We start from the raw sequence: 89,228 nt of genomic DNA on the forward strand, positions 1-89,228 counted from the left end.
TCGCCGGTGCGCGGGGTGCCGGGGTAGTTGTGCGAGGCGACGACCACGGTGACCGCCGCCTCGTCGCTCCAGCGCAGGGGCTCGAGGTCGGCGAGGTTGCTGGTGGCGGCGGCCAGCAGAACACCGGCCAGCGGGGTCTTCAACCGGGCGAGCACGACCTGGGTCTCGGGGTCGCCGAAGCGGGCGTTGAACTCGATGACCCGTACGCCGCGGGAGGTGATCGCGAGACCGGCGTAGAGCAGGCCGGAGAAGGGGGTGCCGCGGCGGCGCATCTCGTCGACGGTCGGCTGCAGGACGGTCTCCATGACCTCGTCCACCAGCTTCGGGTCGGCCCAGGGCAGCGGGGAGTACGCGCCCATGCCGCCGGTGTTCGGGCCCTCGTCGCCGTCCAGCGCCCGCTTGAAGTCCTGGGCAGGCTGGAGGGGCACGACGGTCTCGCCGTCGGTGATGGCGAAGAGGGAGACCTCGGGGCCGTCGAGGAACTCCTCGATGACCACGCGCTCACAGGCGGCCGCGTGCGCCTTGGCGGCCTCCAGGTCGGCGGTGACGACGACACCCTTTCCGGCGGCGAGCCCGTCGTCCTTGACGACGTACGGAGGGCCGAAGGCGCCGAGGGCCTCGACGGCCTCTTCCGGCGTCGTGCAGACGTACGACCGCGCGGTGGGCACCTCGGCCGCCGCCATGACGTCCTTGGCGAAGGCCTTCGAGCCCTCCAGCCGCGCGGCCTCCTGGGAGGGGCCGAAGACCGGGATGCCGGCCTCTCGTACGGCGTCGGCGACCCCTGCGACGAGCGGGGCCTCCGGGCCTACGACCACCAGGTCGACGCCGAGTTCGGCGGCCAGCGCGGACACGGCCGAGCCGTCGAGGGCGTCGACCGCGTGCAGCTCGGCGACCTCGGCGATGCCGGCGTTGCCGGGTGCGCAGTGCAGCGCGGTGACGTCGGGGTCGAGGGACATGGAGTGGCACAGGGCGTGTTCGCGGGCGCCGCTGCCGATGACGAGGACCTTCACGGGGTCAGCCTAACCGGGTTTTTGTGCGGGGTTCCGAAGGGGTGGGCGGCTGGGCTCTGTAGGTTCCTCCAAGGGGTTAGGGGTCATTGCACTATGAGCGCCCGATCAGGTCGCGTGGTCTGGTGCCGTGCATCGCAAGGCGCCGGAGCGCCCTCGATGGGGGTCCCCCCGCGCGAGGTTGTTCGAGCGTGGGGGAGGAGCCACGTGGGCGTTTCGGCAACGCGGCGAGGTGCGGTGCCAGGCCGCGCGACCCGGGCGGGCATAGTGCAAGGACCCCTAAGGGCCGGCCCCGCGACTACTCGTTCGAGAACTCCTCCACCACCGTCGCTCCCAGCTCCCGCACGATGAGCTCATGGCCGGAGAGGGCCGACTCGTCGAGGTCGGGATCGTCGTCCTCCGGGATGTCGTCCTCGGGGGCGACCGGGTGTGGTTCCGGGGTGGAGGACGGCTGGGGGGTGGAGGTGGCCCGAGCGGGGGCGGGGGCCGGTGCTGACGTGGAGGACGTGGAGGACGTGGATGGCGTGGACGCGGCGGGGGTGGGCTGGGGAGACGCCGGGCGCTGGGGCGTCGTACCACCGCCGCCACCGCCGTAACCGCCACCGGCTCCACCGCCGTAACCGGCACCGGAGCCACCACCTGAGTAGCCGCCGCCCGCGCCCTGACCTGCGCCGCCGCCACCGCCGTAGCCGCCGTTGGAACCGAGGGAGCCGCCGGTCGCGGGGGGTGCCGAGCCGCCCGACGGGTCGACGATCGCCTCGATCTTCCACTGCACGTTGAACTGCTCGGCCAGCGCCTGCCGCAGCACGTCCTCGCTGCCGCTGCTCGCGAAGTTGTCACGCGCTCCGGCGTTGACGAAGCCGAGCTGGAGGGTCGTGCCGTCGAAGCCGGCCACCTGCGCGTTCTGGCTGAGCAGGATCCAGGTGAACCGGCGGCGATTCTTGACTGCCTCCAGGATGTTCGGCCAGAGCATGCGGGGGTCGAGGCCGCCGGTCGGGGCGCCTACCGGAGCGGTGGGAGGCGGGGTGGGGGTGGAGGCCGATGGGGCTGACGGGGCTGGAGTGGATGCTGTGGGCGATGTGGGGGCGGGCGCGTTAGAGGTGGACGCCGTTTGTCCGCTGCCGGCGGGAGCCGCGGTGGGCCAGCCACCGGGTCGCCGACCGCCGCCACCTGCGGGTGTGGCGGTGGGCCAGGCACCGGGGGCCGGGGATGCGGGGGTAGGGGCGGGCGAGTGCTGAGGCTGTGGTTGGGCTTGGGGCTGCTGAGATGATTGCGGCTGTTGAGGTTGCTGGGACTGCTGGACCTGCTGAGGGCGATCGGTACCCGAAGGCCCACCACCAGGACCCCCAGACGCCCCGGCCCCGGCAACCGCCGGGGCTCCCTGCCCCGAGGGCGGCGCGGCAGCACCCGCCGCCGCCCCCGCCCCTGAGACGCTTCCGGCGCCCGGCGCCCCGGAACCCCGTACCGCCGCCCGAGCCGCAGCGGCACCGCCACCGGGCGGAACCGGCGCGGCGGCCGCGGCCGCTCCCCCATGCGCGTCGAGCCCCGGCACGTACCCCACCGCGGGCAAGCCGGCCCCCGCGGAGAAGTTCACGCCACGCTCCAGCCGGTCCAGCCGGGCCATCACGGAACGCTCGTCTCCATAGGCCGCCGGCAGCATCACGCGCGCGCAGATGAGTTCCAGCTGAAGGCGCGGCGAGTTGGCGCCCCGCATCTCCGTCAGTCCCTCGTTGACAAGGTCGGCGGCGCGGCTCAGCTCGGCGGCGCCGAAGGTGCCCGCCTGGGCCTGCATCCGCTCGATGACGTCGGCGGGGGCGTCGATGAGCCCCTTCTCCGCCGCGTCCGGCACGGCGGCGAGGATCACCAGGTCCCGCAGCCGCTCCAGCAGATCGGCGACGAACCGTCGCGGATCGTTGCCACCCTCGATGACGCGGTCCACGACCTCGAAGGCGGCGGCGCCGTCACCGGTGGCGAAGGCCTCGACCACGGAGTCGAGGAGCGATCCGTCGGTGTACCCGAGCAGCGAGGTGGCCATCGCATACGTCACACCGTCGGCACCGGCCCCGGCGAGCAACTGGTCCATGACGGACATCGAGTCACGCACGGAGCCGCCCCCGGCGCGCACGACGAGCGGCAGAACCCCGTCCTCGACGGGGATGTTCTCCCGCCCGCACACCTCGGCGAGGTACTCACGAAGCGTCCCCGGAGGCACGAGCCGGAACGGATAGTGATGCGTCCGCGACCGAATGGTCCCGATGACCTTCTCGGGCTCGGTGGTGGCGAAGATGAACTTGAGGTGCTCGGGCGGCTCCTCGACGACCTTGAGCAGGGCGTTGAAGCCGGCCGACGTGACCATGTGGGCCTCGTCGATGATGTAGATCTTGTACCGGCTGCCGGCGGGCCCGAAGAAGGCCTTCTCCCTGAGATCGCGGGCATCGTCCACACCACCGTGGGAGGCGGCGTCGATCTCGATGACGTCGATGGATCCCGGCCCGTTCCGCGCCAGATCACGGCACGACTGGCACTCACCGCACGGCGTCGGCGTCGGCCCCTGCTCGCAGTTCAGACACCGCGCCAGGATCCGCGCACTGGTCGTCTTCCCGCAGCCGCGCGGACCACTGAACAGGTACGCGTGATTGACCCGGTTGTTCCGCAGCGCCTGCTGCAGCGGGTCGGTCACATGCTCCTGCCCGATGACCTCGGCGAAGGTCTCCGGGCGATAGCGGCGGTACAGCGCGAGAGATGACACGCATACGAGGTTATAGGCGCCCACTGACATCGGGCCCGCCCACGGGAGCTCCGCCGGGAACATCCGCGGGGAACAGACGGGGAACGCCCCGGCAACGCAAGCGCCCCCCACGCACCCGCCAGAGCCAACCTACCCTTGCTGCCTTCCGGCCCTGGGGGAGTTCAGTCAGATAGCGCCGCGTGAGGGGCTCCACAGAGAGTACCCGATGTCAGCGGCAGGGAACGAGTTCGCGAGCACTCCTCTCGGTCATGTAATGTTTCCGGCGGAGGATTCGCCTAGAGGCCTAGGGCGCACGCTTGGAAAGCGTGTTGGGGGCAACCCCTCACGAGTTCGAATCTCGTATCCTCCGCAGCCGCCTGAACAGGCGAAACGAGGGGCCCCACCGATCATCGGTGGGGCCCCTCGTTGTTGTCCTCAGCCGTCGTTGTCCTGGTTTTTGTCCACAGGGGGCGTTTCCGGGGGTCCCCAGATGGCATCGGCGATCTTCCGGGCCACGTCCTTAAGCATGGCGTCCGGCACATGGAGGTACCGCGCGCGCATGCTCGCGGAGGTGCCCGGTTCCCACCCCATGATCTGATCGATGACGCGGTCCGGGACTCCGAGCAGCATGAGCACGGTGGCGGCCGTGTGCCGGGCGTCGTGCAGCCGGCCATCCCGAACCCCTGCGTCTTCCAGTAGCCGCTTCCAGTCGTGATAGTCCGTGTTCGGGCTCAGCGGGCCACCCAGCGGCTTGGTGAACACGTAGTCCGACTCGACCCACAGGTCGCCGGCCGCCTTGCGCTCCCGTTCTTGAGTCTCGGCATGGACCCGGAGCATGGCCACCAGCGGACCGGGGAGGGGCACGGCACGGCGGCCGGCCCGGGATTTGGTGTTCTTGGTCTCGCGCCGGATCTGCACCTTGTCCGGGCAGTATCCCGCTTTCGCCCGGCCGCACGGCGAGGCTTCCGGGCACCCGTGCTTGTACCTGGGACGCAGACGGTTCCGCCGCAGCTTCAAGTACTCGTTGACGAGGTCGACGTCAGACCAGCGCAGTCCGAGCGTCTCGCCCTGCCGTAGTCCGAGCGCCAGCGCCAGCATCCAGCGCGCGCTGTTCCGCCGCTTGTTGGCTTCCAGCAACAGGCACTGAACCTCTTCCACGGAGTAGGGCTCAACCTCGGATTCGTCCTCTTCCATCCGTGGCGGCTTCGCCAACGCGGCGGCGTTCTTCGCGGCGTAGCCGCGCCGTACCGCCTCTCCCAGCGCGGTTCGCGCGGTGCGGTGCGCCTGGTGAGCCGTACCGGCCTTGCGTTCGCCGTTCGCCTGCATGCGGCGGTACAGGCTTTCCAGGTGTTCGGGCTGCAAGCGGTCAAGGCGGTGCTTGCCGACACCAGGAACGAGGTGCACGCGAACGGCGACCTCGTAGCCGTCGTACGTGTTCTCGCTGACGGTCGGCTTGGCGATGTTCTCAACCCAGTGCTGAAGCCACTTCTCAACCGTCCACGCCTTGCCCGGCTGTTGTGCCGAACCCGCGTCGCGCTGCTTCTCCAGCTTCTTGACTTCTTCAACCAAGTCATCGCGCGTCTTGCGCGTCAAGTGTCGGCGGTACGGCTCTCCGTTGTCCTTGTAGCCCATCGGCACCCGGGCATGCCAACGGCCGTCCGCCCCGAAGTAGATCGCCGATTCGCCGTTGGCGCGGCGGGTGCCCTTCTTCTTCTCTGCCACAGGCAGGCTCCTGTTCCTTTCGTGTCGGGATGGGGACCGGGGCGGCGGGCTGTCCTGTCCGGGAGTGCCGCCGCCCCGGGCGTCGTCAAGCGGCGCGTTGGGCTGCGCGGAGACGGGCGACGTACGCGGCCGGGGCGTCGGCGGGGACGCGGCGGAGACGGCCGACGGGTACGGACTCCAGTTCTCCGGAGCGGATGAGTGCGTAGCACGTGGTCCGGCCGATCCGCAGTCGCCGGGCGGCCTCTTCGACCTTGAGGAGAACCAGGGTCGGGTCTTCGGTCGGGGTCAGGGGAAGGGTGGTGGGTTCGTCCACGGCTCACTCCTGTGAGGCTGAGTTCAGGGGCAAGTGCCGCCGCACAAACCGCAATATCCGCAGAAACCCAGGGGAAGGCTGTTGACCTGCGGTGATGCGATGCGCGGGTGGTGGCGGGCGGCGCTCCGCAGAAACCCGCGATATTCCGCAAAAATCAGGGGCGGCCGACGGCCCGTCCCCCATGGGTTGGGCGGCTCTCGGTTTATTGCGGAATATCGCGGGATTGTGCGACGGGCCCCCATTCGGGGTCGGCGTCGGGGCCCTTCGCAGGTCAGCGGGGCTGTCCGGGGTTTTCTGCGATTTAGCGGTTTGTGCGAGGGGGTTGTGGGCGCGGCGGGGCTCACCGTCCGATGTGGCGCAGGGAGGGGTGGGCCTTTAGGCGGGGTGCCGGGGGGCGTCCACGCTTGCCGGTGCGCTCCGGCTGGTACGACCGCAGGTATCCGTGGTCTTCCAGCAACGCGAGGGCCGGTTCCAGGTCGGCGACAGTGGGGACCTCGCTGCGGGACAGGACGCTGAAGACGTCCCGTCGGCTGACGTCCTCCCATCCGTTGTCCCTCAGCGCTTCCAGGACGCTGCGGGCGCGGGACAGGACCGGGTCGGCGCCCATGACGTCGAACACGGCGAGGGCATGGGCGGTGTAGTACTCCCCCAGCTCGATGGCCGCGCGCATGGTGTCCCCTGTGACGGGGTGGGCGTAGCCGTTGCCGCCGTGGTCGGCGAGGTGCAGCAGCGCGGCCATGCGGGCGGTCGCCCCGGCGAGCTTTCCGGCCCAATTGGAGATGTGGCCCAGCTTGCCGCCGCGCGCCTTGAGCTGCGGTTCGATGCGCTTCTGATAGGCGATCAGGGCCGCGTCCGCTTCCGGGGTGAGTTGGATGACGGCCGGGTCGGTCCACTCCGCCAGGGACAGGGCGAGGTCGATGACCCGGGCGGTGTAGGCGGCGGCCGTCTCTTCCGGTACCGGGTCGGTGATGATCTCGCGGTCACCGACCGTGGACACCGGCAGGGAGTACAGGAACCGGGCCAGCAGTCCGCGCCCCTCGAACCCCTTCACCTTCCCGATGTCCCGCAACACGTCCGGCTGAACGGCCAGACCGATGGTCAGCGCGGGCGCGTCGATGTACTCGCGGCGGGTCTGCCGGTTGACCCTCAGCCGGTCCCCGGCATGCCCCTTGAGGAAGACTTCCATGTTGGGGGCGCCGGAGTAGCGACCGGCGATGATGTCGAAGATGCCGCCCTCGGCGCTCATCACCGACAGCCGGCCGCCCTGTTCCGCCATGAGCGAGGTGACCGTCTCGGGTGTCGAGTCGTCCGCCAACAGGACCGGTTCGGCGGGGACGGTGAGCGTGTCGGCCGTCTGCGCGAGGCCCACAGCGGTCGCCACCATCTCATCGCGCTTGTCGCCGTCGGCGGACGCGGCCTTGGCGGCGGCCTTGTCCGCCGCTTCCTTGGCCAACCTCGCCGTCAACTCCGCTTCCACGATCACGGGCTTCATCGCGGTCTTGAGCTGCCTCTCCGCCTCATACAGGGGATTGGTCAGCAGCGCGAAGACGGCGGACTTGCGGTTCGCGGGCGGGAGCGCCACCACGGTGTAGAGGTTGGTGGGCTCACGCCAGTTCCCGCGTACGTGGACCACCGACCGGCCGCCGGCCGCCGTGGCGAGCACGGCGAGGGCGATCGATCCGGCGAGGTCCACCGGGGTCTGCGTCTCTTCCGCGACGGCCGCCACGAACTCCCCCAACCAGGCAGGGAGGACGTGGGCGGGGAATGGCGGACGCTCACGGCGGCCGGTGAGGGGAATGGGGTCCTCCCACACGTCCGGTGCCGCGTCGTCCTCGCCGGGCGGTTCTTCCAGGGTGGGCAGTCCGTCCCACAGGTCGGGGCTGTCCACAGGCTGTGGAGTCATGAGGCCGCCCTCCCTTCGGCGGCGGTGTGCGGGCAGACGCCGACGCGGACGCGGGCAGTCAACCTGATGACGGCCGCACGGCCCCGGGCGCGTTCGTGATGCCCGCAGGCACAGAGCCAGTCCGCGACCGGTACGCCCTCGCACTGGATCTGAAGCCCCGGGGTGATGCCGGTGACGGTGACCGTCTGCGGGTCAGAACCAACGGCAGAAAGGACGCCCTTACGGGCGGCGACCTTCGGTTCGCCCACGGTCGGCCGTGGCGGGCCCTGTACGGCGCCCTGAGGGCCGTTCGTGGGGGTTCGGGATGCTTTGGTCATGCCGCACGCTCCACAGCCGTCTCAAGGCCGTTGGCGACCGCGCGGCGGGCGTAGGTCTCCGGGACGCCCACGGAGACGGCGGCGGTCACGATCTCCTCGCCGATCGCCGCGAGTCCGCACGGTCCCGGGCACTCTGTGTGCTGTGCGGCGAGGAAGCGGGCGACGCCGAACGCCTGTGATCCGGCGCCGGATTCGGTGCGGGCCCGTACGAGGGCGAGGCCGCGTTCGAGGCCGGTGCGGACGTAGCGCTCGGTGTGGCGGCACCCGGTGGCCACCGACCGGTCCCACGTGGCGCGCGCCGGAAGGGAAGAGGCCACCTCCTCGGCGGCGGGGGTGGTGTCTTCCCTCACCACCAGGGCGCGCACGGCGGCCGGGAGGACGGCCATGCGGCCGGTGCCGGGTGCGAGCCAACGGGCGTACTGCATCAGAGACTTGATGTCGATGCCCGGCCGGACTGCGTTCGAGGACGGCATGGCGCCCCGGTAGAGCCAGTGTTCGCCCCGCGTCGTCGGCACGGTGCGGGTAGCGGGCAGGGTCTCGCGGGCCCACGCCACGGCCGACGCGTTGTCGAGGTCGACCACGGTGAGCCCCGCCCCGCCGGGGTGGTAGGCGACCGCCACCGCCTCACGCCACACCGGCGCCCACACTGGCGAGGTGAGAACGTGCGGGTCGGTGGTCGCGGCGGCCCATGCGTGGCACGGCGCGGGGCACCGGCAGGGGCCCGCGGCTTTCATGTTGGGCCGTCCTCCGCACGCGTTCCCCTTGCACGTGCGGCAGTTGCCGAACGGGACCTTTCCCGCTCGCAGAGGCAGGACCGGGACACCGGCCGCCGCGAGGTGCAGCGCGGTGCGCAGTGGGGTCCCGTCCGGGTGACTCCCGTCGACGGGGCGCCGGACCTTGCAGTCAGGTGTCATGCTGTAGGTCTCCTGTTCTGCTACGTCGGGATCGGAGACCGTGGGCGGCGGGCTGTCCTTGTCCGGGAGTGCCGCCGCCCACGGGCAGAGCTAGAAGGGCGGTTCGTTGCTGTAGCCGCCGGGCCCCCACGGGTCACGGCCGCTGTCACGGCGACGCAGCCACCGGGGGCGGCGCGGTAGGGGAAGTAGGAACCACCGGCGGGTCTCGTTCCAGCAGCCGCAGGGCTCCCAGTCGGTACCGGCGTACTCGCCGGTGTCGTAGTCGCCGTAGTCGTACTCGAACCCGCCCTCGCCGTCGCAGTCGCGGCAGTCAGGGCGGGGGGTGTCGGTCAGGATCAGGGACCGGCGAGGCCAGTGGGCGACCTGAATGCGCAGTCGGGTCACGGGCGTTGATCTCCTCAGCCGTTGAAGTGGTTGCGCTTGAAGACGGCCTTGCGGATGTTGAAGACGTTGCCGCCCTGGTGACCGTGCGGCTTGAAGATCTGCACGGCCACGAATCCGCCGAAGCAGACGGCAGCGAGCGTGATGAGCTGAGTGATCAGCGCCGTGAGGGCGGTGATGAACGTGGTCAGCAGAAGCAGTCCGCCGCACACGGCGAGGAACCCGACGCCCCCGAGGGCGACGTTCACCGCCGCGCGGGAGACGGCCGGCTTGGCGACGACCTGTTCGGGCTTGGCGGGCTCAATGGCGTAGCCGGTGACGACGCGGCCGTCCGGGAGGACGACGCTCGCCACGGCCGGGATGGTCCCCGGCTGCACGGGCACGAGCGGGGCGGTGTGGGCGGGGACGATCGGGGTGGGGGTGTGGACTTCCACGGCCGCCGTCTCGTATCCGGCCGGACGGCCGTACGCGGTGGGTTCGGTCACGGTGCTGGTCTCCCTTCTAGCGGCCGACGTCGGCGAGGGCGCCGGTGACGGCGGTGACGAGTTGGTTGACGGTGTCGCTCGCGTCGGTGCCGGCAAGGTAGAAGCCGAAGAGCGCGACGACGACGGCCGCACCGGCGCCGACCGCGCGGAAGCGCAGCAGCAGCGCGACGCCGACGGCGAGCAACAGAACGAGCGAGATGGTGATGTCCACGGAGCCTCCGGGCGGGGTCAGCGGGTGCCGGCGCGGTAAGTGCGCGCGGCGCGGTTGTAGATCCAGCGGCCGACGCGTATGCGCTTGCCGGTGGCGTGGCAGCGGCGGCAGTCCTTGCCGCGCTTGGGCTTGCCCTTGCGGTCGGTCTTGAGTTCGTGGCCCATGCCGTCGCACTTGCGGCAGTCCCCGAACGGGCTCAGCCCGCAGGTCGGCCGCTACGTGCTAGCGACCTGATCAGGGGCGGTTTTGGTCGCTAGCAGGGTTGCTACCGGTAGCGACGTCTGCCGCTACCGGTAGCAGGCTGCGGGGACCTATCCGGCGTCCCGCTTCTTGTTGCGCTCCGTAATCACGGTGGCGATGTCGTCGCGCTTGATGCCGCGCTTGTTGACCTGTTCGCCGTCGATGCGCCGGCTGATCTGCACCGTGCCGATACCGAACGGCTTGAGCGCGGCGGTGAGCGCTTCGGCCTTGGGCTTGGGCTCCAGTTCGGCCCACGGGCCGTAGACCTCCGGGCGCAGGTCGGCAAGCCGGTCCACGACCGTTTCCGACCACACCTTGGCCTCGCCCTTGCCGAGCACGGCAGCGACGTCGTCAAGGATCGTCGCGGACGTCTCCGGCGCCGGGACCTCGCCGACCGCGTCACCGGACAGCGTGCCCTCTGCTTCCCGCAGCGCGGCGGCGCGGGTCAGGATGCGGTCGGCGTCGCGGCCGTCGGCGAGGTAGGTGCGCACGATCCCGGAGTCGTCGGACATGCCCTTGAGCAGACCCACACCCTTGTGGGACTTCAGCAGCTTGGACGCGTCCAACCCCTCCGAGTACGACCCGGCACCGAGGATGGTGTCCGACACCTGGTAGGCGCCGACCCGCAGGGCGAACCGGGCCTGATGCTGGTCACGCAGCTCCGAGGGGCACGCCTTGTCGTCCGGCTTCTGCGTCGCGGTCATCACAGAGACACCGACCGCCGGGGCGACCCGGGCGAGGTAGACCATCAGGGACAGGATTTCCTTGCCGTGCTCGGGGTGGGTCAAGTACTCCTGCACCTCGTCCACCACGAACAGGGTCAGGGGCATGTTCAGCTCCTTGTCCCGGCTGATCTCCGGGGTGAGCTTGCCCTCCGGGCAGACGTGCAGCGGCAGTTCGGACAGCCGGTGGTACCGGTCTTCGACGTCCGCCTTGAGTTCCCGCAGCGAGGTCAACAGGTGCTGCACCGGGTCGAACCCGTTCTTCGGCACGATGCCGAACCCGATGCGGTGGGCGACCTTGGCGAACGTGCGCCAGTCCGGCGACGCCTTGCCGTCGAACACGTACAGCCTGACGTACGGGTCCAACGCGGCGGCGAGGGCGATCGTGCGAGCGGAGAACGTCTTGCCCTGACGCGGCACGGCGCCTACCAGCAGCGACAGCCACAACATGGTGGCCATAACCGGGTTGCCGCGTTCGTCCACGCCCCACGGGAACGGCTTCCAGAAGTCCACCCGCGTCGCCCCCAGCAGCGGCGACTTGCCCGACGGGACGGCGAGCGGGTCACGGTCGGCGATCCAGTACGACACCCGCCGCCCGCTCGTCTCGTCCTTGTCCAGGAAGAGCTGAGTCGGGGCGATGTCCATGCCGGAGGCGAGACGGGCATGAGCCTTCATCGCGTCCTCGAACGTCTTGCCGTACGGCAGATCCACGACCACACGCCACCCGTCGCCGTCCCGGCCGATCGGGCGCGGGAAGGCGATCGTCTGATCCTTGGTGGTCAGCCCAGACGCCTCGTGTGCGCGGATGACGATGTCAGAGGACAGCTTGCGCTTGCGGAACGTCACCTTGGCCATGTCGATGAGCGGCCGGTCCGCCGGCGCCCCGACCACACCGAGAGTGGTGGTCAGCGTTGCCACGGCCAGCATGAGCAGCCACGACGGCGCCATGACGTACAGGGTCAGCGCGGCGGCCAGACCGACGAAACCAGCGACCGTCGCCACGATCCCCCGCAGCCGGACGCGGTCGTTGCGCTGCCGCGACAGCTTCAGGTACTCCGCCGCGTCCTCGTTGGCCACGGAGGCGAGCCGCAGCGTCTTGCCCTCCGCGTCGAACACCCACCGGCGGATCGCGGTCGACCACCGCCACGCGCCGCGCGGCGAGTACATGCAGATCTTCGGCGTGTAGACCAGCGGCAGGCGCACGGCGTGGTAGCCGACCACAGCCGAGTAGTGCCGAATGGCCCACTTGCGGACGGCCTTGCGCTGGTCAGGGAGCTTCACCCAGTCCGGCAGCACCGGCAGACGGGCCTTGTCCTTGGCCTCCATCCATTCCGCGACCGAGGGCGGGTAGACCTCGCGTGGCGGGTCGACCGGGGCCCCCTCGCTCAGCCCGTCGGCCTCCGGGTCGTCGGTGTCGGGGAGTTCGGCCTCCCACTCCCCCGGCTTCACCACACCGGCCGGCGTAGCCGGGTCGGTGGGGTCGGTCTTCTTCTTCAGCGGGAACGGCACGATGTCGGCCGTCGGCTGTTCGGTGGCCTCCGGGCCCCCGGTGGGCGGGAAGGCGGTGGTTTCCGTCACGATGTACGCACTCCTTCGGAGTCGAAGGGTCCGGCCGACTTGCTGTGGAAGGTGGGCGGCCGGGCCTGGGTTCGATCGTGAGGCCGCGGAAGGGCCGTAACTATCACGACTTCGTGATAGCTCTGGCCAGAGCCTCACTTCTTGTATTCGTCGTGCTGTTGTGCTCAGGCGGCGCGTTGCTTCTCGGGATAGGCGCAGGTCACGCACGTTCCGAGCGTGGGTGGGATGACGTATCCGGCGTCCCGGCCGCACTCGGGGCAGCGGCGGCGGGCGGCATTGGCCTTGGCGAGCGCCGCCCACCTCGCCGGAGTCATCGGCCGCACGGGGCGGGCGAGGTCGACGCGGTACAGGTACGCGGTCAGCGGTTCGCGCCGACGGCGCGGCCTCAGGATCTGTGCCGCCACGTCCTGACCACCCGGCCGCAATCCCCGCTTGCGGAGTTGGCGGCGGGTGGCCAAGTCGTCGGGGGCGTAGCGCCACGGGTAGGTGGGGATGCCGAAGCGCTCGCCGTCCGGGTCGAAGCAGTCGGCGAGGGTCAGCCTGCTCACGCGGCTTCAGCGCCGTCGGCAGCGCGCTCAGCGAGGATCGTGTCCCGCAGCATCCGCGCGTTCGCCGGCGAGGTGTGGATCTCGCGGCGGATACCCTCCGCAGTGATCCGACTGTCCGGCCAATCGGCGGTCGCGGTGCGGGCCTCAGCGAGCAACTGATCTGCCGTGCGCTTCGGTCGGGGCGACCGGGCCACGTCGGGAACGCGACCGGTTGCCCGACGGGATCGGGGGGAGTCGACCGCCACCGCCCGCCGCCCGGCCGGGTCGACCGGCGAGGCGATCGCCGGGACAGGCTTGAAGGGAAGACTCGGCTTCATGAAGTCGACCGCCACCGGATCGGGTGCGGGCAAGCGGGTCAGCACCACCGACGGCGCCGGGGTCGATTCCCGCAGGTCAGCCATAGACCGATTCCTCATGGTCTCGGTAGATTCCTCCGCATTTGCGTCCGCGTCGGGAGCCGGGGCGAGGGCGGGGGCCGTGCCACCGAACATCGACGCGAGCGCGGCATCCGCACCGGCGGTGATCCGGTCGCGCTGGACATCCAGCAGCCTCGATCCGAGCGCCGCGTCCCCGATTCCGACCTTGCGGGCCAGGCGCCACGACGTCCGCTCAGACCGCTTCCGCACCCGGTCGACCGGGTGCTGAGCGGCGCGGGCGCGGTGATAGGCGAGGGCCTGCACGATGTCGGCGGTGCGCCGCTCGTTCTCCGCGTCGCGGCCGTCGGTGTGGACGACGATGCGCCGGGCGAGGAACGCCATGCCCTCAGCCGAGACGGACATGCCCATCGGGGTCAGGGCGTAGATGACGGTGCGGCCAGCATCCGGCGCGGCCATGGCACCCATGACGGCGGCGGCGGCCGGCAGTGCCCACAGCCCGATCCGTACGACCCGCGGCGAGGACTGCCCCAACATGGTCAGACCCAGCAGAACGAGCGCGAGAACGGCCGTTGCGCCCTCGCCAGCGGCGAGGGCTCCCAGCGCGGTGCCCTTGCCGTAGGCGTGCCCGATGTTGCTGTAGGTGCCGATACCGCCGATCACGCCCGTGGCGAGCATCGGCACGAACGCGGCCGTGAGTACGCCGATCTGAACCTTCGTCAGAGGCTTGCGAGTCTCGCTCATGCCGCTTCCCCCGTCCCCGACCGGTAGCCGCGAGCGGCACGCAGGAACGGCACCGTACGGGTCAGCGCGTCGGCGTACAGGGCGTCCCAACCGGCGATCTCGTCACCGGCCTCCGCCTCCGACCGCAGGTCGGCGAGGATGTCACGGGCCGCGTCCTCGCGGGCGGCACGGTCGTCGTCCGTCTCGTACTCCAGCGGGCCCCGGAAGAGGTCGACATCGATACCGAGCGCCAGTTCCGCGAACTCGATGTCGCCGTGGGCTTCCTGGCCGGCGACGAAGGTGCGCATACGCATGGCGGATCTCTCCTTGAACGTCGGGATGGCGCGGGGCGGTCGGCCGTCCTGTCCGGGAGTGCGACCGCCCCGCGAGGGGTGAGGTAGAGGGCTAGCTGATCTGCACGTGGCCGCTGGTCACCCGGCGGCGGACGTTCAGGTGACCGGCGCCGGTGACGCGGACGCTGCCGGAGGTGGCGTTCACGGACAGACGGCCCGTGGCCTGCGAGGTCGCGGCCATGCGGACACTGCCGGAGGTGAGGTTCAGCCGGGCGTCGTGGCCGCTGTAGGCGCCGACGTTGACGTTGCCGGACGTGAGGTTGATGTCCAGCGGGCCGCTCACCTCGCCGACGATGACGCTGCCGCTGGTGACCGTGGCTTCCAGGTCACCGACGCGCTCAGCCGTCAGCATCCCGGAGGTTCCGTCGTACTCCAGCCGGGCCAGCGTGCCCGTGACGACGGTGTTCGCGCTCTTCGTGCTGATCGCGGCCACCGACCGCGCGGGCAGGTGGATAACGGCACTGATCGGCGTCACCGCGTCCCCGGCCGGGCCGGTGGCGGTGACCTCGCGGCCGTTGACGAACACCTTGCCGCCACCGTGGCCGGTGACGTGGACATTGCCGTTGATGATCTGCACGCCACTGCCGCCGGAGAACGTCATGGTGCTGCCGCCCATGCGGATGGTGGTGCTGCCACTCATGCCGCCGGCGACATCGGAGACGCGGACCCTGAGGTTCTGCCCGTTCAGGCTGACCGTGGTGTCACGGATCGCGTCGGCCGACGGGCCGGAAGTGGCCTCCGTCGTCAGCACCATGCGGGCCTGCTTCAGCGCCGGGTCAACGACGACGCGGATACTGCCGGCGTCCATCGTCAGATCCAGGGCGATCGGGCCGATGACGTCCACGGGGATGATGCGCTCGGTCATGAACTACTTCTCCTGACTGCGTCGGGATTGGGAGATCCGGCGCGGCGGGCTGTCCTGTCCGGGAGTGCCGCCACGACCGGAGGTGAGGGCCAACGCCACACGTCGCGGCGGGCCAAGTGACCCCGGGCGGAAGTCGATTCCGCGCCCTCACGGCTGGTTACCGGGGCCGACGGTCGTCACCCGGCCGTCACGGGGACGGGGGCAAGCCCCGTCGATCTCAAAGCACTCTGTTGAGTTCTCAAGGAACGAACGCTGCCTTCGTACTCACCCCTGCGGGCTTTCCTCCGGGCGGTGCAGTACCTGTTTTACAGGTACTGCATAGGTGGCCGTCAAGTACAGCGGCGGAACCTCTTTGGCTTTGCGCCGGGACTTCTTGGCGCACCATCAGAATCGCCGCAGTTCAGGGGAGTTGGTCACCCCATACATGGACAGCCCAGGGAGTTCTGACTACGGTCAAGAGGTCCCTAGATGTCCCACCGGGGGGTGCAGATGTCCAACGAGCGTTTGCGTTCGGCCCTGTTGGCACGCGGCATGAGCGTGCAGGACCTGGCCGACGAGATCGCGGTCAACCCGAAGACGGTCGAACGTTGGATCACGCAAGGCAAGGTGCCGTATCGCCGACACCAGTACGCCACCGCCGCAGCACTCAAGGTCGATGTCACCACGCTGTGGGACGACGGCCGCACGCTGGAGAGCGCGACAGACCTGACCAAGGCGGAGATTGTGGCCGTCTACCCGCACCGCCACACGGTGCCGCCGAACCTGTGGCGTGAGATGTACGCGCGAGCCGAGAGGAACCTTGACGTTCTCGTCTACTCCGGGCTCTTCCTGTCGGAGGACCCCCTGTTCATCGACCTTCTGAAGAAGAAGGTCGAGGGGACCACTCAAGTGCGCATCCTGCTCGGGGACCCGGACTGCGAGGCCGTTCGGCAGCGCGGCATAGACGAGGGGCACCGGATCATGGACGGCAAGATTCGGAACGCGTTGGTGAACTACCGGCCGCTCTTCAAGAGCCACCCTGAGATCAGCGTCCGGCTGCATGCCACGACGCTCTACAACTCCATCTACCGGTCCGATGACGAGATGCTCGTCAACCCCCACGTCTACGGCATCGGTGCCTACATGGCCCCCGTCTTCCACCTGCGTCGCATGCCGGGCGGCGGACTGTTCGACACGTACGCGAATAGCATCGAACAGACCTGGGGAGGCGCTCGCCAGGTTACGGACCGCGACGTCACGGGAGCCTGACCATGGGACGCATTGACTACCTGCACGACCCTGACGCACCGCCGGCCAACTCGGTCGTGCCCTCCGTCGTGGCGTTCGTTCAGAACGATGCGGGGCAGGTGCTCATGATTCAGCGGTCTGACAACGGGCGTTGGGCGCTGCCCGGCGGCGGGCACGACGTAGGCGAGTCCATCAGCGACACCGTGGTGCGCGAGGTCTGGGAAGAGACGGGCATCAAGGCCGAAGTCATCGACATGTCCGGGATCTACACCGACCCCGGACACGTGATGCGGTACGACGACGGCGAGGTCCGCCAACAGTTCAGCATCTGCTTCCGTGCCCGTCCGGTCGGCGGTGAGCTGCGTACGAGCAATGAGACGACGCAGGTCCGTTGGGTGGACCCGACGGACCTGCCGAAACTCGACGTCCACCCCACGATGCGGCTGCGTATCGAGCACGCCATGGACCGGACGCGGGCAACCCCCTACATCGGCTGACGCTTGGCGACGGCGACCCGTTCGAGGACGCGCGCCGTGCTTGCGCAGATCTCCGGCTCAGCGCGGCGGATGAACGTACCGATCAGACTGTCCGGCCCGTAGCGGCCGGCGATCTCGTTGACCCGGTCCACAGGGTTCGTCGGTACGCCGTCCGGCGTTGTGTTCATGTCGCAGTAGCAGAGCGCGTCATTCAGGTGCGCGCTCTCGCGGGGGAACTCGCCCTCCAGCTCTGCACGGAGTCCCCGGGCCTCAGCCTCCATCCATGCACAGGAATGGTGGGCAACGAGGTTCACGACCCGTTCGTCCGCGCGGGCGATGTCGCGGAGGTAGCGCGCGCCATCGAGCGGGTGAAATCCGGTCTTGGCGAGGTCTGGCGAGTAGCCGATGTCGTGCAGGACGGCAGCGGCTTCCAGTAGCTCCGCGTCCTGTCCGAGGATGGGCGCGATGGTGCGCGCCCTCTCCGCGACCCCGAGCGAGTGCTTCCAGCGGCGCGGTAGCGGCTCCGCAAGCAGGGACTCAGCCAGGGGATAGGCCCACTCTGTCAGCTCCGACAAGCTAGGAACGCTCCTCTCGAATCGGCACGGCACGGACCGTCCGCACCCTGCCCTGTCCTCCACTCGCGAGCACGCCGGCGGCCTCCAACTTGTCGAGAGCCTTGGTCACGGTCGGGCGCGAGACCCCGAACCGCTCGGCCAGAACTGACGCACTGGGGAACGCTGCCCCGACTTCCAGTCGCTCATCCACGATGACGTCCGCGATGCGCTCTTCCAGCGGTCGGCGGTCAGTCCGCTCGCCTGCCCGTACGACACGCCACCGGCCACCCGGCACCGGTTCCGCGACACCGTCCTTGTGGAGAGCTGCGAACGCGCGGAGAGCGACCCCGCGCGAGATCTTGTATTCGCTCATGAGATCAGCAGCAGACGGAAGCTCCGTCATGTCCGGGTTCGTCTCGACTCGCGCCTTCACGGCATCGGCGATCTTCAGGAAGGTTCCCCGAGGACTGGCCTGCTGCGACACCCGTTCTCCCTCTCTGCTCACCCGTCGTCGCCCTCAAGAGTCGCACGTTCGGCCGCGGCAGCGGATAGGCGCGTATGAGTCCGCACGCCAGCACGCTGACCCGTCACTGCACCGCTCGTTGTCCTGGTCTTTGTCCAGCGCAGCGACGGCCGCCACCGTTCACAGCCGTACGCGCACCTGATCTGCCCCGCGAACCCCTACGAACGCCCCCCGGACGGCCGCGCGGACAGATGGCGAGCGAGCGCTGCAGGCGACCGACAGTCAGTCCCTTACCTCACCATGACCAGCCGAGAATTCGCTGCCGTCACGAGACAGCACACAGCAGGGAACCGGCGGCACAGGACTACCTGAACGATCTGCAAGATCTAGGCAGAGAGAAGCCTGGGTTCCTCCTCTCCTGAATTGAACAACCGAGACGGGCGCAACCTTACTTGCTGGTTGCGCCCGTCTCGTTTTCCGCTGTCACGCCGCTCAGGCCACCGCTTGGAGCCAGTAGGGTGAGGGCGCACTGACCTTGCCGTCTATTTCTTGAATCCCTTTTTCGGCCGCTGGACTAGGCGAGGCCGACGGGCTTCCTTTTCTGTGCTAGGCGGCGGGGTATGAGTCAACTCGTCATCAGGAAGCCACTCCGGCCCCGAGTCGGGTACCGTGAAGACCACTGAGCGAACCAAGCTGCTAAGGACAGCCCTACCTTCGCTAGTACGCAAGAGGTCTAGTCTCGTGCCATCAGCGTAAGACATACGGAACCACTCCCTCGCGCCCCTAGGCTCGATAGCGTCTACCAGAGCCTCTACGAATGAGTGTGCTTCAAATAGGTTCAGCGTTGTGGCATCGTAGGGGATGACTCCCTTTAGCCAGTTGTAATAGGAGCGGCGATAGCCACCAGCCAGGTCAGCCGCTTTAGCGGGGGTTACACCTAGCCAGGACGCCAGTTCACTTATGGCAGCCAAGGCCCTATTCTGAGGTGCGCCAACTTCGGGTTGACCTCCCTGCGAACCTGCCGGGGCAATTCGACGAGTAATTTCACGGCGGGTTAGCTCGTATATCTCGGCAGTCCCGTAAGTCCAAACGTAAGGTGCCGCGCGGCCGCCTCGCTCGGATGGGGTCAGTCGACGAGCGACAATCTCTGCCAGCAGCGACTGCGCCTCCGACTGGCGTTCTTGAGTGCTCCCGATTGATGCGACAAGCGCTTCAAGGAAAAAAGCGAGGTCGCTTCGAATACTCTCAGATGGGATAATCGCCTCGTCGGCGGAAATAGAAGTACTGGGCTTTACTGAGATCAGCGGGGTTGCATCGATCGACCAATCCCGTGCATAACTTTCCAAAACATCGGAAACGGTGCTCACGAATCCTCCTCGCCCAAGTATTTGCGAAGCGCTTCCGAGGTGCCCATCTCAAATGCACGCAGGGAGAGCTTGTGGAGCGATTCGACGATTCCCAAGATCTCGGAAGCATCAAACTTTAGTGACCCAGTTCGCGAACAGTCGTTATCCAGAACATAAGTCATGGATTCACCATGACCGGAAGCCTGAAAACCGTGGCGCATAACGAGAGTATTGCCGTCCGGGGCAGTAACCTCGAACACCTGCATAGCCGCCTTGAGGGAACTCCCAAGACTGCTGTAAAGCTTCTCCTGGTAAATTACTTCTCCGATGCACTCCTTCCAATCTTGCGGGCTCTCTACATTCGGGTAGCCGATTTGATTGACAAATCGAAGGCCGACGCGATGACGCAGGGACGGAGAGATGTTTTCGCCGACTGCCTGGATCAGCATCCCTAGTCTCTGCTTGAATTTCTCCCACCCTTCGTAAGCAGTCGTCTCGATGGCAAAATGGTCTGGCTGAATATTGACAATCCATCCCCCATCGGAGGAACGGAGCTGCCATCCGCGCATCGCGGGCGTTTGGGAAGCGGTCAATCCGAAACTCTGACCCAGGGCGACGTTTACGCCCTGAGTCACACTTTCGTTAAGTTCCGTTTGCCAGTCCAGCGAGTCCTTGATCCGCAGTGCTCGGGCTGCATCGCTGGCCGCATATTCAGTTTCGTGACGCACCTGACACACGACGAGGGCAAGCGGGGGGTTGTCGAGTCGGCGGTCCTTGGGTTCGTCTGTCAACCAGCTCATGCCCACCCCGATCCTGTGGCGCTCACTTGACCTACCAGCTAGTAACTTTCACAAACTTGCACACCTTGACTGTGGCGCCTACTGCGCCCAACTGTCAACCAGAAGTGCGTTACACTGCGTGAGTTTTTTCCTTAAATGCTCACTCGTTGCTAAACCTACTGTGAGGGGTGTCAAGCGGCGTGAGCTTGCGGTACTCGCCCACTGACAGTTCGTCCAGGCGTTCAAATCGGGGCCCGATGATGGTCAGCCCGCCGCCCTCGGCCGCTACCCCCTCCCGAAGGTGATCAACCGTCTCTCTCCACCACTGTTGAACCTCTTCGCTCGGGGTGGAATCGTCGGAGAGCAGCACGATCGCCACCCGCTTGGGATCCAAGCGGCTGTCGACTTCGACTGCCCACTCACTGATCTCGGCGTCTACACGGTCCGCGAGGCCTCTCTGATCTCTGCGTAGTTCACCCAGGCGTCTGCGCGTCGGTTTCAGCACATGATCGATGAACGGCCGTCCCATGGCTGGACGTTGTCTCTGTCTCGCCAGTGCCTGCCCAACGATCTGCTGATCGCGTTCGGTGGCCCAGCCTCGCAATCTCTCCTGGCCAGCTACCCAACTCTTCTCCACTGGATACTCAATGCGAAGGTCTGCCACCCAGAGTCCCGCCCTGATCTCAGCTAGCAGGGGTACGTGGAGCAGATAACCGAACCTGTTGTTCTTGATCAGCTTCTGGTCGCCGGGCTCAGCGTCAGACATGTCGACGATCGGGGCTACCTGTACGAACGGTTTCCTAGGTACAGGCGCGTCTTGTTCGGCGAGATCGCATGTTCCTGTGGTCACCAGAGCCCATGGTGGGAGATCATCAGGGTCCACCATCACCGGCATCGCCACCTCGAAGTCGTCCGCGTAGCTTTTGCTCGTGCGGGTGACGGGGGCGAATGGGGCTCCGTGGAAGACGAAGTCTGGACAGGCGATGACGTCGCCTTGCGTAAACGGGTCGAGCGCCTCCAGGACCCCCTGCGGCCAGTCTTCGCGTGACGCCGGCATCCCATCATCGACGAAGCTGCCCAACGCGCCTCCCCAGTGACCACTTGTGCTGTGGGCGCCCAATCGGCGACTCCTGGGCCGACAAGACGTTGAATATAACGATAGATGAGACGGTGCGTCGGGTTGGGCCGTATGACTGAACGAAGCGAGCGTGGTCGCTCGGTCCGACCCGACGCTATGCGTGTAGCACATCCCTACGCATCAGAAGGTTGCAGGTTCGAATCCGCCCTGTTCGGCACCGTTCGTTGTCCTGGTCTTTGTCCAGTGCGCTGACGGCCGCCACCGTTCACCGCCGTACGCACACCCCCTCTGACCTGCCCCGCGAACCCCTGCGAACGCCCCCGGACAGCCACACGGACAGTTGGAAAGCGTGTTGGGGGCAACCCCTCACGAGTTCGAATCTCGTATCCTCCGCAGCCGCCTGACCAGGCGAAACGAAGAGCTGGACCGCTCGTAGCGGTCTGGCTCTTCGGCATGCCTTGGTTGCAGTTTCGCTTGCATTTATACGCGACGTTTAGGACATTTCATCAAGCAGGAAGGGTGCACGCTCACGTCCTTAGGGCGACCGGCGCAGACTGCGGGGAGCCACACCAGCTGACGGGATACGTCACGACGGTTACCGGCCACCAGGACCCACACGATGAGTGGCCGTCCTCAACGGCGTAGACGAAGAGGCAGTCGCCGCCCTGAGCCGCCAGCAGGCGTTGCGCCCTGAGGAGCTTTGACGCCGAACGCAGTCATGCCCCCGCATCCGTCGATGCCTTGTTCACCCATCACGGGTTGGCCTGCGGCGACTCTGGTCTCGGCGGATCCACGCGGATCTGTCCATGGTCCCGGGACGATGTCGCGGTCATGGCCCGATCACCCGGACCTTGCTGCCGCACAGCCGGGTCATGTCATCGACATCCGACGTGAGGATGGCGACCGGGCCAGGCTGACGCAAGGCCGCTTCCGCGACGGTGGCGTCGATCGCGTACTTGTGTCCGTGCAGACCGGCGTCCTTGAGCAGTTGGGCCGCCGCCTTGGCCGCTGCCTCCGTGATCGGCTCCACCTTGACCCGGGAGAGCGCCCATTGCAGTCGGGACAGGTTCACCCTGGCGTGGCTCACCTCCACGATGGTGTTGGCGCTGACGACAAGGTCCGCTCCCATGTCGTGGAACACCTGGAACATCGCCAGAACCTTCCGGTCCTGCGCCACCCAGGCCGACAGCCCCTCGCTGTCCAGGACGACGGTCTCAATGTGCCGGCTCACGCGGCGCTCGCGCCGCCGGCGGCCGACGTCGTACCGAAGATCCGCGCCCGCGCCTCGGCCAGCTCTTCCTCAGTGAAGGCCCCGTGTTCGTCTGTGTGGCTGCGCAGGTCGGCCCCCAGGAGCTGGTGCCGGATCTGCCTGGCGACCGCTTCGGCCACGTAGCCGGAGATATTGTCCGTGATCTTCTTCAGCTCCGCCACCTGCTCGGTGGGGAGTGTCACCGTGATGCGTGTGGTGTCAGCCATAGCCGCAAGCATACTGCGGTATGCGCGCTACGTGCTGTCTGTTCCCCGCAGTCGGTCCGTCAGCGGCAGTCGGGGCGACTGTCCGTTCGAGCAGGGGCTCAGCTGGACAGTTGTACGACGCGCCAGTTCAGCGGGCCCAGTAGCGGTATGCCTCGATCCATTGCCAGCCCTCGGGGGCGGGTTCCGGCAGCGGCAGGTCCAGAAGCCGGTGAGCTGGGCTCATCCTCGCCGTAGGCGTCGACGGTGGCCTCTTCGATCAACACCTCCAGCACGGCTGGGGCCCAGGTGCTCATGGCCTCACCGTGCGCTGCACCGTACGGTTGAGGACCGGTGTGTTCAGCAGCGGCGGCGTATCCGTCCTGGCGCCGTAGCCAGCAGTCAAGCCAAGGCTCGCGGTTGCCGGCGTGTGACGTTGCCTGGTGGGGTTCGGTAACTGCACCCCGAAGCACGAAGGCGGTGCGACTGCAGGCCGGCGGCCAAGATCAGCATCAGGAGGGGGCTCGACCTACATCGCAGCACGTCCACCTCCACCGCATGCTGCCGGAGCGTTCTGCTTCAGTGCGATAGAAGCCGCTGACGGATCAGTACTGACCATCCACGTCCGCCTTACCAGGCCGTTTCATCTCGCACGCCAGGGGTCGGACCGCTTGCGCGGTCCGACCCCTGGCGTGGCGCTCAGCCTCCAGCGACCGGCCCTCAGTCCCATCGCCTCGCAAACTCAGCTCCTCCCAGAAGGTCGCCGGTCCGCACGATCGGATCATCGATCCCCATGGCCTCCATCACGTCGGCGACAGAGGCTACGTACTTTCCCTTGACCTTCGAGACACGGCAGGGGAACCGGTTCGCTCTCACCAGTCCAGGCGCCTTCGCTGCGTCAACCCCGAGGAGTTCTGCCACCTTGCGCAGAGGCATGGGCTCGGCCAGCCACTGCGACAGTCGCCTTGCGCTCGGGCTCACTCGGCTTCCTTCTGCCGTCCGTCGAGTTCGTCGGTCTCACCCGTGGGCACCTGCCCCGAATCCAAGGCAAGGAAGTCACCCAAGATCCCGAGGCGATGCAAGGTAGCACCCATACGTTCGCCGCTGACGCGCTCCCACAACGAAGGATCCATCTCGTCGACCACTTGGATGTCCGACTCGTTGCGGCGGGGCGAGTAACCGTCGTCAAGTCGGCTCGCGCGGTCGACAAGGCTGTGCGGATCCGTCGTACGCTCGGCCGGATCAGCCCGCTCCACCGCCCAGCCAGCGGCGTTGGCGGCTCGGACGACCTCGTCACGAACGTCGTTACCTTCGGCAGCCACAGCCAGCCCGTACAACGCACCGAACACCATGGCTGACCTCACCTCCGCGACGTCGACGCAGAGCCTCCTCGACACTCTCACGGCCGATTTCCGCAGGTAGGGGATGACGAAGTACAGCGCGAGCAACTGGCTGCGCTGAGCCAGATTCGGGACGTCGCTGCGGGCATCCCGTCCCACGCCCCGCCACAATGCATCGCGCAGCGCAACGTCAGCGGCATCGCGTGCCGCCGCTTCCTTCGCCTCCGAGAGCGTGAGGTGCTCACCCACCCAAACATCTCGCGCCTGGCGCATGTGGACAGACCAACTGTCCGCTGAGCAACTGCGAAACCTTTAGCTCAATCGACCTGAAGACGTCTGCCGAAGGCAGCAAGGACACGGACTCGCCTCCTGTCATTCCGTTCAACGACTGGAGGCTCACCGCCGCGAAGGGCACTTATCCGCACCCGCCGGTGCATGCGCCAGCAAGGGTGAACGGCATGAGATGACCGAGTGACGTCGCATGGCCCGGTAATCATGTGCGGGAAGGTTCATAGATTGATCACTGGCCTCCTGGGTCTGACTGACCGCAGCACCCTCTGGTAGGGGCGCGCACACCAAGAGTATGGTCTCTTGTATGGCCACCAAGAAAGTGACAGTAACGATCCCCGAGGATCTCCTGGACGAGATCCGCGCCGAGGCGGCTGAACGGGGACTTTCGGCGTATGTCGCCGAAGCACTGCGATTCAAGCGCGACCGGGACCGTCTGCTGGAGCTGGTCGACTGGCTGCAGGAGGAACACGGCCCGGTCACTCAGGACGAGCACGCGGCCGCGCTCGAGGAGTTGGAGGATCTCGACGCCGAACACGAGCGCCGCCGCACCAGTGGAGAACACAAGTCCGGAGAGGCCGCGTGAAGAAGCGGGCCGGTGAGTACGGGCAGCGGCCACTGCGCGTCTTCGTACTCGACTGCGAGGCCCTGTCCCTGGCTGTGCGTGGCGACCGGAAGATGATCGCCCGGCTCGACCTCGCGGCCCGGGGCGAAGCCGAGGTGGTCACGTCCCCCATGACGCTGATCGAGGCGTACGACGGCAGAACCACCGAGCAGCGCTGGGACTGGGTGCTCTCGCGGCTGAAAGTCGCCGACATCGGCAAGGACGAGGCCCGCCAGGCCCGCCGGCTCCTGGCCGATGCGAAGCTCCACGGCCACAAGTACGCGATCGACGCGGTGCTCGCCGTCGTCGCCCGACAGCAGAAGGGGCAGGTCACCGTCTTTACCTCCGACGTGGACGACCTGGAGAAGCTGGTCCCGAACACGATCGTCGTCAGGAAGGTCTGACCTAACGCTCTGGTCTCAGATCTGGTCTCATTCACGCCCAGTTCGCCCGTGTAGGGAAGGCGTTTCGCAGCGGCAAGCGTCTGGAGCTGCTCGATCTCATCGCTCAGGGTGAGCGGACGGTGGACTCGCCGGCCAAGGCGGCGGAGCTCGGCTTGACCACCGCGTCCGCGCACCTTCAAGCGGTCCGCTTACCGGCCAACGCCGGGCGGCACCCGGAGGACGACTCCTGAGGGCGAAGCAGCGGCCGCACAGGGTGATGACGGAGCGGGTGAGGTCCTCGGGCTGAGCCGCCACCTGTTGTCAGCCCGCACTCGTCCATGCGTCTGGGCGGGGCACCAGCACTGCGGAGACCACCGTGTGGGACGAGGTCATGACATCAACCACGAATCGCAGGCGCCCGATGTCGAGTCGGCGCAGTGCCGGACCGTGGTCGGCGGCGACGACGAGAGAGACCGCGAGCAGAAGGAGTCGCCACAGGGCCATCACCGGGCGCCGCATTGTGCGGGGCAGCTCCGCCAGGGAAGCGTGCAGTCGCTCGCAGTGGAACGGGACGTGGCGCTGCTCGTCGGACAGGATCCGCCCCGCCACTTCCGCGGTGAGCGAGTCGTCGGTGCCATCGCGCAGGGCCCGGTAATAACGCAGCGCCACCACTTCCGCGATCATCAGCACCAGCAGTTCCATGCGTAGGCCCATGAGACGCCGCAGCCGTACGAAGACCACGTCGCTCCAGTGACCGGTCAACGTCGGTATGCCCCCCGCAGCCAGCAGCCGAGCAAGTAGACGGGCGTGGTTCTGTTCCTCGGCGACGAAGAGCCGGACCGCCTGCCCGTAGTCGGCGTCGCCGGCCTGGTCCGCCTTGCCGACGAGGTTGGCGCCGTCACCGTCCTCGCCGACCTGGAAGCGCTGGATGCTGGCCCACACCGCCGGATGCAGCGTCGCGCTTTTCCCCCAGTCCGGATCACCCTGGGCGCGTCTGCGCTCGCGCTCGTCCTCGAACCGCCTTGTCCACTTGGCGAAGCCGCCCGTATGCACCCGGTATCCCCTCTCCGGGGCACAGAGCCACCGTGCCCCGGAGAGGGACGACGCAGGCGGACACGAAAACGTTCCGCTTCTGCCAGGCGCTCACCATTCGAGCCGAGGTCGGTGCAGGACGAGGAGCCGACTGCCCATGAACGCCCCCGCACACGGCCCACCACTCACACCAGGACCGTGACCTGCAAAAGTCAAATGAAATGACCCCGATGCGGGCAGCATCAATCGCGAACCTGTACTCCCTCCCGCGTCGGCTGCGACGGGACTCTCGCCGTGAGCGGCGCGACCGAGCGCGAGACAGCCCGAGCCGCCCCTTCGAAGCGGCTCGGGAACGGGTACTTCCGCTCCAGGAAGGTGCGGATGGTGGCCTGGGCGGCCGACCTGGCCGCCGGGGCGGTGTCCACGTCGTTGAGGCAGAAGAAGTCGATGTCCTCACCGGTCGCGAGGCGGGCCAGGCGGCGGCGCATGTCCGGAGTGCCCAGTTGGACGTAGCGGAAGCGGTAGTCGGCCGGGACTGCCCGGCCGGTCGCGATCGCCCAGTGGTGGTGGAGCGTGGACGCCGGAGCGACGTCGGAGGTGGAGCGGAAGCGGGAGTAGGAGGTCCGGTTGAGTTCTTCGATTTCTAGGCTCTCCATCTCGCGCATGACCGACAGCAGTTGGGGATGCGGGGTGTGCAGTGACTTGTTGGTGATGTGTCTGCCGTGGAAGCGCCTGATCACCTCGCGGGCGTTCTTGCCGGCGGAGTTCGGGGCCGGTTCGAGTGGGTGTGGGGCGCCGACTCCGAGTTTCAGCGGGGACAGCGGGATGCGGGCGATGCCGTTGCCGTGGAAGAAGTGCTCGGCCTGTACCGGGCGATTGATGAAGACGTCGTCGTTGAAGTAGAGGTAGTGCTCCGACAGGCCAGGGATGTGGTGCAGTCGGCTCTCTATCGCGTGCGAGTTGAAGACGGGGAGCGCGTCGGCCGGCAGGATCTCCCGGTGGTCGACCACGGTCAGGCCCTCCGCGTCCGGGTCCAGCCAGGCGGGGATCTGGGAGTCGGTCACGAGGTAGACGTGCCGGACGAACCCGGCGTACATCTCCAGCGAGCGCAGGGCGTACTTCAGTTCGTCATGGCTGGTGTAGCGGGAGGCGCCGGTCTCGCGCGGAGCGATGATGTTGTCGGAGAGCTCCTGATAGGCGCGGCGCTTCACGGCCATGGCCGGGTCGTCCCCGTCGACCCAGGTGTACACGGCGTCGACGGGGAAGCGCACCTCGTCGATGCCCGGCTCGGCGAACGGGGCGAACGTCGGCACGCTGCGCCGGCCCGCCACCGCGGCCGGCTGCTGTGCCGCCACCGGGAGCACTTCCGACACGGGGTTGCGGCGCGGGGCGACGAGCGCCGGGCCGAAGACGTCCGGCAACCGGCTGCCGGGCACGGTGAGCCAGGAGGGATCCGTGCCCGGGGCAGCGGTGGCGAGGTCCCGGCCGTGACGCCAGAACTCGATGTCGCAGCCCGTCTCGAGGCCGGTGAGGACCTGGCCTTCCGGGCCGAGGCGCACCACGCCGGTGCGGAGCACCGCGGCCCGCCCCAGCGCCCGCGGCAGCTTCCCGTCGGCCCACAGTGCCGCGTTCGCCACGGTGCCGTCCGGTCCGACGGCGCCGACATACCCGACGGTGCCGGCTAAGCGCTGAGCGGCCTGGGAGAGGACCGTGCCGCGGTACGTCTCCTCGACGCCGATGACCTGCCGCGGCGCACCGTGCCCGTGGTCGGCGGGGACCAGGAAGTACGGGACGCCGAGCCCCTCCAGCAGGGTGCACACCCGCTCGAGATCGGCTTCGACGGCGTCCGCGGCGGTGTAGCCGGCGACCGTACGGCCGTACAGCCGCGTCGGTCCGAAGGTGACCCGGCGCAGTCCGGGGACGGCGGCTCGCAGGCGCCGTCGGGCCCGTGCCGCGCGCAGCGCCCAGAGCCGGGCCGACAGCCAGAGCCGCAGGCGTACCAGAGAGTCCCGGGCCGCTCGGATGCCCCCCGGCATTCCAAAGCGGTGACGGATGTCCATGCCCCCCATGTCCATGCCCCCCAGCCCCGTTACTTCTGCTTCTCGAAGGGGCTGGGGAAGGGGAAGTAGTCCTCCAGGAACTCACTCATCCGGACGCCGACCTGCTCCCGTTCCTCGGGCGGCACATCGACGTCGTTGAGGCAGAAGAAGTCGAAGCGGCGGTTGCGGCGCAGATCGGCCAGGCGTCTTTCGGCGTCCGGGCGGCTGATGTTCACGTACCGGAAGCTGTACTTCCCCGGCACGCCGTGGCCGGTCATCAGCGCGTACTGGTAGAGCAGCGGGGACGTCATGGCGATGTCCTGCGGCGAGCGGAAGCGGGACGCCGTGGTGCGGCGGATGTCCTGCGCGAAGAGCTCCTCGAGCGCCCGCAGTGTCTCTCGCCGCTGCGGCAGCGGAGTGTGCATGAAGTTGTTCGTCGTCATCCGCCCGAACTTCTCCAGCAGCAGCCGGCGGACGTTCTTGCTCGCGGAGTTGGTGGCCGTCTCCTCGGCGTGCGGCTTGCCGACGCCTATCTTGAGCGGGGACACCGGGATCTTCATCAGGCCGCTGCCGTGGAAGAAGTGCTCCGCGCTGACCCGGCGGCCGACGAACACGTCGTCGTTGAAGTACAGGTAGTGCTCCGACAGGCCCGGGATGTGGTGCAGCCGGGTCTCGATCGCGTGGGAGTTGAACACCGGCAGTACACCCTGCGGGAAGATGTCGCGGTGGTCGACGACCGTGATCCCCGGGGCCCGGTCGTCGAGCCAGTGCGGCTTCTGGCCGTCGGTCACGATGTAGATGTGCCGGACGAAGTCGGCGTACATCGCGAGCGAGCGCAGCGAGTACTTCAGCTCGTCGTGGCTGGTGTAGCGGGAGGCGTTGGTCTCCTTGTCCAGGATCTCGGCGATGCCACCCTCCTGGTACCGGGCCCGCTTGGCGCGCATCTCCGGCTCCTCGCCGTCCACCCAGGTGTAGACGACGTCGACGGGGAAGGTCACGTCCCTCACGGTCGGCAGGGTGAGCGGGACGAAGCTCGGCAGCTCCCGGTCGCCGACCCGCACCGCGGCCGGCTTCTGCTCGGACACCGGCAGTACGTCCGTGATGCCGTTGTTCCGCGGCGCGACGAGGGACTCGGCGAAGATGTCCTCGGATGCCTGCGGCTGCACCTTTGCCAGTCGGCGAGGCCCGTCGTCGGAGGCGAGGAGCTGTGCCCCGTCCTCCCAGAACTCGACGTCGCAGGCGAGCTCCGGCCCGGCGAGCAGCTGGCCCGAGGGCCCGAGGTGGTTCTCCCCGATCCGCAGTATGGGGGCCGTACGCAGCGGGGTCGGCAGTACGCCGTCCATGAACAGCGCGGGATTGTTGAGCTTTCCGCCGGTCACCGGTCTGCCGATGAACACCGCCTTCCCCGCGTTCTGCGCCTCGAGGGTGGTGAGGAAGCGCTCCCGGTCGACGGCGTTCACGCCGACCGTGTGGCGCGTACGTGAGGCCGGTACCAGGAAGTAGGGGATACCTTCCTGCTCCAGCGCGGCGACGACCAGGCCGAGGTTGGCGGCGGCCGCATCGGCAGCGCTGAACCGGCTCACGACCCGTCCGTAGAGCCGCTGGCCGCGCACCGCCACCGGGCGGAGCACCGGGTCCGTGACCGCTGCCCTGCGGCGCCGCCGCATGGTACGCAGCTGCCACACCCTTTCGGCGGCCTTCCGCTCGACTCGCGGTCGCATCCGCCGGGCAAAGGAACGCACGGTCACGTTCTGAGCTCCTCTTCATCGACCCCAAACATCCCTGCGTTAGCCAGACAGGCGCGTGCGGCGGAAGGTTGTAGAAGAGTTCTCCGAAAATTTACGAATGAGGGGTCGTCCACACAACTGACCCACACCTGGGCGTGGTAGGGAGCTGCCGCTTGTCGATCTTGAGAGAGGCGTGCAGCTCGCCGCTTCAGTGAAAGCTGAATATAGGAGTACGTTTAATAGAGGCGTACTTCTACTTTGGGGAAGAGCCGTGGACAAGCCTGCCGAGATGTTCGACCGGGGCTACGAGTGGTCGGCGCTGAGGCGATTCATCACCGATCCGCAGCCGGGCGCGACGCTCGGTGTGGTCTCCGGACGTCGCCGCCAGGGCAAGACGTTCCTGCTGGACGCCGCGTGCCGCGCCGCCGGAGGGTTCTATTTCGGTGCGACCGAAGCTACGGACGCCGAGTCACTGCGGAGGATCAGCACCGCGCTGACCGATCACGTCCGACCCGCCAGCCCGTTCCACTTCGCCAACTGGTCAGAGGCTGTCGACGCGCTTCTCGCGCTCGGCTCCGAACGGCCCGTCCCCGTGGTGATCGACGAGTTTCCGTACCTCGCCAAGGCCAACCCGGAACTGCCCTCGATCGTCCAGGAGGCACTGCGTCCCCTGCGTGACCAGCGCACCGACTCGCGCACTCGGCTGCTGCTGTGCGGCTCGGCGCTGTCCTTCATGGGTCGGCTGCTGTCGGGAAATGCCCCACTGCGTGGACGGGCGGGTCTGGAACTGGTCGTCCGCCCCCTCGACCACCGCCTGGCCGCCGACTTCTGGGAGATCACCGATCCCCACCTGGCCATGAGGGTCAACGCGATCGTCGGCGGCACTCCCGCCTACCGGCGCGAGTTCGCCCGCGGCGACACTCCCAAGGGGCCGGACGACTTCGACGACTGGGTCATCCGCACCGTCCTCAACCCCGAGACCCCCCTCTTCCGCGAGGCCCGATACCTGCTCGCCGAAGAACCCGACCTTCGCGACACCGCCCTGTACCTGTCCGTCCTGGCCGCCGTCGCCGACGGCAACGCCACCCGCGGCGGCATGGCCGGCTATCTGGAACGAAAGGCCACCGACATCGCGCACCCCATCAACGTCCTGGAAGACGCCGGACTGCTGCATCGGGACGCCGACGTCTTCCGCGACAACCGGCCTACCTACCGCATCGCCGAGCCGCTGATCGGCTTCCACCACGCCATCATGCGGCCGGTCTGGGACCAGCTCGAGCGCCCTGGCAGCGCGACACGGGTGTGGCAAGCCAGCCGCCGCCGCTTCGTCAGCAACGTCCTGGGACCCCACTTCGAGCAGGTCTGCCGCGACTGGGCCCTCCATCACGCCGACCCCGAACTGCTGGGCGGTCTGCCCGCCCGCGTCGGACACGGCGTGGTCCACGACTCCAAGGCCCGTATCGGCCATGAGGTCGACGTGGCGGTCATCGGCATCGCCGACGGCGCCAAACCGCCACTCCTGGCCATTGGGGAAGCCAAATGGAACGACACCATGGGCATGGCCCACATCGAACGACTCCGGCACATCCGCGACCTCATCACCCAGGCCGGACGCTACGACACGAGCGGCACCCGGATCGTCTGCTTCAGCGGAGCGGGCTTCAACGACAAGGCGCGCTCCTCAGCGGAGGCGGATCCCGACGTCCGTCTGATCGACTTGGCGACCCTGTACAGCCCCATCTGATATAGCTCCCAAACCCTGCATGGCGGCGCCGTTGCGGCGTGGTGCATGGGGATGGGCACCATCACAACGTCTTCCTCCACCAGGGACCACTGCCCGACGCTCCTTCCGGGCCTCGGCTGTGGTGGTCGCCGACCGGCCCGCTGACCCTGCTGCCTCTGCACATGGCAGGTCGACACGACGGCAGCCGGGACAACGTCCTGGACCGGGTCGTCTCCTCCTACGCGACGACAGTGAAGGCCCTTCGACATGCCCGGTCCCGGCCTATCCGGACCTCCCGCCGCCCCCTGGCCGGCCTGCTGGTCTCACAGCCGTTCACGGGATGCCGATTCCTGAGGGACACGGACGCCGAAGCCGGGCTGCTGCGGCGCAGGTTCCCGAACTGTGAGGTGCTCCCCGCCCACAGGGCCACGCGGAAGGGCATCAGCCGTCTCAGTTTCCGTCTCATTCAGCTGTACGCCGAACTTGTCCCGGATGCGGGCCGTGGCGAACGTGAGCGACTGGACCAGGGATGTTCCGATGTGCGGGGCTCCGTTGATCTGTGTTCCCACCGCGAACACGATGCGCTCCGGAGCCGCGCGGATGATGTGCGGCCTGAGCAGGTCCTCGTCCGCAACCGTCCCATCGCACGTGTGAGATCCTGATCATGCTCGCCGAGCTCGCCGCGGCTCAACGCGGTACCGCCCATGGCGTCGGACAGCTCGCCGATCGCGGCGCGCACCTCCGCTTCGCTCGCTTCGGCGTAGACCTCTTTCGTCATGGCGATGCAGTCTTGGCGACGACCCGTGCACGCAGTGCATCGCGGACGGTGAGCCATTCATCTGCGAGCAGGCTGTAGTACATCGAGTCGCGGCGAGTGCCGTCCTGTCGCCGCATATGGCTGCGCAAGGTTCCTTCGTGGACCAGGCCTAGGCGAGCCAGGGCCTGCTGGGAGCGCACGTTGAGGTTGTCGGTGCGTAGGGCCAGCCGAGCAAGCTGCAGGTCTTCGAAGGCATGGCTGAACAGCAGGAGCTTGGACTCGGCGTTGTAGGGGCCGCCCCAGCAGGAGCGATCGAACCAGGTCGCGCCTATCTCAGCCCGGCTCTCGCCCAGGTCGAGGTCATAAATGCTGGTTGAGCCGATCACGGTGCCGTCGTCACGGCGTTGCACTGCGAAGCAGCGCCGCGTTGGGTCGGCGGTCATCTCGCTGAGCATCTGGCGCAGTTGGGCTACGGTCTCAGGCCGCGGCCGGGGCATCCACTGCCACACTTCGGGGTCGGATGCTGACAGGAAGAGAGCTTCGGCGTGGTCGGCAGACAACGGGAGGAGGCGGACAACAGTGCCCTCAAGAGACTGGTTGTTCACCCGAACAGAGTAAAGCCGATGATCATCAGCCGTAGCCGTACAACAGCGAAGTACAGCAACCCCACCGACCGCCAGTGGCTCACCCAGACTTTGAAGCCACCAGCGGAAGCCTCTATAGCCCGTGATGAACGGGCATCCAAGCCCCCGACTCGGGACGGTCCGTAGGCGGACCCAGAGGTTCACTGGCCTCCGACGCACGAGCCGCCACCGCAGTGCGTGAGGTGAGAGTCAACTGGACGTGCTGGCCGTCGTTCCAACCGGCCCGCTGCCGGGTCAGCTTCCAGCTTCCCGTACCTGACAGGCGCCACCTGTCGTCAAAGTCCCACTCCTGTCCGTCCAGGAGACGGATGTCGGCCTTCCCGTCCGGCCGGAAAACGACGTTCGTCCGGTCGTAGCCGGTCCAGGACCCCGCTACTTCTGCCGGCTTCGCGTCATGCAACGAGGTCGCCCCACAGCACCCCGCCTTCACACAGACGCGTGTATCTGTTGCCGCGGGACGCGGCCGTCCCGCGCCATGCGCCATTCTGGTGTCCTGCGTAGGACCGGTTCCGGTCCTGGACACCAACAGTGCTCGTTCTCGTGAGGTGCCCCCATCAGCAAGCCCATCGGATCAACACTCGTCGCGTGGCTGAGCGGTCTCGACATCCCTCAGTTGGAACGGGTTCTCGCTGCTCGCGCGGACGCCGTGTCCCCGCCGGAGCCGCGGTCGTTCGGCGAACTGGCGGACCGCCTTCAGCGCCCGGCGTCGGTGGCGCTCGTGCTGCCCGGGCTCGCGCTGCCTCACCTGCAGGTGGCCGAGGCGCTGGCGGTGCTGGGGCCGGCGCCACGTGCCGCTCTGGTGGATCTGCTGGGCGCGGAAGGAGCGGAGAGCGCTCGTGGGCTGGACGCGGCCCTCGGGGCGCTGGCCGATCACGCGCTGGTCTGGCCGGACGGCGAAGGGCTGCTGCGCATGGCGGCGCCGTTGCGGCAGGCGTGGGACTCGCCCCTGGGGCTGGACGCGCCGCTCGCTCAGCTGCTGGCGGACACGACCTCCGAGGAACTGCGCCGCATGCTGGTGGCCTTGGGCGTCCAGTCGCCCGGTAATGCCAGGCAACAGCGGCTGACAGCCCTGGTGGATCACCACAGCGATCCCGGGCGGGTCGCCGAGGTGGTGGCAGGGGCGCCCGCCGCCGCCCGCGAACTGCTTGAACGGCGAGCGCACAGCGAGGGCGAACAACCAGGGTTTCCAACGGAGTTCATCCTCGGTGTCCCCCAGGCCGACTCCGAGCCGGGCGCCCGCTGGGCGCTGGAGAGGGGACTGCTGGTACAGGACCGTCACCGGTACGGACCCGCCCGTATGCCGGCCGAGGTGGCGCTCGTACTGCGCGGAGCCGACTGGCACGCGCCGTTCGAGCCTGCCCCGCCCGACGTGCGTACGGCGTCCGTCACCTCGGCGGACGTGGACCGGGAGGCGGCGGCAGCGGCCACGGCGTTCGCCGCTCATGCCGCATCGGTGCTGGCGACGTGCTCCGCCTCTCCGCCGGCCCTGCTGAAGTCCGGCGGGGTCGGGGCGCGTGAGCTGTCCCGGATCGGCAAGGCAGCGCAGTGCGGCGACATGGTCGTACGCCTCGCTCTGGAGACGGCGTACGCCGCTGGGCTGCTCGCCAGGGACGGCAGCCGGGCCGCGGCGACGGAAGGCTACGACGCCTGGGCGGAACGCGAACCGGCGGAGCGGCTCACCGTGCTGCTCCAGGCGTGGCGGACGCTGCCGCTCACGCCGACCCAGTCCCGCGACGAGGACGGCAAGGCGCTGCCCGCGCTCGCCGGAACGGCGCCCTGCGGCGGCTGTGTGCGAGCCCGGGACGGGCTCCTCGCCGCCGCAGCCCAACTCCCGGCGGACCGGGGAGTGACGGACCCCACGGAACTGGGGGCGCTCGTCGCCTGGTTCCGTCCGCTCGCCCATCCGCTCCCCCAGGACACCACGCCCTTCGCCACCGTGGTCCGCGAGGCGGAACTGCTCGGAGTCACCGCCCGCGGTGCCCTGTCCCCCATCGGTGCCGCCCTGAAGGCCGGTGACGCCGAAGCACTGACCGCAGCCTGTCAGCGGCTGCTGCCGACGGCCACCAGGACGGCCCGCTTCGGCGCCGACCTCACCGCCGTCGTGACCGGCACGCCCTCGGCCCACCTCGCCGCGCTCCTGGATGCCGTCGCGGACAGGGAAGTCGGCGGCACGGCGTCGGTGTGGCGGTTCGGTCCGGGCACCATCCGCCGCGCCCTGGACAGCGGCCGCACACCCGACGCCGTCGTCGCCGACCTGGCCGCCGTCGCCGTCGGCGCCCTGCCGCAACCGCTGTCGTACCTGATCCACGACACCGCGCGCCGCCACGGCCGTATGCGTATCGCCCCCGCGGCCTGCGTGATCCACGGCGAAGAACCGGCCCTTCTCTCCGAACTCGCCGCCCACCGAAAGCTGGCCGACCTCGGCCTACGACAACTGGCGCCGACGGTGCTGGTCAGCCGGACCCCGCTGGACAAAACCCTCGCCGCACTCCGGGCCGCGGGCTATGCCCCCGTCGCCGAGACCGCGGACGGGGCCGTACGTGTTGAACGGACCCGGCGCCACCGCGCTGCCGCCCCGGTCCCGTCCCCACGTCCGCCCGGCGGCGCGCCAGCCCGTCGGGACCCGAGCGCCCGCCCGGCGGAGGCGTCGGCGACCGTCGACCTGAGCAGCCTGGCCACCAGGCTGCGGGCTGCCCCGCCCACCACACCGGAACCCGATCCGGGGAACGGAATCCCCTTCGACACCGACACCGAGGAGATCGTCGCCGGATACGCGCGCCTGCTCTCCCTCGCCGATGTCCGTCAGCTGGCCCATGCCATCGACGAAGGCCGGCCGATCACCATCGAATACGTCGCCGCCTCGGGCAATCGCACGGTACGCACCCTCAGCGAACTCGATCTCGACCCGCCCCACCTGTATGCCTGGTGCCACCTGCGCGACGACGAACGCGTCTTCACCCTCTCCCGCATTCACGGCGTCATGCCCGGGTAGCCGACGTCTACGGCGGGAGCCCGTACTGACCGCCTAATCGGCCAAATCGGCCAACCGGACCAAGTTCAGGCTGTAATCCTCGACCTGCGGCAGCCGCAGCTCCTCCATCCTCGCGATCATCTCCCGGTGCTCCGCCGGCAAAGCGTCGTGCACCTCTGTGGGCAGGGTGGTGAAGGTGTGTGAGGCGAGCAGGTGGTTGCCCGGGCGCCAGGTCTCCAGTAGCCGCGGGTCCGGGCAGTTCCAGCTGATCCGTGCCTCCACCTTGCTGAGCGCATCGTGGGTGTCCTGGGTGTCGACCATGCCGGGACCCGTTGTGTCGAGGGCGAGCAAGGCGCCGGGGAAGCGCTCGGCGAGCAGGTCGACGGCGCGGCGTACGTCCTTCTCGGGGAGGTAGGCCAGCACCGCCTCGGCGGCCAGGAAGTACGGGCCGCCCGTGGCCAGGGGCGCGGCGGTCCAGCTGTCGTCCAGTACCGACGCGGCGAGCATGTGGCGGCGCGAGGTGTCGGCGAAGAAGGTGCGCCGCAACTCGATGACGTCGGGCAGGTCCAGCTCGAACCAGTGGGCGCGGCCGTTGTCGACGCGCTCGTAACGGGTGTTGAGGCCGGTGCCGATCTCCACCACCGTCGCGTCCGGGTGCTCGGCCAGGAAGGCGCGTACCCAGTGGTCGAAGAGGTTGGTGCGCAGCACTGTGCCGACCAGGCTCGGCCCGCCGTCGAAGCGGGCGAAGTCGTAGTCGATCGCGGCCACCATCGCCTCGGCCGCCGGATCGCGCAGTACCGGCTCGGGTTTGCGGCTCTCCACGGCGCGGCCGTAGAGCGGGATCAGGAGCGTCTCCTGGACGGTGCCCAGGTGTACGGAGCCCGACGGCTTCTGGTTCGGTACGGCCATGGGTTCCTCCTGAGAGTGAGTGGGCCCAGCGGCATACCGGCAGAGTAGCCTTAATGGTTGTCGTTTTCATATAAACGGGCAGACACATCGCGAGCGGCGCCCGTCCCTTCAGGGGCGGGCGCCGCTCGGCTGGCTTGTCAGGGGGACAGTGCTGATCGCGTCTAACCGACCATGGACGGAGTGTAGGGCGACAAGGCCGGAGCGAGTTGTACTCCGGGGGCCAGGCCCAGGGCTACGAGAGCGTCGGGCATGCCGCGACCGACCCGTGCCGCCTCCGCGGTTCCCGGGGCGGCCAGCGGGCGGCAGCTGGCGGCGATGATCTCGAACAGTCGTTCCACCCGGCCCGGTCCACGAGGCAGCAGCTGGCCGTGGAAGTCCTCGTGGTGGGCGAGTACGAGGGCGGCGAGACCGGCGACATGGGCCGAGGCCGTGCCGGTGCCGTCGAGGGCCGTGTATCCGCCTCGCGGAGCGCACGAGAGGACCGCCACACCGGGAGCAGCCGCGTCCACCCCGGGGCCGTAGCAACTGAACGGTGCGGCGAACAGCCCTTCCGGCGTCAGCTGCACGCCCAGATGGGTGGCCTGGGACGTGTCCGGCGGGTAGGAGCCGAAGACTCCCAGCGCGCCCACGGTGAACACGGTGGGCAGGGAGCCCGGGAAGGTGACCGGGCCGTTCGTGTCGCCCGCGGGGGCGAAGCAGGCGATGCCCACCGCGTTGGCATCGGCCAGCTTGCGGGAGACCAGGGCCGACGAGTACGGGGCCGTCACCGCGATGTGGGCGATGTCGACGTCGTGCTGGATGCAGTGATCCAGAGCGGCGATCAGGTCGCTGAAGCAGCCGTTCGGCAGCACCTGGCAGACCTCCATGTCGGCGTCGACCGCGATGCCGATGAGACCTGTGCCGGTGTCCGCTCCGGCGATGATGCCCGCCGCATGGGTGCCGGTGCCCACCTTGTCCTGGTCCCAGCCCAGGTCCGCGCCACGTCCGAGACCCGTCCCGGAGCGCACCCGTTCCTTCAGATCGGGGTGTTCGGCGGAGACACCGGAACCGATGACCGCGATCTTGACCCCGAAGGCACGGAACGTGGGGGGCAGCCGGTCGAGGCGCATGGCCTGCTGCCCCCAGCCGTACTGCTGCCTCTCGTCCAGTCCCGGGGACACCTTGGCCAGCGGTGTGAGGGTGACCAGGTTCTCCTTGGTCACCGACAGGTCCGGGCGACGGATCCAGCGGTCCAGGTAGCCGCCCACGGGACGGACGTACAGGGACTGGACGGACTCGGCCGTCTCCGTGGCCAGGGAGACCGTGACCCTCCCGTCGTCCGCGGTGATGCCCTGACCCGGCCATGACGAACCGATCAGGAAGACTCCCGCGCCGGCCAGCGGTTCGCCCTCCGGGCCGCACACCCGCAGCGAGATCTCGACCGGTTCGTCCAACTGCACGACCAGACCCGGATCGCGCAGCGGCAGGATCCCCGCGGTCGCCGTGGCGGTGGGTCGGGCGCCGGACAGCGGCAGGTCCGGCTCGATGTGTACGTGCAGCGATCGCATCGCCGGCACCTGGGCCTCGGCCGCTTCCACGACCGCGATTTCCGGGCAGGAGGGATGCAGCCCGCCCGATTGGAGCTTCTCCGACGGCTGGAGCCTGCGGGTCACCTTGACCTCGGGCATCCGGTCCAGTCGGTCACACACCGCGTCCATGCTCAGTGGGGGCACTCCCGGTGGGAGCAGATGCTGTGGCAGCGGTGTCACCATGTACCGCTCGCGGCGCGGTTGCACCGAGTGCGGTGCCTTCGCGCCCTTCTCCTGCGGCTTCGCTTGCCTGCCCTCGGGTTCGGGCCCGCCCGCGCCCCCGCCCTCCGCCCCGCTCGCGCGGCTGTTTCCGGGCCTTTCCTTGACCATCACGTCCACCTTCACCACGCCTACGTCGTATGTGCATCTGATCCGGCGACGGGGCGGCTCACGCTTCCACGGTGATGCGGTGTGCCCGGCCGACCGCTCCGGGCACACCGCAACGCGCCGCCCTCAGGTCAGCCGATACCGAACGGCTGACCCATCTGACCGAAGCCGAAGCCAGGCTGCTGGGCCTGCTGGCCGAACGGCTGCTGGCCGTAGGACTGCTGGCCGAACCCGCCGCCCCACTGCTGCTGACCCTGCTGACCCTGCTGGCTCTGCTGCAGCAGCGTCACGATCGCGGTCGGCAGCGCCTGCTGCACGGACTGCTCCACGGCCTGCCGGATGTTCGTGTGCAGTGCGCGGTGCAGTGCGAGCGCGAGGTACGGGTCCGCCTGCTGCGGGGCGATGCCCTGCTGCTGGAGCTGCTGACGGATCTGCTGGATCTGCTGAGCCGTCTGCTGCACCTGCTGGGCGACCTGCTGGGCCGTCTGCTGGCACGCCTGCTGGACGGCCTGCTGGACCACCTGGGCGATCTGCTGCGGGCCGGCCTGCTGGCCGACCTGCTGCAGGGGTTGGGTACCGGTCATCACCGACATGAATGCTCCATTTCGCTTCCACCAAGGGGAGACCGACATAAGAAGGATGTCGGCCTTGTCGTGTAATCCGACATTCGTGACGCTATGTCGGTGCTGCCTCGGTCGCAATCCGACGTCCGGCGTTCGTGATGCAGGAACCCCCACCGGAGCGCCGGTCAGAGCGCGGATGCCCGGAAACTGGGGGCTGTTTGACTGCGATCGGGTGACATCGACTGCTCGATGGCTCGGCCACGTCCGAACGGTGATCGCGCCGCCGAACGAGTGGCGCATGGGCGGGGTCCGCTCGCATGGGCTTCAACTGCGATGGCCACCACCACCCGCTGCTGCTGCAGCAGGTGCCACAGGGGGCGTGGACGGCGCTGGACGTCGGGTGCGGGACGGGGTGGTTCGCGCGGCTGCTCGCGGCTGCTCGCGGGGCAGGGGCTGGACGTGGAGGGGGTCGACCGCGATGCGGACGTCATCGAGGCGGCGAGAGCGGCCGGCGGTGGGCCCCGGTTCCGCCGGGCCGAGGTGCGGGAGGAGCAACTGCCCGACTTCCACTACGACTTCATTTCAGATCGTGTGGCCGCCCCCGCTGACGTACGCCGAAACCCGCACGGAAGCGGGGCGGCTGCTGCCCGGCTCCACGCTGCGGCACCTGGTGTTCTGGCGGTACCTGTTGGTGTACCGGGAGCGAGGCTGACGGCCGCTCCTCCGGCATCGCGCCAGTTCACACATAGGAACAAGAATCACCTACACGTCTATTGACGTGCTCAGAGCAAGAGCCCTAGCTTCCCTCTAGAAAGCGCTTTCCCGTCACCCGTGTACGACCCGCACGCACCCTGGAGACGAACCATGCGCCCCATACCCGTCCCCTTGTCCACCGGCCTGTCCGCCCTCCTGGCCGGCTTCCTCGTCGTGTCGTCCGCAGGCACCGCGGAGGCCGGCACTCAGTTACAGGCAACCGACTTATACGTGGCGACCAACGGCAATGACAGCAACCCGGGGACGCTCGCGGCCCCGTTGAAGACGATCCAGCGCGCCGTGGACCTCGCCCAGGCGGGGACCACGATCCAGGTCCGGGGCGGGACGTACGCGCCGAGCAAGAACCTTCAGCTGCTCAAGAGCGGTACGGCGAGCCAGCCCATCACCCTGCGCAACTACAACAACGAGCGCGTCGTCGTCGACGGCGAGAACATGCCGTACACCCCAGGAGCGGTGGGCTCGAGCATCCCCCGTCCCGAGCGCGGCGCCGTCCATATCGAGGGGGAGTACTGGCGGCTGGTCGGCCTGGAGATCGTCCACGGCCCCTACGGCGTGTTCGGCCAGGACACCAGCGGCAACGTCTTCGACCGCCTCGTCACCCGGGACAACTACGAGTCCGGGTTCCATCTCCAGGGCGCCTCCGGCAACAACCAGATCCTGAACCTGGACAGTTACGGCAACCGCGACCCGCGCAAGAACGGCGAGAGCGCCGACGGCCTGGCCATCAAGGAGGGCGCCGGCAGCGGCAACGTGCTGCGCGGTGCCCGGCTGTGGAACAACGCCGACGACGGCCTGGACTTCTGGATGTTCGACAACTCGCCGATCCTCGTCGAGAACACCCTCGCCTGGGGCAACGGGTTCAACCGGTGGAACCTGCCCGACTACCAGGGCGACGGCAACGGGTTCAAGATGGGCGGCAACGGCGTGGCGGCGAACCACACCGTGCGGGGCAGCATGGCGTGGGACAACTCCGCCGGCGGCTTCGTCGACAACGACAACCCCGGCAAGATGAAGATCGAACGCTGCACCGCGTGGGACAACCCCAAGACCGGGTTCAACTTCAACCGGTCCTCCAGCACCCTGACGAAGAACCTGGCGGTGGCCAACGGCACCAACGCCTCGCTGGGCTCGACCTCCACCGGCAGCGGCAACTCCTGGGATCTCGGCGGCACCTGGTCGTTCGTCAGCACCAACGCGGGCACGATCACCGGCCCGCGGGCGGCCGACGGCTCCATTCCGTCATCCACGTTCCTCCGTCCCAGCAATGGTGCGGATGTCGGGGCACGGTTCTGAGCGGCGGGTGTACGTGCCGGCGGCCGCGCGCCTGCCGTCGAGCGTGCCGTCCCAGCGGGCCGTCAGGGCGGCGCCGAGAGCGGTGACATCGAGCGTCCGCACGATCTTCTTGCTCAACTGGGGCGCGGCGGGCCTTGGTCACCTGGCGGCCCGGCGAACGGCGACGACCGCGCCCCACACGGCACAGATCACCGGTACGGCGATGAAAGCGACCCGCGACGCGCCAGAGGCGTCCACGGTTCGGCCGAGGGCGTGCGCCACGTACGCGGCCCCACCGGCGGTCAGCAGGAAACCGGCGGCGCCGCCGGTCAGGAGGCCGAGGAGGGCGGCCGGTGCCTTGACGGCCAGGGAAGAGGGACGTGAGGTCATGGTCCGCAGCATCCGGCCGAGGCACGACGTACGGCATCGGACCGGGGCGGACATCCGCCGTACTCCACCGGTTGCGGGCCTCGCCGCGCGCATACGACCGCGGTCGCTCGGTCGCCACTCGTCCAGCCCTGCTCACTCAGCCGCTACTCGCTCAGCCACCCCGGAGTGACCATCCCCGACTCGTAGGCCAGCACCACGAGTTGGGCCCGGTCGCGCACGCCCAGCTTGGTCATGATGCGGCTGACATGGGTCTTGGAGGTGGCGGGGCTGAGGACCAGGCGGGCGGCGATCTCGTCGTTGGTGAGGCCGGCGGCGACCAGGCGCATGACCTCGCTTTCGCGGTCGGTGAGGGCGTTCAGGCGCGGGCTCGGCTCGGGGGCCCTGACCCGGCCGGCGAACTCCGCGATCAGGCGGCGGGTGACGGAGGGGCTGATCAGGGCATCGCCGCGGGCCGCCACGCGGACGGCGTGCACCAGTTCCTCCGGCTCGGTGTCCTTGACCAGGAAGCCGGTCGCACCGGCGCGCAGCGCGCCGTACACGTAGTCGTCGAGGTCGAACGTGGTCAGGATGACCACCTTGACGCCGTCGAGGCGGGGGTCGGCGGCGATGTCGCGGGCGGCCTGGAGACCGTCGACGCCCGGCATGCGGATGTCCATGAGAACCACGTCCGGGCGCAGGTCGCGGCAGACGGCGAGGGCCTGTTGGCCGTCTCCCGCCTCGCCGACGACCTCGAGGTCGTCCTCGTCCTCAAGGATCGAACGGAACCCGGCGCGCACCAGGCGCTGGTCGTCCGCCAGCACGACCTTGATCATGGCTTCGGGGGTGCTCCGTTCGTGGCTGAGTAGGTGCGGGGGAACCGGGCCCGTACCGTGAATCCGCCCTCCGGGCCGGGTCCGGCGGTCAGTTCGCCGCCCAGGGCGCGGGCCCGCTCCCGCATGCCGTTGATGCCGGTGCCTGGCGCCGCGACGCCCTGGGACGCCGGTCCGCGGCCGTCGTCGGTGATCTCGACCGTGACGGCGTCGGGGCCTTGGTCGGTGCGGATGGTGACCGTGGTGGCGTGCGCGTGGCGGGTCACGTTGGTCAGCGACTCCTGGATGATCCGGTACACGGCCAGGTCCAGCTCGGCGGGCAACGGCCACCGCTGACCGCCCCCTTCCTCCAGGCGTACGGCGAGACCGGCCAGCCTCGCGGACTCCACCAGGTCGGCGAGCCGATCGAGGCCGGGCGCGGGTGCGGTGGGTGCCGTCTCGTCGGCCTGGCGCAGCACGCCCAGGGTCGCCCGCAGCTCCCGCAGCGCCTCCCGGCTGGTCTCCTTGATCGCGCCGAGCGCCTCCTCGGCCCGCGCCGGGCCGCCCGCCGGGTCCTTGCGCAGACGGCGCAGCGCGGCCGCGGACTGGACGTTGATCAGCGAGATGTGGTGGCCGACGACGTCGTGCAACTCCCGTGCGATGCGCAGCCGCTCCTCGCTCGCCGCGCGCTGCTCGGCCTCCCGGGCCAGGACCAGCCGGTTGTGCCGGACCCAGCCAAGGGCTACGACGCCGACCAGCCACCCGGTCAGCATGAACAGCGCGACGCCGTTGACGTCGTGGTTGCCCAGCAGGGTGCCGATGCCGGTCAGGATCACGGTCAGGGCCGCCAGCGCGACCGCCGCCTGGAGCCGGCCCTCGGCGGCGACGGCGTAGAGGGCCACGACGAAGGCGACCATGAGGGGACCGTCGTAGACGCTGACGAGGTAGTAGGCGATGGTGGCGGCCAGCACGAACGAGGCGACGGCCGTCGGGTGGCGGCGGCGCAGGTACAACGCCCCGCAGGCGGCGGTGAGCAGCGCCCACCCGAGGACGGTGGCCGGCCAGGGCTCCTCCCGCTCGCCGATCAGCGACCGGACGCTGCCGACCGCGACCAGCAAGAGGACGCCGGCGGCGAGGGCGGCGTCCGCGTGGCCCTGCGGGCGGCGCGGCCAGGGGCGGGGGCGGGGGCGGGGGCGGGACATCGCACCGGACACCATGCCGCCAGCGTATGGGGTGACCGTCCCCGGGGGCTCCGCCCCAAGAGGTAACAACCACAGAGGTACGGCCCGCCCGAGGCACCCAACCCGCGCGGTACCGCAAGTGTCGCCCCCGGGCCGACGCCACCCCAGGAACCGTCCGCCGACCCTGGGACCCATGAGCACCGACACCCGGCCCCCGCTCGCCCACCGGCTGCGCGGCCTGAACCGGCCGATGGTGGCCGCGTTGACCGCCATCGCGCTCGTCCGGCCGCTGTTCTCGATCACCGGCCTGAGCGACGCCCTCGGCAAGCCCCTCACCCCCGTCCTCCTCACCGTGGTCATCACGCTGACGTGGATCCTCGCCGTCGGCCTCACCCGCGTACCCGAGCCGCTGCTGACGCCGGTGGCGGCCGGGGTGGCGTACGCGCTGGCCGCCCTGGTCGGCAGCGCCGTCCTCTCGCCCGTCCTCACGGGCGAGCTCCAGGGCCCTCTCGCCCAGCCGTACGCGATCGTCCCGCTCTTCCTCGTCAACGCCGCGTGGGGCGCGTTCTGCGGAATCTGCGCGATCGGGGTGCGGCGGATGCGGGGCATCCCCGGGTGACCGCGGGGACATCCAGCCCCCGCCCTACCCGATCCGCACCTTCCGCTCCTCACTCACCTGGTCGATCTCCGACACCCGCACCGTCACCTTCATCGTCCACTCCCCGGCGATGGGCAGGTTCAGCGCGCTCGTCCCCCAGTAGCCGCCCTGGTCGGTCAGTTCGGCGTCGATCGGGCCGATGTCCTGGGCCGGGAGGGCGAAGGAGAGGCGGATTTCGGGGACGGTGGACAGCAGGCCCTCGGAGTCGAAGACCACGGCCTGGACCGAGTTGTCGCCGGTACGGCCGGGGTCGAGGGTGACCTGCACCTTCCCTCGGCCGCCGGGGGTGCCGACGTCGAAGGGGACGGTGGTGACGGACGCGGCGGGCAGCCCGGTCGCCGGGGTCGCCGTCGCCGCCTCGGCCGCCGCGCGGCCGGGGAGTGTGCCGGTGAGCACCGTCGTGATCACCAACACCACGACACCGACGCCGACTTCGGCCAGCACGGAACGGCGCAGGCCGCGGCGGAAGGGGTCGTCCGCAGCCGGGGCGGCCTGCTCCCGCGGCGGCAGCGGCGGGCCCCCCACCGGCTCCGGCACCCGTTCCCGTACGACCGCCTCCGCGTCCACCGTCACCAGCCGTGCCGTCCACTGCCGCGAGAGCCATGCCGCCGCCAGCACCAGCACCACCGCGGCCAGCTTGGCGAGCAGGAGCTTGCCGTACGAGGTGTCGGTGAACGCGGTCCAGGAGCCGAGGCCGCGCCAGGACTGGTAGACGCCGGTGACGACGAGGACGCTCACGCAGGCGAAGGCGAGCCGGGAGAAGCGGGCGACCACGTCGGCGGACATGACCGAGGACGACCGGTACAGCGTGGTGAGCAGGGCCATCAGGCCGCCGAGCCACGCCGCCATCGCCAGGACGTGCAGCACGGAGGAGGTCATCGCCACCGGCACCTGGATCCCGGCGGACGCGTGCTCTCCGGCGGCCCAGGTCAGCGCCAGACCGACGGCGAGCGCACCGCCCGCCGCGGACCAGGTGCGCGAGAACGCCCCGTGCCGCAGCAGTCGTACGACGAACACGGCGGCCACCGGCAGCAGGGCCAGCCGGACCAGCAGCACCAGGCCCGGGCGGCTGGTCAGGGTGTCGCCGAGGGCCGAGGCGTCGAAGGCGGTCGCCGGGCCGGTGCCCGTCTCGTAAGGGGCCCGCAGCAACAGCAGCAGCAGCGTCGCTCCGAGCAGCGTCCACCAGCCCACCCACAGGGACCTGCGCAGCGGGCCGGTGTCCGGCGGGCGGCAGACCGTCACGAAGACGGCCGTGCCGATGAGCAGGGCGGCGGCGAGATAGGCGAGGTAGCGGGCGATGTTGTAGAGGCTGGCGGTCGCCGGGTCCTCGGCCGGCCCGGTGTCGACGGCCGGCGGGGTCGGCGAGGGTGTGCCGACGGAGAAGGTGAAGGCGCCGCCGACGGGGTGGCTGTCGGCCGACACCACCCGCCAGGCCACCACATAGGTGCCCTCGGCGAGGTCGTCGGGCAGGGTCACCCGGGCCGTGTCGGAACCGTCCGGTGCGTGCCGCGCCTTGCCGAGGTCCAGCCGCCGGTTGTCGGGGTCCAGGACGCGGAAGGAGTCCTTCAGCAGGCCCACGGACTCGGTGAAGGTCAGGGTGATGTGGCGGGGGGCCGACTTGAGGACGGTTCCGTCCTCGGGGTCGGTGGAGCGGAGCGCGGCGTGGGCCGACGCCGGTCCCGCGCCGCCGAGGAGCAGGACCAGCAAGGTGCCCAGCAGCACCAGCCCTTGAAGTCGCCGGCGTCCGCGTCGTCGACCTGCGCTGCGCTCACCGTCACACTCCACGTCAGTTCTCTCCGTCTTGGGATCAGCCGCCTTCTGGAGAGGTACGGACGAGGACTCGGGAACGCTCACCACGTGGGCCGCGCCGACACGCCTCCGTCCACGACCAGGTCGTGCCCGGTGATCCAGGACGCGAGCGGCGAGGCCAGGAACACGCACGCGTCGCCCACGTCCTCCGGCCGCCCCAACCGGCCCAGGGGCGCCGCCCCCTGCCACCGCCGCACCCCCTCCGGCCAGTCCCGCGCCAGCCCCTCCCGGGCGATCAGGCCGGGCGAGACCGTGTTGACGCGGATGCCGTACGGGCCGTACTCCAGGGCCGCCGCCCGCGCGTGTGCCACCACGGCCGCCTTGGACGCGGAGTAGTGGGCGTGGTCGACGGCCGGGTGGCCGGCCTCGATCGACGCGATGTGCGTCACCGAACCGCCGACCCTCCCCTCGCCCTGCTCCCGCATGACGTCGGCGGCCGCCTGTGTGCACGCGAAGACGCTCGTCAGGTTCGCGTCCACGACCGCCCGCCACTCGGCCGCCGTCATCCCGGGCAGGGCCCGGACCGGCTGCACGCCCGCGTTGTTGACCAGCGCCGACAGCCGCCCGCCGGCCCACTCGGCCGCCTCCCGGACCAGCCGACGGCACCCGTCCTCGTCGGTGAGATCCGCCCGCAGTACGACGGCCTTCCGACCCAGGTCCCGGATGCGGTCCGCCACTTCGCGCGCCGCCTCCATCGCCGTACGGCAGTGCACGGCGACCGCCGCGCCCTCCTCGGCGAACCGCAGCGCGATGCCCCGCCCGATGCCGCCGCCGGCCCCGGTGACCAGGGCGACCTGCCCCTCCAGCAGCCCCGTGGATCTCATGGTCGGCACAGTCCCGCGATCCGCTCGGCCTCCGCCGGATAACGCGCCGTCAACTCCCCCACGTCCCCGTGCTCGTAGTCCGCGAAGGTGAAACCGGGCGCCATCGTGCAGCCGAAGAAGGTCCACTCCCCGCCCGCCACGACCCGCCCGCCCATCCAGGTTCCGGCGGGGACGGTGAGCTGCGGCTGCTGGCCGGCGAGGATGTCCGGCCCCAGGACGGCCGTGCTCGACGTGCCGTCCGGGGCGAGGAGCAGCAGCTCCAGCGGGTCGCCCCGGTAGAAGTGCCAGATCTCGTCGTGGGGCAGGCGGTGCAGGGCCGAGAAGTCGTCCGCGGTGAGCAGGGCGACGATGGCCGTGCCCTGCGGTCGGCCGTCGGCGCGCTCGGGGCCCGCCCAGGTCTGCCGGAACAGCCCGCCCTCGCGAGGGATGGGTTCCAGTCCGTAGTGGGCGATGAGCTGGTCAGGCGTCACGCGGAAAGGTTACCTCGCGCTCCAGAAACGCCAGTTGGGCGTGCTTCTCCGGCAGATACACGTCCGGGATGTCGATTTCCGGCAGGACGACGGCCGGGCCCGCCGTGAAACCCTGCTTCAGGAAGCGGGCGATCGCCTTCTCGTTGCGCACGTCGGGGTCGACGACGATCCGCTTGCGGTCCAGGCCCAGCAGCACGTACGAGGTGACGGCGACCAGCAGCGCCGTCGACCAGCCGGACCGCGCGCCGCCCGGACCGGCGGGCGCCAGCAGCAGGTGGACGCCGATGTCGCCGTCCCGGACCTCGTAGCACTCGCTGACGCGGTCGGCCTCCGGCTCGTAGGTCTGCAGGAGCGCGGCCGGTTCGCCGTCCTTCACCACCAGGTAGGCGTGGTGGGTGTCGAGCGTGTCCAGGTGCGCGTAGATCTCCGCGACCTGGTCCTGGGTGAGGCCGTTCATGCCCCAGAAGGCGGCCCGCTCCTCGCTCACCCACGCGTGGACGACCTCCGCGTCGGCGTGCGCGTCGAGGGGCAGGACGCGGACGGTGCCGAAGCCGTCAATGGTCTGCTCGTGGACGGGCTCGCGGGTGGGGGCGTACACGTCAGACATCCTCGTTCTCCCTCTTCAGCTGCTGCCAGTCGGTGACGACCGGGACGAGATCTCCCCTGAGCCACAAGGGGAGTTGGTCGCGGTGGTGGGGCGAGCCGGGGACGCCCGAGGCGCCGAACGGGACCACCCAGAGGCTGTCCTCACGGCGGGCGAGGTCCCACACGTAACGGGCGGCGGGGCCGCGCGCGCTCAGGTCGGTCCAGCCGGGCACGGCGGAGGTACACAGCACACAGTCGTGATCACCGGACAGGCCGGGTTCGTCGTACGGCGTGTCGGTGAGGGCCCGCCAGGGGAACAGTCGGTGGGTGTCACCCCAGGTCCCGGACGCTTCGTGCCCGGCCACCTCCTCCACGGCCGCGCGCACGGTCTCCGCACGATCGATCCCGTACAACTCCTCGGCCCGCAGCAGGTGTTCGAGGGCGAAGCCGACGCGCGGGACGAGGCCCAGCCAGGGGAGGAAGACCTCCGGGTAGGCGGGCGGGGTGGTCAGCGCGGCGAACGCCGGGTGCGCCGCGAGATGTCGTACGACCGCACTGCGCACCGCCGCGTACACGGCGGCCTCCGTGCTGCTCGCGTCCATGTGGCGGTCCCAGCGCAGGAGGGTGTCCCTGATGGCGGCGGCCTCGGGGGTCAGACCGTCCAGCGCCGCCAAGTGGTCCAACAGGGGTACGGCGGAGGCGAGTCGGGTGTCCATGTGGATCGCCGGCATGTCCGCGGGCGACCAGTGGTCCTTCTCCGTCAGCAGGGCGGTGATGCGGTCGGCGCGGTGCGGCGGGGCGAACTCGACGCCGAGCGGGGCGGCGGGGCCGCGCTGGTTGGCCATCACGGCGATGCCGTCGGTGAGGCCGGCGTACGGCGTCTCGTGCCGGCCCTCCCACTCGTGGCCGGGCTCCCAGGCGGGCACCAGCCGGATGCGGTTGGCCTCGGCGCGCAGCGGCACCCGGCCCGCGACCCGGTGCAACAGGCCGCCCTCGGTGTCGGCGGCCTGGACCACGTTGACGGGTTCGGCCCAGGCGTCGAAGGCGCGGTCCACGTCGGCGACCCGGCGGGCCCGCAGCAGGGGGAGCAGGGCACTGAAGCCCAGGTCGTCGGTGACGCGGGGCGGGTAGCGGAGGCTGACGGCGACCGGGGTGCCGGAGTCCGGTACCCGGTCGTCCAGGCCCTCGGGCCCGCCGATGATCACCGGCCCCCGGTCCGTCTCGATCACCTCGACCTCGGCCGGCTCCTCGCCCGCCACCTCGACGGTCTCGGTGTGCCGGGCGGCGCGCCGCCAGACCCCGTCGGGGCCGAGGGCCTCGACACCGGCGCCGGTGCGCCGCAGCCGCTCGCGGTAGAGGTCCTGGTAGTCGGCCATGGCGTTGGTGATGGCCCAGGCGACCGTGCCGGTGTGTCCGAAGTGGGCGATGCCGGGGACGCCCGGGACGGCGAGGCCGACGACGTCGAACTCGGGGCAGGAGAGGTGGATCTGCTGGTAGACGCCGGGGTCCTCGATGAAGCGGTGCGGGTCGCCGGCGATGACGGCGTGGCCGGTGGTGGTCCGCTCGCCGCTCACCAGCCAGCCGTTGCTGCCGGAGGTGCCGGGGCCGTCGGTGGCGAAGAGGGCGACGGCGTCCGCGCCGAGGTGCTGGACGACCTGCTCCCGCCAGAGCTTGGCCGGGAAACCGGCGAAGAGGATGTGGGTGGCCAGCCAGACGCCGAGCGGGGTCCAGGGCTCCCAGCGGCCGGGGGCGAGGCCGGCCCGGGCGAACTCCGGCGCCGTGGCCCTGGCCAGCCCCTCGTTCACCCCGTCGACGTACGCCCGCACCCAGTCCGCCGTCTCCGGATCCCGTCTTTCCAGGGATCTGAAGCAGCGTCTGGCCGTGTCGTCGAGGCGGGCCCGTCTCGCGAAGCTGTCCCAGGCGAGGGCCTCGGTGCCGAGAAAGGCGGCCGAGGTGCCCTGCGCGCGGTGCCGCTCCACCTCCAGCTGCCAGGCCCGGTCGAGGGCGGTCACGCGGCCCTGGGCACGGGCGAGTGCACGCGCGCTGTCCGCGCGCAGGTGGGGAATCCCCCAGGCGTCGCGGTAGATCCCGGTGATCACTCTGTGCCCCCGCTTTCTTTTAGGTTAGGCTTGCCTAAGTGATTGGTGGGGGAAGCGTACGCGAAGGGTGAAGACGCGATGGGGCAGGGGCACGGCTGGGAGGGGGCGGTCCTCAAACTGCTGCGTGCGAAGGACTTCGGCCTCACCGTGACCGGCGCCGAGGACGTCACCGAGCACTACCGGCGCGTCCACCTCACCGACGGCGGCATGCTGGCCGTCACCGGAATCCACCCCACGATGTGGGTACGGCTCTGGTTCGACAACGCCGGCAAGCCCCACCAGCGCGCGTACACCCTCGTAGACCCGGACCCCGCTGCCGGCACCTTCACGCTGGAGTTCGCGCTCCACGACGGGTGCGCCAGTGACTGGGCGCGGGCGGCGAAACCCGGCGACACCATCGAGGCGACCGTGCACGGGACGGGCTTCCAGCGGCCCCAGCCCGATCCCACGCACGTCTTCGCGATCGGCGACCCGGCTTCGCTGCCCGCGCTCAACTCCCTGCTCGACGCGCTGGACACCGCCCCGGCGACCATCTGGTTCGAGGGCGCGGTGGACGGCCTGCCGTGCCGTGCCGACGCCACCCGCCACGACCTGCGGGAGGTGCCCCGACGGGACTCCGGCGCCCACCTGATCGCCGAGGTGAAGGCATCCCTGCCCGAGCTGCTCAGGGCCGGCCCGGAGCCGTACGTGTGGATCGCCTGCGACACGGCGACGACCCGGACCCTGTCGTCGTACGTCCGCAAGGAGTTGGGCGTGCCCAAGCAGCGGATGCACGCGCTGGGGTACTGGCGGCCCTGACGCCGAAGTGGGCGGCCCGCCCCCGTCCGCGCGATGATCGGGGCATGGACGTCACTCTTCACCTCGCCCAGGACCCCGAGGCCGACGAACTCCTCGGGCGCTCCCCGCTCGCCGCGCTGGTCGGGATGCTGCTGGACCAGCAGATTCCGATGGAGTGGGCGTTCAAGGGGCCCTCGGCCATCGCCCGGCGGATGGGCGCGGACGACCTGGACGCGCACGAGATCGCCGCGCAGGACCCGGAGGCCTTCGCGGCACTCCTGTCGGACAAGCCCGCCGTGCACCGTTACCCGGGTTCGATGGCCAAGCGCATCCAGCAGCTGTGCCAGTACCTCGTCGAGCACTACGACGGTAACGCCGAGCTCGTCTGGAAGGGCGTCGACGACGGGCGCGAACTGCTGAAGCGACTGCAGGAGCTGCCCGGGTTCGGCAAGCAGAAGGCACAGATCTTCCTCGCCCTGCTGGGCAAGCAGCTCGGCGTGCGCCCCGAGGGCTGGCGCGAGGCCGCGGGCGCCTACGGCGAACCGAAGTCCTTCCGCTCGGTCGCCGACATCACCGGGCCTCAGTCGCTGGCCAAGGTCCGGGCGCACAAGCAGGAGATGAAGGCGGCGGCCAAGGCGGCGAAGGCCGCCAGACAGTAGGCCCTTGGCCCAAGTGGGGGTCATGGGGCCAGGTAGCGGTCCGCCGATCGGGTGGATCTCGCCATTAGTGCGATGAACGGCATCGGTCTCACGGGGAGAGGACCTCCCGTGAGCACCGCACCGCAGGCCCCCCGTGTCCCTCGTCGGCATGCCTGGCCGCGGTTGCTCGTGCTGCTGCTCGCCCTGCTCGTGCCGGGCGCGCACGCGGGGGCGCAGGTGGTGCCCGTCGGCGCGGTGGCGGGCGAGGGCGGCGCGGCGGCCTTCGAGTACGACGCCTTCGACACCGTGCTGCGGCCCGCCCCTCGGGGCACGGCCCGCCCCGTCGTACCGCTGCGTCCCGCGCCCGTCCCGGAGCCGGAACCCCCGGCCCCGACCGCGCGCCCCCTGCCCGTCCCGCCGCGCGTCCCGCACGCCCTGCACGCCCTGCGCTCGGTGGTCCTGCGCTGCTGACAGAACCGGTCCGCTCCCCGGTTCATCAGTTCGACGCAAGGAACACAGCCATGCCGATCGACCCATACGCGGCCCTGCGCGCCCTGCTGCGCGCGGAAGCCGCACGCAACACGCCGAAGCCGCAGATGAAGGAACCGAAACCGCAGCGGCCCCCGGAGAAACGGGACCGCTGATCCGGCGGCGGAGGCGGGACCACCGCCTCCGCCGTACCGACCCATTTGGCTGATATGCGTCACAATCCGCGCGTACTTGCTCGTGCGGGCCGAGCGGGGAGGCTGCGCCCGGAGAGGCTTGCCCGGTAGGCTTTCCGTGTGATCTTCAAGCGCATCGGAAACGGCCGGCCGTACCCCGACCACGGCCGGGAAAGCACCCGGCAGTGGGCGGACGTCGCGCCGCGCCCGGTCCGCCTCGATCAGCTCGTGACGACCAAGGGCCAGCTCGACCTGGAAACCCTGCTCGCCGAGGACTCCACCTTCTACGGCGACCTGTTCGCGCACGTGGTGAAGTGGCAGGGCGACCTGTACCTCGAGGACGGCCTCCACCGCGCGGTGCGGGCGGCGCTGCAACAGCGCCAGGTGCTGCACGCGCGCGTACTCGAACTGGACTGAGCGACCTCGAACCGGACCGAGCGGCCCGCACGGACTGGTGTGACCGCCCGGTGAAGGCTTGGCCCTTTTGGGTTCTCCTGCGCGGCATCCAATGATCATCTAGTAGGCATCGCCGCCCAGGCGCACTACGCTGCGCCCATGAGCATGCTGACTCCCCAAGGCATGGGCCGCCAGTACCGGATCAAGGGGAACAAGTACCCCCGGATGCGCAGGTCCCGGCGGCGCGGCAGGCTCGCGGTCGGGCTGGTGGCCTCCGTCGCGGTCCTCGGGCTGATCGGCTGGGGCACGCTGCAGCTCATCGACGTCTTCACCGGCGGCGACAAGGCCACCGCGGCCGGTCCCAAGACGGACTGCGCCACGCGGGCGACGCCCTCCGCGTCCGGCAGTGCCGCCGCCGTGGTCGAGCCGGGCCGGATCACCGTCAACGTCTTCAACGCCACGCCCCGCAGCGGCCTGGCCAAGAAGACCGCGGACGAGCTGAAGAAGCGCGGCTTCAAGATCGGCGACGTGGGCAACGCGACCAAGAAGTACGACAAGAAGGTCGCCGGCACGGGGATACTGCTCGGCCCCGCGTCCTCCGTGAAGACCTCGCTGCCCGTCCTGGCCACCCAGCTCACCACGGCCGAGCGCCGCACCGACGCCACCCGCAAGGGCAACGCCCTCGACCTGATCATCGGCACCGGCTTCAAGGAGCTGACGAGCAGGGCGGACGCCGACAAGGCACTGGCCGCGCTGGCCGCACCTCAGCCGACGTCCACGCCCTCCGACAAGGCCTGCTGAGCGGTCGTACGACCTACTCGGCCGCCCCGTACAACCGGTCCCCCGCGTCGCCCAGGCCCGGGACGATGTAGCCGTGCTCGTTGAGGTGGTCGTCGACCGCGGCCGTGACCACCGTGACCGGGGTGCCCGCGAGTTCCCGCTCCATGATCTCCACGCCCTCCGGAGCGGCGAGGAGCACCACCGCGGTGACGTCGTCGGCGCCGCGCTTGATCAGCTCGCGGATCGCCGCGACCAGCGTGCCGCCGGTGGCCAGCATCGGGTCCAGGACGTACACCTGGCGGCCCGAGAGGTCCTCCGGCATGCGCGTGGCGTACGTGGAGGCCTGGAGCGTCTCCTCGTTGCGGATCATGCCCAGGAAGCCCACCTCGGCGGTCGGCAGCAGCCGCATCATGCCGTCCAGCATGCCGAGGCCGGCCCGCAGGATCGGCACGACCAGCGGGCGCGGGTGGGAGAGCTTGACGCCCGTGGTCGAGGCGACCGGCGTGGTGATGTCGACCTGTTCGGTGCGCACGTCGCGCGTGGCCTCGTAGGCGAGCAGGGTGACCAGTTCGTCGGCGAGACGGCGGAAGGTCGCGGAGTCGGTGCGCCGGTCGCGCAGCGCGGTGAGCTTGTGGGCGACCAGAGGGTGGTCGACGACGTGGAGACGCATGGGCCTAACAGTAGCCGGGCGCCCGTTAGCCCTTGTGCTGGCATCAAACCGCCCGTCAGAGGGAAAGTGGGAGGGATGTACCGGGGTGATGCGTACCAGGGTGGTGTGCCTATGACTGACCTGCCTGACCGCGAAACCCGAGAGGACACGTCGTCACAGGAGGCCGACGTCGAGCGCCGACGGCGCCGCGCCCAGTTCCTGCGCGACCTCGCCCAGGCCCGCGAACTGCGGGACCGCGTCCAGCCACGCCGCGCCAAGACCGCACGGCTGAGGCACGCGATGCGCATGCGGACGTTCCGCTGGTAAGACCCGGGTGAGGGCGGGGACACGCCGAAAGGGCTACGGAAAAGCTACGCCCGGGGGAAGATCACAGGGCGCGCGGGCGTTACTCCGGTGGCTGTGCGCGGGTGTCTGGAAAAGCCGCGTACGATCCGCTGTTGGCGGCGACGAGTGCGCTGGTGAGCCCTCCATGGACCCTCCGCGGACTCTCGACGCACACGCGATCGGCGGCAGCCGGACACACAGGGAGCCGAAGACGTCCCCTGAGCGCCTTGTTTCTGCCACGATTCCGAGTGGGTGGGGCTCGGAGCCCAGCTCTCCCCGCCCGCTACCTCCGCCGGGGGGACCCCCAACCGGCACGCCTATGACCAGTGGGAGAGTCACGGTGTACTTCGCCGCACTGCTCGCGCGCACCGAAGACGGGTGGGAAGCGAGCGACACAGAGCTCGACGATGTGGAGACCCTGTCGGATCTGGCCGACCTGGCCCGGGAAGCCTCTCCCGACGAGGACACGGTGCTCGTGCTGATCGAGCAGGAGGACGCCTGGTTCGGCGTCGTCCGCATCGACGGCGAGGAGGACCCTCGTATCTACGTGTCGGACGCCGCCGCCGCTGCCCGCAGCAGCTACGGCGAGATCCTGCTCACCGACGAGTTGCTCGGAAGGGAGCCCGGCGACGACGACGCCACCGACCTGGACGCCCTAGACCTCGACGGCACCGAGGACGGTGAGGACGAGGACGACGACGCCGAGGACGGCGGCTCCGCCGAGGCCGTGCCGCACGGTCCCGTCGGCGACGCCGAGATCCTCGACGACCTCGGCGTCACCGAGAAGGAACTGAAGTCGCTGTCCGCGGACGCGCTCACCGAGATCGCCGAGTCCCTGGGCGCCTCGGAGGTTCTGGAGACCGTCCGCTGACCTCGCCCGCCGCAGGACGGACACCGGACCCCGTACGCGACCGCTGGCGGGCCGCGATGCGGCTCGCCCTGGACGAGGCCGGGCGGGCCGGCGCGGATGTGCCCGTGGGTGCCGTCGTACTGTCCCCGGACGGTACGACCGTGCTCGCGGCCGGCCACAACGAACGCGAGGCCACCGGCGACCCGACCGCGCACGCGGAGGTCCTGGCGATCCGCCGGGCCGCCGCGCGGGTCGGGCAGTGGCGGCTGACCGGCTGCACGCTGGTCGTGACGCTGGAGCCGTGCACGATGTGCGCGGGCGCCCTCGTGCAGTCCCGGGTGGACCGCGTGGTCTACGGCGCCCGGGACGAGAAGGCGGGCGCGGCCGGCTCCCTCTGGGACGTCGTCCGCGACCGACGGCTCAACCACCGCCCCGAGGTGATCGAGGGCGTGCTCGCCGAGGAGTGCGCCCGGCTTCTCACGGACTTCTTCCGGTCCCGCTGACTTTCCGGCTGACTGTCCGGCTGACTGTCCTGTGGCCGTCGATCCCGCTGAATACCGATTTCAAACCACGCCCGACCTTGCTGTAAGGTCTCCCTCGGTAGCGTGTCCGAGCGGCCGAAGGAGCTCGCCTCGAAAGCGAGTGTGGCGCAAGTCACCGAGGGTTCAAATCCCTCCGCTACCGCTGGTAGATGAGGGGCCCGGTCCGTTGGACCGGGCCCTTCGTGATCTTCCGTCTCAGTCGATCGGCACGCCGCCGAGGGCGTCGCAGCTCAGACCCGGTGCCGTCGGGGCGTCGGCGCGGATGTGACCGTCTCCCGTCAGGACGTACTTCGTCGTCGTCAGGGCCGGACAGGCCCATCGGGCCGCGCGCGTGCGGCACGAAGGTGCTCCGCCCGCCATCGCCGTACGCGAGGACCTGGTGGCCGCGCGGGGCGCGAAGGATACACTCGCCGCCGGCAACAGGAGGCCCTACAGGCAACACCAGGCACAAAGGAGGCCGCGATGGCGGTGAACTCGAAGAAGATCGCCGTCTATGTGCTCGTGGTCTTCGTGCTCTACGTGATCATTACGGACCCGGCCAAGGCCGCCGACTACGTCCAGATAGGGTTCGAGGGCATATCGGACGCCGCCAAGGCCGTCGGCGACTTCTTCACCTGGCTCGCCGACGGGGCTGACTGACCAGGAGCACACATGATCCGCCACCTCGTCCTCTTCAAGCTCGACGAGGGCGTCGAGCGCGACGACCCCCGCGTGGTGAAGGGCGAGGCGGCCTTCCGCGCCCTCGAGGGCAAGATCCCCGAGATCCGCTTCTGGGAACTGGGCTGGAACATCAGCGACCGGCCCATCGCCTACGACTTCGCCATCAACTCGGGGTTCGAGGACGCGGCCGCGCTGCGGCGCTACGTCGAGCACCCGGAGCACCAGGCGGGCGTCGCGCTGTGGCGCGAGTTCGCCACGTGGGTGATCGCGGACTACGAGTACTGAGACTGCTCTCTTCGGAGCTTCGGAGCCCCCCGCCGGAATGGCGCGGGGCTCTTCTGCGTCTTATGCACGAACCTGCCCTCAACACGGCGATATGCGGTGCTTGCACACAGTGCACATGTCTTGTGATGCTATGACCGCTTTTGACGGATGAGTTGATGGATCACGAGGTGGAGTTGACCGTGCCGGCCAGTACTGCGCCTCAAGCGCCGCCCCAGCCGACGGCCGAGCCGGTCCCGGAAACCCCCGCGCCCGCCGCCCCCCAGCGCAGCCGCGGCGCCGACACGCGTGCCCTCACCCAGGTGCTCTTCACCCAGCTCAAGGAGTTGCAGCCGGGCACGCCGGAGCACAATCGGGTGCGGGGGGCGCTCATCGAGGCCAACCTCCCACTCGTCCGCTACGCCGCCGCCCGCTTCCGCTCCCGCAACGAGCCGATGGAGGACGTGGTCCAGGTCGGCACCATCGGCCTGATCAACGCCATCGACCGCTTCGACCCGGACCGGGGCGTGCAGTTCCCGACGTTCGCGATGCCGACGGTGGTCGGCGAGATCAAGCGGTACTTCCGCGACAACGTCCGCACGGTCCACGTACCGCGCAGGCTGCACGAGCTGTGGGTGCAGGTCAACAGCGCGACCGAGGACCTCACGACCGCCTTCGGACGCTCCCCGACCACCGCCGAGATCGCCGAGCGGCTGCGCATCAGCGAGGAGGAGGTGCTGTCGTGCATCGAGGCCGGGCGGTCGTACCACGCGACCTCGCTGGAGGCCGCCCAGGAGGGCGACGGGATGCCGGGGCTGCTGGACCGGCTGGGCTACGAGGACCCGGCGCTGGACGGCGTGGAACACCGGGATCTCGTCCGGCATCTGCTGGTCCAGCTGCCGGAGCGCGAACAGAGAATCCTTCTCCTGCGCTACTACAGCAATCTCACCCAGTCGCAAATCAGTGCGGAACTCGGCGTGTCCCAGATGCATGTCTCGCGGCTACTCGCACGTAGCTTCCAGCGGCTGCGATCGGCGAACCGGATCGACGCGTAAGGGCATCGACGCGTAAGGGCATCGACGCGTAAGGGCATCCGGATCGACGCGTAAGGGCATAAGCGCTACATAAGGACGATGCCCGTCGGGCAGTAACCGAATACGCGATCGACGGGTAACCGTTGCGAGCGAATCGCTCACCAGCACAGATCCCGACACCTCTGCGTCGAAAAACCGTCAGACCCCCTTCTTCCAGGGCGTATTCGCGTCTCGCATGTCGACATGTCACTACAGCGTGTTGCCGACATGTGACATTCTGCGGGAAGCGCGTTTGCCGGGGCTTCGGCGCCGGTATTCAGGTGGAGGCTGCGTTCCTGAAGTGGGAGCGTTCGCCGTGACCGTCCTCGCGACCCAAAGGGGGTGGCATGTCCGCAGACCAGGGCAGCTCGAAGGTGCTCACGCTCACTAAGAGCGAGGCTGCGCCCGACGCCGCGCTTGACGACGTTCCGGCCCTCGAGGCCGCGCCGGCCCCGGTACTCCCGACTTCGGGAGCCATCGACACCCGCACCCTGTCCCGCTCCCTGTTCCTGCGGCTCGCCGCACTCGACGAGAACAGCCCCGAGCGTGCGTACGTCCGGGACACGCTCATCGAACTCAACCTCCCGCTGGTGCGGTACGCCGCCGCCCGGTTCCGTTCGCGCAACGAGCCGATGGAGGACATCGTCCAGGTCGGCACCATCGGCCTGATCAAGGCGATCGACCGCTTCGACTGCGAACGGGGCGTGGAGTTCCCGACGTTCGCGATGCCGACGGTGGTCGGCGAGATCAAGCGGTTCTTCCGCGACACGTCGTGGTCGGTCCGCGTCCCGCGCCGCCTGCAGGAGCTCCGGCTCGCCCTCACCAAGGCCAGCGACGAGCTCTCCCAGAAGCTGGACCGCTCGCCGACGGTCACCGAACTCGCCGCCGTACTCGGAGTCTCCGAGGAGGACGTCGTCGACGGCCTCGCGGTCGGCAACGCGTACACGGCCTCGTCCCTCGACTCCCCGGCCCCCGAGGACGACGGCGGCGAGGGCTCCCTCGCGGACCGCCTCGGGTACGAGGACAGCGCCCTGGAGGGCGTGGAGTACAGGGAGTCCTTGAAGCCCCTCCTCGCCAAGCTCCCGCCCCGCGAGCGCCGCATCATCATGCTGCGCTTCTTCGCCAACATGACCCAGTCGCAGATCGGCGAGGAGGTCGGCATCTCCCAGATGCACGTCTCCCGGCTGCTGACCCGGACGCTGTCGCAGCTGCGCGAGGGCCTCATCTCCGACTGACGGAAGCACGGCACGAGGCTTCCCATTTGACGGAGCGTCAGCCACCATGGCGCGATGCTTCGATCAACGTGGACGCATGGCCGCCGGAGCGCCCTGATCGGCGCGTCGGCGGCCGTCGTCTGTCTGGGCGGAGCGCTGGCGGCCTGCGGAGGTGGCGGTGACGGCGGCTACGTCGCCACCGGGGCGGCGGGCGGGCCCCCTCGGGCGTCGGGTACGGCGGTGACTCCGACGGGGGCGGTCACGCTGGTGCCGCTCGACGAGGAGCCGACCGAGCCGACGGCGAGCGCGGCTCCCCGTGCGCCCGCCCAGGGCGGTACATCGGAGAGCGCTCAGGAAACCGGCCCGTCCGACTCGTTCTCGTTCAGCAGCCCACCGCGCCCTTCGGCCGAGGGCGCCGAGTCCGGTCGTACGACACCGAGACCATCACCTTCGCCGACGGCGCCCACCGCCAGCCCCACGGCACGACCCGGGGGCCCCGCCGACCTGACCGTGAGCGCGCCCGCACGAAAGCCCACGGACAAGCGGTGGTGCGAGGACGTGACCGTCGCCTTCCACAACACCGGGGGATCGGCGGTACGTTCGGGCACGATCACCTTCGCCACACACGTCATCGGCGCACTCGGCGTCGACTGGGCGACGATCGAGTCCACCGAGAAGCTCCCGGCACCGATCGAGGCCGGCGCGCGGAAGGAGAAGACCTGGACGGTGTGCGTCGAGGCGTGGCGCGTGCCGCTGGGCATGCGGGTGGAGACGCGGGACGTAGCCGTTCGGTGGGAGTAGCGGCCCTACTTCAGCGCCAGCCACGCCACCGCCGCCACAACCGCGACGGCGACGACAACGCCGATGATCAGCCCCACACGCGGCCCCGACGAAGCCGCCGCCTGCTGTCGGCCCTGTCGGCCCTGCGGGCCCTCGTCGACGAACGCGCGGAACATCTGGGTGCTGCCTGCGGGGTCCTGGTTGCCCTGGGGGCCCTGGGTGTTAGCCATGCCCCGAGACACTAGCGAATCCGGGGGTGTGGCCCAAGTGGGGGCCGGGGCTCCGGGTCAGTGAGGGTCACCTGCGCATTTACGGTCGCAATACTTGCCTTTGCCAAGTTTTTATGCCGTGCCTACCTCCTTTTATTTGCCTGTAGCAACCAAGCTCCCCTACGGTTGCCCTAAGCAACGAACGCGGGAGGTGTGATGGCCGAGCAGGCGCAGTACGAGGAGCTGATCCGTCAGTTCAGCGCCTTCGGGGCCGTGAAGAGGGAGTTGGGGCGTCTTCTGCCGTCCGACTGTTCCAGCGGTTCCGCCACCGTGCTGACGATCCTGACCCGCCACGGAGACATGCGCATGAGCAAGCTGGCCGAGCTGCTCGCCGTGGACATGTCGGTCACCAGCCGCCAAGTCGCCCACATCGTCGACCGCGGCTGGATCGAGCGCTCCCCCGACCCGGCGGACAAGCGCTCGCGCATCCTGCGCCTCACGCCCGCGGGCCGGGAGCAGATGGACGAGTTGTCCCGGCGGACCACGCGGATGCTCGCCGAGCGGCTGAGCGACTGGAGTGACGACGAGATCACCGAGCTCACCCGGTTGATGGCGCGGCTGCGGGCCAGCTTCGACGACTGCCGGTCCGCGCCGGCCGGGCCGCCCACCGAACCCGCGCTCGAACAGTCCACCCGTACACCCGCGACACCCGCGATCACCAAGTAAGAGAAGGAAGCCCATGGCAACGACCACACCAACCGGTGTGCGGGCACACGCCAAGCACGGGGGAGGCTCCTCGGGACCCTCCGACGGCGCTCCTATGACGCACCGGCAGATACTGGAAGCGCTCACCGGGCTGCTGCTCGGCATGTTCGTCGCGATCCTGTCGTCGACGATCGTGTCCAACGCCCTGCCCGACATCATCGGCGACCTCGGCGGCGGCCAGAGCGCCTACACCTGGGTCGTGACCGCGTCCCTGCTGACGATGACGGCGTCCACGCCGCTGTGGGGCAAGCTGGCCGACCTCTTCTCCAAGAAGCTGCTCGTTCAGCTGGCGCTCGTCATATTCGTGGCCGGCTCGGCCGCGGCCGGACTGTCCCAGAACACGGGCATGCTCATCGGCTTCCGTGCGGTCCAGGGCATCGGCATGGGCGGTCTGACGGCCCTCGCCCAGATCATCATGGCCGCGATGATCTCCCCGCGGGAGCGCGGCCGGTACAGCGGCTACCTGGGCGCCACCTTCGCCACCGCGATGGTCGGCGGCCCGCTGATCGGCGGTGTCATCACCGATACCAGCTGGCTCGGCTGGCGCTGGTGCTTCTACGTCGGCGTGCCCTTCGCCGTCATCGCCCTGATCGTGCTGCAGAAGACCCTGCACCTGCCGGTGCTCAAGCGGAACGTGAAGGTCGACTGGGGCGGTGCCTTCTTCATCACCGCCGCGGTCAGCCTGCTGCTGGTCTGGGTGACCTTCGCCGGTGACAAGTACGACTGGCTGTCCACCGAGACGTACGCCATGGTCGGCGGGTCGCTCGTGCTGTTCGCCCTGTTCGTGCTCGTCGAGTCCAAGGCGAGCGAACCGATCATCCCGCTGCGGCTGTTCCGCAACCGCACCATCACGCTGGCCTCCGCGGCCTCGCTCTTCGTCGGCGTCGCGATGTACGTGGGCATGATCTTCTTCAGCCAGTACTTCCAGGTGGCCCGGGGCGAGTCGCCGACCATGTCCGGCGTCCTGACCATCCCGATGATCGCGGGTCTGGCCATCGCCTCGACCGTCTCGGGGCAGTTCATCTCCCGGACCGGGCGGTGGAAGGGCTGGCTGCTGGCCGGTGGTCTGCTGCTCGCCGCGGGGATGGGGCTGCTGGGCACCATCCGGTACGACACGGAGTACTGGCACATCGGGATCTTCATGGCGCTGCTGGGCCTCGGCGTCGGCATGATGATGCAGAACCTCGTGCTGTGCACCCAGAACCAGGTGGAGCCGGGCGACCTGGGCGCCGCCAGCTCCACGGTGGCCTTCTTCCGCACGCTGGGCAGCGCGGTCGGCGTCTCCGCGTTCGGCGCGGTGCTCAGCCACCGGATCACGGACCACCTCAAGGACGGCCTCGCCACCCTCGACCCGAAGTACGCGGCCGGGCTGTCCGGTTCCGGCGGCTCCTCCGACAGCATCCCGGACGTGAGCGCGCTGCCCGGGCCGCTGCGCACGGTCGTGGAGAGCGCCTACGGGCACGGCATCGCGGACGTGTTCCTGTACGTCGCCCCGGTCGCGCTGGTCGCCCTGTTCATCTGCCTGTTCATCAAGGAGGTTCCGTTGCGGACGAAGGGCGCGCTGGCGCAGGCGGCCGAGCAGAAGGCGCAGGACACGGCTCGCGCGGAGGCCGCCCCGGCCGTCGCCGAGGCTCCGGCTCCGGCTCCGGCTGAGGAGCGGGTGCCTAGCTGGGCCGTGGCGAACACCGAGACCGCCGCCGAGGGCACCGACACGCAGCGGCTCACGGCCGTCGCCACGGTGGCCCCTCCCGGCGAGTCCTCCGGCGGCATCCCCGTACGGGGTTTCGTCCGCGGCGCCGAGAGCGCACCCGTGCCGCAGGCCGCCGTCACGCTGATCTCGCTCGCGGGCCGGCAGCTGGGCCGGTCGGTGGCACAGGCCGACGGCTCCTACGCGGTGGACGCGCCGGGCACGGGATCGTACGTCCTGATCGCCTCCGCCGACGGGTTCCAGCCGCAGGCGTCCACCGTGGTGGTGAACGGTGAGCCGGTGTCGTACGACATCCTGCTCAGCGGCACCAGCGGGCTGAGCGGGCTGGTCCGGGCGGTGGAGACGGGCGGGCCCGTCAAGGACGCGATGGTGATCGTGACCGATGTGCGCGGGGATCTGCTGGCCACCGGGACCACCGGTGAGCAGGGCGAGTTCTCCTTCGCCGAGCTGGTTCCGGGGGCGCTGACCGTCGCCGTGAACGCCGCCGGGGTCCGGCCGCGCGCCCTGCCCGTCGAGGTGAGCGGCACCGGAGTGACCCGGATCGAGATCGACCTCGACTCCGGCGCCCGGCTCCAGGGCGTCGTACGAGCGCCGTACGGGCCCCTCGCCGACGCCCGCGTGACGCTGGTCGACGCGGCGGGCAACGTGGTCGGCACGGCCACGACCGGGGCGGACGGGGCGTACGCCTTCACCGACCTGGACGGTGGCGAGTACACCGTCATCGCGACCGGCTACCCGCCGGTGGCGACCGCGCTGACGGTGAACGGCCGCGGAGTCGACGACCACGACATCGAACTCGCCCACCCCGGCGAGTGATCCGGACCCCGGCCCGTGGTGGCGCGGCGCGCTCTGAGCGGAGGTGCGCCCACCGCCACGGGCCGGTCCCTCGAGGCTGAGGAGTTACGTGAGATGGGACTGACCGCGAGGATCCGTACCCGGGACGGATGGGCCGTGTCGCACGCGGTCGTCACGGTGACCGACATGACCGGCTCGCAGGTGCTGCGGGCCGAGGCGGACGCCGAGGGGGCCGTACGGGACCCGAACCCGCTGGAACCGGGGGCGTACACCGTCATCGTCACCGCCGTCGGGTACGCGCCCGCCGCCTGCAGCGCGCTCGTCACCGCGAGCGGGCGGGCCGAGGTCGGGACGGTGACGCTGGCCCGGCAGGGCGGCACCGAGCTGCCGCCGCCGGGGCCGTGGACCGTCGACCCGGCGCACTCCAGCGTGGCCGCCGTGGCCCAGCACCTGGGGATCTCCAGCGTGCACGGCCGGTTCACGGAGTTCTCGGCCTCGATCGAGATCGCGCCCGACGACGTGAGCAAGTCCCGGGTGGAGGCGGTCATCCGGGCCGCGTCCATCGACACCGGGAACGGGATGCGGGACGAGCACCTGAGGTCGCCGGACTTCCTGGACGTGGAGCGGTACCCGGAGATCACGTACCGCTCGACGGGCCTGGCGGAGGCCGGTTCCGACCGCTGGACGGTGCACGGCGAGCTGGCCCTGCACGGTGTCGTACGACCGGTCGACCTGGACCTCGCCTACCTCGGCACCGGCGCGGACCCGTGGGGCGGCACCCGGGCGGCGTTCCGCGCGACCGCCCAGCTGCGGCGCGAGGACTTCGCGATGGACTACAACCAGGTCGTCCAGGCGGGCATCGCGGCCATCGGTACGACACTGAAGGTGGAGCTGGACATCCAGGCGGTGCAGGGGGAGTCGCTGCCGCCGGCATAAGCCCGGCCTGTTACATGAGGCCGACTATGCGGGGCGGGGCGAACAGGTGGCGGGCGAGGTGCTCCTCGGCCACCATGACGACTCCCCGCACCATGTCCGGGGTCCGCTCCCGCGCCCTGGCCAGGGATTCCTGGTGGCCGGCGCAGGTCTTGCAGGACGGGTCCCAGTCGGGCAGCGACTCGCGGTGCGCGTCGGCCAGATGGCGGCTGAGGCTGATCTGCGTCCCGACGATGCTGTCCGTGACGTCCCAGTCGACGCCCGGGTCCTCCGCGGTCAACCCGGCGATGACGGCCTGCACGTGCTTCATCGCCTCGTAGCGGCGGACGCACTCGGCGCAGTCCCACATCCACCCGGGCGGCAGCGGCCACTGTTCCTCGGGGCTGAGGTCTTCCGCGCTCATGCGGACGACGGTAGGCGGTGGGAGTGGGGCGGCGCAGGCCTCCGGCGAAACATGGCCGCTCTGGTTCTAGGGCCCTTCTGATGGATCTCCGTGGGAGAAGGAGCGGCGTCCGGTGCGTGCTCTCGGCGTGCCGCGTGGAAGTCCTCGTAGCGGAGCTACTAGGGCTTTCGCGCGGTGCGGCGAGAGTGCGTGCCGGACGCCGCGACGCCGCGGAGATCCGTCAGAAGGGCCCTAGGCTGGCCCCATGGCACCGAACATCGCGACCAACACCTCCGTGTCCCTGGACGAGCTGCTGGACTTCGTACGGCCCCGGCACCGGGCGATCCTGCTGACCCGGCGTGCCGACGGCAGCCCCCAGGCATCGCCACTGACCTGCGGCGTCGACGACTCCGGGCGGATCGTCGTCTCGACCTACCCCGAGCGCGCCAAGACCCGCAACGCCAAGCGGGATCCCCGGGTCAGCCTCCTCGTGCTGAGCGACGACTGGAACGGGCCGTGGGTCCAGATCGACGGCACGGCCGAGGTCATCGACATGCCCGACTCGGTGGAGCCGCTGGTGGAGTACTACCGGAACATCGCCGGTGAGCACCCGGACTGGGACGAGTACCGGGAGGCGATGGTGAAGCAGGGGAAGTCGATCATCCGCGTTACGCCGGAGAGGTGGGGGCCGGTGGCTACAGGGGGCTTTCCGGCACGGCTGGTCGGCGAGGAGGGGTAGGCAGGTCAGTCAGCCGCGGGCCACCATCGCCTCGATCCCCGCGACCAGCAGGTCCAGGGCGAAGTCGAAGTCCCGCTCCCACATCTCCTCGACCGTGTCGCCCCCGCGGGCCTCCATGAGCTCCGCTGACTCCTGGATGAGCTCAGAGGCTTGCGGGGCCCGCGTCACCGTGCTCATGGCGTGCTGGAAGTAGTCGTCCGGGGTCATGCCGAAGTCCGCGCTGCGGGCGAGGAAGTGGCCCTCCATCGTGCCGAAGCCGTACACGAACTGGAAGACGGCGGAGATGGCGGCCGCCAGACCGTGCGTGGGCAGGCCGGTCTTGCGGATGACGCGCTGCACGACGCGCGAGAAGGCGAGGTTGTTCGGGCCGATGTTGACGTAGGTGCCGACGAGCGGCGACACCCAGGGGTGGCGGACCAGCACGGCCCGGTACCCCTGGGCCAGCGTGCGCAGCTGGTCGCGCCAGTCCTCGTCGGCGTCCGGGTCGGGCAGCTCCACCTCGCCCATGACCGCGTCGAGGGCGAGTTCGAGGAGGTCGTCCTTGGTGTCGACGTACCAGTAGACGGACATCGCCGTGACGTTCAGCTCGGCGGCCAGCCGGCGCATGGAGAACTTGGCCAGTCCCTCGGCGTCCAGCAGCCGTACGGTGACCTCGGTGATCCGGTCCCGGTCCAGCCCGGACGGCTGCCCGCCACCACGCCCACCGCGACGCGACTTGCCCTCCAGCCAGACACTGGTCCGCGCCGCCCGCCGGGCCGCTTCCACCATGGCGCACCTTCCTGGACTTGCCAACGCCCCTTCAGGGGCGCGGGGCTGCATCGATATGTGGCTCCGCCACGATGGGGGTCCCCCCGCTCGAGCGAAGTCGAGAGTGGGGGAGCGACCAGCCACAACGAACCCGCAGCCGCCCGACTACCCAACCACCGAGCTCCTAGGCGGATTCTCCCCTCTCCGCCCGCCGCAACAACGCCGCCGCGACCAACCCCCCGAGCAGCACAGCCACAGCCCCCACCAACTGACTCGTCTCCAGCCCAGACGAAAACGCGTCGGTGATACGAGCCTTCTCCTCCGCCGACGACGCCGAAGCCAACGCCGCCGGCAACGAAGAAGCCGCCACAGAAATCCCCGCCGCGAACCGCGAGTTCAGCACCGCGCCCAGCACCGCGACCCCCAGCCCCTGCCCGAACTCCGCCAACGTGCCGTTGACGCCCGCCCCCACCCCCGCCTTCTCCGGCGGAATCGCGCTCATCACGGCGTTGGCCATGGCCGGCATGGCGAAGGCGACGCCGGCGCCCATGACGATCAGGCCGAGCAGCATGCCGCCGTAACCGTCCCCGCCGAGCAGTGCGATCGCCGCGAGCCCCGCCGCCAGGCAGGTCATGCCGGACGCGATGGTCAGCGGCGTGCCCAGTTTCGGCAGCAGCCTCGCACTCACCCCCGTGAGGTTGAGCGCGACGATGGTGAGGGCGAACGGCGCTGTCCGCAGACCCGCCTCCAACGGGCCGTATCCGAGGACGAACTGAAGGTGCTGGGTGAGCAGGAAGAGCGAGCCCGCCATCCCGAAGGCGACCAGGATCGCGCCCGCGACGGCGCCCGTGAACCTCCGGTTGCGGAAGAAGTGCATGTCCAGCATCGGGTAGGGGATGCGCAGCTCCCACGCCGCGAACCCGGCCAGCACGACGACGCCGATCCCGGCGGAGGTGAGGACGGGCGCGGAGGTCCAGCCGTCTTCGGGCCCGGTGATGATCGCGTAGACGATGCTCGTCATACCGATCGTGGAAAGCAGCGCGCCGAGCAGGTCGGGGCGGTCGCCCTGCGGGTTCCTGGACTCGGGGACGAGGGCGAACACGGCGATCAGGCCGATGGCCGCGACCGGGATGTTGATGAGGAAGATCGCGCCCCACCAGAAGTGGTCGAGCATCACGCCGCCGATCAGCGGGCCGGTGGCGAAGCCGAGCGAGTTGACCGTGGACCACAGGCCGATCGCCTTCACACGCTCGCTGTCGTCGAAGATCTGGACCACGACGGCGAGCGTGGTGGTGATCAGGAGCGCACCGCCGACGCCCATGCCGGCCCGGGCGGCGATCAGCTGCCCGCTGGTGGTCGCGAGACCCGCCACGAGCGAGCCGATGCCGAACAGGGCCAGGCCCGCGAGCAGCAGCTTCTTACGGCCGTAGCGGTCGGCGGCGCTGCCCGCGGTGAGCAGCAGACCGGACTGCACGAGCGAGTACGCGTTGATCATCCACTGGATGTCGGAGGTGGCCGCGTCCAGCTCGCTGGTGAGCGAGGGGATCGCCACGTTCAGGACAGTGTTGTCGAGCAGCACGGTGAGCTGCGCGAGACAGATCACGCCGAGGATCAGCCAGCGCTGCGGGTGGCCGCCTGTCCGTATCTGCGCGGGGGCCTGTTCCTTGGGGGACGTCGTCATGCCGTACACCGTAGAGCAGCTCCCATACGGTGTACAACGAAAGATGCGGAGGCGGGGCGGCAGCCTCAGCCACCGCCCCGCCTCCGACCGATCGTCAGCCGCTCGTCAGCTGCTCGCCTCCTGCGTGAGGTCGTAGAAGGTCGCCGAACCGACCGTCACCTTCTTGAAGTTGGCCTCGACCCAGGAGGTGATCTGCGAGGAGGTGCCGCTGTCGCTGCCGCCCATGGCACCGCCGCCGGTGCCGCCGGAGATGAAGTAGTGGATCTTGCCGTCCGCCACGTACTCCTTGAACTGGGCCAGCGTCGGCGACGGGTCCGTGCCGTTGAAGCCGCCGATCGCCATCACCGCCTCACCGGTGGCGAGCTGGTAGCTCGCGGCGTTCTGGGCGCCGATGGCCGCGGCGGCCCACGTGTACTGGTCGGCGTCGGCCTCCAGCAGCTTCTTGGCCTCGGAGGTGACGCTGGCGCCGTTGAGCAGCCCGCCCATGCCGCCACCGCCGCCCATGCCACCGCCGTCGCCGGTCTGTCCGCCGGGCATGGTGCCCTGCTGGTTCTGGCCCTGGGTGGTGCCGTTGCCGTTCTGCTGGTTCTGGCCGCCGGGGATTCCGCCGGTGCCGCCGCCCGGGAAGCCGTTGCCCTGCTGGTTCTGGCCCTGCTGGTTCTGGCCCTGCTGGTTCTGACCGCCGCCCGGCATCCCGCCGAAGCCGCCGCCAGGGCCTCCGCCCCGACCGCCCCCGCCCATCATGCTCGCCCCAGCCGGCCCCGCCGTGACGATGGACCCGGTGTGCCCCTCCTGCAGAGTGCTGAGCGTGTACGCCGTAGGCCCGGCCAGCGAGGCCACGATGCCCAGCCCCACCGCCGCGAGCGCGAGCTGCCGCCCCAGCTTGGCCACGAAGATCAGGCCGAGCGCGGCGACCAGGCCACCGATCAGGACCAGCCACTTCAGCCAGGGCAGGTAGTCGGGGGTGCGGTTGAGCAGGACGTAACCCCAGGCGGCGCTCGCCACGACCGCCGCCGCGAGGGTCAGCGACGCCCACATCTCGCGCCGCTTCTCCCACAGGGCGGCCCCGCCCATGCCGATCACGGCCGCCATGTAGGGGGCGAGGGCCACCGTGTAGTACTGGTGGAAGATGCCCGCCATGTAGCTGAAGACCACCATGGTCATCAGCAGCGAGCCGCCCCACACCAGGAACGAACTGCGGGTCAATGACGTCCGCTTGCTCTTCCGCGTCGCCACCAGGCCCGCGACCAGCAGGATCAGCGCGGCGGGCAGCAGCCAGGAGATCTGGCCGCCGATCTCGGAGTTGAACATCCGGTCCCAGCCGGTCTCACCCCACTGGCCCGTGCCGCCCCCGCCACCGCCGCCGACGCTGCCGGTCTCCTCGCCGTTCAGGCGGCCGAGGCCGTTGTAGCCGAAGGTCAGTTCGAGGAAGCTGTTGTTCTGCGAGCCGCCGATGTACGGGCGGGAGGAGGCCGGCCACAGCTCGACGATCGCGACCCACCAGCCGCCGGAGACGACGAGCGCGAGCGTCGCGAGGGCCAGCTGCCCGAAGCGCTTCCTCAGGTTCACCGGCGCGCAGAGCGCGTACACGATCGCCAGCGGCGGCAGGATCAGGAAGGCCTGCAGGGTCTTGGCGAGGAACGCGAAGCCGATCGCGACTCCCGCCCACACCAGCCACTTCGTACGGCCGTCCTCCAGGGCCCGGACCACGAGGTGGCAGGCCACCGCCATCAGCAGCGCCAGCATCGCGTCCGGGTTGTTGAACCGGAACATCAGCGCCGCGACAGGGGTGAGCGCGAGCACCGCGCCCGCGAGCAGACCGGCCCCGGGGCTGAACCGGCGGCGCACGGAGGCGTAGACGACGGCGACCGTACCGACGCCCATCAGGACCTCAGGGGCAAGGATCGCCCACGAGTTGAGGCCGAAGATCCTGACCGACAGCTCCATCGGCCACAGCGAGGCCGGGGGCTTGTCGACGGTGATGGCGTTGCCCGCGTCCAGCGAGCCGAAGAAGAACGCCTTCCAGCTCTGGCTGCCGGCCTGGACGGCCGCGGAGTAGAACGAGTTGGCGTATCCGGAGGCGCTCAGGTTGTACAGGTAGAGCACGGCGGTCACGAGGAGCAGGCCGAGGAACGCGGGGCGCGCCCAGCGGGGGTCCTCGGGCCGGCCCCGCCACAGTCTCCGGGCGAAGGGCTGCTCGGGCTCGCCGGACCCAGGGGCGGCCGGTGGCGCCAGGGGCTCCTGAACTGCCGTATGGGAAAGGGCTGTTGGTGGGTCCCAGCTGGTGTGACCCTGCTGGGTCGTCGTCGGGTCGGTGTGCGTGGTCATCGGGAGTCCCTCGGGTCGGTGTCGGTCGGGCGCACCGGCTGCAGGTGCAGGGTCGCGTCCCCCCGGGTGGTGCGGTCCGCGGCCTCACCGGCGCGGAAGGGGGTGGTGTCGTACGGGGATCGGGGTGCCGTGGTGTAGCGGTGCCGATGGGGCAGCGGCGGGTACTGCGGCTGCGTGGAGTAGGTGGGCGGGGACGGGGCGGGCGACGGCGTGTGCGCGGCGACGACGGTCGACTCGCGCTTGTCCGGGAACACCCACGCCCTGAAGAGCAGGAAGCGCAGGACCGTGGCGGCCAGGTTGGCGGCGATGAGGACCGCCAGTTCGGTGGAGTGCGCGGGTTCGGAGGTCGCCGCGTTCAGGGCGGCGAGGGAGCCGCTGGTCAGCGCGAGGCCGATGCCGAAGACGACCAGTCCCTGCGCCTGGTGCCGGACGGCACCGCTCCGCCCGCGTACCCCGAAGGTCAGCCGCCGGTTGGCCGCGGTGTTCGCGACCGCCGAGACCAGCAGGGCGAGCGCGTTGGCGAGCTGCGAGCCGCCGAACTGCCGGAAGACCGTGTAGAGCAGCAGGTAGAAGAGGGTGGACAGACCGCCGACGACACAGAAGCCGACGAGCTGGCGGGCCAGGCCCTTGGGTACGTCCTGGATCTCGCGGTCGCGCGGATCGTCGCCGAACGGGCGGGTGATCCGGTCCAGCGGCAGCGAACCGGTGGCCAGGGCCTTGCCCACGCGCCACACGCCCTTGAGGTCCTCGGTCGCCGTCCTCACGATGTGGACCGTCGAGTCCGGGTCGTCGACCCAGTCGACGGGGACCTCGTGGATACGGAGGCCCGCGCGCTCGGCGAGCACCAGCATCTCCGTGTCGAAGAACCAGCCGGTGTCCTCCACCAGCGGCAGCAGCACCTGCGCGACATCCCGGCGGATCGCCTTGAAGCCGCACTGGGCGTCGGAGAAGCGGGCCTGGAGGGAGCCGCGCAGGATGAGGTTGTACGCGCGGCTGATGAACTCCCGCTTGGGTCCGCGGACGACGCGGGAGCTACGGGAGAGCCGGGAGCCGATCGCGAGGTCGGAGTGGCCCGAGATCAGCGGGGCCACCAGCGGCAGCAGGGCGTTGAGGTCGGTGGACAGGTCCACGTCCATGTAGGCGAGGACCGGGGCGTCCGAGGCGGACCAGACGGTCCGCAGCGCCCGGCCGCGGCCCTTCTGCTCCAGACGGAAGGCCCTGACCTCCGGGAGCTCCGCCTCCAGCCGCGCGGACACCAGCGGGGTGGTGTCCGTCGACGCGTTGTCCGCGATCGTGATGCGGAACGCGTACGGGAAGGTGCGCTCGAGGTGGTCGTGCAGTCTCAGCACACACGGCTGGAGGTCCTTCTCCTCGTTGTAGACGGGGATCACTACGTCCAGGACAGGCGTACCGGCGTCTGTGGCCGGGAGGTGCTCCCGCGCCGGCAGGGTGCCGGGAGAAGAGTCGGTTCGCATGGAACCGACTCAACTCAAGTCCCCTGTTGCGCCCGTATGGTGGCGCTGTGCTGTGCCTGTGAGTGCGGTTGCCAGTTCGTTTCGGGCGCCGGACGGGGCGTCACCGGGACCGATGCGGGCAGGTGAACCGTGAAGACGGTCCGCCCGGGAACGCTGTCGACGGTCACCGCGCCGTCGTGCGCGGCGGCGACCGCCTGCACGATGGCGAGGCCCAGACCGGTGGACCCGGAGGCGCGGGAGCGCGAGGAGTCGCCGCGCGCGAACCGTTCGAAGACGCGTGGCAGCAGTTCCGCCGGAATGCCCTGACCGTCGTCCTCGACGTCCACGCACAGCCACGGCCCGCGCCGCTCGACGCGCGCGGTGACGGTCGTGCCGGGCGGTGTGTGCGTACGGGCGTTGGCCAGCAGGTTGACCAGCACCTGCTGCAGGCGTGCGGCGTCCGCCGACACCAGGGCCGGTTCGTCGGGCAGGTCGAGGCGCCAGTTGTGGTCGGGGCCGGCCGCGCGCGCGTCGCTGATGGTGTCCACGACGAGCGGTACGAGGTCGGTCTGCTCGAACTGCAGCGGCCGCCCGGCGTCCAGGCGCGCGAGCAGCAGCAGGTCCTCGACGAGGAGGGTCATCCGCCCGGCCTCGGACTCGATCCGGCCCAGCGCGTGCCGGGTGTCGGGCCCGACCTGCTCTCTGCCGCGTCTGGTGAGCTCGGCGTACCCGCGGATGGAGGCCAGGGGAGTACGCAGCTCATGGCTGGCGTCGGCCACGAACTGCCGTACCCGCGTCTCGCTCTGCTGGCGTGCGTGCAGGGCCCCGTGGACGTGGTCCAGCATCCGGTTGAGCGCGGCGCCGACCTGGCCGACCTCGGTGTGCGGGTCGGTCTCGGACTCGGGGACGCGCTCGCTGAGGTTGACCTCGCCGGTGTGCAGGGGGAGTTCGGAGACGCGGGTGGCGGTGGCGGCGACCCTGCGCAGGGGGCGGGTGGCTACGCCGACGAGGACGTAACCGGCGATGCCGGCGGCGACGAGGCCGGCGGCGGTGACGCTGAGTTCCACGAGAATGAGGGTGTTGATGGTGCTGTCGACATCGGTGGTCGGCAACGCCACGTAGTAGGAGCCGTTGCTCCCCGTCCGGTACTCGACGCGGTACTCGCCCAGCCCCGGAAGCGTCACGGTGTGCGGCTTTCCGTCCTTGGAGACGGCGTTCAGCTCGGCCTTCTGTGCGTCGCTGAGCGCGTAGGGCGTGGCGTCCGTGACCCCCGTGTCGTCCGTCGTCCGCTTGCTGTACATGCCCTCGGTGATGGCACCGTTCTGGACCTTCGCGGCGACGGTGCCGATCATCTGCTGCGGCCCGCGGGTGACGAACTCCGAGAGGTCAGGCACCTTGGGCGCCTTCTTCTCCAGATCGTCGGGCCGGGGCGCACCCGGAAGCTCAGGACCCGCGCCCGCCGCGCGCCCCACCACCTCACTGAGCGAGTCGTCCAACTGCTCGTACAGGTGCTCCCGCAGCGCGAATGTCGTCACCGTGCCGATCACCGCACACACCACGGCGATCAACACCACGGACGCGACGACGAGCCGTGTCCGCAGGGTGCGCGGCTGACCCGCTCGTTTCTTCTGCGGACGCGGCCGTCGCCGTCCGCTCATGACACCGCGGGCTTGATCAGGTAACCGGCGCCGCGGCGGGTGTGGATCATCGGCTCCCGCCCCGCGTCTATCTTCCGGCGCAGGTACGAGATGTAGAGCTCGACCACATTGGCCTGCCCGCCGAAGTCGTACGACCACACACGGTCGAGGATCTGCGCCTTGCTGAGCACGCGCCGCGGGTTGCGCATGAGGAAGCGCAGCAGCTCGAACTCGGTGGCGGTGAGGTGGATGTTCTCCCCGCCGCGCGACACCTCGTGGCTGTCCTCGTCGAGCATGAGGTCGCCGACGACGAGGACGGATTCGGAGCGACGGTCGGCGGCACCGGAGCGGCGGATGAGCCCGCGCAGCCGGGCGACGACCTCCTCCAGGCTGAACGGCTTGGTGACGTAGTCGTCGCCACCGGCGGTGAGCCCGGCGATACGGTCCTCGACGGCGTCCTTGGCCGTCAGGAACAGCACCGGCACGTCGGGCAGGTCACGACGGAGCCGTCCCAGCACGGCCAGCCCGTCCATGTCGGGCAGCATCATGTCCAGCACGACGGCGTCGGGCCGGAACTCGCGCGCTGTCTGGACGGCGCCCTGTCCGTCACCCGCGCTCCGGATCTGCCATCCCTCATAGCGCAGGGCCATGGACAGCAGTTCGGTGATCGACAACTCGTCGTCCACCACAAGCACTCGGACGGGGCTCCCGTCCGGCCTCAGCAGTTCGGTGCGCCCCTGGGGCGAGGTCGTGGTCATGCTGGACACCTTGTCGGGGCTCCCTGAGAACACCCTTTCGCGTCTCTGTGATTTTCCTGAGAAACGCACAGGGGGCTCTCAGGAAGCTCCTGGGGTACTTCTGGGTGCTTCTTACCTGTCGCCTTACCTGTCGCCGTCGGCGGCGGGCGCGAAGTGCACCGGAATGTACTGGTCGTACAGCCGGTCGTTGGTGGCGGTGAAGTCCGCGCGGGTGACGATCGCGCACTGCACGGTCACGTCACAGACGACCCCGTCCTTGATCTCGGGCCGGAGATTGTCCAGCGTCGTGCGGAACTTGCCGCCCTCCTTGTAGGGGAAGGTGATCTCGGGTGTGCCCGTGCCGGTGTCGGTGATCCAGCGCGACGATCCGTCCTTGGTCTCCCGGCCGGGCAGACAGGGGCCGGGGAGAGTCTTGTACGTCGCGGGGTCGCCGACGTGGACACCTTCGGGTATCGCGCAGAAGGCGAGGAAGATGCCCTGCGCGCGGTTGTATCCGGCGCCCTTGACCTTGATGGTGCCGCCGGAGGCCGGCAGGAAGGTCTTGTCGGCGGCCAGCCGCAGGTCGAACGTCTGGCCGTCGGCCGTGGTGACCGTGCGGTGCGCGTAGCCGCCGAACTGCGGGTACGCGTCGAACGACGGCGCGGCACTCGCGGTACCGGCCAGCGGGAGTACCGAAGCGAGCCCTGCGGCCGCGGCGACGGCGAGCGCGGGGCGCAGTCGCCTTCCGACGCGGGATGTTGTGGGGGGTTTCATGAGGCGGAGGCCGTCCTCTCGGAGATGCGTTCCCTGTGAACGCCCTTGATCGCCATGCCTAAGACACGACTGATCAGTAGGCAACTCCGGCCGCGATCCTTCACATTTCCCCCACCCACACTCAGAACAGACCGTCCTGCATAGTCATCGTCTTCCTGAACTCCCGTACCGGAACGGTCACTTCACCGCTCCCGGCGTCACCCCCGGCGGGAACCAGCTCCCACCCCGTCATCAACCGCGTGTCCAGCACGACCACTCCGGCCCCCGTCTCCAGATGCAGATCCGGCCCGGCCGCCGCCACCAGCCGCCCGCTCACCGCGCCCCCGGCGACGAGCTCGCTCACTTCCCCGACGGCTTCCGCCAACTCCCCGAGCCCGAACACCCGGACATGATCGACCGGTTGGAAGGGCGCGGGTACGAGCGAGTCCGGCCGACCCCCGAGCGCCACCGCCCGCGCATGCAACTCCGCGATCTCAGCCGCTCGTTCAGCCTCCGACGCAGGCAAGGCACTGCGCACCGCGCGCTTCTCGCCGTACGGAATCCGATCCGGCACACCGAGGGCGGCGCGCAGGAGTTCCTCGGTGCGCCGCGCCGCCATCAGTGGCCCGCTGCCCAGCCAGCTGAAGCAGACGGCGCCCTGTTCAAGCAGGCGCGCGGCGCCCCGTTCTTCGGCGGTGATCCCGACCTTGACCATCCCGGGTCCGAACCAGGCCAGGTAGACGCGGTACGGCCGAGGGTCGTCCGCGATCGTGTCGGCGGCCACCGATTGCGCCCGGTCCAGCCGCGCGCACTCCTCGCACCGCGCCCCCGTACTCCGCCCCCGCACCGCCGCCCGCACCGGGCACGCATGCCCCCGCGCTCCCACGCATGTCCGCACTCCCCCTTCCGCGACCCCGAAGGCCACCCGCTTCCCCCAGGTCAGCGCACTGCGCCGACCCCCGTCCCACGTCAGCACGGGACCGTCCGCCGCCCACCGCAGCCCCGAGCACTTCCATGCCTGTGCCATCGCTCTTGAGATTAGGGGGCGGCACTGACAATGGCGGGTTCGGGCAGGTCAGAGTTGGTCTCACGCGGTTCGGCGTCGCTGGCTTTGCTCGGTTCGGCGTCGCTGGCTTTGTGCGGTTCGGCGTCGCTGGCTTTGCGCGGTTCAGCCCCGCTGGTTCTACGTGGTTCAGCTCCGAGGCGTGGCAGCAGCGGGCGCCGGCTCACCGGCCGCCGTAGGAACGACCTCGCCCGCAGCGGCCGTACGCCGCGCTCCCCGCCCCGCCAGGCGGCACCCGACACACCCGGGGTGCCCTGCGCGGGCCCCCGTGTCCCGCACCCGCATCCCCCACTGCTCCCTGGGCCGGATGCCCGGCGGCTTGCCCCAGCCGGTGAGGTGCAGCGCCCAGGTGACGAGGACGCTCACCGCCACGATCCCGAGCCCGCCGACCACCAGAGGGGCCGACACCATGCACACCCCCAGCCCCAGTACCGCGGTCCCGACGGTCGCGATCCCGAAACCGGTCCAACCTGCGACCGTGTGCCCCTCGTCATACTGGTGTGCGCTCACGTGCCCGCCTCCCTCTCGTACGGGTACCTCACAGCCTAAGAAATTTAACTCATAAATCTCTCACGCACTAAGGGAATCGGGAATCCGGATGCAAGCCAAGCCGCGCCCCGCCGCCACTCCGGCCCAGGCGCTCTCCGCGATGGACTCCCTGGTCGCGGCCCACCTGCTCGGCCAGCAGGAGATGGCCCAGCGGCTGGGCCTGACCGTCACCGACCTCCTCTGCTTCGCCTGCGTCCTCAAGGCCGGCGAGGACCTACTCACGGCCGGCGACCTCGCCGAACACGCCCACGTCACGACGGGTGCGGTGACGGGCATCCTCAACCGGCTGGAACGCGGGGGCTACGTCACCCGCGTCCCCGACCCCAAGGACCGCCGCCGCGTCCGTGTGGCCGCCGTCCCGGCCGCGGTCGCCCGCGTGCACGCCCTCTACGAGCCGTACTACGCGCGCCTGAACGCCGTCTTCGCCGACTACTCCCCCGACGAGATCGCCGTCCTCGCCGACTGGTTCACCCGCACGACCGGCCTGGCCCACGGCTACATCGAGGAACTCCGCGTCGAGGACGCGAAGGACGCCGAGGGCAGCTGATTCGACCCGGCCTGGGCGCGACCCCACCCTGCGTGGTGGAGCCAGCCCTACCACCGGTTCGGTAGGTCACTCCATCGTTCCCGGCGACGGGCGACGGCATCGTTGACGCCAGCTGATCCCGCCTGATCCGCCTGATCCCGACTGATCCTGATCCCGACTGATCCTGATCCTGACTGATCCTGATCCTGATCCTGACTGATCCCGGATGAAGCTCCGCTGAAGCCCCGTTGAAGCCCCTCAGGGTTCAACTGCCTCAGTCGGTCCAGAGGTTCGCGCCCCATCCGGAAGGAAACAGCCATGGAGTCGCCACTCCCGTCCAAGCCGCAGTCGGCTCCGGGTCCCCTCTCCTCCTTCGTCCGCTTCGTGGTCTGCGGCGGCGGTGTCGGCGTCCTCTCCAGCGTCGCCGTACCGCTGGTGGCGACGGCGATGCCCTGGCCGGTGGCGAACGCGCTGATCACAGTCGTCTCCACCCTCCTGTGCACCGAGCTGCACGCCCTGTTCACCTTCGGCACGGGCAGCCGCCCCGGCCTGCGCCGGCATCTGCAGTCCGCCGGCTCGGCCACGGTCGCGTACCTGGTGACGTGCGCCGCGATGTTCCTCCTCCACGCGGTGCAGTCGTCGCCCGGCCCGCTGTGGGAGCAGGCGGTCTACCTCACCGCGTCCGGACTGGCCGGCACAGGCCGCTTCCTGGTGCTGCGTCTGTTCGTCTTCGCGGGCGGCCGGAGCACCAGGACCTCCGCACCGAAGCGGGCGACGAGCGACTGGAACAGTCCGTTTGTGAGGGCTGGGGTGTTTGCCGGATGAGGGCTCAATGGCGAGCTAACGTGCCCATGTCACTGTTCATGTGAGAGTGCACCATGTGCACAAGGGGGGTTTTTACACATGCGGAAGACCTGGAACATACGCAGATCACGCAGAGCACTGACCCGACTGACCATCGCACTGCTCGCCGCGACCGGCCTCGCCCTGTCCGGCTCGGGCACCGCCCAGGCCACCGTCATCACCGAGATCCCGGCACCCACCGCCGACGGCGTCTCGGCGACGGTCAAGTTCTACGGCGCCGTCGTCCCGAAGCACTACAACCCGGACCCGAACGCCCACTTCGGGGACCGCAAGTGCCAGAACACCTACCACGACTACCTGCCGACGCCGGGCTGCGGCGGCTTCCAGGTGGGCGTCGAACTGCACAACGTCCGCACCCAGCCGGGCTACATCGCCGGGCTGCGCAGCACCGACGACTACTTCGACGCGTACGCGGACACCGCGCGCACCTTCGGCTGCCTCAGGCCCGACGGCACCTTCGACCACGGCACCGCCTTCGTCGTCCGCACCGAGCAGCAGCCCCTGAAGCACGTGTACTACACCACGCAGACCTCCTGGGTCCTCTACCAGCAGGCCCAGTACCCCGACACGGACACGGGCCCGTACTTCTACATGAACTTCCCCGCCGTCGAGGTGAACTGCCCCGAGGGCATGACCCCGACCCAGTACGGCCTGAAGGTCAGCAACCTCAAGGTCACCGTCGAGGACGACAACGTCTTCGGCCACACGACGTGGAGCACGCCGGGGCCGTTCTACGGCTAGAAGGGGCGGGTTCTACGACGGCCAGGACACACCGGACCGGTTCTACGACGGCCAGGACGCACCGGACCGTTTCCACGACGGCCAGGACACACCGGACCGTTTCCACGGAGGATTGCGGCGCCCGCATCTCACGGGCGCCGTATCCGCACCTGCTCAGCGATCCGCCGCCAGCAACTCACCGATCCGCTCGTGCAGCGCGCCCGGCACGCGAATGCCCCATCGCTCGGCGGCCTCGGTGCTCATCTCCCGGCTCCAACGCCAACTGCTCCGCGCCGCCGCCTGGAGCTCCTGTGGCAGGGCGGCGGACGTGGTCGCGGTGTACCGCGCCCGATCGGTGGCCGGCAGATCCTGTTCCAGCGCCCGGCTGGGTGTCAGCCAGTGGACGGTGCTGCCCCGCAGCAGCCGGCAGAGCTGAAGCTGCAGGGGCACGACGACGATGTGCAGCACTGCGTGGGCGCGGGCCACTTCGCCGCGGGCCAGGACGTGGGCGAGCATGAGGGTCCAGTTGGCCAGCTCGTGGGTGAGCTGCTGCGCGGTGGTGGCGGGCTCGGGCGGCCGGAACGCGGCCAGGTGCCGGGCGGCCCGGGTCAGGCGGCCGGTGCGGTCCAGCAGGACGGCGCTCTCGGGCCGGGGCAGGTGCACCACCCCTTCCCAGGCGGGGACTTCGTCGATGCCGGGCCCGGCCGCGGTGATGTGGAACTCTCCCCGCATGAGGTCGTCGAAGACGACGGCGAGGATGCCGTGCATGTTGGTGTACGCCAGCTCGAGCGGGGCCAGTCGTTCCAGGAAGGCAGGCCCGTCGAAGTCGTCGACGTGCTTGTCCTGGACGTAGAGGTACGCCTCGATGTCGGAGTGGGCGTCGGCCTCGCCGAGCGTCCAGGAACCGTAGAGCAGGACACCTTCGAGCCGAGGTTCGGACCGGGCGATCTCCCGCAACCGGGCGATGCGGTCGTCCAGCGCGGGGCAGGCAGAGCGAGAGGACATGATGGTGGCTGACTCCTGAGTGAGCACGCGGACGTGCGGCCACGCACGCGCGAACGCCCGGCGCCGGCCGGGCGGGGAACGGTGGACCGTGTCGTACCGGTCTGCTCAGGAAACGCCCATGGGCGGGATTCTACGCGCCAACTCCCTCTGCCCGCCTACCACTTTCTCACCATCTCCTCAACCACCGAACGTCCAGGCTTCTCCCCCTTCCCCAGGCCCGACTCGGCCTCGCGAACGGTTTTCGTCCACACAGGCAACTCCTGCCTCCCGTTCCGCTTCTCACACAGCGACACCCCGCGGGAGGAAAGGACTTGCAGTGCGAACAAGTCATGCTGGACGGCTGGTGCTCGCCCTCACAGCCACAGGGGCGGTGCTGGCGCCCACGTCCCTGGCACAGGCGGCGGAGCCGCTCCGCGTCGACCTGAGGTCGGACGTCAACCGTGACGGGCGGGTCGATGTCACCGGTGACTCCGACACGTCCGGAGAGGACAGCTGGTCCATCGGGCGAGGCGCGCTCGTCCTGCCCAACCTCGACGACGACAGCAGGCGTTGCAAGGCCACGGGTCCCGGCGGCAGACCGCTCCCCGACGCGAAACTGGCCGCCTGCAACGACGCCCAGGACACGAAGGTCAACGGCACCGCCGACGCCGCCGACCTGGCCCGCGTGCGCTCGGTGCCGATGAAGAACGTGCCGTCCGACGCCAAGGGCAGCATCAAGGTCACCACAGGATCCGCGCAGACCCGGGTCTTCCTCAAGCGGTCCGGCACCTGGACGCCGGTCACCGCCGGCACCCGGCTGACGGCCGAGGAGCTGCGCTCCGGCGTGGAGTTCGGCGTCGAGGCCAAGGACGTCATCCGGGACAGCCGGAAGTGGGACGGCCGTACGGTGATCCGGCTGACGGTGAACTCCGCCGCCGGCAGCACGTCCGACTCCCTCACCCTGCGCGTCGCCCCGCTGCTGACCCACCACCACCTCCAGCGGGCACAGCAGCTGATGGTCACCAAGCTGCCCGGCAACGACCCCGGCGCGAAGATGCAGCAGGCCTTCGTCAAGGACCTGGCGAAGGAGGTCCGGCAGGCCGGCATCATCAAGCCGCTGGTCACCCTCACCAAGTACCAGGACGTCTGGGCCCAGGACTTCGTCGAGCCGGCCTACGTCAGCATGACCGGCCCCGGCGGACACCGTCAGGTGATGCGCGTGATGCTGCGCTCCGCCCAGGACCGGGAAGCGGGCCGGGAACTGTACGAGAGGCTGCGCGGCCCGAACACCGGCGTCGTCCAGGCCAAGGGCCCGGACATGAAGGGCTGGGAGACCCTCAACTCCATGGGCAACCTGGAGACCATCCCGCCGTACGCGCTGGGCGGCCGGTCGTTCCCCGCCGGCCGCGTCATCATGGGCGAGCGCAAGGACTCCAAGGTGCGCCCGTCGCAGGAGATACGGACGCTGCTGAAGTCCCAGGGCCTCCAGGACCCGCTGCTGCTGGACACGTCCTGGCTGTACGTCGGACACGTCGACGAGTTCGTGCAGTTCCTGCCGGCCGACACCCCGCGCGGCTGGCGGCTCGGCGTCGCCGACCCCGAGGCCGGACTGAAGCTGCTGCGCGACGCCCAGCGTGAGGGCCACGGCAAGACCAAGATGTTCTCCGTCCCCGCCTCCGCGGGCGCGGTTCCGAAGGAGACCATCGACCAGGCCCTCGCCTCGCGCCACCTGGTCGCCGACAACACCATGGCCGCCCAGCGCATCGCGGCCAACGTGGAGCTCCTCAAGCGGGAGACAGGCATCACCGACGCCGAGATCGTACGGGTCCCTTCCCTTTACACCCGCGGCACCGAGGACGAGCGGAGCGGCACCCGCACCCCGACGCTGAGCCGCCTCGGCGGCACCGTGGCCCCGCAGGCGACCGAGGAGTACGGCCAGCAGAGCTTCCTCGCCCGGGACCGCGACGCCTCCGCCGCGCCGGCCGAGCCGACCGTCGAGACCGCCGCCTACGTCCCCGGCGCCGTCAACGGCATCATGCTCACCCGCGACCGCTACCTCGCCCCGCGGCAGTGGGGCCCCGTCATCGGCGGCCAGGACATCTTCACCAAGGCGGTCACCGCCGCCTACACGCAGGCCGGCCTGAAGGTGTCGTACATCGACGGCTGGTACTACCACCTCGGCATGGGCGAGGTGCACTGCGGCACCAACACCCTGCGCGACGCGTCGGCCGCCTGGTGGAAGCCCTGACAGGGCTGGGTCCTGTCATGTCTTCCACCAGCGTCGACTGACACGCCAGGGGCCCCGGATCTCCCCGGCCCCTGGCCTGTGCGCACCGGGAAGGCGCGAGCGCCGGCGTACGTACTCGCTATTCGACCTCGACCCAGTCGAGGCTGCGTTCCACGGCCTTCTTCCAGCCCGCGTAGCCCTTCTCCCGCTGCTCTTCGCTCCACTGCGGCTCCCACCGCTTCGACTCGTGCCAGTGCAGGCGGAGCTCGTCGGTGCTCTCCCAGAAGCCGGTGGCGAGCCCCGCCGCGTAGGCGGCGCCGAGCGCGGTGGTCTCGGCGACGACCGGGCGGCTGACCGGTACGCCGAGGACGTCGGCCTGGATCTGCATGCACAGGTCGTTGGCGGTGACGCCGCCGTCGACCCGCAGCACGTCGAGTGCCACCCCGGAGTCCTGCTCCATCGCCTCGGCCACGTCGCGGCTCTGGTAGCAGATGGCCTCCAGCGTCGCCCTGGCGAGGTGCGCGTTGGTGTGGAACCTGGCGAGGCCGACGATCGCGCCCCGGGCGTCGGAGCGCCAGTAGGGCGCGAACAGTCCGGAGAAGGCCGGTACGAAGTAGATGCCGCCGCTGTCCTCCACCTGCCGGGCCAGTGTCTCGACCTCGGTGGAGGAGGAGATGATCCGCATCTGGTCGCGCAGCCACTGCACGGCGGACCCGGTGACCGCCATGGACCCCTCCAGCGCGTACACCGCCGGGGCGTCCCCGAACTGGTACGCCAGCGTGGTCAGCAGGCCCGTGCGGGACCGGACGATCTCGGTGCCCGTGTTGAGGACCAGGAAGTTGCCGGTGCCGTAGGTGTTCTTCGCCTCGCCCGGGCGGAAGCAGACCTGGCCGACCGTGGCCGCCTGCTGGTCCCCGAGGACGCCGGTGATGGGTACGGCGGTGCGCAGCGGACGGGTGGTGCGGGTGGTCCCGAACGCCTCCGGGTGCGAGGAGGGGTTGATGGCCGGGAGCATGGCGCGCGGGATGCCGAAGATGTCGAGCAGTTCGTCGTCCCAGTCGAGGGTCTCCAGGTTCATCAGCATGGTGCGGCTGGCGTTGGTGACGTCCGTGGCGTGGATGCCGCCGCTCGGACCGCCGGTGAGGTTCCACAGCACCCAGGCGTCCGTGTTCCCGAAGACGGCCCGGCCGTCCTCGGCGGCCTCCCGGACACCGTCGACGTTCTCCAGGATCCACTTGATCTTGCCGCCGGAGAAGTACGTCGCCGGTGGCAGCCCCGTCTTGCGCCGGATGAGGTCGCCGTGCTCCCGCTCCAGCGCCGCGGCGATGGAGTCGGTGCGCGTGTCCTGCCAGACGATCGCGTTGTAGTACGGCTGACCGGTGCTGGGGTCCCAGATGACCGTGGTCTCCCGCTGGTTGGTGATCCCGATGGCCGCGAGGTCGGCGGCGGACAGGTCGCTCTGGCGGATGGCGTTCTGCATCGTGGAGTTCGAACGTTCCCAGATCTCCACGGGATCGTGTTCGACCCAGCCGGAGCGCGGGAAGATCTGCTCGTGTTCGAGCTGATGGCGTGCGACCTCGTTGCCGTCGTGGTCGAAGATCATGAAGCGGGTGCTGGTGGTGCCTTGGTCCACCGCACCGACGAACTCGGGCATGGTCGTCCCTCTCACTCGTCCGGCGCGGGCACCCGGCCGGGTTCCTGCTCGGCGACCGGCAGATGGGGGCTGATCAACAGGCGGTAGAGCAGCGCCCCGACCAGGCCGCCGAGCAGGGGTCCGGCGATCGGCACCCAGAAGTAGAGGTCGCCGTTCTGATCGCGCCAAGCGCCTCCGTAGCCCGTGAGGAACGCCGCCAGCCGGGGTCCGAGGTCGCGGGCCGGGTTGATCGCGTAGCCGGCGTTGGTTCCCCAGGCCATGCCGATGCCGACGACGATCAGGCCGATGATGAACGGGGCCATGTTCGCGCCCGGCGGTGTGTTCAGCAGGTCGGTGACCGCGAAGATGAGCAGCACCAGCAGCGCCGTGCCGATGATCTGGTCACGGAAGGCCCCGAGCTGGCTGATCGGGAGCGTGCCGTTGCCCGGCAGGGTGGAGAAGACGATCTCCGTCTTGTCGGTGTGGCGCGGGTCGGCCTTCGCCAGCACCTCGGTGTAGTTCCAGCGCACCAGCAGGGCGGCGACGAAGGCGCCGGCCGTCTGGGCCAGCGCGTACGGCAGGACCTTGCTCCACGGGAAGCCCTTGAAGGCCGCGAGCGCGAGGGTGACCGCGGGGTTGATGTGGGCGCCACTGACCCGCGCCGCCACATGGACGCCGAGGACGACGCCGAGGCCCCAGGCCCACGCGATGCTGTCGTGGTCACCCAGGCCACCGTCGGTCAGCGCGCCACCGGCGACGACCTGCGCGACGACACCGCATCCGAACAGGATCAGGATCATGGTGCCGGCGAACTCGGCCGAGAGTTCACCGACGAGACGCGCCCTGGAGGTGGGTTCCGGCATGTTCAGATCGTCCGCGGCGCCGGCGCGAGCGGCATCCACAGACGGGCCGAACGGGTGAGTGCCCTGAGGGAACGGCCGGTCAGGCTTCGGAAGCGTCCTCGCTACGGCCCTCGGAGAACTCCCACCAGGCAAGGGGGAGCCAGTCTCCGTCGACGAACCCGTCGACCGCCGACCCCCGGCCGCTGATCGACACGGGGGTGCCGGGCGGGTAGGTGGTGCCGGACAGCCCGGACACGGGGACGAGCAGGGTCCCGAGGCGTCGCATCACTGTTCGCTCACTCTCGCTTCCGCACAGGTAAATATGTGATGACAATAGCCAACTTGTCCGATGGCATACAGCGGGCGGAGCATGAGATAGAGCACGAAAAACACGAGGGCACGAAAGCAGCACTACCGGGCGGAGGTGCGTAGGCATGAAGGCCGTCGTCTACAAGGGACCGTTCGAAGTAGCGGTCGAACAGGTGGAGACCCCTGGGCTACAGCACCCGAACGACGTGATCGTCCGCGTGACCTCCACCGCGATCTGCGGTTCCGACCTGCACATGTACGAGGGCCGCACCGCGGCCGAGCCGGGCATCGTCTTCGGCCACGAGAACCTCGGAATCATCGAGGAGACCGGGGATGGGGTGTCGTCGCTCAAGCGGGGCGACCGGGTGGTCATGCCCTTCAACGTCGCCTGCGGGTTCTGCAAGAACTGCACGGCCGGTTTCACGGGCTTCTGCGTGACCGTGAACCCCGGGTTCGCGGGCGGTGCGTACGGCTACGTCGCGATGGGTCCGTTCAGCGGAGGCCAGGCCGAGTACGTACGGGTGCCGTACGCCGACTTCAACTGCCTGAAGCTCCCGGAGGGCGATGCCAACGAGAGCGACTTCGTCCTGCTCGCCGACATCTTCCCGACGGGCTACCACGGCAACGAGCTGGCCGACGTCCGTCCCGGCGAGAGCGTCGCGGTGTACGGCGGCGGGCCGGTCGGCCTGATGGCCGCCTACTCCGCCCTGCTGCGCGGCGCCAGGAAGGTGTTCGTCGTCGACCGGGTGGCCGAGCGGTTGCAGAAGGCCGAGGAGATCGGCGCGATCCCGGTCAACTTCGCCGACGGCAGTCCGGTGGAGCAGATCAAGGAGCAGACGGACGGAGAGGGCACCGACAAGGGCATCGACGCGGTGGGCTACCAGGCCCAGGCCCGCGGCGAGGACCGCGAGGAGCCGGCGACCGTTCTGAACTCGCTTGTCGAGACGGTACGGCCGACCGGAGCGCTCGGCATTCCGGGCCTGTACGTTCCGTCCGACCCCGGCGGCCCGGACGAGCAGGCCAAACAGGGCAAACTGCTGGTGGCCGTCGGCAGGCTCTTCGAAAAGGGACTGCGCCTCGGCACCGGCCAGTGCAACGTCAAGCGCTACAACCGGCAGCTGCGCGACATGATCATCGAGGGACGCGCGCGGCCCAGCTTCGTCGTCTCGCACGAGCTGTCACTCGACGAGGCGCCGTCGGCGTACGAGAAGTTCGACAAGCGCGTCGAGGGCTACACCAAGGTCGTACTGCACCCGAACCAGTGACGGACAAGGCCAACCAGTGACGCAAAAGGCCCCGGATCTCTCCGGGGCCTCTCACCTGTGCGCACTCGGCAGGATTCGAACCTGCAACCTTCTGATCCGTAGTCAGATGCTCTATCCGTTAAGCTACGAGTGCTTGTTTTTCCTGCCGATCCCGGTCCTTCTGGCCCGCTCGCGGCGACAGGAAGAACATTACATGACTGCCGCCGCCATGTGAAATCCGTTTGCCGTAGCCCTTGTGACCTGCGGAAATGGCTCTACGGAGGGGTGTGCTGGCAGGTGCGTGAACGACGAAGCCCCGGCCTGTTGGACCGGGGCTTCGTGATCGGGCGCGGAGGCGGAGGGATTTGAACCCTCGATGGGATTGAAGTCCCAAACCGCATTAGCAGTGCGGCGCCATAGACCGGACTAGGCGACGCCTCCAGCACAGCCGCCCGCGCGAGCGCGAGTGGTGCGTGCAGATGATGACACAGTCGAGCGGGGTGTCACCAATCGCCTCCCACGGTACTAGGCGGGCGGGTCGCAGGGCAAAGCAGTTCACCCGCCCCAGGCGCCGGTCGGGCGGCGCGCAACGTCCGCGGGACCCAGGCGTTAGTCAGGGCATGTCGCAGGTCTTCCGGCTCGGCCGGTTCGCAGGATTCGCTCAGTTGATCGTCGCCGTCGGCTCCGTCGTGTCCGTGTCCGCCGCGCCCGCCGCCGCCTCCTCCCTCGCCGCGCCCCCGCCCGTACGGGACGAGGACCGGGCGGCCGGCGATCACCTCACCGTCACCGTGCGGAACGCGGGCCGGGGTGCCGACGGGACGTACGAGGTGGACTGTCACCCCAGTGGGGGGAGTCACCCCGACGTCAGCGGGGCGTGTGGCGCCGTCGACCGGAACACGCGCTGGGGGAAGGACGCCTTCGCCCCCGTGCCGCGGGACACCGTCTGCACCATGCAGTACGGCGGGCCGGCCACCGCGCATGTCACCGGGACGTGGGCCGGGCGGCCCGTCGACACGAGGTTCGACCGCAGCAACGGCTGTGAGATCGGGCGCTGGGATCGGTTCGTGCCGCTGCTGCCCGATCTCAGGGCTCCGGCCCGGGCCCGGTAGGCGAGCGGCCTTCCGGAGTGCATGGGCGCGCCCGGCCCACCGGCACAGCTGTTTCATGGCGGATGCCCCGACTCCGCAAGGGTCCCGCGAGAGTGCCGTAAAGGTCCGGCGAACGTCTCGCGAAGCCGAAGCGGAAGGCTGAGCAGGAACCCTTGCATGTGGTCGCATGTCCGGTCACACGTTCTGCTTCACTTCCTCGTGCGACCTCCCTCTCATCCGGCGTCGCGAGCGCAACCACTGCCCTTAGACTCCCTCGCGTGACACGTCGCGGGCAGGTTGGCAAGATGGCCCGAGCGGTCGGCAAGGTGCGGTAACAGGGAGGAAGCGTCTCGTGAGCAGCAGGCCATCCCGAGGCGCTGCTCGCCTCGCAGCCATACTGGACGCGCTTCCCGATGCGTTGGTGCTGGTCAACGCCAATGGGACCGTCGTCAACGCCAACACCATCGCCCTGGAGGCCTTCGAGGCGCCGGGGACCGCGCTGGTGGGGCGGGGGCTTCTCGATCTGCTGCCGCACTTCGACTCCAGGCTCATCCCCGGGTCCATGCGGCGGCCCGACCACATGGACCCGCGCGGGCGCACCAAGCCGACCCGGATGGTCGCCAGGCGGACCGACGGGAGCGAGTTCCCGGTCGAGGTCACCAGCGCGAATCTGGAGAACGGCCAGCAGGCCTACGACGGCTACGGCTACGGCGGCGACGAGCTGCTGATGCTCGTCGTACGGGACTTGACCGGGACCGTCGACACCGAGGCCGAGCTGGCCCGGTCGCAGCGGCAGACCGAGATGATCCTGCGGGCCGCGTCGGAAGGTGTCGTAGGAACCGACACCGACGGGCGGATCGTGCTCGTCAATCCGGCCGCCGCTCAGATACTGGGTTATCGGGCCAGCGACCTCGGCGGGCGTGAGCTGCACGACCTCATCCTCCACTCGCGTGCCGACGGGACTCCCTTCCCGTACGAGGAGTCGGCGCTCGCCGACACCCTGCGCTCGGGGCGCAAGCACCGGGTGCGCGGGCAGGTGCTGTGGTCGAAGAAGGGCGAGAAGGTTCCGGTCGACCTGACGACCGCGCCCGTCCGCGACGGCGACCAGCTCGTCGGCGCCGTGATGACCTTCGCCGACCGGCGGCCGTACGACGCGCTCGCCGAGGAGAAGACCACCGCCGAGCAGCGGCACGAGGAAGAGCTGGAGCGGCTCTCCGAGGACCACGCCTCCGAGCTCACCGCGCTGCGCCAGAAGCACGTGACCGAACTGGAGGAACTCCAGGAGCGGCACGAGGAGGAACTCGCCGCGGGCGAGGAGCGGTACGCCGCCCTGGGCGAGCGGGAGAAGGACCGCTACGAGGCCCTCGCCGGGCGGCACGAGCAGCTGCTGACACTGCTCGGGCGGTCGCTACGCGGACCCCTCGACGAACTGCGCCGCGAGCTGGCCGCGCTGGCCGCCGACGACGCGGGGCAGTTGTGGCCCGAGGCCAACCAGGTGCTCCATCACCTGTCGGCCGGCTATTCGCGGATCACGACCCTCATCGACAACGTCCTCGGATATCAGCGGCTCGACACCGGCGCCGACGACATCACTCGTACGAAGGTCATGCTCGACGCCGTCGTGGCGGCGGGCGTCGACGGGGCCGTGGAGCTCATCGGGCCCGGGCGCGTGCAGTTCGCCGTGCACGCGCCGCCCATCGAGGCCGAGGTCGACCCCCGCCTCCTCGCCACCGCGCTCGCACACCTCGTCGCGGACGTCGCCGGCGTCGACGCGACCGGCAACTCGCCCGTCTCGGCGGGCGGTTACCTCGACAACACCGTCGTCGTGGCGGCGGCGCAGCGCGGTGAGGGCGTACGCATCGAGGTGCGCGGGCCGTACGCCGGCGGAGACCCGGTGCACGAGCCGATCGTGCGCGGAATCGTGCGCGCCCATGGAGGCGTGCTCCAGACGCACGAGGTGCCGGGGATGAGCGGCAGCGCGTACGTCCTCGAAGTGCCGATCGGTGGCGGGGCGGGGGCCGTCGCGGCTCCGGGCCCGGCCGCTCTGGAGGCCGCACCTCAAGCGGCCCCTCAAGAGGTCGCCCTGCCTGAGCAGGCCACCTCCGGCGGTGGGCGGCGACGGGCCCGGCGGGCCAACACCGACGCCTTCCTGGAGAGCGAGGTGGCGGGGGCCGAGGGTGCGGAGCCGGAGGCCGCTGAG

At 69.7% G+C, this 89,228-nt stretch carries 89 protein-coding genes, 4 tRNA genes, 1 other RNA gene and 1 pseudogene (1 of these 95 cut by a window edge); 37 read left to right on the plus strand and 58 right to left on the minus strand.

The window, feature by feature from the left end; genetic code table 11:
* The 3 genes from purD to ffs all read right to left on the minus strand — a co-directional run.
* Positions 1-1,010, minus strand: the 5' portion of a protein-coding gene (gene purD, locus CLM62_RS06870; RefSeq protein WP_095748950.1) for a phosphoribosylamine--glycine ligase. 241 nt of this gene lie to the left of the window's left edge; the window shows 1,010 of its 1,251 coding nt (coding positions 1-1,010); the start codon lies at positions 1,008-1,010; the stop codon falls past the left edge of the window.
* Positions 1,011-1,305: 295 nt separating this feature from the next.
* Positions 1,306-3,756 (minus strand): DNA polymerase III subunit gamma and tau, encoded by a 2,451-nt coding sequence (locus tag CLM62_RS06875; RefSeq protein WP_095748951.1) that lies wholly within the window; start codon positions 3,754-3,756, stop codon positions 1,306-1,308.
* 93 nt (positions 3,757-3,849) lie between these two features.
* An RNA gene (gene ffs, locus CLM62_RS06880) (signal recognition particle sRNA small type) lies at positions 3,850-3,948 on the minus strand.
* Between the two features lie 72 nt (positions 3,949-4,020).
* Between ffs and CLM62_RS06885 the strand changes: the two genes are divergently transcribed.
* Positions 4,021-4,105: transfer RNA gene (locus tag CLM62_RS06885), tRNA-Ser, on the plus strand.
* A gap of 65 nt (positions 4,106-4,170) precedes the next feature.
* Here the strand turns inward: CLM62_RS06885 and CLM62_RS06890 are convergent.
* From CLM62_RS06890 to CLM62_RS06955, 14 genes are all read right to left on the minus strand, one after another.
* Positions 4,171-5,457, minus strand: a complete 1,287-nt coding sequence (locus CLM62_RS06890; RefSeq protein WP_095748952.1) for a site-specific integrase — start codon at positions 5,455-5,457, stop codon at positions 4,171-4,173.
* 85 nt (positions 5,458-5,542) lie between these two features.
* Positions 5,543-5,770: a helix-turn-helix domain-containing protein gene (locus CLM62_RS06895; RefSeq protein WP_095748953.1), complete on the minus strand. Its 228-nt coding sequence runs from the start codon at positions 5,768-5,770 to the stop codon at positions 5,543-5,545.
* A gap of 340 nt (positions 5,771-6,110) precedes the next feature.
* Entirely contained in the window at positions 6,111-7,658 is a 1,548-nt protein-coding gene (locus CLM62_RS06900; protein ID WP_095748954.1) for a YfjI family protein, read from the minus strand.
* An 11-nt stretch (positions 7,659-7,669) separates the two neighbouring features.
* A complete protein-coding gene (locus CLM62_RS06905) occupies positions 7,670-7,990 on the minus strand; it encodes a hypothetical protein (RefSeq protein ID WP_257003696.1) in 321 nt (106 codons plus the stop codon).
* Positions 7,987-8,904 (minus strand): bifunctional DNA primase/polymerase, encoded by a 918-nt coding sequence (locus CLM62_RS06910; RefSeq protein ID WP_095748955.1) that lies wholly within the window; start codon positions 8,902-8,904, stop codon positions 7,987-7,989. Before CLM62_RS06910 ends, CLM62_RS06905 begins: the two co-directional genes overlap by 4 nt.
* Before the next feature lie 90 nt (positions 8,905-8,994).
* A complete protein-coding gene (locus tag CLM62_RS06915; RefSeq protein ID WP_095748956.1) occupies positions 8,995-9,288 on the minus strand; it encodes a hypothetical protein in 294 nt (97 codons plus the stop codon).
* Between the two features lie 14 nt (positions 9,289-9,302).
* Entirely contained in the window at positions 9,303-9,770 is a 468-nt protein-coding gene (locus CLM62_RS06920) for a hypothetical protein (RefSeq protein WP_095748957.1), read from the minus strand.
* Positions 9,771-9,786: 16 nt separating this feature from the next.
* Positions 9,787-9,981, minus strand: a complete 195-nt coding sequence (locus CLM62_RS06925) for a hypothetical protein (RefSeq protein ID WP_095748958.1) — start codon at positions 9,979-9,981, stop codon at positions 9,787-9,789.
* Between the two features lie 17 nt (positions 9,982-9,998).
* Positions 9,999-10,145 carry a hypothetical protein gene (locus tag CLM62_RS06930; protein ID WP_257003697.1) on the minus strand — a complete coding sequence of 49 codons (147 nt, stop codon included), beginning with the start codon at positions 10,143-10,145 and terminating at the stop codon, positions 9,999-10,001.
* A 147-nt stretch (positions 10,146-10,292) separates the two neighbouring features.
* Positions 10,293-12,521: a cell division protein FtsK gene (locus CLM62_RS06935; RefSeq protein WP_095748960.1), complete on the minus strand. Its 2,229-nt coding sequence runs from the start codon at positions 12,519-12,521 to the stop codon at positions 10,293-10,295.
* 164 nt (positions 12,522-12,685) lie between these two features.
* The gene (locus tag CLM62_RS06940; RefSeq protein WP_095748961.1) at positions 12,686-13,069 is read right to left on the minus strand and encodes an RRQRL motif-containing zinc-binding protein; all 384 of its coding nucleotides are present in this window, start codon (positions 13,067-13,069) and stop codon (positions 12,686-12,688) included.
* The gene (locus CLM62_RS06945) at positions 13,066-14,187 is read right to left on the minus strand and encodes a conjugal transfer protein (RefSeq protein WP_095748962.1); all 1,122 of its coding nucleotides are present in this window, start codon (positions 14,185-14,187) and stop codon (positions 13,066-13,068) included. The genes CLM62_RS06940 and CLM62_RS06945 overlap by 4 nt, the downstream gene beginning before the upstream one ends.
* Positions 14,184-14,474, minus strand: coding sequence for a hypothetical protein (locus tag CLM62_RS06950; RefSeq protein WP_095749039.1), 291 nt, complete (start codon positions 14,472-14,474; stop codon positions 14,184-14,186). Before CLM62_RS06950 ends, CLM62_RS06945 begins: the two co-directional genes overlap by 4 nt.
* A 97-nt stretch (positions 14,475-14,571) precedes the next feature.
* Positions 14,572-15,384, minus strand: a complete 813-nt coding sequence (locus CLM62_RS06955) for a DUF4097 family beta strand repeat-containing protein (protein WP_095748963.1) — start codon at positions 15,382-15,384, stop codon at positions 14,572-14,574.
* A gap of 489 nt (positions 15,385-15,873) precedes the next feature.
* On the opposite strand from CLM62_RS06955, the gene CLM62_RS06960 reads away from it, so the two are divergent.
* On the plus strand, positions 15,874-16,632 hold the full coding sequence (locus CLM62_RS06960; RefSeq protein ID WP_095749040.1) for a helix-turn-helix domain-containing protein: 759 nt from the start codon (positions 15,874-15,876) through the stop codon (positions 16,630-16,632).
* 2 nt (positions 16,633-16,634) lie between these two features.
* Entirely contained in the window at positions 16,635-17,108 is a 474-nt protein-coding gene (locus tag CLM62_RS06965; protein ID WP_095748964.1) for an NUDIX domain-containing protein, read from the plus strand.
* Here CLM62_RS06965 and CLM62_RS06970 read toward each other — a convergent pair.
* From CLM62_RS06970 to CLM62_RS51145, 8 genes are all read right to left on the minus strand, one after another.
* Positions 17,096-17,662, minus strand: coding sequence for an HD domain-containing protein (locus CLM62_RS06970; protein ID WP_095748965.1), 567 nt, complete (start codon positions 17,660-17,662; stop codon positions 17,096-17,098). The two genes, CLM62_RS06965 and CLM62_RS06970, sit on opposite strands and share 13 nt — an antisense overlap.
* A gap of 1 nt (position 17,663) precedes the next feature.
* Positions 17,664-18,125 (minus strand): GntR family transcriptional regulator, encoded by a 462-nt coding sequence (locus CLM62_RS06975; RefSeq protein WP_095748966.1) that lies wholly within the window; start codon positions 18,123-18,125, stop codon positions 17,664-17,666.
* 1,342 nt (positions 18,126-19,467) lie between these two features.
* Positions 19,468-20,250: a TIGR04255 family protein gene (locus CLM62_RS06980; protein ID WP_095748967.1), complete on the minus strand. Its 783-nt coding sequence runs from the start codon at positions 20,248-20,250 to the stop codon at positions 19,468-19,470.
* A gap of 139 nt (positions 20,251-20,389) precedes the next feature.
* Entirely contained in the window at positions 20,390-21,310 is a 921-nt protein-coding gene (locus CLM62_RS06985) for a hypothetical protein (protein ID WP_095748968.1), read from the minus strand.
* A gap of 826 nt (positions 21,311-22,136) precedes the next feature.
* Positions 22,137-22,538 (minus strand): PIN domain-containing protein, encoded by a 402-nt coding sequence (locus tag CLM62_RS06990; protein ID WP_095748969.1) that lies wholly within the window; start codon positions 22,536-22,538, stop codon positions 22,137-22,139.
* On the minus strand, positions 22,535-22,783 hold the full coding sequence (locus CLM62_RS06995; RefSeq protein WP_095748970.1) for a hypothetical protein: 249 nt from the start codon (positions 22,781-22,783) through the stop codon (positions 22,535-22,537). Before CLM62_RS06995 ends, CLM62_RS06990 begins: the two co-directional genes overlap by 4 nt.
* Positions 22,784-23,479: 696 nt before the next feature.
* Positions 23,480-23,680: a hypothetical protein gene (locus tag CLM62_RS07005; protein WP_143658959.1), complete on the minus strand. Its 201-nt coding sequence runs from the start codon at positions 23,678-23,680 to the stop codon at positions 23,480-23,482.
* Positions 23,681-23,736: 56 nt separating this feature from the next.
* Entirely contained in the window at positions 23,737-24,348 is a 612-nt protein-coding gene (locus CLM62_RS51145) for a hypothetical protein (protein ID WP_257003698.1), read from the minus strand.
* A gap of 346 nt (positions 24,349-24,694) precedes the next feature.
* On the opposite strand from CLM62_RS51145, the gene CLM62_RS07015 reads away from it, so the two are divergent.
* Positions 24,695-24,973: a CopG family transcriptional regulator gene (locus CLM62_RS07015; protein WP_095748972.1), complete on the plus strand. Its 279-nt coding sequence runs from the start codon at positions 24,695-24,697 to the stop codon at positions 24,971-24,973.
* A complete protein-coding gene (locus tag CLM62_RS07020; RefSeq protein WP_095748973.1) occupies positions 24,970-25,395 on the plus strand; it encodes a PIN domain-containing protein in 426 nt (141 codons plus the stop codon). The genes CLM62_RS07015 and CLM62_RS07020 overlap by 4 nt, the downstream gene beginning before the upstream one ends.
* Before the next feature lie 300 nt (positions 25,396-25,695).
* On the opposite strand, the gene CLM62_RS07030 is transcribed toward CLM62_RS07020, so the two are convergent.
* The 3 genes from CLM62_RS07030 to CLM62_RS07040 all read right to left on the minus strand — a co-directional run bounded on the left by CLM62_RS07030 (position 25,696) and on the right by CLM62_RS07040 (position 30,193).
* On the minus strand, positions 25,696-26,427 hold the full coding sequence (locus CLM62_RS07030; protein ID WP_095748974.1) for a ferritin-like domain-containing protein: 732 nt from the start codon (positions 26,425-26,427) through the stop codon (positions 25,696-25,698).
* 221 nt (positions 26,428-26,648) lie between these two features.
* Positions 26,649-28,466 carry a stealth family protein gene (locus CLM62_RS07035; RefSeq protein ID WP_095748975.1) on the minus strand — a complete coding sequence of 606 codons (1,818 nt, stop codon included), beginning with the start codon at positions 28,464-28,466 and terminating at the stop codon, positions 26,649-26,651.
* Positions 28,467-28,495: 29 nt separating this feature from the next.
* Positions 28,496-30,193: a stealth family protein gene (locus CLM62_RS07040; RefSeq protein WP_095748976.1), complete on the minus strand. Its 1,698-nt coding sequence runs from the start codon at positions 30,191-30,193 to the stop codon at positions 28,496-28,498.
* A 250-nt stretch (positions 30,194-30,443) separates the two neighbouring features.
* On the opposite strand from CLM62_RS07040, the gene CLM62_RS07045 reads away from it, so the two are divergent.
* Both CLM62_RS07045 and CLM62_RS52940 read left to right on the plus strand, forming a co-directional pair.
* Complete coding sequence (locus CLM62_RS07045; RefSeq protein ID WP_095748977.1) at positions 30,444-31,916, plus strand: ATP-binding protein; 1,473 nt, start codon at positions 30,444-30,446, stop codon at positions 31,914-31,916.
* Between the two features lie 41 nt (positions 31,917-31,957).
* Positions 31,958-32,275: pseudogene (locus CLM62_RS52940) on the plus strand (CHAT domain-containing protein); the annotation flags it as partial.
* Between the two features lie 394 nt (positions 32,276-32,669).
* Here CLM62_RS52940 and CLM62_RS07055 read toward each other — a convergent pair.
* On the minus strand, positions 32,670-33,257 hold the full coding sequence (locus tag CLM62_RS07055; protein ID WP_179381981.1) for a GNAT family N-acetyltransferase: 588 nt from the start codon (positions 33,255-33,257) through the stop codon (positions 32,670-32,672).
* Positions 33,258-33,861: 604 nt separating this feature from the next.
* Here CLM62_RS07055 and CLM62_RS07065 point away from each other — a divergent pair.
* Positions 33,862-36,288 carry a helicase-associated domain-containing protein gene (locus tag CLM62_RS07065; protein WP_095748980.1) on the plus strand — a complete coding sequence of 809 codons (2,427 nt, stop codon included), beginning with the start codon at positions 33,862-33,864 and terminating at the stop codon, positions 36,286-36,288.
* Positions 36,289-36,321: 33 nt separating this feature from the next.
* Here the strand turns inward: CLM62_RS07065 and CLM62_RS07070 are convergent, their stop codons facing one another.
* From CLM62_RS07070 to CLM62_RS07080, 3 genes are all read right to left on the minus strand, one after another.
* Complete coding sequence (locus tag CLM62_RS07070; protein ID WP_095748981.1) at positions 36,322-37,176, minus strand: class I SAM-dependent methyltransferase; 855 nt, start codon at positions 37,174-37,176, stop codon at positions 36,322-36,324.
* A gap of 161 nt (positions 37,177-37,337) precedes the next feature.
* A complete protein-coding gene (locus CLM62_RS07075) occupies positions 37,338-39,092 on the minus strand; it encodes a S8 family serine peptidase (protein WP_095748982.1) in 1,755 nt (584 codons plus the stop codon).
* A gap of 110 nt (positions 39,093-39,202) precedes the next feature.
* Positions 39,203-39,664, minus strand: coding sequence for a hypothetical protein (locus tag CLM62_RS07080; RefSeq protein WP_095748983.1), 462 nt, complete (start codon positions 39,662-39,664; stop codon positions 39,203-39,205).
* A gap of 559 nt (positions 39,665-40,223) precedes the next feature.
* Between CLM62_RS07080 and CLM62_RS51155 the strand changes: the two genes are divergently transcribed.
* Positions 40,224-40,346, plus strand: coding sequence for a hypothetical protein (locus CLM62_RS51155; RefSeq protein ID WP_257003699.1), 123 nt, complete (start codon positions 40,224-40,226; stop codon positions 40,344-40,346).
* A gap of 152 nt (positions 40,347-40,498) precedes the next feature.
* Entirely contained in the window at positions 40,499-41,701 is a 1,203-nt protein-coding gene (locus CLM62_RS07090) for a right-handed parallel beta-helix repeat-containing protein (RefSeq protein ID WP_095748984.1), read from the plus strand.
* Positions 41,702-41,839: 138 nt separating this feature from the next.
* Here CLM62_RS07090 and CLM62_RS07095 read toward each other — a convergent pair whose 3' ends face one another.
* The 3 genes from CLM62_RS07095 to CLM62_RS07105 form a co-directional block, all read right to left on the minus strand.
* Positions 41,840-42,070: a hypothetical protein gene (locus CLM62_RS07095; protein WP_143658962.1), complete on the minus strand. Its 231-nt coding sequence runs from the start codon at positions 42,068-42,070 to the stop codon at positions 41,840-41,842.
* Between the two features lie 143 nt (positions 42,071-42,213).
* On the minus strand, positions 42,214-42,882 hold the full coding sequence (locus CLM62_RS07100; RefSeq protein ID WP_095748986.1) for a response regulator transcription factor: 669 nt from the start codon (positions 42,880-42,882) through the stop codon (positions 42,214-42,216).
* Positions 42,879-44,075: a sensor histidine kinase gene (locus tag CLM62_RS07105; protein ID WP_095748987.1), complete on the minus strand. Its 1,197-nt coding sequence runs from the start codon at positions 44,073-44,075 to the stop codon at positions 42,879-42,881. Before CLM62_RS07105 ends, CLM62_RS07100 begins: the two co-directional genes overlap by 4 nt.
* Positions 44,076-44,232: 157 nt before the next feature.
* Here CLM62_RS07105 and CLM62_RS07110 point away from each other — a divergent pair, with 157 nt between their 5' ends.
* Entirely contained in the window at positions 44,233-44,658 is a 426-nt protein-coding gene (locus CLM62_RS07110) for a hypothetical protein (protein WP_095748988.1), read from the plus strand.
* A 24-nt stretch (positions 44,659-44,682) separates the two neighbouring features.
* On the opposite strand, the gene CLM62_RS07115 is transcribed toward CLM62_RS07110, so the two are convergent.
* The 5 genes from CLM62_RS07115 to CLM62_RS07135 form a co-directional block, all read right to left on the minus strand.
* Positions 44,683-46,419: a copper resistance CopC/CopD family protein gene (locus tag CLM62_RS07115; protein ID WP_095748989.1), complete on the minus strand. Its 1,737-nt coding sequence runs from the start codon at positions 46,417-46,419 to the stop codon at positions 44,683-44,685.
* 128 nt (positions 46,420-46,547) lie between these two features.
* Complete coding sequence (locus tag CLM62_RS07120) at positions 46,548-47,330, minus strand: SDR family NAD(P)-dependent oxidoreductase (protein ID WP_095749042.1); 783 nt, start codon at positions 47,328-47,330, stop codon at positions 46,548-46,550.
* Positions 47,327-47,800, minus strand: a complete 474-nt coding sequence (locus CLM62_RS07125; protein WP_095748990.1) for a cupin domain-containing protein — start codon at positions 47,798-47,800, stop codon at positions 47,327-47,329. Before CLM62_RS07125 ends, CLM62_RS07120 begins: the two co-directional genes overlap by 4 nt.
* On the minus strand, positions 47,790-48,407 hold the full coding sequence (locus CLM62_RS07130) for a GNAT family N-acetyltransferase (RefSeq protein WP_095748991.1): 618 nt from the start codon (positions 48,405-48,407) through the stop codon (positions 47,790-47,792). The genes CLM62_RS07125 and CLM62_RS07130 overlap by 11 nt, the downstream gene beginning before the upstream one ends.
* Complete coding sequence (locus tag CLM62_RS07135) at positions 48,400-50,484, minus strand: penicillin acylase family protein (protein ID WP_095748992.1); 2,085 nt, start codon at positions 50,482-50,484, stop codon at positions 48,400-48,402. The genes CLM62_RS07130 and CLM62_RS07135 overlap by 8 nt, the downstream gene beginning before the upstream one ends.
* Positions 50,485-50,562: 78 nt before the next feature.
* On the opposite strand from CLM62_RS07135, the gene CLM62_RS07140 reads away from it, so the two are divergent.
* From CLM62_RS07140 to CLM62_RS07160, 6 genes are all read left to right on the plus strand, one after another.
* Positions 50,563-51,282 carry a siderophore-interacting protein gene (locus tag CLM62_RS07140; RefSeq protein ID WP_095748993.1) on the plus strand — a complete coding sequence of 240 codons (720 nt, stop codon included), beginning with the start codon at positions 50,563-50,565 and terminating at the stop codon, positions 51,280-51,282.
* Positions 51,283-51,326: 44 nt separating this feature from the next.
* The gene (locus CLM62_RS07145; protein WP_095748994.1) at positions 51,327-51,920 is read left to right on the plus strand and encodes an HhH-GPD-type base excision DNA repair protein; all 594 of its coding nucleotides are present in this window, start codon (positions 51,327-51,329) and stop codon (positions 51,918-51,920) included.
* A 108-nt stretch (positions 51,921-52,028) separates the two neighbouring features.
* Positions 52,029-52,370 carry a hypothetical protein gene (locus CLM62_RS49830; protein ID WP_095748995.1) on the plus strand — a complete coding sequence of 114 codons (342 nt, stop codon included), beginning with the start codon at positions 52,029-52,031 and terminating at the stop codon, positions 52,368-52,370.
* Positions 52,371-52,420: 50 nt separating this feature from the next.
* Positions 52,421-52,543 carry a hypothetical protein gene (locus CLM62_RS51160; RefSeq protein WP_257003700.1) on the plus strand — a complete coding sequence of 41 codons (123 nt, stop codon included), beginning with the start codon at positions 52,421-52,423 and terminating at the stop codon, positions 52,541-52,543.
* 138 nt (positions 52,544-52,681) lie between these two features.
* The gene (locus CLM62_RS07155; protein ID WP_003999914.1) at positions 52,682-52,978 is read left to right on the plus strand and encodes a type II toxin-antitoxin system VapB family antitoxin; all 297 of its coding nucleotides are present in this window, start codon (positions 52,682-52,684) and stop codon (positions 52,976-52,978) included.
* A gap of 138 nt (positions 52,979-53,116) precedes the next feature.
* The gene (locus CLM62_RS07160; protein ID WP_257003701.1) at positions 53,117-53,758 is read left to right on the plus strand and encodes a LytR C-terminal domain-containing protein; all 642 of its coding nucleotides are present in this window, start codon (positions 53,117-53,119) and stop codon (positions 53,756-53,758) included.
* 13 nt (positions 53,759-53,771) lie between these two features.
* On the opposite strand, the gene upp is transcribed toward CLM62_RS07160, so the two are convergent.
* Complete coding sequence (upp, locus tag CLM62_RS07165) at positions 53,772-54,407, minus strand: uracil phosphoribosyltransferase (protein WP_095748997.1); 636 nt, start codon at positions 54,405-54,407, stop codon at positions 53,772-53,774.
* A 111-nt stretch (positions 54,408-54,518) separates the two neighbouring features.
* On the opposite strand from upp, the gene CLM62_RS07170 reads away from it, so the two are divergent.
* The 9 genes from CLM62_RS07170 (at position 54,519) to CLM62_RS07210 (ending at position 60,132) form a co-directional block, all read left to right on the plus strand.
* Entirely contained in the window at positions 54,519-54,713 is a 195-nt protein-coding gene (locus CLM62_RS07170) for a hypothetical protein (protein ID WP_179381982.1), read from the plus strand.
* Between the two features lie 358 nt (positions 54,714-55,071).
* Positions 55,072-55,602, plus strand: coding sequence for a hypothetical protein (locus CLM62_RS07175; protein ID WP_095748998.1), 531 nt, complete (start codon positions 55,072-55,074; stop codon positions 55,600-55,602).
* Positions 55,603-55,658: 56 nt separating this feature from the next.
* Positions 55,659-56,084 (plus strand): tRNA adenosine(34) deaminase TadA, encoded by a 426-nt coding sequence (tadA, locus tag CLM62_RS07180; RefSeq protein WP_253267022.1) that lies wholly within the window; start codon positions 55,659-55,661, stop codon positions 56,082-56,084.
* 96 nt (positions 56,085-56,180) lie between these two features.
* Positions 56,181-56,265 (plus strand) — tRNA-Ser (locus CLM62_RS07185).
* Positions 56,266-56,585: 320 nt separating this feature from the next.
* The gene (locus CLM62_RS49840) at positions 56,586-56,762 is read left to right on the plus strand and encodes a hypothetical protein (RefSeq protein WP_095749000.1); all 177 of its coding nucleotides are present in this window, start codon (positions 56,586-56,588) and stop codon (positions 56,760-56,762) included.
* Between the two features lie 12 nt (positions 56,763-56,774).
* A complete protein-coding gene (locus CLM62_RS07195) occupies positions 56,775-57,068 on the plus strand; it encodes a Dabb family protein (protein WP_095749001.1) in 294 nt (97 codons plus the stop codon).
* Positions 57,069-57,223: 155 nt separating this feature from the next.
* On the plus strand, positions 57,224-58,099 hold the full coding sequence (locus tag CLM62_RS07200) for an RNA polymerase sigma factor SigF (RefSeq protein ID WP_179381984.1): 876 nt from the start codon (positions 57,224-57,226) through the stop codon (positions 58,097-58,099).
* A gap of 365 nt (positions 58,100-58,464) precedes the next feature.
* Positions 58,465-59,352 (plus strand): RNA polymerase sigma factor SigF, encoded by an 888-nt coding sequence (locus CLM62_RS07205; protein WP_095749002.1) that lies wholly within the window; start codon positions 58,465-58,467, stop codon positions 59,350-59,352.
* Between the two features lie 54 nt (positions 59,353-59,406).
* Positions 59,407-60,132, plus strand: a complete 726-nt coding sequence (locus tag CLM62_RS07210; RefSeq protein WP_095749003.1) for a hypothetical protein — start codon at positions 59,407-59,409, stop codon at positions 60,130-60,132.
* Between the two features lie 5 nt (positions 60,133-60,137).
* Here the strand turns inward: CLM62_RS07210 and CLM62_RS07215 are convergent, their stop codons facing one another.
* A complete protein-coding gene (locus CLM62_RS07215; protein WP_095749004.1) occupies positions 60,138-60,341 on the minus strand; it encodes a hypothetical protein in 204 nt (67 codons plus the stop codon).
* A gap of 195 nt (positions 60,342-60,536) precedes the next feature.
* On the opposite strand from CLM62_RS07215, the gene CLM62_RS07220 reads away from it, so the two are divergent.
* From CLM62_RS07220 to CLM62_RS07230, 3 genes are all read left to right on the plus strand, one after another.
* Positions 60,537-61,046 (plus strand): MarR family winged helix-turn-helix transcriptional regulator, encoded by a 510-nt coding sequence (locus CLM62_RS07220; RefSeq protein ID WP_095749005.1) that lies wholly within the window; start codon positions 60,537-60,539, stop codon positions 61,044-61,046.
* A gap of 13 nt (positions 61,047-61,059) precedes the next feature.
* Positions 61,060-63,609 (plus strand): MFS transporter, encoded by a 2,550-nt coding sequence (locus tag CLM62_RS07225; protein WP_179381985.1) that lies wholly within the window; start codon positions 61,060-61,062, stop codon positions 63,607-63,609.
* A gap of 93 nt (positions 63,610-63,702) precedes the next feature.
* Positions 63,703-64,524 (plus strand): YceI family protein, encoded by an 822-nt coding sequence (locus tag CLM62_RS07230; RefSeq protein WP_095749007.1) that lies wholly within the window; start codon positions 63,703-63,705, stop codon positions 64,522-64,524.
* Positions 64,525-64,534: 10 nt separating this feature from the next.
* On the opposite strand, the gene CLM62_RS07235 is transcribed toward CLM62_RS07230, so the two are convergent.
* The gene (locus CLM62_RS07235; RefSeq protein WP_143658964.1) at positions 64,535-64,924 is read right to left on the minus strand and encodes a hypothetical protein; all 390 of its coding nucleotides are present in this window, start codon (positions 64,922-64,924) and stop codon (positions 64,535-64,537) included.
* A gap of 244 nt (positions 64,925-65,168) precedes the next feature.
* Between CLM62_RS07235 and CLM62_RS07245 the strand changes: the two genes are divergently transcribed.
* Positions 65,169-65,642, plus strand: coding sequence for a PPOX class F420-dependent oxidoreductase (locus CLM62_RS07245; RefSeq protein ID WP_095749009.1), 474 nt, complete (start codon positions 65,169-65,171; stop codon positions 65,640-65,642).
* 9 nt (positions 65,643-65,651) lie between these two features.
* Here CLM62_RS07245 and CLM62_RS07250 read toward each other — a convergent pair whose 3' ends face one another.
* From CLM62_RS07250 to CLM62_RS07290, 9 genes are all read right to left on the minus strand, one after another.
* On the minus strand, positions 65,652-66,410 hold the full coding sequence (locus tag CLM62_RS07250) for a TetR/AcrR family transcriptional regulator (RefSeq protein ID WP_095749010.1): 759 nt from the start codon (positions 66,408-66,410) through the stop codon (positions 65,652-65,654).
* Positions 66,411-66,573: 163 nt separating this feature from the next.
* Positions 66,574-68,070: an MFS transporter gene (locus tag CLM62_RS07255; protein ID WP_095749045.1), complete on the minus strand. Its 1,497-nt coding sequence runs from the start codon at positions 68,068-68,070 to the stop codon at positions 66,574-66,576.
* A 105-nt stretch (positions 68,071-68,175) separates the two neighbouring features.
* Positions 68,176-70,398, minus strand: a complete 2,223-nt coding sequence (locus CLM62_RS07260; protein ID WP_095749011.1) for a glycosyltransferase family 39 protein — start codon at positions 70,396-70,398, stop codon at positions 68,176-68,178.
* Entirely contained in the window at positions 70,395-71,873 is a 1,479-nt protein-coding gene (locus CLM62_RS07265; RefSeq protein WP_095749012.1) for a bifunctional glycosyltransferase family 2/GtrA family protein, read from the minus strand. Before CLM62_RS07265 ends, CLM62_RS07260 begins: the two co-directional genes overlap by 4 nt.
* 14 nt (positions 71,874-71,887) lie before the next feature.
* Entirely contained in the window at positions 71,888-73,510 is a 1,623-nt protein-coding gene (locus CLM62_RS07270) for a cell wall metabolism sensor histidine kinase WalK (protein ID WP_095749013.1), read from the minus strand.
* Positions 73,507-74,247: a response regulator transcription factor gene (locus tag CLM62_RS07275; protein WP_179381986.1), complete on the minus strand. Its 741-nt coding sequence runs from the start codon at positions 74,245-74,247 to the stop codon at positions 73,507-73,509. The genes CLM62_RS07270 and CLM62_RS07275 overlap by 4 nt, the downstream gene beginning before the upstream one ends.
* A 123-nt stretch (positions 74,248-74,370) precedes the next feature.
* Positions 74,371-75,000 (minus strand): hypothetical protein, encoded by a 630-nt coding sequence (locus CLM62_RS07280; protein WP_095749015.1) that lies wholly within the window; start codon positions 74,998-75,000, stop codon positions 74,371-74,373.
* 121 nt (positions 75,001-75,121) lie between these two features.
* Positions 75,122-76,006 (minus strand): DUF2797 domain-containing protein, encoded by an 885-nt coding sequence (locus tag CLM62_RS07285; protein ID WP_095749016.1) that lies wholly within the window; start codon positions 76,004-76,006, stop codon positions 75,122-75,124.
* A gap of 165 nt (positions 76,007-76,171) precedes the next feature.
* Positions 76,172-76,552, minus strand: a complete 381-nt coding sequence (locus CLM62_RS07290; protein WP_095749017.1) for an HGxxPAAW family protein — start codon at positions 76,550-76,552, stop codon at positions 76,172-76,174.
* An 88-nt stretch (positions 76,553-76,640) separates the two neighbouring features.
* On the opposite strand from CLM62_RS07290, the gene CLM62_RS07295 reads away from it, so the two are divergent.
* The 3 genes from CLM62_RS07295 (at position 76,641) to CLM62_RS07305 (ending at position 78,722) form a co-directional block, all read left to right on the plus strand.
* Positions 76,641-77,138 (plus strand): MarR family winged helix-turn-helix transcriptional regulator, encoded by a 498-nt coding sequence (locus CLM62_RS07295; RefSeq protein ID WP_095749018.1) that lies wholly within the window; start codon positions 76,641-76,643, stop codon positions 77,136-77,138.
* A gap of 297 nt (positions 77,139-77,435) precedes the next feature.
* The gene (locus CLM62_RS07300) at positions 77,436-77,942 is read left to right on the plus strand and encodes a hypothetical protein (protein ID WP_095749019.1); all 507 of its coding nucleotides are present in this window, start codon (positions 77,436-77,438) and stop codon (positions 77,940-77,942) included.
* Positions 77,943-78,020: 78 nt separating this feature from the next.
* On the plus strand, positions 78,021-78,722 hold the full coding sequence (locus CLM62_RS07305; RefSeq protein ID WP_095749020.1) for a hypothetical protein: 702 nt from the start codon (positions 78,021-78,023) through the stop codon (positions 78,720-78,722).
* A 153-nt stretch (positions 78,723-78,875) separates the two neighbouring features.
* Here the strand turns inward: CLM62_RS07305 and CLM62_RS07310 are convergent, their stop codons facing one another.
* The gene (locus tag CLM62_RS07310; RefSeq protein ID WP_095749021.1) at positions 78,876-79,706 is read right to left on the minus strand and encodes a DNA polymerase subunit beta; all 831 of its coding nucleotides are present in this window, start codon (positions 79,704-79,706) and stop codon (positions 78,876-78,878) included.
* A 316-nt stretch (positions 79,707-80,022) separates the two neighbouring features.
* Between CLM62_RS07310 and CLM62_RS07315 the strand changes: the two genes are divergently transcribed.
* Positions 80,023-81,933 (plus strand): protein-arginine deiminase domain-containing protein, encoded by a 1,911-nt coding sequence (locus CLM62_RS07315; protein WP_257003702.1) that lies wholly within the window; start codon positions 80,023-80,025, stop codon positions 81,931-81,933.
* A gap of 118 nt (positions 81,934-82,051) precedes the next feature.
* On the opposite strand, the gene glpK is transcribed toward CLM62_RS07315, so the two are convergent.
* The 3 genes from glpK to CLM62_RS07330 all read right to left on the minus strand — a co-directional run bounded on the left by glpK (position 82,052) and on the right by CLM62_RS07330 (position 84,673).
* Entirely contained in the window at positions 82,052-83,566 is a 1,515-nt protein-coding gene (glpK, locus tag CLM62_RS07320) for a glycerol kinase GlpK (RefSeq protein ID WP_095749023.1), read from the minus strand.
* A gap of 11 nt (positions 83,567-83,577) precedes the next feature.
* Positions 83,578-84,408, minus strand: coding sequence for an MIP/aquaporin family protein (locus CLM62_RS07325; protein WP_095749024.1), 831 nt, complete (start codon positions 84,406-84,408; stop codon positions 83,578-83,580).
* 79 nt (positions 84,409-84,487) lie between these two features.
* Positions 84,488-84,673: a hypothetical protein gene (locus CLM62_RS07330; protein ID WP_095749025.1), complete on the minus strand. Its 186-nt coding sequence runs from the start codon at positions 84,671-84,673 to the stop codon at positions 84,488-84,490.
* Between the two features lie 148 nt (positions 84,674-84,821).
* On the opposite strand from CLM62_RS07330, the gene CLM62_RS07335 reads away from it, so the two are divergent.
* Positions 84,822-85,961, plus strand: a complete 1,140-nt coding sequence (locus CLM62_RS07335) for a glutathione-independent formaldehyde dehydrogenase (RefSeq protein WP_095749026.1) — start codon at positions 84,822-84,824, stop codon at positions 85,959-85,961.
* A 60-nt stretch (positions 85,962-86,021) separates the two neighbouring features.
* Here CLM62_RS07335 and CLM62_RS07340 read toward each other — a convergent pair.
* Positions 86,022-86,094, minus strand: a tRNA-Arg gene (locus CLM62_RS07340).
* Positions 86,095-86,290: 196 nt separating this feature from the next.
* Positions 86,291-86,381 (minus strand) — tRNA-Ser (locus CLM62_RS07345).
* 179 nt (positions 86,382-86,560) lie between these two features.
* Between CLM62_RS07345 and CLM62_RS07350 the strand changes: the two genes are divergently transcribed.
* Positions 86,561-87,049 carry an SSI family serine proteinase inhibitor gene (locus tag CLM62_RS07350; RefSeq protein ID WP_095749027.1) on the plus strand — a complete coding sequence of 163 codons (489 nt, stop codon included), beginning with the start codon at positions 86,561-86,563 and terminating at the stop codon, positions 87,047-87,049.
* A 331-nt stretch (positions 87,050-87,380) separates the two neighbouring features.
* Positions 87,381-89,228, plus strand: a 1,848-nt coding sequence (locus CLM62_RS07355; protein ID WP_143658966.1) for a PAS domain-containing protein, incomplete at its 3' end; no start/stop codon positions are given.

It is taken from the genome of Streptomyces sp. SA15 (genome assembly GCF_002291145.1).
GTDB lineage: Bacteria > Actinomycetota > Actinomycetes > Streptomycetales > Streptomycetaceae > Streptomyces.

Bases quoted from the DNA above. Each gene is read 5' to 3' on its own strand.
- CLM62_RS07295 (WP_095749018.1), top strand. From the start codon at position 76,641: ATGCAAGCCAAGCCGCGCCCCGCCGCCACTCCGGCCCAGGCGCTCTCC.
- CLM62_RS06980 (WP_095748967.1), bottom strand. From the start codon at position 20,250: ATGAGCTGGTTGACAGACGAACCCAAGGACCGCCGACTCGACAACCCC.
- CLM62_RS49840 (WP_095749000.1), top strand. From the start codon at position 56,586: ATGGCGGTGAACTCGAAGAAGATCGCCGTCTATGTGCTCGTGGTCTTC.
- CLM62_RS07130 (WP_095748991.1), bottom strand. From the start codon at position 48,407: ATGTCTGACGTGTACGCCCCCACCCGCGAGCCCGTCCACGAGCAGACC.
- CLM62_RS07015 (WP_095748972.1), top strand. From the start codon at position 24,695: ATGGCCACCAAGAAAGTGACAGTAACGATCCCCGAGGATCTCCTGGAC.
- CLM62_RS07230 (WP_095749007.1), top strand. From the start codon at position 63,703: ATGGGACTGACCGCGAGGATCCGTACCCGGGACGGATGGGCCGTGTCG.
- CLM62_RS07265 (WP_095749012.1), bottom strand. From the start codon at position 71,873: ATGCGAACCGACTCTTCTCCCGGCACCCTGCCGGCGCGGGAGCACCTC.
- CLM62_RS07325 (WP_095749024.1), bottom strand. From the start codon at position 84,408: ATGCCGGAACCCACCTCCAGGGCGCGTCTCGTCGGTGAACTCTCGGCC.
- CLM62_RS06955 (WP_095748963.1), bottom strand. From the start codon at position 15,384: ATGACCGAGCGCATCATCCCCGTGGACGTCATCGGCCCGATCGCCCTG.
- CLM62_RS07350 (WP_095749027.1), top strand. From the start codon at position 86,561: ATGTCGCAGGTCTTCCGGCTCGGCCGGTTCGCAGGATTCGCTCAGTTG.
- CLM62_RS07120 (WP_095749042.1), bottom strand. From the start codon at position 47,330: ATGAGATCCACGGGGCTGCTGGAGGGGCAGGTCGCCCTGGTCACCGGG.
- CLM62_RS07225 (WP_179381985.1), top strand. From the start codon at position 61,060: ATGGCAACGACCACACCAACCGGTGTGCGGGCACACGCCAAGCACGGG.
- CLM62_RS06965 (WP_095748964.1), top strand. From the start codon at position 16,635: ATGGGACGCATTGACTACCTGCACGACCCTGACGCACCGCCGGCCAAC.
- CLM62_RS06910 (WP_095748955.1), bottom strand. From the start codon at position 8,904: ATGACACCTGACTGCAAGGTCCGGCGCCCCGTCGACGGGAGTCACCCG.
- CLM62_RS07310 (WP_095749021.1), bottom strand. From the start codon at position 79,706: ATGTCCTCTCGCTCTGCCTGCCCCGCGCTGGACGACCGCATCGCCCGG.
- CLM62_RS07195 (WP_095749001.1), top strand. From the start codon at position 56,775: ATGATCCGCCACCTCGTCCTCTTCAAGCTCGACGAGGGCGTCGAGCGC.
- glpK (WP_095749023.1), bottom strand. From the start codon at position 83,566: ATGCCCGAGTTCGTCGGTGCGGTGGACCAAGGCACCACCAGCACCCGC.
- CLM62_RS07110 (WP_095748988.1), top strand. From the start codon at position 44,233: ATGAGCACCGACACCCGGCCCCCGCTCGCCCACCGGCTGCGCGGCCTG.
- CLM62_RS07270 (WP_095749013.1), bottom strand. From the start codon at position 73,510: ATGAGCGGACGGCGACGGCCGCGTCCGCAGAAGAAACGAGCGGGTCAG.
- CLM62_RS07080 (WP_095748983.1), bottom strand. From the start codon at position 39,664: ATGTCGGTGATGACCGGTACCCAACCCCTGCAGCAGGTCGGCCAGCAG.
- CLM62_RS51160 (WP_257003700.1), top strand. From the start codon at position 52,421: ATGCCGATCGACCCATACGCGGCCCTGCGCGCCCTGCTGCGCGCGGAA.
- CLM62_RS07105 (WP_095748987.1), bottom strand. From the start codon at position 44,075: ATGGTGTCCGGTGCGATGTCCCGCCCCCGCCCCCGCCCCCGCCCCTGG.
- CLM62_RS06960 (WP_095749040.1), top strand. From the start codon at position 15,874: ATGTCCAACGAGCGTTTGCGTTCGGCCCTGTTGGCACGCGGCATGAGC.
- CLM62_RS07210 (WP_095749003.1), top strand. From the start codon at position 59,407: ATGCTTCGATCAACGTGGACGCATGGCCGCCGGAGCGCCCTGATCGGC.
- CLM62_RS06930 (WP_257003697.1), bottom strand. From the start codon at position 10,145: ATGGGCCACGAACTCAAGACCGACCGCAAGGGCAAGCCCAAGCGCGGC.
- CLM62_RS07335 (WP_095749026.1), top strand. From the start codon at position 84,822: ATGAAGGCCGTCGTCTACAAGGGACCGTTCGAAGTAGCGGTCGAACAG.
- tadA (WP_253267022.1), top strand. From the start codon at position 55,659: ATGCGGCTCGCCCTGGACGAGGCCGGGCGGGCCGGCGCGGATGTGCCC.
- CLM62_RS07220 (WP_095749005.1), top strand. From the start codon at position 60,537: ATGGCCGAGCAGGCGCAGTACGAGGAGCTGATCCGTCAGTTCAGCGCC.
- CLM62_RS07095 (WP_143658962.1), bottom strand. From the start codon at position 42,070: ATGACCTCACGTCCCTCTTCCCTGGCCGTCAAGGCACCGGCCGCCCTC.
- upp (WP_095748997.1), bottom strand. From the start codon at position 54,407: ATGCGTCTCCACGTCGTCGACCACCCTCTGGTCGCCCACAAGCTCACC.
- CLM62_RS07275 (WP_179381986.1), bottom strand. From the start codon at position 74,247: ATGACCACGACCTCGCCCCAGGGGCGCACCGAACTGCTGAGGCCGGAC.
- CLM62_RS07300 (WP_095749019.1), top strand. From the start codon at position 77,436: ATGGAGTCGCCACTCCCGTCCAAGCCGCAGTCGGCTCCGGGTCCCCTC.
- CLM62_RS07250 (WP_095749010.1), bottom strand. From the start codon at position 66,410: ATGGTGGAAGCGGCCCGGCGGGCGGCGCGGACCAGTGTCTGGCTGGAG.
- CLM62_RS06905 (WP_257003696.1), bottom strand. From the start codon at position 7,990: ATGACCAAAGCATCCCGAACCCCCACGAACGGCCCTCAGGGCGCCGTA.
- CLM62_RS07200 (WP_179381984.1), top strand. From the start codon at position 57,224: ATGGATCACGAGGTGGAGTTGACCGTGCCGGCCAGTACTGCGCCTCAA.
- CLM62_RS07035 (WP_095748975.1), bottom strand. From the start codon at position 28,466: ATGGACATCCGTCACCGCTTTGGAATGCCGGGGGGCATCCGAGCGGCC.
- CLM62_RS07235 (WP_143658964.1), bottom strand. From the start codon at position 64,924: ATGAGCGCGGAAGACCTCAGCCCCGAGGAACAGTGGCCGCTGCCGCCC.
- CLM62_RS07070 (WP_095748981.1), bottom strand. From the start codon at position 37,176: ATGGCCGTACCGAACCAGAAGCCGTCGGGCTCCGTACACCTGGGCACC.
- CLM62_RS07285 (WP_095749016.1), bottom strand. From the start codon at position 76,006: ATGGCACAGGCATGGAAGTGCTCGGGGCTGCGGTGGGCGGCGGACGGT.
- CLM62_RS07280 (WP_095749015.1), bottom strand. From the start codon at position 75,000: ATGAAACCCCCCACAACATCCCGCGTCGGAAGGCGACTGCGCCCCGCG.
- CLM62_RS07205 (WP_095749002.1), top strand. From the start codon at position 58,465: ATGTCCGCAGACCAGGGCAGCTCGAAGGTGCTCACGCTCACTAAGAGC.
- CLM62_RS07255 (WP_095749045.1), bottom strand. From the start codon at position 68,070: ATGACGACGTCCCCCAAGGAACAGGCCCCCGCGCAGATACGGACAGGC.
- CLM62_RS07160 (WP_257003701.1), top strand. From the start codon at position 53,117: ATGAGCATGCTGACTCCCCAAGGCATGGGCCGCCAGTACCGGATCAAG.
- CLM62_RS07215 (WP_095749004.1), bottom strand. From the start codon at position 60,341: ATGGCTAACACCCAGGGCCCCCAGGGCAACCAGGACCCCGCAGGCAGC.
- CLM62_RS07245 (WP_095749009.1), top strand. From the start codon at position 65,169: ATGGCACCGAACATCGCGACCAACACCTCCGTGTCCCTGGACGAGCTG.
- CLM62_RS07090 (WP_095748984.1), top strand. From the start codon at position 40,499: ATGCGCCCCATACCCGTCCCCTTGTCCACCGGCCTGTCCGCCCTCCTG.
- CLM62_RS07170 (WP_179381982.1), top strand. From the start codon at position 54,519: ATGACTGACCTGCCTGACCGCGAAACCCGAGAGGACACGTCGTCACAG.
- CLM62_RS06950 (WP_095749039.1), bottom strand. From the start codon at position 14,474: ATGCGCACCTTCGTCGCCGGCCAGGAAGCCCACGGCGACATCGAGTTC.
- CLM62_RS06945 (WP_095748962.1), bottom strand. From the start codon at position 14,187: ATGAGCGAGACTCGCAAGCCTCTGACGAAGGTTCAGATCGGCGTACTC.
- CLM62_RS07145 (WP_095748994.1), top strand. From the start codon at position 51,327: ATGGACGTCACTCTTCACCTCGCCCAGGACCCCGAGGCCGACGAACTC.
- CLM62_RS06995 (WP_095748970.1), bottom strand. From the start codon at position 22,783: ATGGCTGACACCACACGCATCACGGTGACACTCCCCACCGAGCAGGTG.
- CLM62_RS07140 (WP_095748993.1), top strand. From the start codon at position 50,563: ATGGGGCAGGGGCACGGCTGGGAGGGGGCGGTCCTCAAACTGCTGCGT.
- CLM62_RS07330 (WP_095749025.1), bottom strand. From the start codon at position 84,673: ATGCGACGCCTCGGGACCCTGCTCGTCCCCGTGTCCGGGCTGTCCGGC.
- CLM62_RS07100 (WP_095748986.1), bottom strand. From the start codon at position 42,882: ATGATCAAGGTCGTGCTGGCGGACGACCAGCGCCTGGTGCGCGCCGGG.
- CLM62_RS07305 (WP_095749020.1), top strand. From the start codon at position 78,021: ATGCGGAAGACCTGGAACATACGCAGATCACGCAGAGCACTGACCCGA.
- CLM62_RS07260 (WP_095749011.1), bottom strand. From the start codon at position 70,398: ATGACCACGCACACCGACCCGACGACGACCCAGCAGGGTCACACCAGC.